The sequence below is a fragment of the Snodgrassella sp. W8135 genome, assembly GCF_016101225.1.
GTDB lineage: Bacteria > Pseudomonadota > Gammaproteobacteria > Burkholderiales > Neisseriaceae > Snodgrassella > Snodgrassella alvi.
In genome coordinates, this window is sequence record NZ_JACFQX010000002.1 from 115,343 (window position 1) to 230,685 (window position 115,343).

Consider the following 115,343-nt stretch of genomic DNA (forward strand, 5'->3'; position numbering starts at 1 on the left):
AGCAATTCGTGCGGCAATACGTTCAATATCAGCTACCTGATTTAGCATGGATGTTACCTGTGCCTGCTGAGAGGCTAACTCTGCAACGGCCTGTTGCCGGGCTATAATTTGCTGACGCTGACGCAATGGCTGATGTAACCATTGTGCCAACAGACGGCTGCCCATATGAGTTGCACACTGGTCTAAAACAGAAAATAGTGTCGGTGCTTTTAAACCGCTTAAAGTCTGAGTTAGTTCCAGATTGCGGCGGGTTGCCGCATCCATACCAATATAAGCAGATTCCTGTTCCAGTGACAGGCTGTCTAAATGTTTAGGTAACTGCATTTGGGTTTGCTGCACATAGTTCAGCAAAGCACCCGCAGCACCGATTGCTGCATCATGTATTCCCGGTTGTAAACCGAAAGCACGTAAGTCCTGACTGCCAAAATAACGCTCAATCATACGGGCACCGGTATCAGCAGCAAATTGCCATGCGTGTAACCGGGTTAGTTGCCGGTCATAGCCACTAAGATTCAATTTTTCCTGAGTCTGATCAGAAAGCAGTATTTCTGCAGCCTGCAAACGTGCCAGCTCATTAGGCAATGCTTCAGGAGTAATGATTTTGCATCTGAATTCTCCGCTTTGCAGCGAAAGCCACGCTATGCCAAGCTGTTTTTTCAATAAAGAAACGGCCGCAATACGGTTGGTCTCTTTATCTTCAAGTAATGCCGTATCAGTCACCGTACCCGGTGTAACAATACGTACAACCTGCCGTTCTACCGGTCCCTTATTTGCCCCCACTTCACCCGTTTGTTCACAAATAGCTACACTTTTACCCAGTTTTACCAGCTTTGCCAGATATTGTTCGGCTGCATGATAAGGTACACCGGCCATTCTGACCGGTTCTCCGTTAATCTGTCCGCGAGTAGTCAGCGTTATATCCAGCAGACGGGCTGCTTCAACGGCATCTTCCAGAAACAGTTCATAGAAATCCCCCATCCGGTAAAACAGTAATTTGTCCTGATGTTCAGCCTTAATAGACAGGTATTGCGTCATCATCGGTGTGAGGGCGGGTTTACTCATAATGTGGAGAATATTTGAATTGATTAAAAAAACGCTATTGTAACAGAGTGTTTACATTCAGTTTATACAACGCCAAATATCACTGCCTAAAATCAGTTATTCAATAGTTCATTGTTTAAAAGCGTGACGGACTGTCATAATGGTGTAAAAATAGAGTTTATATTATCTGTATCGATTTCAATTCCTATTAAAAAATGTCAAAAATCTTGCCATCAAAGAAATTCAGCCTAATTCGCTGCTGGATGCTGTGCTTCTGTGTTTTATTTCTGAGTGCCTGTCCTCATGTCCGTAAACCTACAGATAAAATTCTTCCGGGCGAAACCGGTTCAGTAACACCGGGTAAACCATTACCCCGGAATTATGTCTTTACCCCAGGGAAAGCTGGTGTCAGCTATCGGGCTGTTTCTTATCAGGAATTACCACAATGGCCGATTCAGTCATTTGTTGATAGTCTGGATGCATTCAAAACCAGTTGCAGCAAACTGCAAATGCAGCCAGCCTGGCAGCCAGTATGTCAGCAGGCAGCACGTACATCCAGACATAACCAGCATGCCAGAGTATTTTTTGAAACTTATTTCACGCCATGGGAAGTCAGCCAGAACGGACAGCTGGCCGGTACTGTAACCGGCTACTATGAACCAATGCTGCCGGGCGATACCAGACAGACTGCACAGGCGCGCTTTCCTATTTATGGTATTCCCAGCGATTTTATCGTCGTTCCGCTAAATGCCGGACAGCGTCAGGGTGTTATACGTATCCGACTTACCGGAGCAAATAGCGGCGTCATTACACCTAACGGAGATTACACTGCTAATCTGGCTTCCTTTCCCTTGAATGAGAAAACACGGGCACTAAAAGGCCGCATCAGTGGTAACCAATTGATTCCGTATTACACCCGTGCCCAGATTAATGCAGGCGCACTTAATGGCAAAGCCCCTGTTCTGGGTTATGCTAATGATCCAGTAGAATTATTTTTTCTGCATGTACAGGGGTCAGGGCAGTTAAGAACACCTGACGGCCGGATGCTGCGCCTCAGTTTTGCTGATAAAAATGACTACCCTTATGTATCAATTGGAAAATATATGGCTAACAAAGGCTATCTGCCACTTGCACAAACCTCAATGCAGGGTATTAAAGCCTGGCTACAGCAACATCCGCAGCAATTGGCTGAAGTCTTAGGGCAAAATCCAAGCTATGTCTTTTTTCGCGCATCTGCAGAGCCGGCCAGCGGACCAACCGGTGCATTGGGTGTACCCCTTACCAAAGGATATTCTGCTGCTGTCGACAGCCACTTTATGAATCTGGGTGCCCCTTTATTTGTTGCTACTACCCATCCCGCTAATGGTTTTGGTTTAAACCGGTTAATGATGGCGCAGGATACCGGCAGTGCCATTAACGGTGCAGTAAGAGTAGATTATTTCTGGGGTTATGGCGATGAAGCCGGTGCTTTGGCGGGTAAAATGAAATACCCCGGATACGTCTGGCAACTATTACCTAACGGAATGTTGCCCCAGGTTAAATAAAAATCTGGCGAACAAATGCAAGCTAAGGTAAAATAGTTACAGTATTGACAATTGTATGTGAAGCGTTACCGTAAATGAAAAACATGCATTTAACCATGCGCTCATGCATCTGGCAACTAATTATAAAAGGGATGTAAATTATGGAATTATATTTACCTATTGCCCTTTTGGTTATCTTGCTGGCTGTATTGCTCGTGCTGAAAAAGCGGCAGAAAGCGGCAGGACAAGGCAAAAGTAAAAGTTCGGTCCGCAAAAAGCAATCCGCATCTAAACAAAATAAAAAGACAGGTAAACAGGCTGCTGAAGCCCAGAATACATCCGAGAATGAGGATGCTTCAGCTTCTCTGGAGGATGAGGATTGGGACTGGCAGTTAACCACCAGTCCGGATAAATCCACGGTTTCTGTCGCTACTGTAGATCATCTTACTGAATATAAAGTTTATAAACAGTTTGGTTATTTTCAGAAAGCAGCTGATTCACTCGGTGCATATCTGGAGCAGAATATTGCCCAGCAGAGTCCTGCAATGGCAAATACTCTGGTCAATGAACTGGCTGCATTATGCTTAGATGCCAAAAATTCAGATAAACTTGCTGAAGTAATTGATCAATATCGTAATTATTTCCAGCGGCCTGAATTAGAAAATCTGATTCGCCAAGGACTTGCACTAGATGAAAATCATCTGGGTCTGCGCGTGCTTGCAGAAGATTTGCTGCAATGGGATGTCAAGGAAACAGAAAAAGAAGTAGGCATCAATCAGGATAAAAAACCTGAAGATGTTCGACCTGAAGCAGAATCCTCTGCTAATAAACAGAATGCTGAGGAGCAGCCGCACGAACTGCTGGTAGAAGGTAATCTAGGTAACTTTAAAATTCGCGGTGATGAGCGTGATGTTCTGCTGAGTTTTTCCAAACCCGAAAACAGTTACGTGTTGCTGAAAGAACAGTTGCCCTATGATGCAGCTATTCGCTGTCTAAATAAAGCAATTAAAACATCCAGAAAACCAGCAGGTATGATTATTGATGCTCTGGTGCTGGATTACAGACATAATAATATCAATGTGTTTGCACAGCATTTATGGCGTTTGTATTATACTTTGGGCCAATACGGTAATGTCGTAAAAGAACGTATGCTGGGTTGGGGATACAGTCTGGGTGATCATCCAATGTTTGAAAAGTTGGAGACTAAGCCTAGCGAAACGATATTGCGTGATATTGGCGTGACTCAGGGTTATCTGCCTGTGAATAGCAGTGCCCTTAAAGCTAAACGCCTGTCATTGGTTGATAAAGCATCTTCAGAGAATGACGTGGCCGAAACACCTGCAGAACTTGTATTGCGGGATGTGGAATCGTTGCTTACCTTTGGTCAGTTTGATGAAGCAATGGATTTATTAGAAAAATCAGTCCTGCTTTATCCGCAAGAGTCTCAGCTTTACATTACTTTATTTGACTTATATGAACGTGCAGAAGAATGGTCACGTCTGGAAAAAATGTTACAGGTAATTCGTGCTGAAATTCAGACGCCACCTGAAGAAGTTGTACTTGCTATGAGTCAATTATTGAAACGTATTAACCACGGTGGTGTGCAAAATCAATGATGAACAATTCAATACCCAAAGTAAAAACTGCCTATGTTTTGCTCGTCAATGTGGATGATCGCCAGACAGCCATGTTGCGCATGGCATTTAAGATGTACAATAGTGTAAATTACCAGTTAGTTCAGCCTGAAGATAATTTACAGCCCGAACTGGTTTTGGTTGATGGTGATGCTGACGACGGCGAAGAGCTCTGGCATAAGGCAAAAAAGAAATTTCCTGATGCTGTGGTAGTCTTTTTTGGTCGTAATGCACCATCTTTTACAGCACCTTACCTGATGAAACCTATCCGATTCGATACGCTGTTTCAGCATCTGCGTAATTTGCAGCAGGGGAACGGGGTTTGGCTTGCTGATAAAGCAGCTGCACAAAAAGAATCAGTTAGTGAAAAAATTGAATCAAATGCTGAACATAAGGCAGACAAAATTGCTGAGCATGCACATCAGTCGGTAACTGTAGTGCGCTTTCATACTCAGGGAACCTTACTGGGTATGGTACAAAAGCTTGCTCAGCAAACTGAAGATACAGCAATTCTGTTTAATAATAAGCCTGTATTAATTGTATTTCCCAGCATTGAAAGAGTATTACTGGCAGCTGAAAGTGATTTTTTGCAACAATTGTGTATGCAAACTGATGCAGAATGGCAGACTAAAACTGTACCTGCATCCGCATCAACAGCACAGTTGCATGATAAGGCTAAGCTAACCTTACAATCCTGTATTTGGCAGTTATCAATCTGGACAGCACGCGGTCGTCTGATTGAGCCTATTACGCCGGATACAGTGATCAGACTGAAAGCATGGCCAAATATGACTCGTCTGGCTTATTTGCCTGAAGCTATGCGTCTGTCAGCTTTTTTGGTGCGTACGCCTGTGGCACTGAATACTTTATATAAGTTATTACCAGTTTCTTTAGAAGATGTTTTAAACTATATAGCAGCTACATATTCAATTGGTGCCCTGATTATTGAGCAGCAGTTGACTCCTCCTGCTACACAACAGGAGAAAGAAATGGTTCTGACAAGAAAAGCACCACAAGCTGCTAAACCAGCAAGTGGTACACAAGAGGCAGAATATGATGAGAGCGATAAAGACAAGCCGAAAGGTGGTTTACTGGCACGTTTGATGGGTCGCTTGCGTGGCAATTAATACCTAAGCAGGGAGTAATCATGGTTGAAAATAAAATTATATTTACCGGCCCGGTTGGGGTGGGAAAAACGACTGCCATTGCTGCATTATCGGATGATCCTCCGGTACAGACTGATGCCAGTGCGTCGGATATGACACAGGATAGAAAAGGTCATACTACTGTAGCCATGGATTATGGTGTTATTCGGCTTGATGAACATACAAAAGTTCATTTATATGGTACACCTGGTCAAGAACGTTTTGACTTCATGTGGAGTATTTTAAGTAAGGGGAGTATGGGTTTAATTCTGCTGCTGGATAATACCCGCCAGAATCCATTAAAAGATTTGAAATTTTTTCTTACCTCTTTTCATGATTTACTGGATGAGGCTCCGGTTGTCGTTGGTGTAACTAAAATGGATATCAATCCTCAGCCGGGCGTGGATGTTTATCAGCAGTATTTGGCGCAGCATAAACTTAATGTACCTGTTTTTGAGGTAGATGCCCGTAATGAAGATGATGTAAAACAACTGGTTACTGCTATGCTGTACTCAATTGATCCAGGTTTAGAAGGGTAGTTAGTATGGAATCTACATTACAGCTACATCATGATTTGTATCCTAAAGTGATGCCAGCCGGTGCATTTTATGCGGTATCCAGCCCCAACCAGAGTGCCAGTCGTATGTTGCTGGCCAATATTCTGCAGGCGGATATTAATGCGAAGTTAACCGAAGAGCGTTTGAAACGATGGGCTGAAACAGATGATGTTCACACAGCGTTGAATTTGTTATATCGCTTACAACGTCTGGAATTCTTATACGGAGAGGCTAAACCCAGTTCTCAGCTGGTTAAAGTTACCTCTGATGAATTTGAAAACATTCTGGGGCAGCTATCAGACAGCCATAAAGCACTGTTGGTAGATCAGGATGGTTTTTATTTTGCTAATGTCGGTTTTAATCATGAAACTGCCGAAGAGGTAGCTAATCTGGCTAGTGAGGCTACACGCCTGACAGAAAAACACAGTTTACTGATTAAAAATAACCTTAATATCTACAACAACGCTATCGGGATATGTGATCCTGCCGGTCAGAGTGAATTAACATTCTTCCCTCTGTATATAGGCAATACCAAAAATATTTTGGTAACAGCAGGATTGCCGCTACTAAATGGTGAAGCTTTTGTCACGATGGTACGTGGTTTGTACGTATTGGCGGGTGAAGACATTCATGTGGTAAATGAATAACATCAATAGAAAGACATCAAGATGCAAGAACAATTACTGGTTTCGGTATTAAGTGATTTAAACAGCTCTTCGGCTGATATTACCGCATCTGCTGTAATTTCCTCCGATGGTCTGCCGGTAGCAACCTTGTTACCGAATGGTGTTGATCCAGACCGCGTTGGTGCAATGGCAGCAGCTTTGCTTGCTTTGGGAAACCGTACCTCCCGTGAGTTACAATGTGATGAACTGGAGCAAGTTATGGTTAAGGGTAAGCATGGTTATATTCTGCTAATTCAGGCAGGTGAGACCAATGTACTGGCTGTTACTGCTAACGAAGGCGCTAAACTTGGTCTCATTTTATTGGATGCCCGCCGCGCAGCACGTAGTATTGTAGATATTTTACGCTAAATTATCATATATAATGAAAGCCCTGTTTTCAGATATTTAAGCAGGGTGAGTAATTTTATATCAAAGAGGTAAATTGATAAATGGCTTAGAATAGCAGTATATTTTAAATCATTTGAAGCAATCAATTTACCATATGTCTTTTGCCATAAATAAACTCAATATTTAGAATAAATGCTGAGTTTATTTATGGATTTTGTTTGGATTCAAGAAACAGCTATTTTAATTATTATTGAATTAGCCTAATCAGTTTCACAATGCATTAGAATCTTGTTTTTTAATATCTGTATTCATTTATATAATTTAAATAATAAATATATTAAGAAAATAAAATAATTATATATAAAAATAGTGAATCAGTAATTTATACTTTTGGCAAAAAACAAGCAAATTATTGAAACAATAAATATTGGAAAGATGTTTAATTCTATTTTTTCTTAGGGGTACAATGAAATTTAAATTAGTAATGTTTATATTATTAGGTTTAGTTTTTACCCTGCAAAATGTTTATGCTAATTCTGATGTGGATTTAGATACCATTCCGGAAGAATATCGATTTCCCAAATATAATAACATTGCTCATCCGCCAATTAATGTTGAATATAAAGGCCATAAAGGCACAGCGATGTTTCTTAGTAATACTCTTGAAAAAGAAAAGCGTAATTTAGAGGTTTATTTCTTAACAAATAATAATAAAGAATTAAATAAAGCATACGAACTTGATACATATCAATATGGTGATGCAGAACTAGTAAGTGCTTTTGAATATGCTGATAAAAAAAACAGGCGACAAATACATTTACATTTTACTTAAAGATACTTTAGAACCAAACATATCATACAGTTATGGCTTTATTAAATTACCTCTATTTATAGAAGATGATGGTATATTTAAGGCATTATTTTTTTGGGGGATAATAGAGTCATATCAAAAACGATTTGTATCGATAATTTTCAAACCGACGAACGCTGTGAATTTTCAACGAAAGAGGGATTGATAAAATATCTTAATAAAGTGAATGAATGATAAATGGGACTGAATTATTATTTTTTATTAATCAATTAAGTAAAAGATTAAAAAATGGGATGAAGTAAATTTACTGAGTTGTATTAAATCTTAAAAGATAAATCGGTTAATCAAGAATAATATATTGATTAAATTTAGATTAATACATTTATTTGTTTTGCTGAGAATCTTAAACAGACATAAATGTACACCACCAAAAATAATTCTTCAAAATACATTATTAAATTACTTTATTGTTGATAAAAGGTAGATAGAATTAGATGGTAATAAAGTTTATTGTGAAGAAACAATAAAAGTGCTTGTGTTATTGAAAGGAAAGACAATAAATTTTTATTCATCACATTGATTTATAGGTTATAAATTTCAGGGTAATAACCATTTGTATGTTATTTGTAATGATATTTTGCAAATCTTGCATAATAAAGAATTATTATAACAAATTTCATTATGTTCATTAATCATAGTAGAGTAGGGCTTAGTTTTTTATTCACTTTGTTCCTTACATTGGCGGTTTTGTATTACTCATTTTATGTACCTGAACGGAACTCTTGGCAGTGATCGTTTTGGCGAAGATTCACTTGTAAGTTCTAACAGCAGTTTAATATAATATTTTAGTTATATCGTTTAATCAAAAGAAAGGTTTAATTAATAAAGTAGGCTCTTTTTTATATTCAACACACACTATATAAATAAATTATGCTTATCAGTATCACGATGCAGATATTTGATGAGCTGGCAAATTTTCTCCACCTATTTGAAAAAAAGATAACTGATAACTAATTATATCTTCTTTATTTTCAGGAATATAAAACTGAACTTCACACGGATGCTCTGGAAACTGTAATTTTAGTTTTGCAGTATAAATTTCTTTAAGCACTTTACCTAAAGCAACTACTTTGTCACTCGTTACTTGTTCATTACAATGAATATCGGCGATGTGAAGGTGGTTAACAAGACACTCTACAGAGTAGCGCGTAGCCCCTTCCTTTTTTGCCCAACTATTGAGATAATCTGCTGTGAGCCCTTCTCGCACAATATAGCCATCAATCCATTGAAATGTTGGTCAAAATAATGTGCAATAACCCACGGCTAAATCATAACTCCCCATACAGCCAATCCAACTTTCTAAATCAATGCCTGCTCCATTATTCCATGCGCCTAGCTCTTGCTGCATACTTTCAGGAATGTTCATTATGAGCTCCATCTACTAGTAAAATAATATAATCATAACATAGCAAAGTGCTTGTTTAATTAAAGGTGCTCTTAGTACTCTCTCAAAAAAGACACTAACCACATTAATAGTCGGTGCCTTTTTGGTTAATAACACATCAAATCTTAAGAGAGCAGTGGATTAATGAAGATTAATTTAAAAATAAGATTTTAACATTTTAAATGCTGGATAATAAAATTTGTACAGTTAAAACTATATGTAAGAAATTGATGAAAAAATATGATGTTAAAATGGAAAATAACAAATAGGATAATGGGTGATGATACAAAAAATGAACGATTATGTGCAATATAGCTGTATAGATCAAAATTTTAATATAAATATTATCAAATTGAAATTTAAACTTTAATAGTAAAATCCTGATAAAAGCATTATTTCCTGAATCAGTGATATAGTGCATTTATCAATAGTACTTGTTAAAATATACCTATTAGGATCAAAAATAAATTAGATGAAAATTGCCAAAAAAAAGCCAGTTTTACAGCATTTGAATCAAATATTTAGTTTAAATGTCGATAATCGCAGTAATGCCAGCCTTGTTCCTACTTATAGACAGTGGCGGCAATGGATATGGCAAACATGTAAGAATAGTTATAAACAAGCCAATATTGCCATATTACTGTGTAATGAAGATGAGGCAGCCCAATTTAATCATGATTATCGAAACAAAAATTATGCAACTAACGTTCTGAGTTTCGCACTCAACGAAGGCGAAAGCATGTATTTGCCTGATTGTTCAGAACTCAATGGCGATCTGATTTTTTGTCCTTCGGTGATAGAAAAAGAAACCGCTGACCAACATAAATCAGTGATAGCGCATTACGCTCATCTGACTGTCCATGGTGTTTTACACCTGATGGGTTATGATCATATTGATGATGATGAAGCAGAAATTATGGAAGCGCTTGAAATTCGTATTCTGCATCAGTTAGGATATACTAATCCCTATATACAGGATGAATATTGATTATGGACGAAAGTTCATCGAAACCCGGATTTTTTGAGCGACTGGTTAATCGTATATCTGGAGAGACGCCGGATACTGAAGAAGACGTACTGCAAACCTTGCGGGAAGCTCATGAACGACAGGTTTTTGATGCAGATACCTTACAATGTCTGGAAAATGTACTGGACTTTGCTGATCTGGAAGTACGCGACGCGATGATAACGCGCAGCCAGATGGATGTGATTAAGATTGATGATTCATTAGACAAAATTATTACTTATATCATTGATACTGCTCATTCTCGTTTTCCGGTAATTGGTGAGGATAAAGATGAAATTCTGGGTATCCTGCATGCAAAAGATTTACTCAAATACTGGAATAAAACAGAGCATTTTCAGCTAGAGCAAATATTACGTCCTGCTGTATTTGTTCCGGAGGGTAAATCACTGAATACATTGCTGAAAGAATTCCGTGAGCAACGTAATCATATGGCTATTGTTGTTGATGAATATGGCGGTACTTCCGGACTGGTGACATTTGAAGATGTAATAGAGCCTATCATTGGTGATATCGAAGATGAATTTGATGAAGATGATAGTGCTGATAATATTTTTGCAGTGTCTGCTGAGCGGTTTCGCGTTAATGCGGTGACAGAAATAGAAGATATCAATGCATTCTTCGGTACTGATTATTCTGATGAAGAAGTAGACACTATTGGCGGTCTGGTTATTCAGGAAATAGGACACATGCCGGTACGAGGTGAAAAAATTACCATTGGTAAATTAAACTTCACAATAGCCCGGGCTGATGCACGACGCTTACAGACACTAATGGTAACTGTTAAACATGATGTAGATTAGTATACTTAATGCGGTTACACATTGAGAATTTTTTTATTTACATTGTTTTAGCTACAGAAACATAGAGATAGCTTATCAATCCGTATTTTATAGAAGACAATATTTATGGTAATTAATAATATATTGTATTGAAAATATATTATTAAAATATAATGAATATTGATGTTTGCCATTCATGGCTAATGTAATTATTAAATTTTAATTTAGCTGTCTAAAAGCTGCGGAGATTTATGTGACTGCTCAACCGGAGATAGCTGCACAACATTCTTCTGCTATGAAATGTCATGCTATTTTAGCTAAAGCATGGGTGTACTGGCCGTTATTATTCATATCTGCGGTTCTGGTACCATTTACCTTTGCTCCTTATTATCATTATTGGCTATTACCAGTTTTACTGGCGTTATTGCTGATTTTGCAGAGTGTACGACCACAATGGCGTATCAGGACAGCCTATCTGTGGGCATTAACCGCATATACATCATTACTCTACTGGATAGATATTGCTTTACATGATATTGCCGGATTAGCGCAAATTTGGGCCTGGCCGCTGACATTGATATTACCTGCTTATTTGGCCATTTATCCTGCTATAGTATTCTGGTTACTGGGTAAATTCAGGTTTTCAGGCACTATTTGCCATACTATTGTATTGCCTTTGTTATGGTGTCTGGCTGAATTTGTCCGTGAACGTGCACTAACAGGTTTTGGCTGGGGCATCTGGGGTTATAGCCAAATAGCAGATTCGGCTCTGGCCGGTTATGCACCAGTGGGTGGTATTTTTCTGGTTACACTGGTTACTGTAGCCAGTGGTGCCTGGCTGGCTGAGTTGGTACTGGCAAAAAGCTGGAGAGCAAAGATTAGCTGTGGTGTTGCATTAATAAGTGTATGGTTGCTTGGAGCAATATTATTACAGTTTCACTTTACACAGTCAGATGGCACTCATGCCAGGATTGCTCTGGCACAAGGCAATATTCCGCAGTCATTCAAATGGGATGAGCGGTCATTACAGCCAACATTACAACGTTATTTTGATCAGATAGCCAGTACCCATGCAGATATTGTTATTTTGCCAGAAACAGCGATTCCGGTAATGCGTCAGGATATGCCTGCTGAACTATTAGATGAATTTACTCAGCTTGCGCACAGCCATGGTTCTGCACTCGCCGTGGGTATTCCGCAATATACGGCAGATGGAACCGGTTATCAAAATACAGTGATTAATTTTACAGCTACTCCTGTAACAGCCGGATTGCCTTTCTATGCAAAAAATCATCTGGTTCCGTTTGGTGAGTATATTCCTTTTCCGGCTTTACTGGGCTGGCTGTATAGTAAGATGGACATGCCACTGGTCGGTTTTTCTGGTGGTGGCATAGGACAAATGCCTTTACAACTGGCTAATCAACGTATTGCATTTAATATTTGTTATGAAGATGGTTTCGGAGATGAACTAATTGCTACAGCCAAACAGGCGAGTTTACTGGCAAATGTAAGCAATATGGCCTGGTATGGAAAGTCACATGCTATGCAGCAGCAATTACAGCAATCTCAGGCACGTGCATTAGAAACAGGGCGTTATATGGTTCGTGCAACCAATACAGGAATGACTGCAATTATTAATCCTAAAGGGAAAGTTGTGGCACAGCTCAAACCTGATACTGCATCTGTATTAGAAGGTGAAATATCCGGTTATAAAGGTAGTACACCCTATATGCGACTTGGAAGCAGCTGGCCTTTGGCTTTGATCAGTCTGTTTTTACTGTTAATACTAGGTATTTATGGACATTATCGCCATTGAATAAACCAAACTAATGTGTATAATGATAAATTTATACAATCATAATTTTGAATATACATTATTTTTCCTATAATGAACAAATCATAAATAGTAATTGAAGTACAGTAATATTTTAATTACAATGATAAATTATTAACTCAGTTATTAATTGGTTTTCCTGAAATAAACAATGTGTTATTGTAGGGAACGAAAAATAATTAAATAGCTGGGCACACAGAGAAAGGACAGGCATGAATACCGCTTTTGCATTACCCGTGCTGACCGGACATGGTAGTTTGGAGCAATACATTCATACCGTAAACAATATTCCTATGCTTTCTCCTGAGGAAGAACAGGATTTGGCGGTACGCCAGACCGAAGGGGATTTAGAGGCTGCAAAAAAACTGATTTTGTCCCACTTGCGTGTAGTCGTTTCTATCGCTCGTGGTTATGATGGTTATGGTCTGAATCAGGCTGATTTGATTCAAGAAGGCAATATTGGTTTGATGAAAGCGGTAAAACGCTTTCAGCCAAGTCGTGGCGTACGTTTATTTTCGTTTGCGGTACATTGGATTAAAGCTGAAATACACGAATTTATTTTACGTAACTGGCGTTTGGTACGTGTAGCTACTACTAAACCACAGCGTAAATTATTCTTCAATTTACGCAGTATGCGCAAATCTATGGCTGCGTTAAGTAACAAAGAAGCACAGTCGATTGCTGATGATTTAGGTGTGAAACTGTCTGAAGTTCTGGAAATGGAACAGCGGATGACAGGTAAGGACATGTCGCTGCTGGCAGAAAATGATGATGAGGATAATTTTGCACCGATAGACTGGCTGACTGACAGTACTACAGAACCAACACAAGTACTGGCGCAGCAGGCGCATTATACTCTGCAGACCGAAGGTTTGCAGAATGCACTGGCTAAACTGGATGATCGCAGCCGGCATATTGTTGAAAGTCGCTGGCTGGCAGATGATGGTGGATTAACCTTGCATGACCTGGCTGGTGAATATGGTGTATCTGCAGAACGTATCCGCCAGATTGAAGCCAAAGCTATGCAGAAATTGCGTGGCTATCTTTCTGAAAAAGAATGAGATTTATATCGTGCTATTCAGAAATATGAAAATAAATTCAATCTGATTTGTGTATTTTAAAAACAAATTAACTGAAGATAAATTTGCTATCTTAATAGCTAATATGCGGATAAAAAATACAGGATATGAAATATCCTGTATTTTTATATGTTATGAAGATGTTATTTAATCAATTTTTTGGCTGAATTTATGGCTGCATAATGTAAAACCGTTTTTCAGATATAAATGATGCATATTGCTACTATCCGAAGATACATTTGAATCAGCATGAATACTGCTACAGTGTTCATTTATTGCAATTGTTTTCAATGTTTTGAAAATCTGGCTAGCCTGCTCATCAGCTATGGGTAAATGAAGGCTGGCTAAATCATCAATATGTATATGGCGTCCAGAAGCAAAGTTAGTCACAATTCGAAAGCCACAAACGGTCACGGCATTCTGTTTACCTTCTTCAAATATTCCCAAAAGACGATAACCTTCGGTCTGCTGAATTTTGACCAGATCCTGAAACTGAGCTATATCACGAATATTGGGATGCAACAGATGCAAAGCTGCAAAAGCAGAACTAGTCTCTGCAGGAGTCAGTTCACGTAATTGATTAACCGGAACCTGTAGTTCTGTTTCTATTTCTGTTTGAATTGTATTTAATTGTGTTTGTGCTGTTTCTGCATTTTTCTGAGATACAGCATCGGTGAGTGTAATTTGTTTATGTTCCTGTTCTTCTAATAAAGATTTGCAATCCAGAATACGTAGGTCGTTATCACGGGCAAAGTCCATCAGAAAATTGAATGCTGTGCTGCTGATTTCTTCCAGTTTACGATCAACGGCAACACAACGAATATTATCTATTAAAATAGGACGAACCCATTGATGATAAGACAGACGATGTCCCTGATCAAAAGAGGACAATATACCGCATAAACGCTCAGCCCAGTCACTGGGACGAAAACGTTTATTATTATTAGTCATACCCTGGATAACGATTTCATACGGATTGCAAATTAGCATGTTGACCTCTTGATAGAAACATGAAGTTTCAATAATGCATATATTTTTTTTTACTGTCGTGATTAATTATACCTGATACGGCATATTTAATGTATGTCACATGTGTGTGTTTTCTATTGAAATTATTTATGCAAAAAGAATAATAAATGTAATTTTATTTCATCTGCTACTTTTATTCTGTCAGATACAATTTCTGATAAAGATATCATCTGGACTTGTTATGTAATTAAATCTATTGAGCTGATTAGTTTATATGCAGAATTGAAATATAAATGGTTTATATAACTATTTTAATTGTTCTATAGGCTATATCGACCAGATTGATTATGACATTTGTCTGATGGATTCATTAGCAAAAGATAAGATAAATACCCCAGTAATTTTGATACATCTTTGCAGATTTAAAATAAAGATGTATGGTGTAATTAAAATTTTTGCTTGCTGCAAATTACAGAATTAACAAATTGGATTTGATAAATGTCATTAAGATTGTCTTGATGAGCAACATTCAAAAATTCAGAAAAGAGGAGAGTTATATGAAAAAAGTTACAGCGATGATTAAACCATTCAAGCTGGATGATGTACGTGAAGCACTGGCTGAAATAGGTGTGCAAGGAATGACTGTCAGTGAGGTAAAAGGCTTTGGCAGGCAAAAAGGGCATACTGAAATCTATCGGGGTGCAGAATATGAAGTCGATTTCTTACCTAAAATTAAAATAGAAATTGTACTCGTGGATGATCTGGTAGAGCGAGCTGTTGAAGCGATAATGACATGCGCCAGTACAGGTAAAGTGGGTGACGGCAAAATTTTTGTTTCAGCGGTTGAGCAGGTGGTGCGAATACGTACAGGTGAGTCCGGATCGGATGCTGTATAAATAATCTGAATAATTATTAAGGGAAATACAATGAAATTGATTGATAAATGTGTAGTAACGATAGCTCTGTTATTACCATTGCCGCTATTAGCTGCTGATTTGTCCGGCTGGTGGCGACCGCTGTCAGAGATAAATGCAGGTAATACAGCATGGGTAATGACTTCTGCCGTACTGGTTTTGCTGATGACTGTTCCGGGTCTGGCATTGTTTTATGGCGGAATGGTACGAAAAAAAAATGTATTGGGTACCATGATGCACAGCTTTGTCGTTGCCGCTCTGGTAAGTGTGCTGTGGATGATAATAGGCTATTCGTTGGCTTTTACCCCGGGTAATTCATTTATTGGTGGTTTGGATCGGTTTATGCTTAGCGGTATGGGACTGGATAAAACCAGAGAAATGACTACTATTGTTAATGGAGATGGTACTGTTCCTGAGTCAGTATTCATGTTTTTTCAAATGACCTTCGCCATTATATCTACGGCTATTGTGACAGGTGCTTTTGCCGAACGTCTGAAATTTTCAGCCTTATTGTTATTTTCCGGTTTTTGGGTTACTTGTGTTTATGCGCCGATATGTCACTGGGTCTGGGGCGGAGGCTTTATGAGTAATACGCAAACACCGGTTCTGGATTTTGCCGGCGGAACGGTTGTGCATATTAATGCCGGTGTTGCCGGACTGGTAGCTGCACTGGTGATTGGTAAACGTCTGGGATACGGTAAGGATGTAATGGCACCACATAATATGGTACTTACTCTAACCGGTGCTGCGATGCTATGGGTTGGCTGGTTTGGCTTTAATGCCGGTTCAGCTGGTGCTGCGGATGCTTCTGCAGGTATGGCTATGGCTGTGACTCAGATAGCAGCAGCTTCAGCAGCATTAACATGGATGTTATGTGAAAAACTGGCAGGACATAAACCTTCTGCATTGGGTATGGCTTCTGGTGCGGTGTCCGGTCTGGTAGGCATTACACCTGCTGCCGGGTTTGTCGGTCCACAGGCTGCATTGGTAATCGGAGTATTGACAGCTGTTGCTGCTTATTTTGCCGCAGTGTATTTAAAACGCAGATTTGGTTATGATGATTCGCTTGATGCCTTTGGTATTCATGGCTTTGGCGGTATCGTTGGTTCAATTTTAACTGGTTTGCTGTTCAGTAACGCCATTTTTGGCGGTGAGGCGACTTTAGGTAGTCAACTGCTGGCTCAGATTAAAGATGTGGCTATTACAATTGTATACAGCGTAATTATGACTTATCTTATTCTTAAAATTGTGGCAATTGTATGTCGCGGTTTACGTATTGATCATGATTCAGAACGCGAAGGTATGGATGTGAGTATCCATGGTGAACGTATTGAATAAGTATGGTTGATTCTCAATTCTGTTTGAAATGAAAAACTGACCGGCTGTGAAAAACCGGTCAGTTTTATTTTATCTGCTGGATTCTGATAACGTATACAGTCTGGTTTAACGGTATAAATATTGACGTAAAAAACGCAAAGCATATTCCACAGCCTGAGTGCGGATTGTATCTCTATTACCGTTAAACTGATAATTTTTAGCCCAGATACGCTGTTTGGTTGCCAGCCCGAACCATACTGTACCAACTGGTTTTTCGGCACTTCCTCCAGTTGGCCCGGCAATACCGGAAATCGAAATAGCATAATTTGCTTTCGAATTAATCAGAGCACCTAGTGCCATTTCGCGTACACATTCCTCACTAACAGCTCCATAATGGCGCAAAGTTGTTTCGTTAACATTAAGTAACTGTTTTTTTGCCTGATTGCTATAAGTGACATAGCCCATATTAAACCAATTTGAACTACCCGGCAGGCGAGTTAGTTCTGCTGCCAACAAGCCCCCGGTACATGATTCGGCACAGGTTACCGTATGTCCCAATTCATCCAGTTTGGTGGTAATGTCAATTAAGGTTTGTGTCATGGTGATGTTTTCTGAAATAGTCAATGAGGCCGTTAGTTGAAGCATCATGGTGTAGCGAATCATTAGTACTTAATTCCGGTTCAATATTTTTAGCCAGAACTTTTCCGTACTCTACACCCCACTGATCGAATGAATTAATTCCCCAGATTACACCCTGTACAAATACTTTATGTTCATACATGGCCAGCAGCATACCCAGATTAAACGGGTTAATTTCATCTATTAAGAGTGTATTAGATGGCTGATTACCCGGAAATACTTTTTGCGGAGCCATAATATCGCGTGATTTGTTATCCAGATGAATTAATTCGGCATAAGCTTCCGCCAGTGTTTTGCCACGCATAAGTGCTTCAGTTTGAGCAAAGGCATTAGCAACAAGAACTTTATGCTGGGTACTGACATGATAAAAACTGTTAACCGGAACAATAAAATCGGAAGAAATCAGTCGTGGTCCCTGATGCAGTAATTGAAAAAAAGCATGCTGGCAGTTAACACCTTCCTCACCCCAGATTATCGGACCAGTATCAAAGTCCAGCCGTTCTCCATAACGGCTTACCTGTTTTCCATTACTTTCCATGTCCAGCTGCTGCAAGTGCGCAGCCAGACGGCGCAGTCCGTGGTCATAAGGAATGATTGCATGGCTGGTTGTGGTATAAAAGGTGTGATACCACAATCCGATCAGTCCGAGTAAAACCGGAATATTATGTCTTAGCGGTGCATGAAAAAAATGTTCATCCATTGCTCTGCCGCCAGCAAGAAAATCCTGAAAATTTTCTTTACCAATGGCACAAATAACTGATAATCCAATAGTTGACCAAACAGAGTAGCGGCCGCCTACCCAGTCAAACATGGAGAATGTATGATCCGAAGTGATACCAAAAGCCTGTGCTTTATCAACAGCACTGGTTATCGCTATAAAATGGCGGCTGATATCAGCTTCACTCATTCCCTGTTGTAAAAACCAATTACGTGCGGTTTGTGCATTCAGCAAAGTTTCAGGTGTAGTAAAGGATTTGCTAGCAATGATAAAAATGGTTGTGGCCGGATTAATTTTATTCAATACCTGAATCAGGTTGGCGCCGTCAACATTGGCAACATAATAAATATTCAGACCAGTTTGCTGAAACGGACGTAAGGCCAGTGTCACCATTTCCGGACCAAGATGAGATCCGCCAATACCTATATTAATAATATCCGTAATACGTTCATTACCAGCTCCAGTATATTCACCATTGCGCACTGATTCGGCAAAGCAGTAGGCTCGTTCCAGTTCCCGATGGATATCTGGTACGATATTATGATCATCAACATACAATTCAGCATGCGGCGGTAACCTGAGTGCTGTATGTAATACGGCACGATTTTCGCTAACATTAATTTTATCACCGCGGCGCATTTTATCAGTCCAGCCACGTACATCTGCAATATTGGCCAGCTCAATCAGTAATGCAAGTGTATCTTCAGTAATACGGTTTTTGCTGTAATCCAGTAACAGACCATTTAATTGTTCATGCATTTGTGCAAAACGATCCGGCTGCTGACGGAATAAGTCGCGCATATGCAAGAAACGGGTGCTGCGCTGATGCTGATGCAATTGTGCCCAAATGGCTGTCTGATTAATGGGGCAGGACGGATTGATCATAACCGGAATTAATTTCAGCAAAGATAAAAAGGGCAGTATACAAAATCAGCTAGGTATTGTTAAGAAGTGTTCGCGATAATAAGCCATTTCCTCAATGCTTTCCTTAATATCATCCAGAGCCTGATGCGCACCTTTTTTACTAATGCCTTTGACAATGGCAGGATTCCAGCGTCTGGCCAGTTCTTTAAGAGTAGAAACATCCAGATTGCGGTAATGGAAGTAAGCTTCCAGTCGCGGCATGTAGCGCACCATAAAGCGGCGATCCTGATGAATGGAATTGCCACACATTGGTGAGGCTTTTTCCGGTATCCACTCACTGATAAAAGCCAGCAATTTTTCTTCAGCCTCAGCTTCTGTTAACGTGGAAGCTTTTACTTTATCTACCAGACCAGTACGGGTATGAGTGGTGGTATTCCATTTATCCATATGATCGATAATGCTGTCTGGCTGATGAATTACCAGTACTTCAGACTGTGCGAGTATATTCAGGTCACTATCGGTAATGATCATAGCAACTTCTATAATACGGTCTGTATCCGGATTTAATCCGGTCATTTCCATATCCAGCCACGCAAGATTTTTAGCGTTTTGCATATCTTAATCTTGATTAATAATAAAATATGATTTTAGCTTCTTTCTGATAAGGCTGATAGGTTAAGCTGATTTTTTTACCTATATCTAGAGCTAAAATCAGGCAAAAGCAATTGTTTTAGGAAAACACAGAACAGACTGAATTTCAATTATTCTAAATTGAATATAATTTGTGTAATGTTGTAAGTAGTTTTGGATATTATCACAAGATAACATACAGTAATAAATATATTATTCAGTTAAATAATCATGTTAATTTTAAATAAAAGGATGTTTGTTCAGACACTTTTTAGCCAGTAACAGATAAACTCCGTTAAAATGATTATTTTCAGGTACAAAGTATTTTTATGGTGTTTTATCTTTCTGCCCAAACAATTTATATATTGTTTTTATTATTTTTCATCTGCAGCATATGTGGTCAGTTATATCTTTCGGTTCGCCAAAGTAAAGCTGTACTGGCACATCGTAGCTATGTTCCAGCGGCTTTTGTGCAAAGTGTGTCTCTGGCAGAGCATCAGAAAGCAGCAGATTATACTTTGGCCAAGCAGCGTCTGGCTCGTTATGAAATTCTGTTTCAGGCATTATTATTGCTAATATTCACACTTGGTGGCGGTCTTGATCTATTAGCGCATTTGAGTCAGAAATGGGTGCAGCACGATATTGCACAGGGAATTGTGCTTATTGGTCTGTTTGCTTTGGTTAATATGATTCTTGGCTGGCCGATCGCCTGGTACCGCAGTTTTTGTCTGGAGGCAAAATTTGGCTTTAACAAAATGACCATGGCTACTTTTATTGCTGATCAGTTTAAAGGTAGTCTTTTAGCTATTATTGTTGGCTTGCCCTTACTATATATTATTCTGTGGCTGATGCGGATTCTGATTGCAGCACACTGGTTTGGTGGCGCATGGTGGCTGGCTGTATGGCTGGTATGGGTCAGTTTTTCCTTGTTGCTGATGTGGGCTTTTCCAAAGTGGATTGCGCCGCTTTTCAATAAATTTGAACCGTTGAAAGATGATGCATTGCGAACCCGGATTGAAAACTTGTTACAGCGTACTGGTTTTCAGAGTGATGGTATTTTTGTAATGGATGGCTCCAGACGCAGTGGGCACGGTAATGCTTATTTTACCGGTCTGGGGAAACATAAGCGCATTGTATTTTTTGATACCTTGCTAAAAGATATGCAGATTAGTGAGGTTGAGGCTGTGCTGGCTCATGAGTTAGGTCATTTTGCTCACAAACATGTATTCAAACAAATGATTGTTACTTTTATACTGGCTCTGATTGTTTTTGCTGTTTTGGGCTGGCTATTACCTCAGACTGGTTTTTATACTGGTCTGGGTGTGCATGAAGTCAGTCATGCTATGGCTTTATTATTATTTATGCTGGTGCTGCCCGTATTTACTTTTCCGTTTTCACCATTGTCGAGTGTTTTGTCCCGTAAAAATGAATTTGAAGCAGACCGTTTTGCAGCAAAATATGCAAATGCCGATGATCTGATTCATGCTTTAACTAAACTTTATCGTACTAATGCCTCCAGTCTGGTTAGCGATATATGGTATTCGCGGTTTTATGATTCACATCCGGGAGCACGGGAACGTATTGCGGCATTACAAACAGCCGTAAAGGCAGACTGAGAATGGCGCAGTCTGCGAATGAATTATTAACAGCACAGATTATTACCAGTTTCGGGCGCCGCTTCATGGTGCGCACACATGCGGGTAAAACTTATGAAGCCACTACGCGAAAGAAAAGAGTTGATTTTGCTTGTGGTGATGAAGTCCATATTAGTCATATCAATCAGCAGCAGGCTGTAATTGAGGATTATTTACCCCGGCGCAGCCTGCTTTACCGGCAGGATGCTACGCGCAGTAAACTCATTGCGGCCAATGTTACCCTTATGCTAATCGTACTGGCTGCTGTACCGACTCCCAGTGAATTATTATTGCAGCGTGCATTACTGGCTGCAGAGGCTGCGGATATACCGCCACTGATTGTATTAAATAAGGCAGATTTACCACAAAATAAGCTTTGGCTCGAAAAATTGGCGTTTTATCAGAGTCTGGGTTATCAGGTAATCAATATTAGTGCCTTATATAATGTGGCTGAGCTACACCGGTATTTGCAGGGAGAGCGGGCAATCCTGTTAGGTCAGTCAGGTATGGGTAAATCAACTTTAACCAATGCATTACTGGGTAATGAACAGGCAAGGGTAGGTGATATCTCAGCGGCACTGGATTCAGGCCGTCACACCACGACTCATGCACAATTATATGATCTGGATGCACACAGTCAGCTTATTGATTCGCCCGGATTGCAGGCATTTGGCTTACATCATTTGTCAGTTAGTAATCTGCTGCATTATTTCCCTGATATGCGTCAGTATATCGGAGAGTGCCGCTTTCATAATTGTACTCATCGTCAGGAACCGGGCTGTGCACTGAAACAGGCTGCGGCAGACGGGAAACTGAAGCCTGAGCGGCTTCAGTTTTTGCAAAGTATTACTGATGAATTAATCAGATAATATTTATATTCAGGCAGAGTAAAAATACCCGAAATCCAGACTAATAGTCATGTATAAGGCATAAACGTTGTTTTTTATCTAAAAATCCGTGCTTTACTTGCATAAAAAATTGATTCATGCAGAGTAAACATGGTACTATCGCCATCTTGCCGATTTTACGTCGGCAAGATTCTTTATTTGTGCGAGGCCAATCAATCGTAATTGGTCCCTTTATAAAAGGAAATAACTATGACTTTAGGTCTGGTTGGGCGCAAAGTAGGCATGACGCGCGTGTTCGATGAGAACGGCGCATCAGTTCCGGTAACTGTACTGGATATGTCTGCCAATCGCGTCACTCAACTCAAATCCGAAGCTACTGACGGCTACACTGCCGTACAGGTAACTTTTGGTCAGAAAAAAGCCAATCGCGTAAGCAAGGCACAGGCAGGTCATTTTGCCAAGGCAGGTGTTGAAGCCGGTCGTGGCTTGGTTGAATTTGCTGTTTCTGAAGAAAAACTGGCTGAATTGTCTGCCGGTGCTGAAATCAATGTCGGCATTTTTGCAGCAGGTCAGTTAATTGATGTCACTGGTACCAGTAAAGGTAAAGGCTTTTCTGGCACCATCAAACGTCACAATTTTGGTTCTCAGCGTGCTTCTCACGGTAACTCACGCTCTCATCGTGTGCCTGGTTCAACCGGTATGGCACAGGATCCGGGTCGCGTATTCCGTGGTAAACGTATGGCCGGACAGTACGGTAACGTTAAGTCCACCATTCAGAATCTGGAAATCGTACGCGTAGACACCGAACGTCAGTTATTGCTGGTAAAAGGTGCGGTGCCCGGTGCGGTTAACAGCGACGTTGTCGTGCGTCCGAGCGTGAAGGTAGGTGCGTAATGGAACTGAAATTAATTGATGCTCAGGGTCAGGTTGCAGGTGCAGTTGCTGCGTCTGACGCATTGTTTGCACGTGAATACAATGAAGATCTGGTTCACCAGCTGGTTACAGCTTTTCTGGCTAATGCCCGTTCCGGTAACCGTTCACAGTTAACCCGTGCCGAAGTAAAACACTCCACTAAAAAACCATGGCGTCAGAAAGGAACCGGCCGTGCCCGTTCCGGTATGACATCTTCTCCGCTGTGGCGCAGTGGTGGTCGTGCGTTCCCGAATAAACCAGATGAAAACTTTACCCAGAAAGTAAATCGTAAGATGTATCGTGCGGGTATGGCAGCCATTCTGTCTCAGCTGGTACGCGATGAACGCCTGTTTGTTATTGATGAATTGTCTGCTGCTACTCCTAAAACCAAAGCATTTGCTGAACAGGTTAAAAATCTGGGTATGGAGCAGGTATTGTTCATTACCAAACAGCTGGATGAAAACGTTTACTTGTCTAGCCGCAACCTGCCGAATGTACTGGTTCTGGAAGCACAGCAAACTGATCCGTACAATCTGTTACGCTTTAAGAAAGTGGTGCTTACCAAAGCAGCAGTTGCACAACTTGAGGAGCAATGGGTATGAATCAACAACGTTTAATGCAAGTGCTCTTGGCTCCTGTTGTTTCCGAAAAAAGCAACATGCTGGCTGAAAAACGCAACCAGATGACGTTTAGAGTATTGCCAAATGCCACTAAACCTGAAATTAAGGCAGCAGTGGAACTATTATTTAATGTGAAAGTGGATTCTGTAGCCACAACTATCATTAAAGGCAAAAACAAACGTTTTGGCCGTACCATCGGTAAGCGCAGTGATGTTAAGAAAGCTTATGTCAGCCTGGCGGCTGGTCAGGAGCTGGATATTGAATCTGCTGCCGCTTCTGCAGATAAGGAATAAGCACTATGGCTATTGTTAAAATGAAGCCGACTTCTGCTGGCCGTCGCGGAATGGTACGCGTGGTTGCGGAAGGCTTGCATAAAGGTGCACCCTATGCACCATTATTAGAAAAACAGTCTTCAACTGCCGGTCGTAATCACGGCGGACGCATTACAACCCGTCATAAAGGTGGTGGTCACAAACACCATTACCGTATTGTTGACTTTAAACGTAATGATAAAGACGGTATCGCTGCTAAAGTGGAACGTATTGAGTACGATCCGAACCGTACCGCTCATATTGCGTTATTGTGTTTTGCAGATGGTGAACGCCGTTACATTATTGCGCCGCGTAATGTTCAGGTAGGTGCCGTATTGGTTTCCGGTTCTGAAGCTGCAATTAAAGCTGGTAATAATCTGCCAATCCGCAATATTCCGGTAGGTACAACTCTTCATTGTATCGAAATGAAACCGGGTAAAGGTGCACAGATTGCCCGTTCAGCCGGTGCATCTGCTGTATTGCTGGCAAAAGAAGGCGTATATGCACAGCTGCGTCTGCGTTCAGGTGAAGTACGTAAAATTCATGTTGATTGCCGTGCCACCATTGGTGAAGTAGGCAATGAAGAACAAAGCCTGCAAAAACTGGGTAAAGCCGGTGCTAAACGCTGGCGTGGTATTCGTCCGACCGTACGCGGCGTTGTGATGAACCCGGTTGACCACCCGCATGGTGGTGGTGAAGGTCGTACTGGTGAAGCTCGTGAACCGGTTAGTCCATGGGGTACACCGACTAAAGGCTATCGTACTCGTCGTAATAAACGCACGAACAATATGATTGTTCGCCGCCGTTACTCAAATAAAGGTTAACTGATATGGCTCGTTCATTAAAAAAAGGCCCATATGTCGACCTGCATTTACTGAAAAAGGTCGATGCGGCTCGTGCTAATAACGACAAACGCCCGATTAAAACCTGGTCACGTCGTTCCACTATTCTGCCTGATTTTATCGGTCTGACCATTGCTGTACACAACGGCCGTACCCACGTGCCGGTATTTATCAGCGATAACATGGTTGGTCATAAGTTGGGTGAGTTCTCATTGACCCGTACCTTCAAAGGCCATTTGGCTGATAAGAAGGCTAAAAAATAAGGGATAAAACATGAGAGTTAGTGCACAACACAAAAATGCCCGTATTTCAGCACAAAAAGCCCGTCTGGTAGCTGACTTAGTACGTGGTAAAGATATTGCCCAGGCGTTGAATATTTTGACATTCAGCCCGAAAAAAGGTGCTGAACTGATTAAAAAGGTGCTGGAATCTGCAGTAGCCAATGCTGAACACAACGAAGGTGCTGATATCGATGAACTGAAAGTGGTTACTATTTATATCGACAAAGGTCCGAGTCTGAAACGTTTTCAGGCACGTGCTAAAGGTCGTGGTAACCGCATCGAAAAACAAACTTGTCACATCAACGTGATTGTAGGCAACTAAGGAAAAGCGATGGGACAAAAAATTAACCCTACAGGCTTTCGCCTGGCAGTGAATAAAGATTGGTCTTCCAAGTGGTTTGCCAAAAGCGGCGACTTTTCCAAAGTGCTGAAAGAAGATATCGACGTGCGTCATTTTTTACGCAAACGTCTTGCAAATGCTTCTGTAGGTCGCGTGGTAATTGAACGCCCGGCAAAATCTGCACGTATTACCATTTACAGTGCCCGTCCTGGTATTGTAATCGGTAAAAAAGGTGAAGACATTGAAGTATTAAAACGTGATTTGCAGAAAATCATGGGCGTGCCGGTGCATGTAAACATCGAAGAAATCCGTAAACCGGAAATCGATGCGCAAATTATTGCGGACAATATTGCCGGACAACTGGAAAAACGCGTTATGTTCCGTCGTGCCATGAAACGTGCTATGCAGAATGCTATGCGCGTTGGCGCCAAAGGCATCAAAATTATGTCTTCAGGTCGTCTGAACGGTATCGAAATTGCGCGTACCGAATGGTATCGTGAAGGTCGTGTGCCTTTGCATACCCTGCGTGCCAATGTTGACTACGCTACCAGCGAAGCCAAAACTACATATGGCATTATCGGTATCAAAGTCTGGGTTTACAAAGGTGAACTGACACCGGGTGAAATTCAGGCTAAGCCGGAACAGGACAAGAAACACAGCAGAAAGGCAGGTGGTCGAAATGCTGCAGCCAACTAGAATGAAATACCGCAAACAGCAAAAAGGCCGCAACACCGGTATTGCTACTCGTGGCAATAAAGTTAGCTTTGGTGATTTTGGTCTGAAAGCTGTGGGTCGCGGTCGTTTGACTGCACGCCAGATTGAGGCAGCACGTCGTGCAATGACCCGTCATATTAAACGTGGCGGTCGTATCTGGATCCGCGTATTCCCGGATAAACCTATTACTGAAAAACCAATTCAGGTTCGTATGGGTGGCGGTAAAGGTAATGTGGAATATTACATTGCTGAAATCCAGCCGGGCAAAATGCTCTACGAAATGGACGGTGTTGATGAAACATTGGCTCGTCAGGCTTTTGAACTGGCTGCAGCCAAATTGCCGATTCAGACTGTATTTGTTAAACGCCAGGTAGGTCAATAATGAAAACCAGTGAATTGAAAGACAAATCTGTTGAGCAGTTAAACGAAGAACTGGTTGGTCTGTTGAAAGCGCAGTTTGGTTTGCGTATGCAGCACGCCACCGGCCAGCTGGGTAAAAACAGTGAGCTGAAAAAAGTGCGTCGTAATATTGCTCGTGTAAAAACCATTTTGCATCAGAAGGATGGTGAATAATGACTGAAGCTGAAAATGTACGTACTTTGCAGGGCAAAGTCGTGAGCGACAAAATGGATAAAACTGTAACAGTGTTGGTGGAACGTAAAGTGAAACACCCGCTGTATGGTAAAGTAATCCGTCGTTCTACTAAAATCCATGCGCACGATGAGCAAAACCAATACGGTATTGGTGACGTTGTTGTCATTTCCGAAGGTCGCCCGTTGTCAAAAACCAAAAGCTGGGTTGTAACTGAGCTGATTGAGAAAGCACGTAATGTGTAATTAACACAACAATGTGCTGCAATTAGGGAACGAAGTCTTGCGACAATCAGATATTGTCTGTAAACTTCGTTCCTTAACTTTCAGTTTCTTGAAAGTCTCCGGCAGTCGCCGGAACTCTCCCTTCGGGACCCAAGACTGGTTTACTAGAACCGTTAATGGTTTCAGACAGCTATTAAGTGGTAACAGGCTGACTGAAAGCGGTAAATTAAGTTGGATTTTTAAAGGTAATAACATGATTCAAATGCAGACCATCTTAGATGTGGCTGACAACTCTGGTGCGCGCCGCGTAATGTGCATCAAAGTATTAGGTGGATCTAAGCGTCGCTACGCATCTGTAGGCGACATTATTAAAGTGGCCGTAAAAGACGCAGCTCCCCGTGGTCGCGTTAAAAAGGGCGATGTATATAACGCTGTGGTAGTGCGTACAGCTAAAGGTGTACGTCGTAATGACGGAGCACTGATCAAATTTGATAACAATGCAGCCGTGCTGTTGAATACCAAACTGGAACCAATTGGTACCCGTATTTTTGGCCCGGTAACTCGTGAGCTACGTACTGAGCGATTCATGAAAATCGTTTCATTGGCTCCTGAAGTACTGTAAGTGAGGTTGCAATGAAAAAGATTAAAACTGGTGATCAGGTGATCATTATTGCCGGTAAAGATAAGGGCAAACAGGGTAAAGTAGTGCGTGTTTTGGGTGATAAAGTGATTGTCGACGGCGTAAATCGTGTTAAACGTCACCAGAAACCTAACCCCATGCGTGGGATTGAAGGTGGTGTAATCACCAAAGATGCGCCATTGGCTATTTCCAATGTGGCGATTTTCAATCCGGAAACCCAAAAAGCTGACCGCGTAGGTATCAAAGTAGAAACTGTAGACGGCAAAGTAGTGCGTACCCGTGTATATAAATCTACCGGTGCCGCCGTGGGGGCTTAAGGAGTAATCAATGGCTCGTTTAAAAGACTTTTATAACACTACTGTTGTTCCTGAGTTGACCAAACAGTTCGGTTACAAATCTATCATGGAAGTACCGCGTATTGAAAAAATTACCCTCAACATGGGTGTTGGTGAAGCGGTTGCCGATAAAAAAGTAATGGAACATGCAGTTGGTGATCTGGAAAAAATTGCTGGTCAGAAACCAGTAGTAACTGTAGCACGTAAGTCAATTGCAGGCTTTAAAATCCGTGATAATTACCCGATTGGCTGCAAAGTAACTTTGCGCCGTGATCGTATGTATGAATTTCTGGATCGTCTGATTGCAATCGCTTTGCCGCGTGTACGTGACTTCCGCGGTGTAAATGGTAAATCATTCGACGGTCGTGGTAATTACAACATGGGCGTGCGTGAACAAATTATTTTCCCGGAAATTGAATACGATAAAATTGATGCTTTGCGTGGTTTGAATATTACTATTACCACTACTGCCAAAACTGACGCAGAAGCCAAAGCACTGCTGTCTCTGTTCAAATTTCCGTTTAAGGGTTAATTATGGCTAAGAAAGCACTTATTAATCGTGAGCTGAAGCGTGAAGCTTTGGCAAAAAAATATGCTGCAAAGCGTGAAGCCATTTTCGCCATCATCAATGATGCTAACGCGACTGATGAAGAACATTTTCAGGCACGTCTGAAACTGCAGGCTATCCCGCGTAATGCTGCTCCGATTCGTCAACGTCGTCGCTGCGCTTTGACCGGTCGTCCGCGTGGTAATTTCCGTAAATTCGGCTTGGCCCGTACCAAAATCCGTGAAATCGCCATGCGTGGTGAAATTCCGGGTGTCATCAAAGCCAGCTGGTAATAGGAGTATAAAATATGAGTATGCATGATCCTATTTCCGATATGTTGACCCGTATTCGCAACGCTCAGCGTGCGAATAAAGTCTCTGTAAGTATGCCTTCTTCAAAACTGAAAGTAGCAATTGCCAAAGTTTTGAAAGAAGAAGGCTACGTAGAAGATTTCGCCGTATCTACTGAAACCAAGGCGACATTGGAAATACAATTGAAATATTATGCAGGTCAGCCGGTAATTGAGCGCATTCAGCGCGTATCACGTCCTGGTCTGCGTGTGTATAAAGGTTCCAACGACATTCCTTCTGTAATGAATGGTTTGGGCGTTGTGATTGTGAGCACTTCTAAAGGCGTAATGACTGACCGTAAAGCCCGTGCCAATGGTATTGGCGGTGAGTTATTGTGCGTAGTTGCCTAAGGAGAAAACATGTCTCGAATTGCAAAACATCCGGTAGTGGTTCCGGCTGGCGTTGACGTTAAGTTTTCTCCAGAGGCTATCATTGTTAAAGGTAAAAACGGCGAATTGTCTCTGCATCAGCACGCTGAAGTGAATGTAGCATTGAATGATGGTCAGCTGGTTGTTACCGCCAATGATAACAGTACAAAAGCAAATGCTTTATCCGGTACAGTTCGTGCCTTATTGCACAATATGGTTGTGGGCGTGAGCAATGGTTTTGAGAAAAAGCTGCAGCTGATTGGTGTGGGTTATCGCGCTCAGGCTCAGGGTAAAGTATTGAATCTTTCTTTAGGTTACTCTCATCCGATTAACTACGAATTGCCTGAAGGCATTACTGCTACTACTCCTTCTGCTACCGAAGTAATCATTGCCGGTGCAGATAAACAGGTAGTAGGGCAGGTGGCCGCTGAAATTCGTGGATTCCGTCCGCCGGAACCTTATAAAGGTAAAGGTGTACGTTATGCTGATGAGCGTGTCGTTATTAAAGAAACCAAGAAAAAATAATTGAGGCTCACTGATGGATAAAAATGTAGCAAGACTGCGTCGAGCACGTAAAACCCGTGCCAAAATTGCAGCCCTGAACAAAGTGAGATTGTGCGTTTTCCGCACCAATAATCACATTTATGCCCAGGTTATTAGCGCAGAAGGTGACCGAGTACTGGCTCAGGCCTCTACTCTTGAGGCTGATGTACGTGCCAGCATTAAATATGGCAGCAATGTAGATGCTGCTGTTGTGGTTGGCAAACGCATTGCTGAAAAAGCCAAAGCAGCCGGCATTGATGCAGTGGCTTTTGACCGTTCTGGTTTTCAATACCATGGTCGCGTTAAAGCCTTGGCTGAGGCAGCCCGTGAAAACGGTTTGAGCTTCTAATAAACTGGAGACCAGAAATATGGCAAAACACGAAACTGAAGAACGCGGTGACGGCCTGATTGAAAAAATGGTTGCCGTAAACCGTGTGACCAAAGTGGTTAAGGGTGGCCGCATTATGGCCTTCTCGGCTTTAACCGTAGTAGGTGATGGCGATGGTCGCATTGGTATGGGCAAGGGTAAATCTAAAGAAGTACCTGTGGCCGTACAGAAGGCTATGGATCAAGCCCGCCGCAATATGATCAAAGTGCCTTTGAATGGACGTACCATTCATCACGAAGTAATTGGTCGTCATGGTGCAACCCGTGTATTCATGCAACCGGCCAAAGAAGGTAATGGTGTGAAAGCTGGTGGTCCAATGCGTTTGGTATTTGATGCAATGGGTATTCATAATATCTCTGCTAAAGTACATGGTTCAACCAATCCATACAACATTGTTCGCGCAACTCTGGACGGATTGTCTAAGCTGTATACGCCGGCTGAGATTGCTGCTAAACGTGGCCTGACCGTAGAAGAAATTTTAGGAGCAGATCATGAGTGAGCAAAAAACCATACGCATTACACTGGTTAAAAGTCTGATTGGCACTATTGCAGCTCATCGTGCCTGCGCACGCGGTTTAGGCTTACGTCACCGCGAGCATACTGTTGAAGTGCTTGATACCCCCGAAAATCGTGGCATGATCAACAAAATCAGCTACCTTTTGAAAGTGGAGAAGTAACATGCTTTTGAATACCATTCAACCTGCTGAAGGTGCTAAACACGCGGCTCGCCGTGTAGGTCGTGGCATTGGCAGCGGTTTAGGCAAAACTTGTGGCCGAGGCCATAAGGGTCAAAAAAGCCGTAAAGGTGGTTATCATAAAGTCGGTTTCGAAGGCGGTCAGATGCCTTTGCAACGCCGGCTGCCGAAACGCGGTTTTAAATCTCTGACTGCTAATCTGAATGCAGAAGTGCGTTTAGATGAACTAGCTAAAATTGCAGTTGATGAAATTGATGTTTTAGTTCTGAAACAGGCAGGACTGGTGCCTGCTACTGCTCTGAATGTTAAAATTATTGCTTCAGGCAGTATTGATAAGGCGGTAACTTTAAATGGTATTAAGGCCACCAAAGGTGCGCAACAGGCCATTGAAGCTGCCGGTGGTAAAGTAGCAGAATAAGGCAAGGACTCAAGTGGCTAATCCGCAATCCGCAACAGGACTTTCAAAGTTCGGTGATTTGAAAAATCGTCTGTTATTTTTACTTGGTGCGTTGGTTGTATTCCGCATCGGTTCACATATTCCAGTGCCCGGTGTGGATGGTGCTGCTTTGACCAAATTGTATGAAAGTGCCGGCGGAGGCATATTAAGTATGCTTAATATGTTTTCCGGCGGTTCTCTGCAAAGGTTCAGTATTTTTGCAATAGGTGTGATGCCCTATATTTCAGCCTCAATTATTATTCAGCTTGCTTCTGAAATTATTCCTTCATTGAAGGCTCTAAAAAAAGAAGGTGAGGCGGGGCGCCGTACTTTGACCAAATATACCCGTTACGGTACTGTTTTGCTGGCCACTTTGCAAAGCTTTGGTGCTGCTGCATTTGTTTACCAGCAAAATGTAGTAGTTTCCGGTCAGATTGAGTTTTATTTCTCGACTATGGTTTGTCTGGTTACAGGAACCATGTTTCTGATGTGGCTGGGTGAACAAATTACTGAACGTGGTATAGGTAATGGTATTTCGCTGATTATTACCGCCGGTATTGCAGCCAGTCTGCCTGCCGGTATTGGTCGTTTGCTGACATTAACCAGTCAGGGATCAATTAGTTATCTGATGGCTGTTGCACTGATTGTTGGTGCGCTGGCATTGATATATGCTGTTGTATATATTGAAAGTGCACAACGTAAAGTACCTGTGCAATATGCCAAACGTCAGGTAGGTAATCGTATTATGCAGGCGCAAAACTCTCATCTGCCGTTCAAACTGAATATGGCCGGGGTTATTCCGCCAATATTTGCATCCAGTATCATTTTGTTTCCTTCTACTTTGTTAAGCTGGTTTGGTTCGGCAAATCCTGATAGTTGGTTACAGAAACTGGCTACATTATTGCAGCATGGTCAGCCTGTTTATATTTTGTTATTTGCAGCTACTATTATCTTCTTTTGTTATTTCTATACGGCTTTGGTGTTCAGTCCAAGGGAAATGGCAGAAAATCTGAAGAAAAGTGGTGCTTTCGTTCCGGGTATCCGGCCTGGTGAGCAAACCAGTCGTTATCTGGAGAAAGTTGTATTGCGTTTGACCTTTTGGGGCGCAATTTATATTGCTATCGTGTGCCTGATTCCGGAAGTGCTGACTTCTGCGATGAATGTACCTTTCTACCTAGGTGGCACCTCACTACTTATTCTGGTGGTGGTGACCATGGATTTTAAAACGCAAATCGCTTCTTACGTAATGAGCAGTCAGTATGAACATCTGATGAAGCGTTCTGCGATGAAATCATTATCATCACGTCGTTAAGTATTATGGCTAAAGAAGATACCATACAAATGCAGGGTGAAATTCTTGAAACCCTGCCCAACGCAACTTTTAAAGTTAAACTTGAAAACGATCACGTCGTTTTAGGTCATATCTCTGGAAAAATGCGCATGCATTACATTCGTATTTCCCCCGGTGATAAAGTGACTGTGGAATTGACTCCGTACGATTTGACTCGTGCCCGCATCGTTTTCCGCGCCCGCTAAGAGTAGAAAGGAAATAATATGCGCGTTCAGCCATCGGTAAAGAAAATTTGCCGTAATTGTAAAATCATTCGTCGTAATCGTGTCGTACGCGTGATTTGTACTGACCCTCGTCATAAACAACGCCAAGGCTAATGGATAACCATAAGTCTTTGTGTTATAGTGACAGACTTTTGCCCTAAGGAAAAAATATGGCTCGTATTGCAGGGGTAAATATCCCTAACAATGCCCATATCGTAATTGGCCTTCAGGCTATTTATGGTATTGGTTCGTCTCGCGCTAAACTGGTTTGCGAAGCTGCCGGCGTTGTGCCGAGCACTAAAGTAAAAGATTTAGACGAGACTCAGCTTGATGCTTTGCGTGAACAGATTGCCAAATACCATGTGGAAGGTGATCTGCGCCGTGAAGTAACCATGAATATCAAACGTTTGATGGACATGGGCTGTTATCGTGGTCTGCGTCATCGTCGTGGTTTACCGTGCCGTGGTCAGCGTACCCGTACCAATGCGCGTACGCGTAAAGGTCCGCGTAAAGCGATCGCAGGCAAGAAATAATTGATAAGGAATAATAATGGCTAAAGCAAACACAGCTCGTGTGCGCAAGAAAGTACGTAAATCCGTAAGTGAAGGTATTGTGCATGTACATGCATCTTTCAATAATACCATCATTACTATCACTGACCGTCAGGGCAATGCATTATCTTGGGCTACCTCTGGCGGTGCTGGTTTTAAAGGTTCACGTAAGAGCACACCATTTGCCGCTCAGGTTGCGGCAGAAGCAGCTGGTAAAGTTGCCCAAGAGTATGGCGTAAAAAATCTGGAAGTTCGCATTAAAGGGCCGGGTCCTGGTCGCGAATCTTCTGTGCGTGCGCTCAACGCTCTTGGTTTCAAGATTACCAGTATTACAGACGTTACTCCATTGCCGCACAATGGTTGTCGGCCACCTAAAAAACGTCGTATCTAACAGGAGTATTTGAGTATGGCACGTTATACCGGCCCGAAATGTAAATTAGCCCGTCGTGAGGGCACAGATCTGTTTCTGAAGAGTGCACGTCGCTCTCTGGATTCAAAATGTAAACTTGACTCTGCTCCCGGCCAGCATGGCGCAAAAAAACCGCGTTTGTCCGGCTATGGTCTGCAATTACGTGAAAAACAGAAAATCCGCCGTATTTACGGTGTGTTAGAACGTCAGTTCCGCCGTTATTTTGCTGAAGCAGCCCGTCGTAAAGGTTCGACTGGTGAATTGCTGCTTCAGTTGTTGGAGTCTCGTTTAGACAACGTGGTATACCGTATGGGGTTTGGCTCTACTCGTGCTGAAGCCCGTCAATTGGTATCTCACAAAGCCATTACCGTGAACGGTCAGGTTGTAAACATCCCTTCTTTTCAGGTGAAAGCTGGTGATGTGGTTGCTGTTCGCGAAAAAGCCAAAAAACAGGTGCGAATTCAGGAAGCATTCAGTCTTGCCAGTCAGATTGGTTTACCAAGCTGGGTTTCTGTTGAAGAAGGCAAGCTGGAAGGTGTTTTCAAAAACATGCCAGATCGCACTGAATTGAGTGGCGATATTAATGAACAGCTGGTGGTAGAGTTTTACTCTAAATAAAGCTGGTTAAGTGAGGACAGTTAAATGCAAAACACATCCGAATTCTTGAAGCCACGTCAAATTGACGTTGACACCTTGTCTGCTACCCGTGCCAAAGTGTCTATGGAGCCTTTTGAACGTGGTTTCGGCCATACCTTGGGTAATGCTTTGCGTCGTATCTTACTGTCATCAATGAATGGTTATGCGTCGACAGAAGTAACGATTGAAGGCGTATTGCATGAATATTCTACACTTGACAGCGTTCAGGAGGATGTTGTTGATATTCTACTGAACCTGAAAGGTGTAGTATTTAAAGTGCATGGCCGCACAGAAGTAACTTTAAGTTTGAAAAAATCAGGTGCCGGTGTTGTTACCGCAGCTGATATTGAGTTACCTCATGATGTCGAAATTGTTAACCCTGATCATGTTATCTGCCACCTGTCTGAAGGTGGTAGTATCAATATGGAAATTAAGGTTGAACAAGGCAGAGGCTATGAGTCTGTGTCAGGCCGTCGTAATAAAGACGACCACAAACGTATCGGCGCTATTCAACTAGATGCAAGCTTTTCGCCTATCAGTCGTGTCAGCTTTGAAGTAGAACCTGCTCGTGTTGAGCAGCGTACTGATTTAGATCGTCTGGTTCTGGATATTGAAACTAACGGTGCTATTGACCCTGAAGAAGCAGTTCGCAATGCGGCCTGTATTTTAATTGATCAAATGTCAATTTTTGCAGATTTACAGGGAACTCCAGTTACCGTGGTAGAAGAGAAAGAACCACCGATTGATCCGATTCTGCTTCGTCCAGTTGATGATCTGGAGTTGACCGTTCGTTCAGCAAACTGCTTGAAAGCTGAAGATATTTACTATATTGGCGATTTGATTCAACGCACAGAGACTGAATTGTTGAAAACCCCGAATCTGGGTAGAAAATCTCTGAACGAAATCAAGGAAGTCCTGGCTTCCAAAGGATTGACGTTGGGTTCAAAACTGGAAGCCTGGCCGCCGGCCAGTCTGGAAAAGCCACAAGTTTGATGATTAAAGGATAATGACATGCGTCATCGTAATGGTAACCGCAAATTAAATCGCACCAGCAGTCATCGCGCTGCTATGTTGCGTAATATGGCCAATTCTTTATTGACTCACGAAACAATTGTAACTACTTTGCCGAAAGCAAAAGAGTTGCGTCGTGTAGCTGAACCATTGATTACTTTAGGTAAAAAGCCTTCACTGGCTAATCATCGTTTAGCTTTTAATCGTACACGTGATCGTGATGTTGTTGTTAAATTATTCAATGAGTTAGGCCCGCGCTTTGCTAATCGGAATGGTGGCTATCTGCGCATATTGAAGTATGGCTTCCGTAAAGGCGATAATGCTCCGCTGGCTCTGGTCGAGTTGGTTGAGAAAGCACCTGAATCTGAAGCTGTAGCTGAGTAATCAGGCTTCACGAACAAGCCAGCCTTTAGGCTGGCTTGTTTCATTTTGATTTTTTGCTTTATGGTTTTGTGAATAGTTTGAAAATGTGTATTTATTTAGTAGTTGAGATGTATTAATTCAGTATATATCTATAAATTTTAGTAGGTACGATTCGCTACTTTTTTCATCATTGAATAAGTTTGTTTTTTTGTTATGATGCCGAAAAATGTAGTTATTTTAGGAATTAATCAATACACAAATAAAAAGCTGATTTTTGAACCGAATTTAAACTACTTGTTTAGTGTAAGTTTATTACTGTAATTCTATTTAAATATATTTGTTTGATTTGATAAGTTTGTATTTACTGTTTTAGCTTTTCAGAATTCGTTTTTCTTAAAAAGCTGCTGTTTATCTCTCTTCTGCGTATAATTATTGACTCTTAGCTGACTATTGTTATTTAAGGAGAAATCATGAAATATTTACGTTTAGTATTGTTGAGCCTGATTTTTTTATCCTCTTCATTAGTATGGGCAGGTCGTGTTTTACCTAATGATATTCATATAGTTGTATTGAAACAAGCAGAAGGACAGCAGGTTGTATTAGGAACGGCAAAAAAGGCATGGTTACGTACGTTAAGTCTGGGCTTAGTTAAAGGTAATAAAACATTTCAATTAAGCAGGGGAGTACGTATACATGATACAAATAATCGTTTTGTTACGTATAACAATTTGTACAAATTTAAGAATGCAACGATAGCAGTGCGGGTTGACAGAGCAAATCAGATTCAGGAAATCTGGGTACTGACTGATGAAGAGCAGGACGCATTAGTGAGACCCAATAATCCGCAGGTTGAATAATTATTGTAGGTGTTATGAAAAAAGTATTTATACGAACCTTTGGTTGTCAGATGAATGAATACGACAGTGAAAAAATGCTGTCTGTTCTGGCAGAAGGGCAAGCTTTAGAACGAACTGACAGGGCTGAAGATGCAGATATTATTCTTTTTAATACCTGCTCGGTTCGGGAAAAGGCTCAGGAAAAAGTATTTTCAGATTTGGGGCGTATTCGACCTTTGAAAGTTAAAAATCCGGATTTAATTATCGGCGTCGGTGGTTGTGTGGCTTCACAAGAAGGTGAGGCAATTATTCAGCGCGCACCTTATGTGGATGTGGTTTTCGGTCCTCAGACTTTGCATCGTTTACCACAAATGATTCTTGATAAGGAAACCAGTGGTCTGTCACAGGTAGATATTTCTTTTCCGGAAATAGAAAAATTTGATCATTTACCGCCTGCACGTGTTGAAGGTGGAGCAGCGTTCGTATCTATTATGGAAGGCTGTTCCAAATATTGCAGTTTTTGTGTTGTACCCTACACGCGCGGAGAGGAATTTTCACGTCCACTTGACGATGTGCTTACTGAAATTGCCGGTCTGGCACAACAGGGTGTCAAAGAAATTAATCTGCTGGGACAAAACGTAAACGCCTATCGCGGCGATATGGGTGATGGTGAAATCTGTGATTTCGCAACGTTGCTGCGCATAGTGCATGAGATACCCGGTATTGAACGCATGCGCTTTACGACTAGCCACCCGCGTGAATTTTCTGATGCAATCATTGAGTGTTATCGTGATTTACCTAAGCTGGTATCACATTTGCATCTTCCGGTACAGTCTGGTTCCGACCGTGTTTTAATGGCAATGAAACGTGGCTATACAGCCTTAGAGTATAAACATATTATCCGTAAGTTGCGGGCTATCCGGCCGGATTTATGTTTAAGTTCAGACTTTATTGTTGGCTTTCCGGGAGAAACTGAGCGTGAGTTTGAGCAAACTCTGAAGTTAGTACAAGACCTGGCTTTTGATTTAAGCTTTGTATTTATCTATAGTCCGCGTCCGGGAACACCGGCAGCAAATTTACCGGATGATACTCCTCATGCTGAAAAAGTACGTCGTCTGGAAGCATTAAATACAGTGATTGAAGCTGAGACAGCGCGTATTAATCAATCTATGCTTGGCAGTGTACAGCGCTGTCTTGTAGAAGGTGTGTCTAAAAAAGATCCTGATCAGTTACAGGCGCGTACAGCAAATAACCGGGTAGTTAATTTTACAGGGCATCCTCGTCTGATTAATCAGATGGTAGAGCTGGAAATCACTGAGGCACATACTTTTTCTTTACGCGGAAAAATGGTTTTAGCCGATTAAGTGATTAATCTTTCTAATAAGGGGAAACGCTGCATTAATCCATTTATCTGGATACCGGAACATGTACATTAATACAGTATAAAGGCTGTGCTTGTTGTCGGAATGTGATGCTATATTTATTTGTTTTTTCGTCTGGTTATCAATAAACATTTATTAATGATAACCGGTTTTGTCTGGCCTTTGTTCAGTATTAAAAGGAATTGGCATGAGCCCAGCGGGTACTTCTTTTCTGGATCGTTTTTTTAAAATTAAAGAAAGTGGCAGCAGTGTGCGCACTGAGGTGTTAGCCGGTCTGACTACTTTTTTGGCAATGAGCTATATTCTGGTAGTTAATCCTTCTATTCTTAAGGATGCCGGAATGGATTTTGGTGCGGTATTTGTCGCTACCTGTATTTCTTCAGCTTTTGCCTGCATGATGATGGGATTGGTAGCCAATTATCCGATCGCCCTCGCGCCCGGTATGGGACTGAATGCTTATTTTACTTATGCTGTTGTAAAAGGTATGGGTATATCATGGCAGGTAGCACTGGGTGCAGTTTTTGTTTCCGGTATTGTTTTTATTATCTTAAGCCTGTTTAAGGTGCGCGAAGCGATTGTTAATTCACTACCGAATTCTCTCAAGTATTCTATTGGCGGCGGTATTGGTTTATTTCTGGCTCTGGTTGCGCTCAAAAGTGCCGAAGTAGTGGTATCTAATCCGAACACTCTGGTCAGCCTGGGTGATATTCATTCTCCTCAGGTGCTGTTGACGATCGTGGGCTTTTGTTTCATAGTTACTTTGGAGCATTTCCGCATACGTGGCGGAATTATTATCGGTATTTTGGCAATTACGGCTATTGCTTCAGTAGCAGGTCTTAATGAGTTTAAGGGAATATTTGCGCCGGTTCCCTCTCTGGCTCCTACCTTTTTACAGCTGGATTTTCATGATTTATTTAGCATGAGTCTAGTTAGCGTTATTTTTGTGTTTTTCTTTGTGGATTTATTTGACAGTACCGGTGTTCTGATTGGTGTTGCCGGACGTGCCGGTTTGTTGGTGGATGGCAAATTACCACGGGTAAAAAAAGCGTTGCTGGCCGATTCAACGGCAATTGTAGTCGGTGCCGGGCTGGGTACTTCTTCTACTACTGCTTATGTAGAGTCGGCAGCCGGAGCAGCTGCAGGCGGCCGTACAGGTCTGACAGCAGTGGTGGTTGGTCTTCTGATGCTGGCCAGTTTGTGGTTTTCCAAGCTTGCTGCCAGTGTGCCGGCATATGCTACTGCGCCTGCTTTGTTATATGTGGGTGTACTGATGATGCGCAGTATGATGGAAATTGACTGGAAAGATGTATCTGAAGCTGCACCTGCATTTTTTACACTGATTTTTATGCCTTTCGCTTATTCAATTGCAGATGGCATTGCAATGGGTTTTATTAGTTATGCACTAATTAAACTGTTCTGTGGCAGAGTTAAAGAAGTTTCTTATATGGTGTGGATTATTGCTGTACTATGGGCTTTTAAATTGCTCTGGTTAGGTGCATAGACAGTTCGGTTTGTTAACAGGCAGCCGTTGGGCTGCCTGAATATTTTATGGTTTTTGTTCTTCGGGCTGATGTATCAATGTAATAAGATTCATGTAACGATTAAATAAATGCAGAGGGAGAAATTATGTCTTTAATCGATGAAATTATGGACTTTAATCAGAGATTTGTTGATGCAGAAGAGTATGAGCAATTTTTTACAGATAAATATCCGGAAAAAAATCTGGCGATTGTTTCCTGTATGGACGCACGGATTCTGGATTTATTACCCCGTGCTCTGGGATTGAAGAATGGAGATGCTAAGGTAATTCGTAATGCCGGTGCTTTAGTCACCCATCCCTGGGGTTCCGTGATGCGTTCATTACTAGTGGCTGTATTTGAAATGAATGTAACTGAAATTATGGTGATCGGGCATTATGATTGTGGCATGCAGGAATTACATGTGCCTGATATGCTTGATCGGATGCGCGCCCGGGGTATCAGCGATGAGCGCCTTGAAATTCTGGAAAATGCCGGCGTAGATTTCCATAAATGGTTAACTGATTTTGATTGTGTGGAAGATGCTATTATGCATTCGGTGAATATGATACGTAAGCATCCTCTGATGCCCAGTGAGATTAGGGTGCATGGTCTGGTTATTCATCCGATTACCGGTAAGCTGAATATTGTGGTTAACGGAAATAAAGTATGAAACGTATCGGTTTGTTTGGCGGTACTTTTGATCCTCCGCATAATGGGCATATTCATATTGCACAGGGTTTTGCCGATGAGTTAATGCTGGATAATGTTATTTTTATTCCGGCTGGTGATCCGTATCATAAACCGACAGTTATCTGTACACCGGCACTACAACGTCTTGCTATGGTGGAAAGGGCAATTAGTACAGACAAACGTTTTAGTGTGTCTGATTGCGATGTACTGCGTAATGGACCTACATATACTATTGATACAGTATCTCTGTTTCGTCAGGTATTTCCGCAGACTCAGTTATGGTGGTTGCTGGGAATGGATTCATTGTTGCAATTACCTCACTGGCATCGCTATCAGGCTCTGCTACAAAGTGTGAATCTGGCAATTGCTCAGCGCGGTCAACAGAGATTAACCGATTTGCCGGAATCATTGCAGCAATGGTTGCCAGATGCACTGGCTAAAAATATGACTGTACCGGATGGTAGTGATGGCGGACGTGCAGTTTTATTACAAACATCATTTTTACCAGTCAGCTCAACTGATATTCGTGCAAAATGGTCATCAGGTCATCATGATGATGTTCCGGAGACTGTGGCTGAATACATCGACCATGAAGGTCTTTATCAGGCATAATTTATATTTATAGAGTATTTCTAAGCTGGAAATGCTTTTAACATAATAGGGTATTTTACTATATGGATGAAAATCTTATCGCTCAATGGGAAAATATGGTAGCCGTTAGCGTTAATGCACTTGAAGATATTAAAGGAAAAGATATTATTGTGCTGGATACTTCAGCACAAACTTCACTGTTTTCACGCATGATTATTGCCAGTGGTGACAGTACACGTCAGGTGAAAGCTCTGGCCAATAATGTGGCTGTCGATTTGAAAGAGGCTGGTTATGAAATTATCAGCACTGAAGGTCTTGATAGCGGTGAATGGGCATTGGTTGATGCCGGTGATCTGGTTGTGCATGTTATGCAGCCGGCAGTACGCGATTATTATGATATTGAAGCTTTGTGGGGTGGTGAAAAACCTTCCTTTCATGCAGGGGCAGCTAAGCCATGGCAGGCTGCAGATTGATGTGTGCCGGATACTAATTTTACTGGAATTGAATGAATATTACTGTGCTGGCGGTAGGAACGAAAATGCCGCAATGGGTAGATTATGCTGTGACCGATTACAGTAAAAGATTTGGTCGTGAAATTCAGCTTCAGCTTAAAGAAATCAAGCCGGAAAAGCGTGGTCCCGGAACGAGTACAGCGCAGGCAATGGCTGCAGAAGAGGCGCGTATTGTTGCAGCCATTCCTGCGCATAGTTATCTAATAGTTCTGGATGAGCGCGGAAAAGCACCAACTTCGATGGAACTCGCTGACTGGTTAAAAAAATGGCAGCATCAGGGTGATAATCTGTGTTTTGTTATTGGTGGTGCCGATGGTATGACTGATAGTTTAAAGCAGCGGGCGAATTTGTTATTGCGGCTCTCCAGTCTTACTTTACCTCATGGTATGGTGCGGGTATTGCTGACAGAGCAGCTTTATCGTGCACAGTCGATTCTGCTTAATCATCCTTATCATCGTGAGTAATTCAATAGTGTTGATTGGTAATTTAAGATTGAATTGTTTTGATTGACTGAAATTATTTGGATGAATCCGGATAAAAATAATTTATCGTCATACAATGAAATACCCCCGTGCAGGGGGTATGCTGGTATATAATTACTCTGCATTTACTTGGCAGGTATTTGATCTGTCATCCGGATTAATAAATTAATAATAAGCAAAGTCTGATCATGAATCCTACACCACTGCTTGATACCATTGATTTACCGCAGGATGTTCGTCGTTTACAAAAAACACAGTTACCTAAGCTGGCCGATGAATTACGCTCCTATTTACTGGAATCAGTAAGTAAAACAGGTGGACACTTTGCCAGTAATCTGGGGGCAATTGAGTTAACTGTTGCTTTGCATTATGTATATCAGACGCCATATGACCATCTGATTTGGGATGTAGGGCATCAGAGTTATCCGCATAAAATTCTGACCGGACGTAAGCAACGCATGAATACAATGCGGCAATGCGGTGGTCTGGCCGGGTTTCCTAAACGCAGTGAGTCTGAATATGATGTGTTTGGCGTCGGTCATTCCTCTACTTCGATTGGTGCTGCTCTGGGTATGGCTGTTGCTGATAAATTACAGCATAAAACCAATCGTAGTGTGGCTATTATTGGTGACGGGGCAATGACGGCGGGACAGGCATTTGAAGCGTTGAATAATGCCGGGGATATGGATATTGATTTGCTGGTTATTCTCAACGATAACGAAATGTCTATTTCACCCAATGTGGGAGCTTTACCCAAATATTTGGCGAAAAATCCTTTGCATGATGTAAAAGACTTAGTGAAATCTATCAAGCACAAATCAGAAAAAGTGCTGAGTCTGGTTCCGGGCGCTCTGGATGTGGCTCAGCGGGTAGAAAATAAAATTAAGGGACTGATTGAAGAAAGCTCCAGCTCTGAAACTTTATCATTATTTGATAATTTTGGATTTACCTATTCCGGTCCGGTTGACGGGCATGATGTGATTCAACTGGTAGATGTATTGCAGGAAATGCGCAGCCGTAAAGGGCCGCAATTGTTGCATATTATTACTAAAAAAGGGCATGGTTATAAACTGGCAGAAAATGATCCGGTTGCATTTCATGCTGTCAGTGCATTTGATCCTCAGCAGGGTTTGCATTCATCTGCCGGGGCTGCTAAACCCACGTATACACAGATTTTTAGTCAGTGGATAATCGATCAGGCCGCAGCAGACAATAAATTACTGGCCATTACTCCGGCAATGCGTGAAGGCAGTGGTCTGGTAGAGTTTGAGAAGCTTTACCCTGAACGTTATTTTGATGTAGGTATTGCAGAACAGCATGCGGTTACTTTTGCTGCCGGACTTGCCTGTGAGCAGATGAAGCCGGTTGTAGCAATTTATTCAACTTTTCTGCAACGTGCTTATGATCAGCTGATTCATGATGTGGCATTACAGAATTTGCCGGTTTTGTTTGCTATTGATCGCGGCGGAATTGTCGGTGCAGATGGTCCGACACATGCGGGTGTCTATGATTTAAGCTATTTGCGCTGTGTACCCAATCTGGTAATTGCTGTTCCTAGTGATGAACGCGAATGCCGTTTACTATTATCAAGCTGCTATCAGCTTAATCAGCCGGCGGCTGTGCGTTATCCGCGTGGTACGGGTACCGGTATCGAAGCGGGATCAGATTTGTCCACAGTAGCAATTGGTAAGGGAGTAGTACGCCACAAAGGAAGTAAAATTGCTTTGGTAGCGTTTGGTAGTATGGTACAACCGGCACTGACTGTAGCTAATGCTATTGATGCTACAGTAGCAGATATGCGTTTTGTCAAACCACTGGATACAGAGTTATTAGTACAGCTGGCAGCAGAACATGATTATATAGTTACGCTTGAAGAAAACAGTAAAATTGGCGGTGCAGGAAGTGCTGTGCTTGAAGCGCTAGTACAGCATAATCTGACTAAACCCGTTTTGACACTCGGAATTCCTGATATTGTTACTGAACATGGTGATACAGCACGATTGTTAGCGCAAATGGGATTAAGTGCAGAAAAAATTCAGCAACAAATTCTACAATGGATAGAATAATTATTATCTGAATAGTATCAGGCAGCTTAATAGAGTTTTTATCTTAATAAAACTTTATTAAGCTGCTCTTTTAGTATGATGGACTGTATTTGTAGCTTTCAATATCTTCCTGCCAGTTAACTGTACCTAAGATCATTTAACTTCACACAAAATAAAATAAATATTGCCAGCAAGCTTTAAAATCACTTTAAATATCACCTGTAATCTGCTTGTGGTTATTTGACCAACAAGTCGACAGGCTGTTTTATATCTTCTTATCCAAGTGCTGACATTTTGAAATAGTCGCTTTATTGCAGCAGAGATAAATATAAGCAGATAGCATAAAATTTATTATATTCTGGCCTGTTAGTTAGTATTTTACTCGTAATCGATTAATCAGTATTTAACCGATGCAGCAAATATCTATTTCGGACATCTGAAAGCAAATTGCAGAAAACAAACTGGGCTAAAGTATTAGCGGGCTAAAACTATTTTATATTTAATAAATAATTTTTTTAAATTAATCAATGAACTATTTTAATAATATTATTTATATTTGGAGTGAATGCCTAAAAAATGTACAATATTTAGATATTTATTCTTCTTTCTCCGTTTGATTTAGCAATTATGCAAATTGGTTGTTATCAGCTTGCTACTCCGTTTGCCTTAGCTCCGATGGCAGGCATAACTGATAAACCTTTCCGTCAGTTATGCCGTGAATTTGGTGCAGGCTGGGCTGTAAGTGAAATGATTACCAGTGATCCTTATTTACAGAAAACTCGTAAGACTTTGCAGCGGGCAGACTACGACGGTGAAAGCGGGGTCAGGGTAGTACAGATTGCGGGTAGTGATCCGCAGCAGCTGGCCGAGGCTGCCTGCTATAATGTAGCTCGTGGTGCTGAAGTAATTGATATTAATATGGGCTGCCCAGCAAAAAAAGTATGTAATGTATTGGCTGGCAGTGCTCTATTACAAAATGAATCGCTGGTTAAGGCTATTTTGCAAACCGTTGTCGGCGCAGTTGATGTTCCGGTAACGCTGAAAACCCGTCTGGGATGGGATGACGATCATCGTAATATTTTAACCATTGCGCAAATAGCTGAACAGGCAGGAATTGCTGCTCTTGCTATCCACGGCCGAACACGAACGCAAATGTACCGGGGAACGGCAAGTTATGATCTGATTACACAAGTACGACAGAAGATAAACCTGCCATTATGGGTTAACGGTGATATTACCAGCCCGCAAAAAGCGATTGATATAAAACAACAAACCGGAGCCGATGGTGTGATGATCGGGCGCGCTGCACAGGGACAGCCATGGTTGTTCCGTGATTTGGTACATTACTATAAGCATGGTTGTTTACCGCAGGCACTGACCGTAGCGGAGCATGCACAGATTATAGTTAATCATGTTTCTGCTATACATGATTTTTACGGGATATTTACGGGGATGCGCATTGCCCGTAAACATATTGGCTGGTATGTGTCTGGTTTACCGGAAGGTGAAATTTTTCGCAGACAGGTGAATACGACAGATGATGCGCAAATACAGTTGCAGCTGGTTAATGATTTTCTGGATAGGCAAGTAGCACAATTAACAGAATGGCCATGTGATTACCGTGAGCAATAAGCAGTTTGCCCTGAGTTATATAAGGAAAATGTAAATGAGTGAAATGCCTAAAGTTAGTATCGCTCAATGTATAGAGGCAAATGTACGTCAATATTTTGCTGATCTTGATGGTGAAACACCTTGTGCAGTATATGATATGGTATTACAGCAGATGGAACTACCGCTATTACGTTGTGTAATGGACGTATGTGATAACAATCAGACACGTGCAGCACAAATTCTTGGTTTGAACCGCAATACTTTACGTAAAAAATTAATCCAGCATCATCTGCTGGATTAAATCAGTAATATTCGCATATTAAGGGAGAAATCATGGCTGTAATCAAACGGGCACTGCTGAGTGTATCAGACAAAACTGGTGTAATTGAATTTGCGCATCAGCTGGCACAATTAGGAGTTGAATTGCTGTCAACCGGCGGCACAGCCAGTTTACTGGCTGATGCCGGTATTGCTGTCACTGAAGTGGCAGACTATACGGGTTTTCCGGAAATGCTGGACGGACGGGTTAAAACATTACATCCGAAAATTCATGGCGGTATTCTGGGACGACGTGACTGTCCTGAGCATGTAGCACAAATGGCAGAGCATGATATTGGAACCATTGATCTGGTTTGTGTAAATTTGTATCCATTTGCGGCAACAGTAGCTAAACCTGACTGTACACTGGAAGATGCTATTGAAAACATTGATATTGGTGGTCCGACAATGGTGCGTTCTGCAGCCAAAAACTGGCGGGATGTTGCCATTGTTACAGATTATCATGATTATGAAGCCGTTATTGCTGAAATACAGCAGCTTGGCAGTTTAACCGCGCAAACGCGTTTTAATCTGGCACGAAAAGCTTTTGCCCATACAGCTCAATATGACGGCATGATCACTAATTACCTGACTCGTATTGACGATCAAAATCTGTCCGGAAAGCCGCAATTACACACTTTTCCTCAGCAATATAATCAGAACTGGTTGAAAGTGCAGGATTTACGCTATGGAGAAAATCCTCATCAGCAGGCAGCATTTTATCGTGATGTGAAGCCGGCTGCCGGTAGTCTGGCTAATTATCAGCAATTGCAAGGCAAAGAATTATCGTATAACAATATTGCTGATGCCGATGCAGCGTGGGAGGCTGTTAAATCTTTTACTCAGCCAGCCTGTGTTATCGTTAAGCATGCTAACCCTTGCGGAGTAGCAGTTGCAGCGGATACGTTAACCGCTTACCGTCTGGCATTTGCTACCGATACAACCAGTGCATTTGGCGGTATTATCGCGTTTAACCGTGAGGTAGATGCAGCAACAGTAGAAGCAGTTACCGGTCAGTTTCTTGAGGTATTAATGGCACCCGGATTCAGTGCAGAGGCAAAAGCTATTATTGCTGCTAAAAAAAATGTACGTGTGCTTGAAATTCCTTTGTCAGCCGGAGCCAATCAGTTTGAATTAAAGCGTGTTGGCGGTGGTCTACTGGTACAGACACCGGATAATCATCAGATCGAAAAAGCACAATTGCAGGTAGTCACATTACGTTCACCGACTGACCAAGAAATGCATGATTTACTGTTTGTATGGAAAGTAGCGAAATACGTAAAATCGAATGCAATTGTTTTTGGTAAAGGCGGTCAAACCTACGGTATCGGGGCAGGTCAGATGAGCAGGGTTGATTCAACCAGAATCGCTGCCCGTAAGGCACAGGATGCAGGTTTTGAACTGACAGGTGCCTGTGCTGCCTCAGATGCATTTTTTCCTTTCAGAGATGGTGTAGATGTAATTGCTGCGCAGGGTATTAAAGCCATTATTCAGCCTGGCGGTTCTGTACGGGATGAAGAGGTGATTAATGCAGCCAATGAGCATGGTATAGCAATGGTCGTAACCGGAGTACGCCACTTTCGCCATTAATATACAGTATTAGTGCAGCAAAAAAATAATCTATGGAACTGCTTGCTTATTTAATAATCGGTGCGGTAGCCGGCTTTGCTGCCGGTCTGTTCGGAGTAGGTGGCGGTTTAATCGTTGTTCCTATACTCTATATAGTCTTTATGCATGCGGGCTATGGTGAGGCTGTCACCATGCATCTTGCGCTTGGCACATCCCTAGCCACTATTATGGTTACGTCAGTCAGTTCCATGCTGGCTCATAATAAAAATCATGCAGTGCTCTGGCCGGTGGTAGGACGGTTAACTCCCGGACTTGTATTTGGCTCATTCGCAGGTGCGGCTATTGCCGATGCTTTATCCGGTCAGAAATTGCAACTGGTTATCGGTATTTTTACTTTGTTCGTTGGCATCAATATGCTTCGCAGTGCCCGGGTAAAATCCAGCAGACAGAACAGGCCGTTAATTAATCCACGCTGGCACTGGTGTGCAGGTGTTGTTATTGGCCTGGCATCTGCTTTATTTGGTATCGGAGGCGGAAGTTTAACAGTACCTTATCTGAATCGAAGCGGAATAGCAATGCAGCAGGCAGTAGGATCCTCCGCTGCATGTGGTTTGCCGATTGCGATTGCCGGAGCTTTAGGCTTTATATTCTTTGGAACGCATGAACACATTGATATAGCTCATACCATTGGTTATGTTCATATTTATGCATTTATTGGTATAAGTATTATGAGCTTTATCACTGCCAGACAGGGTGCTAAAGTAGCTCATCGGCTTTCACCGACAATGCTGAAGCAATCTTTTGCCTGTTTATTATTGTTCATGAGTATATATTTTTTAAGCAAAGCACTATTCTTATAAATTAGTAGCAAAATAAGAGAAAATAATGGCTTTACAAATTCAAGTGATACCAGTAACACCATTTCAACAAAATGCAGCATTGCTTTGGGATGATGCCAGCAGGGAAGCAGTACTAACTGATGTTGGTGGAGAGGCTGAACGTTTATTATCTGCTGTCAGCCAGAACCAGCTTAAACTGCAGGCTATCTGGTTAACACATGGACATCTTGATCATGCCAGTGGTGTAGCCGATTTAACTGAGCAGCAAAGTGTCCCTGTGTTGGGGCCGCATCAGTCTGATGATTATTGGTTGCAGGCATTACCTGAAATTACCGCTAATTATGGTTTTCCGGTTAGTAAACCACTTACTCCCACACGCTGGTTGGAAGATGGCGATGAATTATCCGTTGGTGAACATAAATTTATTGTTTATCACATACCCGGTCATACGCCCGGTCATGTTGTGTTTTACAATCAGGAAAATAACTTATTGATTGTTGGTGATGTTTTATTCCGTGAATCTATCGGCCGTACTGATTTTCCAGGCGGAAATCATGCTGATTTAATTCATGGGATTCAAAGTAAACTACTAACTTTGCCAGATAGTACCCGTGTTTTGCCGGGGCATGGTCCTATGACTACTATCGGTCATGAGAAACTGCATAATCCATATTTACGCTAATCAGGCTTGCATTTAACTGACAAAGTGTTCAAATTTATCCTGCAAAACCTGATTATTGAAGCTTTAATGCAAATATTTAGAATTATGTATTCTGAATTGAACCAGATCATTCTGTTTGCCAATTAGCTTTTGAATTAGGCACAAACTAAGTTCTGATAATCTCTTTTTAGTTTAATTATATGTACAAGCAGTACTAAGTATCTGTTACGTTTTTATTCCATGGCGCAACTTTTATTAATAGCAGCATACCGGGGAATGCCAGAAAAAAGCATAACCAGAAAAAATTGACATAGCCCAGCCAGTTAATCAGATAACCGGTTGTTGCATTAAATAAAGTTCTTGGTACTGCCGCCAGACTGGTAAACAATGCCAGTTGTGTGGCAGTAAAGGCAGGGTTGGTTTCACGTGCCATATAAGCCACAAAAGCAGCCGTACCCAAACCAACACCAATTGCTTCAACGCCAATAACGGTTGCCAGCATTAACTGCTGCTTTAAACTGATTACGGCAAAAGGTCCCTGACTTGCCAGCCAGACAAATCCCAATATAGAAAAAACCTGTACCAGTCCGAATAGCCATAAAGCACGATTAATACCTAATTTAATCATCCAGATCCCGCCCAAAATACCAGCAATAATTGTTGGCCACAAGCCGGCATTTTTAGCAATCAGACCGATATCTATTTTACTGAAGCCCATATCTAAATAAAAAGGTGTAGCCAGCGCAGTAGCCATACTGTCACCCAGTTTATACAAAAAAATAAAACACAGTATCAGCAAAGCATTTTTAATACCTTTACGATTAAAAAATTCATTAAAAGGAGCAATAACTGTCTGATTAAAAGATTTGTGAGTAATTACAGGAAGTTTGGGTTCTTGTGTCAGAAAGAAGGTCATAAATAGACCAGGAAGCATAAATAGTGCGGTAATGGCGAATACTGTCGACCATGGATGTGTCTCAGCCAGAATCAATGATAAAGAGCCCGGTATAATTGAGGCAATACGATAGGCATAAACATGAATCGCATTACCTAATCCTAACTCATTATCCTGCAATATTTCACGCCGGAAAGCATCCAAAACAATATCCTGACTGGCCGCAAAAAAAGCTACGAACACAGACAGAATTTTTATACTTGTCATATTCTGATTAGGATTAAGCCCGATGTAGCCGAGTAAAGTCAGCAATAATGCAATTTGTGTGATAAACATCCAGCCACGCCGTCTACCCAGCCATGGTAATTTAACTAAATCCATCAATGGTGACCATAAGAATTTCCAGGTAAAAGGCAGACCGATAATGGAAAATGAAGCAATAGTTGCCAAATCTATATGTTCACTATGTAACCATGCCGGAATCAGATTAATCAGAAAATAATAGGGCAAACCAGAGCTGAAACCTGTAAATATACATATCAGCATATGTCGGCTAAAAATTCTGCGTAATAATGGAACAGATGATTGAGAATCAGTTTGAGTCATTCGGATACAATCCAGCATCAAATGATATATGCCTGAAAGACTACATAAATATTAATTATTTATGTAATTGGCAAGATGGTTAAAAATACTGTCTGTCAACAGCTCTTGTAAGTTGGTTTATAATTTAAATTACTGATATACATTTAAACAAAATCATATTTAAATCATCAATACATTAAAATAAATGGCGAACTTTTTTCAAAGTGAATCAGGAATAGACAGAGTTAGTTCTTCCTCATCTTCATCTGGGGTTTGATAATGTTCTGGTAAATTTTTACCGCTTTGTACACCTAATTGACGTAATTTATTGGCTTTACTTACCAGATTACCACGTCCGTTTACTAATTGCCCCATTGCTTTCTGAAATTGTCCCTGAGCCTGATCCAGATTTTTACCTACACCTTCAAGCGTATTCACAAAACCAACAAATTTGTCATATAGTTTGCCGCCTTCTTTGGCTATAGCCAAAGCATTCTGGTTTTGCTGTTCATTACGCCAGATATGCGCAATTGTACGTAATGTCGCCAGTAAGGTGCTGGGTCCGACCAGCATAATCCGTTTCTGAAAACAATCATCAAAAAGCTGATTATCCTGTTGCAAGGCAAGTAAGTATGCAGGTTCAACCGGAATAAACATGAACACAAAATCCAGTGTATTTAACCCGTCAATTTCATCATAGCTTTTAGCTGAAAGATCTTTAATATGCTGGCGTACCGACTGAATATGGGCTGCCAGTGCTTTGGTCGCAGAACCGGGATCTGTTGCCTGAGTATAGCGTACATAAGCAGTTAACGAAGTTTTGGCATCAATAACGATCTGTTTATTGTCCGGTAAATTCACCAGTACATCCGGTTGCAGCCGGCGCTGCCGGCCATCCTCATCAATAACAGTAGAGGATGCCTGTAAAACATATTCACGCCCTTTATGTAAGCCTGAATTTTCCAGCACTTTTTCCAGAATCATTTCGCCCCAGTTACCCTGATTTTTATTTTGGGTACCAGTTAATGCATCCGTAAGTGCTTTAGCATCATTGTGCAGCTGCGCATTTAACTGCTGTAAATGTTTCAGTTCAGTTTCAAGAGTAGTGCGCTCTTTAGCTTCTTTTTCATAAGTATTTTGTACAAGCTGACTAAATCCCTGCATACGTTCATGTAAGGGAGTTAATAACTGATTAAGACTGGTTTGATTCTGTTCACTGAAACGTTTACTTTTTTCTTCAAGTATATCATTGGCCAGTGATTTAAACTGATCAGTCAGACTAACACGGGCTTCATTAAGCAAAGTCAGCTTTTCATCATAAGTTTCACGTTCATGCTTTAATTGTGTGGCCAGACGACTATTTTCCACACGCACATGATTTAATTCTTCCTGTACCTTTAGAAACTCTTCTTCACGCAAATGCCATTCCTCACTACGTAACTGCCAGTCTTGTAGTTGCTGTTCTGCTGCTGCCAGTTGGGTAGAAACAGACCGGCACATTTGCTGTTCCCGCTCTAAAGCACTCTGAGTATCGGTTAATTGAGCATTAACAGCTTCGGCTGCACTTAAACGTTTATGTACGATCTGTAACTCTTGGCGGCAATTACAAAGCTCAGCATTATAATTCTGATTGATTTGGTGTAGATTATTTACTTCTGCCTGGGTACGACTTAGCTCATTTTTTGCTTCAGATAAGAGAATATGCCCGGCCTGGCGTTCCTGTAACAACTTTTGGCGTGAAAATAGATATAATATACAAATGATTAAGATAAATAAAAATATCAAAATTAGCCAAGTCATAATGGTCATGATTTATTAAAATTTATAGCAAACAACAGCGTTAAATAATAGCATTAATTTAACACTGACATCGAATAATTCAGTGTTGTAATGTGAAGATTAGACTAAATCTATTGATGAGCTACTGAAAAATAGTTATGTGAATATTGAATTTGTATATTCTATTTATATTAAGTATATTTAAAATGTTAAAAGCATATAAAATAATAAAATTTATAAGTAGTATCAAAATAATCGATATTTATTTATGAATTCTGTATTTGGTTTTATTTTTTGCAGATATCTGTATTTAATATGCTGAAATAATAAAAAGATATCATAAAACCCAAATTTATTTCCAATAATCATAAATATATGTATACCCTTATTTCAATGTATTAGGTTGTTAATATGTTGCAGATAATAAATTTTTTATTTATTGTCTTGTAAATAAAAAATTTTTCACATAAAATTTTCTTATATAAAAATAAATTGAAATTAATAGTATTGTTTTTGTTAATGTTTGAATTAATTATAAAAATTAGGGGATGTGTTAACCCCATAAACTGAGATAGTTATAGGAAAGTGAGAGAAATATTTAATTTTATACACTTATCAGACTATTTCAGTTATATCAAACATACAAAGGTCGAAAGTGAAAAAAAAAATTAAGAAAGCAATACGAAATTATTTTAGAAAACTTTATTACATATTCCCAGAACGGTGGCGACCGAATTTATTAGCTTGGGCAATCAAAATTCATCCAAGCTGGTTTAAAAATCATCCAAAAGTATTAAATAAAAAAATTTATTATGGAGATGAAATATTACTGTTAAATATTGATATATATAAATATAAACCAGTACTAAAATCATATAAACTTGCAATTCATTGTCATATTTTTTATATAGATTTAATATCTGAATTTATAGACCATTTATCAAAAATACCTTTTAGATTTGATTTATTTGTTTCTGTACCGGATAGGGATTCTCAGCAACGATGTCAAATATATATGAGTAAATTAAAAAATGCATATGAAATTAAAATAAAAATAGTTCCAAATCGTGGTCGTGACCTTGCGCCAATGTTTGCAGAGTTTGGTCAGCAATTAAAGCAGTATGATTATCTGGTACATTTACACAGTAAGAAATCGATATATAACAAAGGGGTTACAGATGGTTGGCGTTCGTATCTTTTTAATTCGATGTTTGGTTCTGCGGCAAACATACAGAAAATTTATTCATTATTAATAGAAAATAATAATTTAGGTATAATTTATCCGCAAATTTATCATCGGCTACCTTATTTTGCCTGTACTTGGTTAGCAAATAAAAGCCAGGGGCAAAAGTTATTAACTCGTATGCAATTACCAATGATAAATGGTTATTTCAATTATCCGGTTGGCTCAATGTTCTGGGCTAAAACGAATGCATTAATGCCTTTATTTGATCTCAATTTGAAATGGGAAGATTTTCCAGAAGAACGAGGACAAACAGATGGAACATTGGCACATGCACTTGAAAGATTGCTAGGCATTGTACCCCCTTTAACCGGTTATAACTCAGTAATTATTCAGGATTTAAAGTATTCTTCCTGGTCATCCTTCCGGATTGATACCCAATACCTGACACGAGACATACAATTTTATAAATCAAGAATTAACAAAGAGAAAGTAAAAATAGTTGCTTTTGATATATTTGATACCTTATTGGTAAGACCACTTTTAAATCCTGATCACACAAAAAAAATAATATCCCAGTATCTAGATGATGAATGCAGAATGATTTTTAAAAAATATCGGGTAGTTGCGGAAACTCAGGCTAGGAGTAGTAAAGGTAAGGATGTTTCATTAAATGAAATATATGTTCAGTTTAAAAATTTATCACAACTTACAAATAATCAGGTTCAGCAAATACAAAAAATTGAGGAAAGGGTTGAACTGGCTTCAGTCAGTCCCCGTTATGACGTAATTGAATTAATGCAATTTGCTAAAAATATAGGGAAAAAAATTATTTTAATTAGCGATATGTTTTTATCAAGAGAAATAGTTGAGAGGATGTTATCCCAACATGGAATTACTGAATGGCATAATTTATATTTATCTTCAGAAACCGGAGTTCGAAAGGATACTGGAGAGCTATATAAATACATGTTAAACAAAGAGGATATCACTGGTCGCGAAGTAGTGATGATTGGTGACAATGAACGTTCGGATATACAATTACCTACGGATGAATTTGGAATAAAATGTATTCATATTCTGAGGGCTGCGGATTTGGCATGTGCACTGCCTGACTATTTTAAAATTATAAAAAGCGATCTAAATCAAGATAATATTAATAATGAATTAACAATAGGCTTATTAGTCAGAAAAAATTTAAACAATATATATGGGTATAATAACTCATCAGAAAAATTCAAATTATTTAGCTCAAATCCTTATCAGTTAGGTTATAACGTATTAGGGCCCGTAGTGAGTGCCTTTTGTCAATGGCTGATTGAGCAAGCTCAGACAGATCATATTAATGAATTATATTTTTTAGCCAGAGAAGGTAAGCTTGTTAAACAAATTTATGATTTGTGGAGTTCACCGCAAAAAAATACTCCTCAAAGTCATTATCTGCAAGTTTCTCGTAGATGTGTAACAGTACCGGCTATTAATTCTTTTGAAGATATTATTGATATTGCAGAGAAAAACTACTATGAAAATAGTATTCAAAATTATTTGATTGAACGATTTGGCTTAAGTCTAGATGCTGAACGTTGGAAAAAAATATATCAAAAAAATTTATGGGATAAGGATAAAAAATTAATTATAAAACAAAAACAAATTGATCATATAAAGCCTTTATTACAATACCTGCAAACAGATATTTTAAATCTGGCACAAACTGAAAAACTGCCTTTAATGACATATCTGAAAAAATCTGGTCTCTTTTCAAGTAAAAATTCTGCAGTTGTAGATGTAGGGTATTCCGGGACAATTCAACAAGCATTAAATAAACTATCGATACAGCCAATTCATGGTTATTACTTTGCAACAATCATCCCGATTATAGAAGGAATAACAAAAGATATTAAGATAAAAGGCTGTTATGTAAATAATTTAGCAAATCTGTATCCTGATTCTCAAATTTTTGCCCGAAGTTTTGAGTTAGAAAAATTATTAAGTGCTGATGATACTCAAATTATAAAATATTGCATTAATGATGATATGCTAAAAGGAGAGTTTAAAAATCTGTCCGATAGAGAACGGGCAACCCGGCCAATACGAAATGCTTTACAACAAGGTGCTATAGATTTTGTGAAGGATGCGGTCAATCTTCGTAAAAATCTTTACTTTGATTTTAAACCTTCTTTGTTTATCGCCGACTCTTTATATAAAGACTTTTGTTTAACTTTAAGAATTAAAAAAAATAAAGTTTTAGAAAATTTAATTCTGGATGACGATTATTGTGGCAGAGGTTTGGTTAGTTGATACGATTAGTATTGGATTAAGAAAAAATAAAAGGATTAATGATTTAATCCTTTTATTTGCTTAAAATAAATCGATTTTGTTATCTATCAGTTTCTTAAAATTTGGAGCATTATTGTCTTTATCTGTTTGATTTATTGACATATCGTTTTCAATCGGCCAATTAATAGCTAGATCTGTATCATTCCATAACAGGTTGCGTTCGCATTCTTTAGAATAATAATTGGTGGTTTTATATAAGAATTGAGTATTATCTTCTAAGGCAATAAAACCATGTGCAAATCCAGCGGGTATCCAGAATTGCCGAAAATTTTTTTCAGATAGCTCGACTCCCACCCATTGACCAAAAGTTGGAGATGATGTCCGTATATCCACAGCGACATCCCATGCTTTTCCACTGACTACTCTTACAAGTTTTCCTTGAGCATGTGGATTTATCTGATAATGCAATCCACGGATTACGCCTCTATGTGAAATTGAGTGATTATCTTGTACAAAGTTTACAATTGATTGATTATATGACGATAAAATGGAATTAAAGGTTGTTTGGTTAAAACTTTCCATAAACCAGCCACGATTGTCTGCAAAAACTCTGGGTTCTAAAATCAGCAGATCTTTAATCTTTGTCTCAATCACATTCATATTCAGGCTTTCCTCGAAAATTCACTATATAGTTTTAATAGATATTTACCATAATCTGTCTTTTGAAAAAGTTTGCCGCGTTTAAACAGTTGATCTAAATCTATCCATCTATTATTAAAAGCAATTTCTTCAAGACATGCTATTTTTAAACCCTGTCTTTTTTCAATTGTCTGAACAAAACAGCTGGCTTCAATCAGTGAATCATGTGTACCAGTATCCAGCCATGCAAAGCCACGCCCGAGTATTTCAACATTTAATAATTTCTTATTTAAATAAGCATTGTTAATATCGGTTATTTCGAGTTCACCTCTGGGTGAAGGACGAATATTCTTGGCTATCTCAATAACGTCATTATCATAAAAATACAATCCTGTAATTGCATAATTTGATTTTGCTTCATTCGGTTTTTCCTCTATGGAAAGTGCTTTTCCATGGGTGTCAAATTCGACTACACCAAATCGCTCAGGATCATTGACATAATAACCAAATACAGTAGCACCTTTTTCTTGTTGTGCTGCCTTTTGTAATTGTGCACCGAAACTTTGCCCGTAAAAAATGTTATCACCCAGAATAAGTGTGACATTATCTTTGCCAATAAATTCTGCTCCGAGAATGAAAGCTTGTGCCAATCCGTCAGGAGATGGTTGTACTTTATAAGATAAATCAATTCCTAAATCTCTGCCGTCACCTAACATTTTTTTAAAATTAGGTAAATCTGCAGGAGTTGAAATAATCATGATTTCTCGTATCCCGGCCAGCATAAGTACAGAAAGGGGATAGTAAATCATCGGTTTATCATAAATGGGTAATAACTGTTTTGATACGCCTAAAGTAATAGGATAAAGTCTGGTTCCGGATCCGCCAGCCAGTATAATACCCTTTCGTTTAACCATTTTTTGTTCCTTGATTATTAATTCAATTAGAATTTAATTTTAAATAAATATTTGGTTTATTATGTCTTATTGCGGGTGGTATTGTTGTTGTATCCATTTCTGATATTCTCCGGTCAGAATATGATTTACCCAATCCTGATTGTTTAGATACCATAATACGGTTTTGCGTAAACCTGATTGAAAATTTTCTTCTGGTTCCCAGCCAAGTTCTTGTTTAATCTTACTCGCATCAATAGCATAACGTACATCATGTCCGGGACGATCCGGAACAAATGTGATTAAATCTTTGTAGGATTTTATCCCAAGTGTTTTATTGGGTGCCAGTTCATCTAGAAGAGTACATATATTTTTTACGACATCAATATTTTTCTGTTCATTATGCCCTCCAATATTATAGGTACTGCCTGCTTCGGCCTTTGTGACAACCTGATATAAAGCTCTGGCGTGATCTTCAACATACAGCCAGTCCCGAATTTGTTCACCATTTCCGTATACAGGCAGTTTTTTTCCTTGTAAAGCATTAAGAATAGTTAATGGAATTAATTTCTCCGGGAAATGGTAAGGTCCATAATTATTCGAGCAATTTGTAATAATAACAGGCAGTCCATAAGTACGATGCCAGGCACGAACCAGATGGTCTGAACTTGCCTTACTGGCTGAATATGGTGAACTTGGAGCGTATGGAGTAGATTCTGTAAATAATTCTGAACTTAAATCACTAAGATCACCATATACTTCATCAGTTGATATGTGATGGAAGCGAAATAGATGTTGTTTTTCTTCAGGCAAATTTTCCCAGTAATGACGACTTATTTCCAAAAGTTGAAATGTGCCTACAATATTAGTCTGAATAAATTCTGCTGAGCTGGATATTGAACGATCAACATGTGATTCTGCTGCCAGATGCATTACTATATCTGGCTGAAATTGCTTAAATAATTGTGTTATATGTACTAGATCACTAATATCGGCCTGACAAAAATGATAACGTGAATTATTTGCAATAGTGGCTAATGATTCTAAGTTACCGGCATAGGTTAATTTGTCAACATTCAAAATTTTATGGTCAGTTTCATTGATCAGATATCTGATAACTGCTGACCCAATAAATCCTGCTCCCCCAGTGATAAGGATATTCATAAAATTACATTCAAAATTGGTAAAAATGTAATATTTTATAATATAAATTATATCAGAATATAAAAAATTTAAAGTAAGATGAAAAAAATTTATTTAATTAATTTGAGTCATCTTTGTTTAACGAGCAATATAGTTGGTCTGATATTGTTTAAATTTATATTGTATAATGGTTCCGTAAATTTTATATGGGAGACAAGGTATATTTTATGACAAAAACAATTATTCTGGGTATGCCTAAAAGCCGTAATATTTACTTACAAATCAAAAAAAATCTGGAATTTTACGGGTTTGATGTTTTGTACATAGATAACTATCCAGAATATATCAAGCATTTTCATTATCAGAGTTTTAAAGATTATTTGTATAATCAGGTGCAAAAGCTTTTTTTTAGAAATTATTCATATAAAACAAAATTAAAAGAAAAATTACTTTTATCAAATGCTGAGCGAACGCTAAGTAAAAGGAATTATGAATATGCTATTATTATACGTCCTGATTTGTATCCGGTAAGCTTATTAAACCTGATGAAAGCACATACCAAAAACGAATTTATTGCTTATCAATGGGATGGACTGAGACGCATGCCTTGTACAAAAGATACAATAAATTTATTTGATAGATTTTATGTATTTGATAGTCATGATTTAGTTGATAATAATTATCAAAACTATAAATTGGAGGGAATAACCAATTTTTATTTTGATATGAACAAACCGCAACCGGTGAAGCACAATGGAACAATAGCATATTATGTAGGAACACATGTTTCCGAACGTGTTGCTGACATTGAGTATTGTGCAGCTGAGCTAATTAAGAACGGTATCCAGCTCAAGTTTATTATCCCTACGAGCAATCAGAATAAGATTAATCAATACACTCGCTCTGATTATTTTATTTTTGGTGCCGAAAATGAAGTTGATTTTTCTAAAAACATAGAAATGTTAAACGAAATAGATATTATTGTCGATTTCGTTAATCCACTTCATAATGGTTTATCTTTTCGTTTTTTTGAAGCTTTGTATTACCAGAAAAAATTAATTACTAATAATGTTAATGTATCTAACTATGATTTTTATCATCCTGATAATATCCTTATCTGGCATAAAGATGATCTTTCACAAAAAATTAAAGAGTTTTTATCTAAACCCTTTAGACCGATAGATGATGAAATTGTAAAAAAATATAGTTTTGGTAATTGGATAAAGAATATTCTAAATTTATCCTCATATGATAAAATACGCTTGCCTTTTCAATAAATTAAAATTGAACCATCTAGAAAATATATATGTAGTACGAGATTAATTTTAAATTTTATGTCTCCATTTTCTTATGCACCGCTGTAGTTTTGCTGCCAGTCGCTTTAAGGGAAATGATTTTCTTCTTAAATAATAAACATTTCCTTGGATATCGCCGATTTTATGATCTAATTTATTGATTTTTTGTGATAATAAGTTATATTTTTCCATATTATCATTTAACAGTATATGTAAAATACCATAATTCCCCTGATTTTCTAAAATAGATTGACGAACTAAAGAATTTCTAAATTCAACATGATATTTTTGGTGTTTATCTATTGCTGCAATAACCGAATTACCATAATTATTACTGTGATTTGGTCTATGATAATAATAGGCTAAAATCTTATTTAATGTTTTTATTTCACCAGCTCTGAACAATCGTAATATGTAATCCCAATCTCCCAAAACTGGTAAATTTTTGTTGAATTCACCAATTTGTTTAGCAACGCTCATTCTAATAAGTAAGCATATCGGAGGAGATACATTATTTTTTATTAAAGTTGTAATATCAACCTGATCATGCCAGTTAGGCCATCGCATTGTACCAAGTTGAATGGATTTATCTTCCTGAATTTCCTCATTAATGATAATACAATTTGTTAATACAGCAACAGCTTGTTGTTCAGTATTGAGATAGGCAACAGTTTCTTTTAAAAAATCAGGGTGCCAGGCGTCATCGTCATCGTGTACGACTAAATATTCTTCATTAGCAATATTTAGACCGCAGTTAGATGCTGCTTCCATCCCTAAGGAATAATTATTATGTATTACGGTAATTTTATGGTTTAAATCTATAAAATTCAGATCAATTAATTGATTAACGGGGCTGGTATCACCTCCGTCATTAACCAGATATAAATGCCAGTTTGTATAGCTTTGTTGAATAACGCTTTCCAATGCCCGAGCTAATAATACAGGGCGATTTTTGGTCCGCATGATAATTGCTACTGAATTATCATGTTTTATATTGTTTAGTTGTATATCAGACCAACTTTTAATTGGGTATAGGTTTTCGTTAATAGTCATATTAATTCATCAAATAATTTTTAATTAATTCAGGATATTTATCAAAAAATTTAGTTGCTATTCTATAAATTTCAGGTTTTATCTTGTTCTTATTAGCTTTCCAATGTCCTATAACCCCACATGGCCAACCGCCTAAAGTAAGTAGTCGTGTAACATCTTTTTTATCTGCAGGAATTTCCTGTGGTATGAGATAGTATGATGTTTTATGGTCATTCAATGCGCAGTGACTGATTTCGCCTAAATATTTTTGTTCATTTTGGTTCGGTGTAATACACACTTGTAAAATAGCTGCTGTTGCAACAGAAGTAGTAATCCATTCAGTACCAATTCCAAAAAGATTATTGTTATGAATCCAATTTGTGATGGTTTGAATCGTACTTTGTTGAAATACATTAATTGTTTTATTAAACTGATTGACGTAGATATTTTCTGAATCTTGTTTTAATACGGGCTCATAAGTATTTGAATCAGAATTTTTAGTAAATTTTGAAGTTGTCTGGTGGTTGGCTGAATGAAGATTTTCAAGAATATTTACAGAATTTTCTAAAAGTAATTTTTCACTTGGCCGCTGAAACATATTAAAAAAAGCAGATTTCATTATACCATTTTTGTATAATCGACCTGGTGCACTGTGATTAAATAAACCATAATAAAATCCGTATAATTTTTGTTTAATACCTTTATGTTCCCGGAAATAAGTTAATGCAGTTTGTAATGTGCCATTCCAGCCTAAATCAATAATAGCAATACGTTTTTCTGGATGAAATAATCCTTCCTGCTCATAATAGGCCATTGCATCCGTATAATGGTTTTTGTAAATTGAGAATAAATACGGTGTTAATTCGTACTGAATGAAATTTTTGATTTCAGCAATTTTTTCAAAGTCAAAATTCTGATTTGAATTTCCAAATTTGGATTTAAATTTGGTTTTTGATAATATATTATTCTGAATACCAATTCTATCAAAAAATATTTTGTAAGATTCACCTTCTCTTATAGATTCATTAATGATTAAATCTAATGAAGAGTTTGATAATTTTCCAGTATTCAGAATATCCATATAAAATATAGGGTAGCGTAGAGCTTGTCGCGATAAGTATAAATAACTTGAAGTGGTTTGATGATTTTTATCCATATCAAGAATATTCCATACTTTATGAATAATTTGAGCATCCCGAGCACAAAAATATATGTGATCTATTTGATATTTTGTTATCTGCTGGTCTAGCCATGAAATAAAACTTTTCAATAGTACGGAACCAAATGTACAGCCTAAATTAGACCAGAAGTCAGATTCCTTATTTTTTTCTTTTACTATTACTTTTTGAGATAATTTATTCATTTTTTGAAGCAGAGAAAAAGGAACTAAATCTGGTGATAATTGTGCTCCTAATCTTCTTTCACTAATGAAGCGTGTATAGGAGAAAGTTTTGATGTTATATTGTTGTGGCTGAATTACATCAGCATGGAGATTATCACCAATATGGAAAATTTTTTTATTTCCACTATGTTTTAGTACTTCTTCCCAGATTCTGCCACTGTGTTTTGTCTTCATTATTTCAGAGGAAACAAATAATTTTCCATAATCAGATATTCCGGCTTGCAGGAGTAATTCTTCAATAAATTGTTTTGAGAAATATGTATCAGATACAAAATAAATTATTTTATTTTGTTCCTGCAGTTTGTTAATGAGGGAAAGATTGTCTATTACCGGTATTATGCTGGATTTTTCTGTATTCAGCTCTATATTTTTAGCTAAGTTTAGTTCTTTCTCTTTACCTGAATAAAATGATAACATTTGGGAATAGATATTATCTAATGTTACTTCTTCCTGAAACTCTTTGGCTGCATAATATTTTCTGCTGGTTTCTTCTGCTATAAGACGATTTTTTGCGAAATCAGGCAAAGAAATATTTTTTTCAATTAGTATTCCTTCAACACAGGCAAACAGATCAATAGGACATTCAAACAAGCGGGTTAATACAGTGTCGAAAATATCAAAAGATATAATCGGGAAATCTTCTGTCTCTTTTAATAGTTGCTCTATGTATTTAATATCTATTTCTGCATTATTTTGGGCGTAATAATGATTAACTGAATTTAATAAAGAATTTAGATTTGTTGTATCCATAATAAACGCTATTTTAATTCCTTGGGCAATTAATATTTTTTGTTGTTAATTAAATAAATTATTGTTCTTTATATTGTTAACTTAAGTTATTTTTTTATAAATTTAAATCTGGATTTATATATATTTTGTAAATTAAATACCAGTTAAATAATTGATTTTAATAAAAATTAAAATGAATATTTATTTCAAATATTATTGTATTTAATTTCAGTTCGGAATTTTAAAGACTGTCACTGGCAAAATTTATCTGGTGTTACAAATTTCAGACTAAATTCTGAATGAGTCTATATATTTTAATTATGAATTTATACCTAAAATATTTTCTATCCAGTTTTTAAAACTGTATTTCGCAACTATATCCGGATTTATAGGACTATATGGTTTCATAAGAAAGTTATTTATCTCTCCTAAATTTTTATCGTCCCAAATGAATATATTATTCGGATGATAAAAATCATAATATTGAATGTGTTTGTTGGTGGTGATTATTTTTTTTTTGTAGTAAAGTGCTTCAAAATGGCGGAACGATAAACCGTTATGATCTGCAATAACAAAATCTACCAGGATATCCGCTGTAGAGACATTTTTTAAGTTATCTTGATAAGATAGGCGATTTTTTTTACCAAAAGTAAGATATTTTGATTTATAACATTTAATATCACTTTTTTTGCTCGTAGGTATTATAAATTTAATACGGACTCCATTTTCCGCAAGTTTTTCGGCACATTGCTCTATCATGGCAACGCGACTTTTCTGATGGTCACCAATATAGTAAGCTTCTAACTTATCATTTTGGACATAATCCGGCTTTATAACATCAAAATAGAAATTAGTAGTACTGTACAGTTGATGATTTTGGTAGTCAGGGTTATTTAAATCGGTATGATCAAAAATAAAAAATTGATCAAATAAATGAATAATATTTTTTACTGGAAAGCGTTTTAGTCCATCCCATTGATAGCCAATAAATCTTTTTTTAGTATGCTTTTTTAATAAAGCTAATACCTTTTGCGGAAAGATATCTGGCCGGATAACTAAGGCATAGTCATAAAGATTATCTGCCAGAAGTTGTTTTGCTTTATAAAAACTTTGTTGTTCTCGTAGAGTTTTTTTATATGTCTTACTCTGGGTGATATTTTTATGCAGAAAGTGATATATACGTTCCCAAATACTGTTATATTTGAATTTCAGTACACTATCTAATCGTAAAACTTGATATCCGTGAAATTGAAGGTTTTTTTCAATTAATTCAACTATGCCATTGCTTGGTGGCATAGCTAATATGATGGTTTTACGAGTCATGAATAAAAACTGATTTAGATGTTGATAACAATTAAAACTGCTAAATGTAAAGAATTGGGTTTATCCAATCAATATATAGAATAAATTTATATTTTAATTCAAATTTAAATATCATATGTGTTTTGATTATTCTTTTGGAGTAAAAATATATACAATATCTATTAAAAATTGTTTGAATTAAACAGTATTTGTTATCTATATGTAAATTGAAGTCGGTAAGATCAGTACTTAGTTTGTCTCAACTGATTTAAATTTCATTGATTTGATAGTGAATTTTTGTACTGGAGAGAATTTTTTATCAGGTATTTTATTCAGATTGTTTTCGATTTGATAGAATACAAGTTGTATGTGACTTTAGAAATTGATAATTGGTATAGGTTTTAGATTGATAGTTTGCTGAATTTAATGGATTTATGCCGTTTATGATGAGATAGCGACAGGTAATTTCATCGACACTGTGTTTTATTTTGTTTTGTATTTGATTGTTCTGGGAAGCGAATGAAAAAAAGTAAAAAGGCTGATGCTTTTTCACCGCATAATCTTTATAAAAGATTATTTCCGTATATGCGCGGGCTGGTAAAGTATTTTTTTATTTCTGTATTGGCAATGGTTGTCGTAGGTGTGACAGGTCCCCTTTTTGCTTATTTGTTAAAGCCGATCATTGATAATGGTTTCGTTGACAAAAATATCGAAGCTATGAAATGGGTACCATTTGAAATCATCGGTTTGTTCATTTTTCGTGGGGTTGCCAACTATATAAATGAATATACCAGTGCTTATATTTCTAATCAGATGGTCCAGGTAATTCAGCGTGATCTGTTTGCAAAAATGATGATGTTACCTGTGAGTTACTATCAGGAAAACAGCCGCGGGCGCATGATGTCGCGCATTACCAATGACGCTAAAGGAATAACGGCTGCCGGTTTTGATGTGATCACTGTCTTTGCCAAAGATGGTGTGACTGTTTTGGGACTTCTGATTTGGTTGTTTTATCTTGACTGGCAATTAACACTGATCACTTTTGTTACCATTCCATTAATTGCGTGGTGTGTAAGGGTTATTAATAAGCGTATTCGCCGATTAGTTACTAAAAGTCAGAATGATCTTGGTCAGGTCATGCAAATTTTGTCTGAATCAATTGATGGTACAAGGGTTGTACGCATTTATGGTGGTGAACAGTATGAACAGAGTCGTCTGGAAAAAACCAATAAGGCTCTGCGTAGTCTTGCTGTAAGACGTCAGTCGTATACGTCTATTGGCAGTGCAGTAACACAACTGTTAATTGCCACATCGTTATCAATTATTTTATATGTTGCTGCTAAAAGAGCCAGTCATGCAGGCTTTACTGCCGGTGATTTTATGTCTTTTCTGTCAGCTATGCTGATGATGTTTGATCCGTTAAAACGGATTACCAATATGTCCAGTGTTTTGCAGGCCGGACTGATGGCTGCAGATAGTGTATTTCACTTTCTGGATGAGCCAGAAGAAAAAAATCAGGGAAAAAAGCAGCTGACTGCTCCTATTGGAGATATTGTTTTTCAGAATGTAACATTGCGTTATCAGCATGCGGATAAAAATGCGATAGATCATTTAAACCTGACAATTAAACAGGGTAGTGTGGTTGCGTTAGTAGGGGAGTCTGGTTGCGGTAAAACTTCTACAGTAAATCTTATCCCGCGATTTTACGATACGACCAGCGGACATGTAAGTATAGGTGGTATAAATGTTGATGATTTTGAATTGAAAAATCTTCGTTCCAAAATGGCATTAGTTAGTCAGGATGTTGTTTTATTTAATGATACTATTGCGAATAATATTGCTTATGGTTCGCCACATGCTACAGAGGCAGATATTATTCAGGCTGCGAAAGCTGCTAATGCCTGGTCATTTATCAGTAATATGCCTGAAGGCTTAAAAACTGAAGTGGGTGATCAGGGGATGAAGCTGTCCGGAGGTCAGCGACAGCGTTTGGCAATTGCACGGGCATTGTTAAAAGATGCGCCTATTTTAATTCTTGATGAGGCAACTAGTGCTTTGGATACTGAATCAGAACGATTAGTGCAGTCTGCTCTGGAAACACTAATGAAAAACCGGACTACAATTGTGATCGCGCATCGCTTGTCGACTATTGAAAATGCCGATAATATTGTGGTGATGCATCAGGGGAAAATTGTCGAGCAGGGTAAGCATGCAGACTTACTGGCAAAAAATGGACGTTATGCATTCTTACATCGGATGCAGTTTGGTGAAAACCGCAATTCAGCTGAAGATAAATCATTAAATTAACAGTTTTAAGAGTGTTTAAAATTTGCCTATATTGTTTTTATTTATTGGTTTATATGTTGAAAAGTAGCAGAAATATTAGATTTTCAGTACTTTATTCATAATAAATCTATAAATAGATTGCTAACCGGATACCATGATTGTAGAAATAATGGTATCCGGTATTAAATTTAAATGCATTAATTTCATTCAATTCGATTAATATCTAAAGCAAAAAGATTTACTCATATTCAGTATGATATAAAATTGTTGTACGATAATTCTCTTAATATTCAATTTTGCAGAGTAAGTTCCGTTGGTTTATCTTTTGCTGAAGCAGATGTGGTGTAATTGAATGTGCTGTAATTAGCATTTTTTAAATACAAATTTGAGTCTACAGCATTTTTTTAGAATATTTCAATTATATAACGGATATTTTCTGGAATGGCTGTCTGTTTAAAATATTGTTTATCCAGTTTGCAAAACTGTATTTTTTTATAATATCCGGATTGATGCTGACAAATGGTCTGGCCAGAAAGCTCTCTATTTTCTGTAAATCATCCGCATTCTTCCATATAAAAATGTTATCCGGATGATAAAAATCAAGATTTTTGATTTGTGGGTTATTGGTAATTAATTTCTTTTGGTAATATAAAGCTTCAAATGTACGAAATGATAAACCATGATGAACCGGATTAACGATATCAATGAGTATATCTGCATTGTTGATATGCTTTAAATTGTCATCGAAGGTAATATTTTCAGGAATAAAATGAATTTCCCTGCAAGAATATAGTTCTGCTTTGCTAGCTTCAGACGGGCGAAATTTTATATTAAAATCTAGATTTATCCCGTTTTTAATTAATGCATTTGCACAGGCTTCTATAGCGGCAATGCGACTATCTACATGTAGTCCGACGAAATAGGCAATGGTTCCGGTATGTAATACAGGTTGTGGCTGATACATATCAAAATAGAAATTACTGATTCCATTTAGCCGGTACTGCTGGTATTCCTCATTATGCAGATCTTCAGAATCGAATACATAAAAACGATCAAATAAGTTTATTGTCGGCTTTGTTTTAGGAAATCGTCTGATTCCATTCCACTGATAAGCAACAAAATCGTTTTTTGTATGAATTTTTAGCAGTTGTAAGGCCTCTATAGGAAATAAGTCTGGGCGTATAACCAAAGTATAGTCGTAATGACTATTGCCTAATAGCTTTTTAATATTTGCCAGTAATTTCTGATTGTACATTTGTTCTTTCAGATATGCTTTGTATGAACAATCTGAAAGAAAAATTTTTCGGGCCGTATGAATCAGGTGCGATTTCAGGTTAGGATAATAAAAACTGGAATCAACTTGCTTCTTCAATTCCTCTGAAGTGCTGTTTATAAAGATAACTTTAAAATTATGGTATTCTAAATGCTTTTGAATGGCAGCAGCGAAGTCACTATAGCTTGACATTGCCAGAATAATAGTTGGTTGCGACATTGTTAACTTAATTTTATGAAATCTGGTATTCTCGATAGCTGTAAAGTTGAAATAGTGTAACTATTATCAGATCAGGTAGCTATTTTAGCAGTTTATACCGGTGAGTGTATCAGGATACTGGATTTATCTATGAATGGCAGACATATTTTAGCTATAATTTATAGATAATTTATGACTAAAGTATGTGCAGGGCGAATCAATGCTCAAAACTTTTTTAATTAATCTTGAACGCCGTCCGGATAGATTAATGTTTGTTAAACAACAACTGGAAAATCTGAATATTGCTTTTGAAAGGGTAAATGCAGTTGATGGCAATTGTTTAACTGATGAGCAAAAAGCCTTTTTTAACCAGAAAAGATTTGCACTGGAATGTAAACGTAAGGCCGTTAATGGAGAAATTGGTTGTGCCTTATCCCATCAGACGGTATGGCAGAGAATGGTAGATGAAAATATACCCTATGCTCTGATTTTGGAAGATGATGTTCAGCTTAAACCCGAACTGGTTTCTTTGCTGGCAAATGAAAAAAATTTTCAGTCTTTTGATTTTTTAAATCTGACTTTAAAAAGACCTTTTTACGATATTGATGTTGCGGCAGTTAATTCTTGTATTGCGCAGAAACAGTTTGTCCGGCCGCGATTCTGGCAATTGGTAAGGCGCAGATTATGGCGCTTTATGGAAAGTAAAGCTATTGTCCGGTGGAAAATTTTTCGTTTACATATGCTCTGTAATCATATGATTGCCTGTGAGTGTGATATCGCTCCGTCGTTGGCATGTTGTTATATTGTATCTTTGCAGGGAGCTAAAAATATGCTGCAGGCAAGTAAAAATCTCTTTTATCCTATTGATAAGGTCTGGCATTATAGTGGTGGCCGGTTAAAAGAGGCTTTTTTGGTTGAGCCGCTGGCATTTCAGAATCTGGATTCAGATATTCCTCATCGTGTGCGTTTTAAACTTACTTTGGGACAAAAAATTAAAAGATTTTTTCTTAAGGGGCGGCATTGGCGGCGACATTTTGATGTTGTGAAAATGTATGGATGGACACGTTTATAATAAATGTATGTTAATCACTGAGAATAATACTAATGGTTAAACTGGGCAGAGAATATGCATGGCGAGCCAAGAATCGTAAAGTTGTGGTTCCGCTGGCACGGGTTGTTACTGATGAGATGAAAGCATCAGCAGAGGATGCGGTAACAGTTGTAGCCTATCATACAGATGATGAATTTTATTCGCATGAAGCCAGACGTATGTGTGCTTCTGCTGAACGTTTGGGTATCAGGGTTAAGACAACTACTATTTCCAGTCAGGGCGGGTGGGAAGCCAATACGTCGTTTAAAGCAGCTTATTTGCTTCGTGAACGTGATATAGTCAGCGGACCGATGCTGTATGTGGATGTTGATGCGGTTTTTCATGTTTCTCCGTTAAAATATCTTGCCAGTCTGGATTGTGATATTGCCGTGTATTATGATTTAGGAGATGGTCATTTAGTATCTGCAACTCTTTTTTTCCAGGACACTGAGGCTGCAAGACACTTGCTAGCCGAATGGAACCGGCAGTGTATAGCACATCCGGAAATCTGGGATCAGGAGGTTTTACAATCTGTCATTGCTGCTGATCAGGCATCTGACAATCCTCGTTATAAAGTTTTTCATTTGCCTGTTGGCTTTTGCTGGATATTTGATCGTGCTGACAATCTGCGTGCACCTAAACAACAGGTTTATATCGAACAGTTACAGGCGGCCCGTGTGGTTCATGAAAATCTGAGAACCAGCGGAAAGCTGTTTTCAATACGGAAAAGTAAAGTACAGCGCCGCATGGATCGGATACGAGAAATTGAGGATGTTCTATTTCAGCAAAAATCTGATGATTAATTATAATATCTGTGGTGATACAAACAGATGATTTCTGCTCTAGTAATTAATCTGGATCATTCATTTGAGCGATTGGAATTTCAGCGCAAACAACTGATTCATTTGCAAATACCTATGCAGCGCCTGTCTGCTGTTAATAGTTCGGATATTCTAGGTGAACAATATGAACAATTAGCAAATGGCTGGGAGCGTAAATTGCGCCCGGCTGAGGTGGCCTGTTTTTTAAGCCATAAAGCTGCATGGCGATATGTACTTAATACCGATAAACCCTGGTTGATTCTTGAAGATGATGCTCTATTATCGCGTAAAACAGCAGATATACTTGCTGCGTTAATTCCTCTGGCAAATGAAGTTGATTATGTAAATCTGGAAACGCGCCATCGACGTAAATGGATAAGTAAAAAAGCTTTTAATTTAATTGATGGTTATGAATTACGCCGGTTATATCAGGATCGGACGGGTGCCGCTGCCTATGTTTTATTCCCTTCCGGGGCACGGAAGCTGTTAAACAGAGCTGAATATTCGGCACCGGCGCTTGCTGATGCATTTTTGTGTCGTTCATATGATTTGAATGCCAGACAAGTGTATCCGGCCGCTGCAATTCAACTGGATCAGTGTATTAATTATGGTCTGGAGCATACAGAATCTTTTATTTCTACTATCACTCCTGAGAATAATCTGAAACCTCATGCAAACAATATTTATAGTAACGTTTGCTTTAAATATCGTCGGCTGGCAGCACAAATTCGTATGGGATGGAGACAATTGTCTGTGCTGCGGTGTGCGCAACGTACGCTGGTGCCAATAATAAAAAGTGATTTTGAGGAATAGTTGTGTGAATGGGGTAAAAGATAATTATGCAGGTACAGATAAAGTAGATTTAAGTATTCTGATTCCTGTATTTAATGTTGAATCATATCTTTCCGGATTGCTGGATGCTTTATTTTCGGATTTGAAGGCTTTAACTGAAGTTATATTTTATGATGATTGTTCACCGGATAATTCACTTAGTGTGATTCGCAAATATCAGCAGAGTTATCCGCATGTGAATATTCGTATACTGTGCGGAAAGAAAAATCTGGGTATTACTCAGGTTCGCCAGTGTCTGTTACAGGCCAGTCATGCTGAATATGTCTGGTTTATTGATTCAGATGATTTGATTGAACCGCAAGCGGTACGGCAGATAAGGAATATTCTGAGTGAGTATCATCCGGATGTAGTACTGTTCGATTATGATGTTTTTTTTGATGGTAGCGGTAAAGTTAAATACCATGAACATTTATCAGTTACTCCCGCAAATACTTTGCTGCATCAGAATAACGGTGAGTTATACCGCCTTGCAATTATGGATGGTAAACATTATTTCTGGAATAAAGTTTTCCGGCGTACTTTGGTAACAGATTCGTGTGATTTCACTATACCTGCCTATGAAGATATTGCGAATACTCCGATTATTCTGAATCAATGTCAGACTTACTTTTATTATCCGCAAACTTTAGTACATTATCGTATCTGGCCGGATTCGATTGTGCAGAAAATGAGTCTGAAACAGGTATATGGTATCAGGGCTTATCTGACACAGGCTGAATATGCTGATAAAGTGGTTGATGATAAAAAGTGCTGTGCTTATTTATTATATAAAGCTCATCTTTATTATTTCAGGTTGTGTCGTAAACTCAGAAAAATGAATCTTCCGGAAATGGAAAAAGCCGATATTTTGCTTTTGGCTAAAGAGCTATATGCACAAAAACAGTTATCGACTTGCGCAACTGTTTCGTTATTAGTACGTACTGGTATGTGGGACAAGGCGGCTAAACTGATATTAAAATCAGGTTTAGCCCGATTCTCATGCAGGTAAATATTTTCTGTTCAGATTGCAGTTATTTTACCTTCGGTAATCCACTTATAAATTAGTTTTTTTTCATCATCCCAGTTATGCCCCGTCCAGCCTTCACTGGTGAAATTATGTATATAAATTTGTTTTTCCGGATAATGCTGACAAATGTAATCAATAGCCAGTAAACCTGTGCTTGGTTGGCGAAAACCCAGTGTATTGGCACAGTGCTGATAAGTATCTGTAGGTATCGTGTTTATTTGATATTGATCCAGATGAGAGTGTTTAATCCATTTAGGAAAACGCCAAATATATTTTATCCGTTTATGTAAAGGAATATTCTGATATCGTCCCAGACAGATATCTTTTGTGGTATATCGAAAAAATATTTGTGTGTCAGGTTTAAAAAACTGATGGTCAATATTCAGATGTCTGATTTGTGTGTAGCCATTGGCAATAAATACCCAGTCGGCCATAAGTGTACAGTTTGGATTGGGGGTGTTAAAGCGGACTACGATATCGTCTTCATGAATTAATCCGGCAATAGAATTTTGTTCGTCAGCATTGCCAATGATGAAGAATTTACTGTGTGCTTGTACGATTTTCATAATAGTAATTTTATTGCCAATAATTTTTTAACCATGGAGCCGGTAAAACTTTACGGTACCATTTTCCTCCGCCTCCCCTGATGGCATCCGGAGGATTAACTTCGCCGTGAAAGATAATAATTTTGCCGTAATCCGGCTTTTCCGGTGGCTGCCATAGCGCATAAGGCATTTTTTTTAATACGTCATATTTATAGCTCAGACACCAGTTTTCAGGCCAGTAACTTAGTTTATGATTTTCGCGCACATACCATGATAAAAATGCCTGTTCATGACGAAATTGCTGACGAATAGTCTGGAAATGTTCGCGAAAATAGTTCATTAACTCTGGTAATGCACCAATCTGAAATCGGTATACTGAGCTATTGCCGACTTTTCGCCACGGCTTTTTCCAGTCACGAATAATCCATACTTCGTCCTGACGGCTGGAAGGATATGTGAAGAAGCAGTCTATGTTATCGATTATGACTATGTCTATGTCAAGAAATAAAGCTGTACCGTGTAAACCGTATAAATCTGCACTGAATGTTGTCAGTTTGTTCCAGCCACGTTCAGGCAGACCCTGAGGCAGATCCAGTGGTATCAGCGGATAACACTGAACAGCCGGATTGATGCCTTTAGCATCATCTGTCAGGCAAATCATGGTAAATGGTAGCGTTAAATGGCGTTGCACCATGTTATAGAGGCGGTTGATGTATTCAGCATCATATTTTTGCCCCCATTTCATGCATAGTATGTAGTTTTGTGAAGCTGTGTCCATGGCATATTCTGTCTGGGCGGTTACTGGTGTGGGAGTATAGCATTTTAGATTTTTGTATAGTTTGATTCCATTGATTAAGAATAATAAATTGCTGATTGATTTTAACTGTTTTTCGCGGTTTTATTGATTATTCGCTGTTTGTGTTCGTTTTAATGCTAAACTTATTATCTGCTAGGTAAACTGAAATGGTTTTCTGTTAAGGTTTAATGGTGTTGAAAAGACGGATTAAAACAGATTTTCTGATGAGAGATAATTTGCTGCTCACGGATTTATTGTCAGTTCTGATGATATTTTGTATCTGTTTTTAAATGTGTTTGAATCCGGCGATAACCAAGGATTGTGAATGAAGAAGCTTTTATGGGTATTATTTAAGAGTAATCTGATTGTACGTATGCTGATATGTATGATTATCGGCGCGTTTATTGCGGCGTTTTTACCGCAGTACGGGGTGAAACTGGAATTTCTGGGTAAGGTATTTATTCAGGCTTTACGTGCAGCTGCTCCGATACTGGTTTTTGTATTAGTCATATCTTCTATTGTTAATAATAAATTTGATAATGTTTCCAGTATTAAGTCAGTAGCCTGGTTATATGCTGTTACTGTTCTGATTTCTGCAGTGCTGGCTTCTACGGTAAGTTTTTTATATCCGCTTCATTTGGTGATGGATGTACCGCCGATATCTGAAAAACCGCCGGAAGGTGTGGCAGAAATTCTTATGAATATTGTGCTCAAGTTTGTAGATAATCCGGTTGATGCACTGGCAACCGGTAATTTTCTGAGTATTCTGGCATGGTCAACAGCATTGGGTATTGCATTGCGCCAGAGTAGTGAGGCAACGAAATCGGTGATTAAAAACTGGTCGGATGCCACTATCTGGGTGGTTCGCCTTGTTGTGGCAATTGCTCCTTATGGTGTACTTGGTTTGGTTGCTTCTCACTTTACGAGTGATGGTTTGGCTAAGCTGAAGAATTATCTTGAGCTGATTGGTGTATTACTGGGTCTGATGGTGTTTGTGGCACTGGTGATTAATCCGCTGATTGTATTTTTGAATTTTCGTAAAAATCCATATCCGCTGGTGTTTACCTGTTTGCGTTATAGTGGAATTACAGCGTTTTTTACCCGTAGTTCAGCAGCGAATATTCCGGTAAATATCCGTCTGGCTCAGCGTATGCAATTGCCGGAAGAAATTTATTCGCTGTCTATTCCTCTGGGTGTGACAATGAGTATGAATGGAGCGGCTATCACGATTACGACGATGACAATGGCTACTGTGCATACTTTAGGTCTGGATGTGAGCTTTATTCAGACATTGTTGCTAAGTATTCTGGCAACGGTATGTGCTCTTGGTGCTTCCGGTGTGCCCGGCGGTTCGCTGCTACTGATTCCAGTAGCATGCAGTATGTTTGGCATTGATCCGGCTATATCCGCTCAGGTGGTAGCAATCGGGTTCGTTATCAGTGAAATTCAGGACTCAGCTGAAACAGTTTTGAATTCTTCCAGCGATATGCTGTTTACCTCTGTGGTGTCACTCAAACAGCAGGGAAGAGATCCGAGTAAAATTGAGTTACTACCGGAATAAGCCTGTATCATGATTGTGTATAGGCCGCTGTATAATTTATGCAGCGGTTTTTTATACGCGGACAGAGTATTCGTTTTCGCGCATAGGATGAATTTAATTTATATCTGTTTTTCTTCAATGTGAGGAATTTATGGCTATTCCTGTTTCTATACTGAATCTGGTACCACGTCGGGATAAAGGTACTGCGGCGGCGGCTATACAGGATATGTTGCGTCTGGCACAGGCTGCTGAACAGTCAGGTTTTGTGCGTTACTGGATCGCAGAACATCATAATATGCCGATGGTAGTCAGCTCTGCCACTCAGGTATTAATTGGTCATACACTGGCTCATACCCACAAGATAAGGGTAGGCAGCGGCGGAGTAATGCTGCCTAATCACAGTCCGTTAATGGTTGCAGAACAGTATGGCACTTTAGCAACCATTTATCCGCACCGGCTTGATTTGGGACTGGGGCGTGCACCCGGTACTGACAGGGTAACAGCTGCAGCTTTGCGTCGGCATTTAAATGATGTTTCATTACAGTTTGCTGATGATGTGGTGCAGTTGCAACGTTATCTGGGCGATGAGAATTGTCAGGGAATAGTAAAGGCCTATCCGGGTATTGGTACACATATTCCGCTCTATATACTGGGCTCCAGTACGGATAGTGCTTATCTGGCGGCCAAAATGGGACTGCCATACGTTTTTGCTGCACATTTTGCACCGCGTTTTCTGGAAGAGGCCGCAGCGATTTACCGGGAACGTTTTCAGCCTTCTGCTCAGCTGAGTAAGCCCTTTTTTATGCTGTGTTTAAATGTTGTTGCCGCGGCAACGGATGAAGAGGCTCGTTACCTGCAAACTACGCAGTTTCAATCGGTATTGGGACTGGTTCGCAATAGCCGGGCGCCGTTACAGCCACCAGTACCTCATATGCATGGTTTATGGACTGCTGAGGAGGAAACTTATGTGCGTAACTTTACTGCCTGCACATTACTGGGTGCTCCTGATACTATTCGTCAGCAGCTGGAGGAGTATCGCCTGCGCTTACAGCCGGATGAGGTAATGGCTGTGAGTTATATTTATGATATGGATAAATTACTTGAGTCTTATTATATTTTTAAGAGTGTGGCAGATATTGTCGGCTAATCTGTTAACTTGCCCATATTAAAACGAATTAATACCTGATAATAGGTATCTACCGGTCTGATATTTATAAATTTGATTGGAATTATTTGTTTCATGTCAAATATTACTTGATTAATATTATCATTTTTACTGGTATTTTTGCGGTAAGATTACAATTATCTTTATAACGTAAGCAAATCGGGAGTATATGCATGAGCAACGATGTAATTAAGGTCTTTGTGGGTTGTGACCCGAATAACTGTGATCTGGAACAGATGATGGTGGTGGATTACAGCATCCATAAACATACATCGCGGCCAGTGGAAATTATCTGGATGCAGTTAAGTCATGACCCGGAAAGCCCCTGGTACTCTGATCCGCAGTCTGGTGCCGGCTGGCATACTGAAAAATGGGCAACACCGTTTTCAGGTTTCCGCTGGGGTATTCCTGCTGCCTGCAATTATGAAGGCCGGGCTATTTATATGGATGCAGATATGATTATTCTGGCTGATTTAGCCGAACTTTGGGAGCATCCTATTGAAGGTGAAGCAATTGTTGCTGCCAAGGAAGTGCATGATCATGCCAAGGGCAAACGCTTTACCCGCTTGTGTACTTGTGTCTGGGATTGTGCGAAAGCTAAAGCTAAATTGCCTGAACAGGCTACGCTGCGTGCTGACCCTGATTCGCATAAGAAAATGATGGCTAAGTTTAAAGAGCATCCTGAATGGGTACAGGCTTATACAGCTGCATGGAATTGTGTCGATGGTGAAGGTATGCCGATCGAGCAGATGAAAATTTTGCATTATTCGGATATGGGTACCCAATTTAGTCATAAGTATTCAATCCCGCGTTTGTCTGCAGCTGGTCAGAAACATTGGTTTGATAGTGATATTCTGCCTCATCCGCGTAAAGATCTGGTTGAGCTGTTTGACCAGTACTATCAGGAAGCTCTGGATGCCGGCTATAAGCTGGAAAATTATGCTGTGGAACCTTTTGGTGCTTTCCCTAAGGAATCTCAAGTAGGTTATGATGGCAATGAAGTTACTCGCCAGAAAAAACAAAAACCATTACTTTCACGTGTTTGGCATAGTCTGCGTGGACGCGAATAAGTTATCAGTTAAATCTGATTACTGGTCATCTGTCAATCTGGCTGATGACCAGTTTTTGTTACAGATAGGGTAAAAATGAATGAATGTATGCTAATAATTCGAATGGCATCATAATTACATTTCCAGCGGATCTACATCGATCAGCCAGCGTGTGTGTGGGCTGGTTTTTTCCAGATGCAATAGCCAGCTTTGCCATATTGTAATGCTGTGATGTAATTCGCGCCGGTTATGACTTTCCAGAAAGACCTGTGCCCGTTCATAACCGGCCAGCCGTGCCATTAACATTGGTACTGGTCCGAAAATACTGACACTGGGCGGTAAAGACTGTTGCTGTCCGATACCCTGTAATGCCTGTCGCAGGAGTTCCTGCGCTTCACGCATGGTTCTGGCGTCAGCACGAATAGCTGCCATATAGCTGAAAGGTGGTATGCCCAGTTCCTGTCTTTCCGCCAGTTCTGCTGTTGCAAAAGTAATATAATTTTGTGCGGCCAGCGCCTGATAAACTTTGTGTTCGGGTTGTCTGGTTTGTACCCAGACTTCGCCGCTGCATTCTGCTCTGCCGGCACGGCCGCTTACTTGCATCAATTCGGCAAACAAGCGTTCTGGTGCGCGAAAGTCCGCACTGTAAAGACTGTTATCTGCATTTAAAACAACAACCAGATTCAATTGCGGAAAATCATGACCTTTGGCCAGCATCTGGGTGCCGATCAGAATATCTACCTGCCGGTTAATGATTTTACTGTAAATATCTGACCAATCCTGCCGGTGGGCGGTGCTGTCGCGGTCTACCCGCAGAATACGTGCCTTAGGTAACAGATATTGCAGGTTTTCTTCAATGCGTTGTGTTCCTTGCCCGACAGCCGTTAAATCCTGATTACCGCATTTCGGGCAACAATGTGGAATACGCTGGTGAAAATCACAGTGATGACAGCGCAGCTGACCGGCATGCTGATGTAAAACCATCTTGGCCGAGCAGTTAGGGCAGCCGAAAGTATGCCCGCAGGCGGCGCAGAATAAAGCCGGAGCAAAGCCGCGACGGTTCAGATAGACCATACTTAAGCCACCATTGGCAAAATTGGTCTGTAATTTTTGTTTGATAATATCGCTCAAACCATTATCCAGTGGTAACCGGCGAATATCTACCAGATGAATTTGCGGTAATTGAGCACTGATATGGGCGCGTTCGCTTAATTGCAGTAGTTGATAATCTTTTTGCTGGGCTTTATACCAGCTTTCCAGAGATGGAGTGGCACTGCCCAGTACAATAGGACATCCTGCCCGCTGCGCACGCCACACAGCCAGATCCCGTGCCTGATAACGCAGTTCGCTTTCCTGCTTAAATGAGTAATCATGTTCTTCATCGACTACAATTAATCCCAGATTATGCATGGGAGTGAAAACAGCCAGTCGGGTGCCAATGATTAAAGCTGCCTGTCCGAGTGCAGCCTGAAGATAACTGGTTGTCCGTTGTCCGGCAGCAGTCTGACTGTGCAGCAGAGCAGTAACAGTATGTGGAAATCGCTGGCGCACACGCTGCAATAATTGCGGAGTCAGATTGATTTCGGGCAGCAGAAATAAAACCTGTTTGCCCTGCTGCAATATTTTGGCCATGATGTCGAAATAAACTTCTGTTTTGCCGCTGCCTGTAATGCCATATAACAGAAACGGAGCAAATTGGCCGAATTTATTCTGTACTGTTGTACTGGCAAGCAGTTGTTGCTGATTAAGCTGATACCGGCTTTCCGGAATGCTGCCGCAGGCCGGAACTGAAGTAGTCTGTATCCAGCCTTGCAGTTGCCACTGATTAAGATAATGTGCAGCCTGAGAATGTATGGTCTTAAGTTGTTGTAATGTAGCAGATGTTGTTTGCAGATGTTGCCATAATGCATTTTGTTTGTGAAAGCGTGCCGGTGGAGGAGGCTGTTCACGCCCCAGAGCATTTAACGTGTAAATCACTTCCGGTCGGGGTAGTTGCACGACTTCAGGCTGACGCAGTCCTTTTGGCAACGCCGCCATTACTGCCTGCCCGAGAGGATAGTGATAATAGCGGGCAGTAAAACTGAGTAATGTGCGCCAGTCTTCAGGCAATTGCCAGTCATCAGAAAGCACTGATTCTATTGGTCGTATTTTGCTGATATCAATTTCCGGTTCTACATTACTTTCCCATACTATGGCGGCCACCAGACGTTTGCGGAAGCGTACTGCTACCCGTGTACCGGCGGGCAGGGCTGTGGTATGGGCATAGGTAAGCAGTGAATACAGGGGCACATTCAGTGCCAGTTGATGGTAAATCAATGTAAGCAGAAATAAAAAAGGCAATGAAATGCTGATTGTAACTCAATTTGGTCAGCTTTTATCATTGCGCTGTTTATGCGATAATTTATATTAATTTATTATTACGGGGATAATAGCGTGATGCAGATACTGGCAGCAGATGTTCAAGATTGTCTGGAACAGGTATTACATCAGTACAGCTAATTTCCGTAAGATTTTACCCGTTTGAAGACGGGTTTTTTTGTGCCTATTGATAAATGCTGAAGGTTAAATTATGGCTAATCCGCTGTATCGGCAACATTTCATTTCTATTAATGATTTATCTACTGCGCAGCTGGAATTTTTGCTGGCGCTCGCTTTACAGTTAAAACAGCAGCCTCAGGCTGATTTATTAGACGGACGTTTAATTGGTTCGTGTTTTTTTGAACCGTCTACACGAACCCGTTTGTCATTTGAAACTGCTATCCAGCGGCTGGGCGGTAAAGTTATTGGTTTTGCTGATGGTGCCAATACCAGTGCCAAGAAGGGAGAAACGCTTGCTGATACCGCCAGAATTATCAGTAATTATGCAGATGCAATTGTAATGCGTCATCCGAAAGATGGTGCAGCCCGGGTAGTCAGTGAGTTTGCCCGGGTGCCTGTTATCAATGCAGGAGACGGTACGAATCAGCACCCGTCGCAGACATTGCTGGATTTAGTCACCATTTATGAAACGCAGGGGCATTTACAAAATCTTAAAATTGCTTTAGTTGGTGATTTGAAATACGGCCGTACTGTACATTCACTGGCGCAGGCTCTCAGTCGCTGGGGGTGTGAATTTATTTTTGTGTCTCCGCCAACTCTGGCAATGCCTGCTTATATCTGTGAGCAGCTGGATGATAATGGCGTACATTACCGGACTTCCGGCAGTCTCGAAGAAGCATTGGCCTGGGCAGATATTCTGTATATGACGCGTATTCAGCGTGAGCGGTTCGATGAACAGGAGTTTGCCAGAATCAGTGGTCATTTTAATTTGTGTGCGGCTATGCTCGGGCAGGCTAAACCGAATATGCGTATTTTGCATCCTTTACCGCGTGTGGATGAAATCCATGCAGATGTCGATGACAGTATTCATGCTTATTATTTTCAGCAGGCCAATAATGGTATGTATGCGCGGCAGGCTATTCTGGCGGCGATTCTGAATGAACATATTGATATAGTTGTAGCAAAAGGATAAACAATGATGAATCAGACCAGACTGAGTGTTGAGGCAATAAAAGATGGTACTGTGATTGATCACATCCCGGTAGGGCAGGGGCTGACTATTTTGCGCCAGTTTAAATTGCTGCATTCCGGTGATGCGGTTACGGTAGGATTTAATCTGAGCAGTAAATCCACCGGCAGCAAGGATATTATTAAAATTTCCGGTCAGTATCTTGATGATGCTGCGGCTAACCGCTTGGCTTTGTTCGCGCCGCAGGCTACAGTTAATGATATTGAAAATTTTCGGGTAGTACGCAAACGTACATTAACTTTGCCGGAAAGTATCAGTGAAGTGTTTCGTTGTCCGAACAGCAATTGTGCCAGCCATGGAGAACCGGTAAAGAGCCATTTTTCTGTTCGGGTGAGTCATGGCGAAACCCGTTTATGCTGTCATTACTGCGAAAAAACGTTTGCGCGCGAATCCGTGATTGAAGCTTAGCTGTTAATTTACCGGTCTGGTGATTTATAGTCCGAATGCTTCGGCATGAAAGCTGATATGGCTTTCTATAAATGTACTGACAAAATAATAGCTGTGATCATAGTTTTCACGCAGCTGATACCGAATGTTAATGCCTTTGGCTTTGGCTGCCTGAACGAAATCCTGTGGATTTAATTGCTCAGGATAGTATTCATCCACGCTTCCCTGATCGATAAGAACTGGTAATGAAAACGGATACCGGCTGATCAGTTCAGTACTGTCATATGCAGCCCAGTCTTGCTGATTGGCTCCCAGATAGGTTGAGAATGCTGTCTGACCCCATGCTCCGGCTACCGGATGGGCGATAGGAGCAAATGCCGATACAGCAACGTAGCGCTGAGGGTTTTTCAGGGCAATCATCAGCGCACCATGACCACCCATACTGTGTCCGCATAAACTACGCTGTTCGTTGACCGAAAAATGTTTTTCGATAAGTTCGGGCAGTTCTGTGACCACATAATCATACATCTGGTAATGCTGAGCCCATGGCTGCCGGGTAGCATTAAGATAAAAACCGGCTCCCTGTCCCAGATAGTGAACATCTGCATCAGCTACATCAGTACCGCGCGGACTGGTATCCGGCATAACCAGAACAATACCCCATTCAGCAGCAAAACGCTGTGCACCACTTTTCATCGAAAAATTTTCATCAGTACAGGTGAGCCCGCTCAGACAATACAGTACAGGCAGCCGGTAGCCTTGTAAGGCACGTGACGGAAGATAGACAGAAAATGTCATGTCACATTGATTGGAGTGACTGTAATGCCGGTAACGTCGTTGTTCGCCGTTAAACAGTTTATGGGTGGTCAGCAGAGTAATTTCAGCCATTTTAAAGGATCCGTATTGAGTTTATAACATGATGAAATACAGGCAATTACATTAATAATATGTATGCACATACGCATATCATTAATAATAAATGACTGTACGAATTGATTCGCCGGTATGCATCAGCTCGAATGCCTGGTTAATATCAGTCAGCGGCAATGTATGAGTAATAAATGGTGTCAACTCGATTTTACCCTGCATGGCTTCTTCTACCATCTGCGGCAGTTGTGAGCGTCCTTTAACCCCACCGAAAGCAGATCCTTTCCATACCCGTCCAGTAACCAGCTGAAAAGGGCGTGTGGCTATTTCCTGACCGGCACCGGCGACACCAATAATAATGCTTTGTCCCCAGCCCCGATGAGCGCATTCCAAAGCAGCACGCATCACTTCTACATTACCGATACACTCAAAACTATGATCTACGCCCCATTCAGTCAGACCAATAATTACCTGTTGTATAGGTTCCTGATAATCGTTCGGATTAATACATTCTGTGGCACCAAAATGTCTGGCAAGGGCAAATTTAGCCGGATTGGTATCAACAGCAATAATTCGTCCGGCTCCGGCCTGTCGTGCCCCCTGTACTACAGCCAGCCCGATACCACCCAGCCCGAATACGGCAACAGTATCACCTGCCTGTACTTTAGCAGTATTGTGTACTGCACCAATACCGGTAGTGACTCCGCAGCCTAGCAGACAAACCTGATCATGTCTGGCTTCAGGATTGATTTTAGCCAGAGAGACCTCTGCCACGACAGTATATTCGCTGAAAGTTGAACAACCCATATAATGGTAAATTGGTTTTCCCTGATAGGAAAAACGTGTTGTACCGTCAGGCATCAGCCCCTTACCCTGTGTTGCTCTTACTGCGGTACACAGGTTGGTTTTACCCGAACGGCAAAACAAACACTTTCCGCATTCGGCGGTATACAAGGGAATAACATGATCACCGGGTTTGACAGAAGTGACGCCTTCACCGACTTCTACCACAATACCGGCACCTTCGTGCCCCAGAATAACCGGAAATACACCTTCAGGATCATTGCCCGACAGAGTAAATGCATCAGTATGGCAAACACCGGTATGGGTAATCTTTACCAGTACTTCACCAGCCTTGGGCGGTGCAACGTCTACTTCAACAATTTGTAGTGCTTCTCCCGGAGCAAAGGCAACTGCGGCACGAGATTTCATACTCTATCCTCTGAATTAATAAGCACATGTATTCGGCTAACATAACTGGATTGCAGCAATAAATCAATTGTCAGATTCTTAATTGCCAGTCTGGTAGTCTGAATATGAGACCAAAAAAGCTGTGCAGAATAAATATTCTGAGTATAAAAATCTGATTTATATTGATATTTTAATGAATTTTATTTGTATGCCAGTATGGATAGTATATTTGTATGTATAACTAAAATTATTAACCGGAAAGCGCCACTATCAAACTTAATATATCGATAGTGGCGCTGACTGATGTGCAAGCATAAAAATCAGCCCGAAATGCCTAGTTTCCTCATTAGCAAATGCTAATAGTGTACTCATTATCTTTAAAACAAGGATTTTCCAAGCCAAATGCAGCAATTGCAGCTATATTTTGAGCATTTAATTTATTGATTTTTAAAATGCTCAATACTCTTTTATGGCGAAATTTGTTAGCTGTCTGGCAATTCTTTCCATCAACTGGCTGATAATTTTACGTTGTAATATTTTAGTGTAATAAGAAAGGCAAAGTATCAGGCAGCCATTAAGAAAAGCCAGATGAAAGGTGGCAGTCAGAGTGCCGTTGTTCATATTGGCTCCGGTACGAAAGTTATGCAGCTTGAAGTTTGGCGGTACGGTTATTTTGTTAATCCGGCCATTATTGGTATAGATAAAAACCAAATCTTTTTGCAGATTTTGTAACGTTATCGGTGATAGCATTTTATTTGCTGCAACTGTTGCTTTGGCATCCAGAATATCCTGTTTAATTTGCTGTGCACTGGTGTAAATATCTCCGGAAATAGTAGTTATTGCCTGCTGAATTAAGCAGGTAAAGCTGTCTTCTATGTTGAGTATCGGATGGCAGTTAATCGCAGTTAATATGGGAAACGAATCCAGCTTAAAAAAATCTGTATTGGTCTGCTGAATCAGGGCAGTCAATAATGAATTCATGGTCAGATTATGTCTGCTTGCTATAGAGCTTAATTTTTCAACAGTTTCTGCTTCAATTATGGCCGTATAGCTTGCTGTTTGGATTTCTCTGGCAGGATTACTCCACATTTTTACCGCTTGTTGATAATCAGGATAACTGTGTCCTGTCTTATTTGCAGAACTCAAACCTGTATTTTCCAGAGATATATTTCGGTCAATAGTTTTATCAGAAAAATTTTGTGCAGACAGACGTAATATTTCAGAAAAAATCTTCAGACCGGCTGTGGCGTCTGCAATGACGTGAGCCAGTGTCAGTATCAGTAAGTGGCGATTAAAATTATCCTGACTCAGCATGGTCAATCTGCATAATTGCTGATGGATATCTAACGGATCATTTACCTCTCTTTCCAGCAATTCATCAAAACAGCGAACATCATTTGAGGGTAATTCCGGTACGGTAATGACGGTGAATATTATGGGAAAAGATAAAGAGGATTTAACCAGATACCATTGACTTTCCTGTAGAAGAATTTTGGAGGCAAGCGCCTCATATTGCTTTTGGATAATTTGTAAAGCTTGTTCTACTCTGCTCGGTTCCAGTTTACCTTCAACCTCCAGAATTAAAGTAAATTGTGTTGTTCCTGAAAAATTAGTATGCAAATTTGCCATACCACTTTCCAGCCTGTTTAAGGGGCGGATAAAATTTAACGCCTCTGATTGATTATCAGAGATCTGAGTGCTCATTTTTTATTTCCTTTATATTGACTTGAATAAGTTCAGAAAAGCGATTAATAATTTTTTGTTAAAAAAGAAATCGATAGGAAAACACAAATTTAAAATAAGATAGGTCTAATACTGTTACTTTATTTATTTTTTTAAATCTTATTTTATTTTGTGGATAATTTTCTATTAAAGTATTGTATATATAGATATGTTTTACATTTTATTAGATGATAATGCCTATTAAGCAACACTATTAATAATATATAAATAAAATAAATTTATCTGAAATAGACCAATTATTCATTAACATTAAAAACGACGTAAGCACGCATATCTGGTAAGTAATAAGACTGTACGGTTTTTCAGCAGAATTGATAGACATTTAATATTATTTTTTATAGCGGATTTCCGAATATATCTTACTCTCCCGGTCATACTGGCTATTACAGTAAAGGCAATAAAAATTTGATTTACTGTTTGATTCTTATTATCTGAATTTATTTATATGATTTTGACATATTTAAATGTAAAAATATTCTGTATAAGCACAGAATATACAAAAAACAATAACTAAGCTTTTTATAATAAATTGGCATATTGTAATCAAACATTTTGTGATTGGTTTATAACTGAAACAAACTTTAAATACCTGATTTGATTTAAAATCTATCAGAGATAATGCGGTTAATCAGTTAAATGATCCCATACCGGCTTACAGATAGGTGGTAGTTCAGGACAGCAGCCAAGCAGGCCACCACCAAAATCACCATCACGATGAAAATCACTGCCACAACTGGCTAAAAAATCGAATTGTTGTGCCAGTAAGGCATAGTTCAGTCTATCGTTCAGATTAGAACGCCCACTATGCACTTCAATCGCTTCGCCACCACAAGCCTTAAAATCACTAAACAGATTACGGCGTGCAGTAGCAGACAGCTCATAGCGCATTGGATGTGCAATAACCGCAATCCCGCCGGCATGCCGGATAGCGGAAACAACTTCAGCCAGTTCTGCCCACTGATGTTTAACACTGCAGGATTTACCGTCACCCAGATATTTGCGAAATGCATCAGCTTTTTTATTCACATGGCCGGACTGGACTAAAAAATCAGCAATATGCGTACGTGTCACCATATCTATATTAGTAGCAAGTGCCAGTGTGCCTTCATAAACATCACTAATTCCTTTTTTAGCCAGCTTATCGGCAATGGCCTGTAAACGCTGTAAACGGCCGCTGCGAAGACGTCCGAGTAAAGTTTGTAATACTTCATCTTCCCGAGATATATTCAGACCGACAATATGTATAGTGCGTCCGCGCCAGCTTACTGAGATTTCCACACCATTAATCAAAGTGATTCCTGACTGCTTAGCCTGTGCATGCGCCGCAGACAAACCTCCGGTATGGTCATGGTCTGTTAATGCCAGCAATGTGCAACCATTAGCAGAAGCACGCAGGACAACTTCGGCCGGCGTCAGTGCGCCATCAGAAACCGTGGAATGACAATGTAAATCAATATTCATGAGCTTTTTTCGTTATTAGAAGATGATGTGGACAACTGTGCCTGCATCGCTTCATATGCAGCTTTTTCGCGGTAATAAATTTGCCAGACACAGGCATCGCCACAGTCACTATTGCAGCATTCCCAGTCTTCCGGTGGTACTGGCGGAGTTAATAATTCCGGTGCGCTCATAACTCACTATTAATGACATTGATTTCACTGTCACCCAGCCGGATACTGTCTCCGGCAATGATTTTCGCGGTTTTACGGGTTTCCGGCTGCTGATTGCGCAGTACTTTACCTTCGGCAATCAATTGTTTGGCTCTGCCGCCACTTTCTGCCAGCCCGGTCAGTTTAAGCAGATCACATAATGCAACATGCGGATGTCCGGCTAAGTCAAATTGCTGTTTCATCTGTTATACCTTTCCATAAATAGCTATTGTAGCTATTATCAGCGTCGAAGAGGATTTTGTTTTATGTATTGGTTACGCTAAAGGCATAAATTATGCTATGGTTTAACCAGAGTTAACCGGAGATTTGCCGTGGATACACTTAGCTGGTTATGTCAGCTGATTGCTTTTGATACCACCAGCCGTCAGAGTAATCTGGCCTTGATTAATTATGTGGCCGATTATCTAGAGAGCCGTAAACTGTCGCCATGGCTGGCACATAATGAAAAGGGGGATAAAGCCAATCTGTTTGTCACTATCCCGGCTGCTGATGGCAGTATTTCCGGTGGGATAGTACTTTCCGGTCATACTGATGTTGTGCCGGTAGACGGGCAAAAATGGTTATCAGATCCGTTTGCAGCAAATATACGCGATGGCCGCGTATATGGTCGTGGCAGTAGTGACATGAAAGGTTTTATTGCCAGCGTACTGGCTACGGTTCCGGATATGCAGAAGACAAAGCTGAAAGTCCCATTACATATTGCTTTGTCTTTTGATGAAGAAGTCGGCTGTCTCGGTGCACCGGTGATGCTGGCTGAGCTGGAAAAAAGAGGTTTGCAGCCGCAATCCTGTATTGTTGGTGAACCTACATCCATGCAAATGGTAGTAGCCCACAAAGGGATCCATACTTTCTGTTGTGAAGTACACGGTAAAAATGCTCACTCTTCGCTCACACCTGATGGTGTGAATGCAATTGAATATGCAGCCCGTCTGATTGTATTTATCAACCAGCTGGCTCAGCAATTACAACAGCGGGCTGATTTGGATCATGCTTTTGATGTGCCGTTTGCTACTGTTTCAACTGGCCTGATTCGTGGCGGTACTGCTATTAATATTGTGCCGGATTATTGTACCTTTGAATTTGATTATCGTAATTTGCCGCATATGACGGTAGAAGAACTGACTGAACCGATCCGGCAATATATTGCAACGACCCTTTTACCCGCTATGCAGGCAGTGGTACCGGAAGCATCAATTAAGCTAACCCATAATGTACAGGTACCTGCTTTAAATGACGCAAATAATCAGCAGCTGCATGCATTGATTACTCAACTAGTGGATAATAAACAACAAGCCAAAGTGGCCTATGCGACTGAAGGCGGCCAGTTTCAGAATAGCGGTATCAATACTGTTGTATGTGGTCCCGGTAGTATTACAGTGGCTCATAAGGCTGATGAATATATAGAACTGGAGCAGCTTGAACGCTGTGATCACTTTTTACGCAAACTGATTCAGGTGCAAAGCTTATCATTTACTTGATACGGTATTATCAAACTCTGCGCTGTTTTATATATAAAATGTTTAGGATTAACTGAAGAACAGGAAAATCAGATGGCAACCAAAAAATTTCTCTCTGCAGGGATATTGTTATTATCACTGATATTATCAGTGATGACTGTTCAGGCGAATGGCGTAAACGTTTATATGAGTGCTATTAATATGAGTTATGCGCGTTTTAATTCAGCGCAAACAGTCGCAGATGCCAGTAAAGCTCTGGCCAGTATGCGGGCTGCTGCCGTGGCCGCTAAAGCAAAAAAACCTTCCGGTCTGGAAAATGCTGCACCGAATAATCCAAAATTGAGAGCATACTATGCTGAGATGGATAAATTGATTGCAGAAATTGATAAAACCAATAATCTGGTTAAAGCGGGAAAAATGGTACAGGCTAAGGCAGAAGGTAAGAAAATATTGCAATTACGTGATGAAGGGCATAAAGCGATGAGGCAATAAAAGATACTAGGGCGGTATAGCAGTAAAAACGATAGTCCAGAATGCAAAAAGCCTGGTTCCGCCCCTTAAAAAGCTAAAGAACCAGGAAACATAGACAAATAAACTAACTGATAGATAATGACCGGAATCAATGAGTCTGTACGGACATTATCTTAAATTTTTCAGGCAATCCTTTTTTTGCAACATTTCTTTATCCCCTTTCTACAATCAGATAATTGTAGCTATTAATACAAAAAATATACTAAATGCAATAAATATAATATATTATAAAAACTAACTATCTCATTACTGATTATAATACTCAATTAACTTTGCTGTCAGGCTTGGCTGAGTAAATAATTACTTTTTTAGGGCGTTTCAGTTTATATCTGATAAATGAGCGTATATCAGAACCAAAGGTGTTGCTTTCACGCAAATTAATATGACAAAACTCTGGTAAAACCTGCTTATTGGTAATTGGAGCCATCGCTGGCGGAAACAGGCGTAACATATACGCTTCCAAATGGCGGCTTTCCGCCACAAAAATAGTCATAAACACTGCCTTTCCTGATTATTCTAATCAAACCGCTATGCGCTTCCAGACGCATCTGGCGGCAGAAGAATGGCAAGGCTGGAAGACCGTTAATCAGAACCGGCAGGCATAAAGCCTCCCTGCCATTGTCTACCATCGAAAAGGTATGCCAATGACTTGGTGAACAGAATATGAAAAAACCATAATAAAAATATCAATGGTTTATCTGTCTGATAAAACAGCCTTCCAGAGCTGACCGTACTATTTAATACGGTATAGACATCATACTGGCGAGTAATTAAATTTGTCAAGAATGTGTTAATTAAATAATATAATCAATAGTTAATGTAATATTTTATTTTTTTATTGTAATCATTAAAAAAATTATTTAATAAAATATAACATATTATTTTGTATGTATATTTTACATATATATTCTATGTATGCTGATATATTATGATATTAACATTTTTATTAGTGCTGTATGGCTGTTATTTAAATTTGAACATGAATTAGCTTAATCCCGCATTAATTCTTTATTTTTTATAAAAAATATATTTCAAAGCAGATTTGAAACAGTTTGCTGTCTTTCAAAAATGATCATTTAATGCAGTAGATATATTAATGATTTAGATACAGTTTTAATGCTATAGCTTTGAGTGAACCGTGATTTTATTAATGATAATGATGGAATTAAATTTGATTATGTTATATGTATTTCAAAACCGGAAAATCTAAGAATGAGCAAGGAGCCACGGTGTAGATAACCATGGCCTGCATACAATAGATACTGTTATTGACGATTACTCAGCCAGAGCATAAATTTCGTCCAGATTACGCCATTTACCTTCAGCATCCATGCCATACCCGAAAACATAACGATTGGGAACATCCAGTCCGACAAAATCAGCCATAATGGGCTTTTCTTTGCCAATCAGTTTGTTGGCAAAAACAGCTGTAGAACAGCTGGATGCACCCATTTCCAGTATCTGTTTTTTTACGGCTGCCAGTGTATGCCCTTCATCCAAAATATCATCCAGTACCAGAATGTGGCGTCCGACTACCGCATTCTGCGGGGCACGCAGCCACTGATAATTACCACCTTTAAGTTTATCACCGTAGCGGGAAATATGGATGTAATCAAAATCCAGCGGAAAACGCAGTAATGGCAGTAATTTTCCGGTGAAAACAACTGCACCGCCCATCACCGGTAATACCAGCGGGTATTTATCACTTAATGCTGCAGTGATGTCCGCAGCCATTTGCTCCAGCCTGGTTTCACAGGTTCTGCGGTCAAACAAAAGATCTGCTTTATCCAGCATTGCCTGAGTTTCGGCGCGTCTGTCAGTTACATCAATTATGCTCATTGGTATTGTCCATGTGTATCCGGGTAAGTAAAACCGTATGTCACTATTAACTGACCACCAATATGCTCAGAATAGATGCAGGTAGTGTTGTCTACGGTTTAATTGAGTAAATTTGTGCTGCTCTGGTGATTTGGCAGCACTAAGACGAATGTGTTTTGATTGTTTAAACCAGAATATTAAAGGTAAATTATCCCAGAATTTTACTTGTAATATGCGAATTTTATGCCATTCCGGCCATTTCGGGCAGTCTGAGAACAAGCGAGTAAAATAACTGACTGGTTTATTAGAAAAATTTTCTGACAGCAAGAGATAAAGAAGCACCATTGCTGTTATGCAGAATTAATCTGTTAACTACAATGGTGCCAAATGGTTGAATTATACCGGATGCAGGTAATGAATCTGCTGATTACTGCTGCCGCGCCAGATTAATGCCGGATCTTTCAGTTCCTGTATGAATTTACCGTCGATAAGGGTGTTGATTTCATTTACAACCTGCATTTGTGCCGGTGATAATTCTGCCAGTGTGTAGCCTGTCCATAGCCAGATGTCTTTATGTTCGGTTTCCTGCCGTACCCGTCTGACCAGTTTCAGGATAGCATTCAGGTTATGCGGGTGCAGCGGATCTCCGCCGGTGAGCGACAGCCCCTGACGCACAATACGTTTGTCGTTAAGGTCGCTGATAATCAGGTCTTCCATCTGCTGGTCAAATGGTTTACCGGAATCTGTCCGCCATGTGGTGGCGTTATAGCAGCCCCTGCATTTGTGCTCACAGCCGGCTACGAACAGTGTACAGCGGGTTCCGGGACCGTTGACAACATCAACCGGATAATACTGATGATAATTCATTCTTACAGTGCACCACATTGCTGACCAAGGTGTTTGACCCGTCGTTTAACTTCCTCTTGTTTGCCGGCATTAAACGGGCGGGAATCCGGACTGCCCAGATAACCGCATACACGTCTGGTAACGGATACCCGTGCAGGATCATGATTGCCGCATTTCGGGCAGACAAAACCTTTGCTGGTACAGGAAAACTCACCGCTGAATCCACAGTCGTAGCATTCATCGATCGGTGTATTGGTTCCGTAATAGGGAACATAACGGTAGCTGTAGTCCCACACGTCCTCTAATGCTTTAAGATTGTGCTGTAGATTCGGATATTCCCCGTAGCAGATAAAACCGCCACTGGCCATTTTCGGATAGGGTGCTTCAAAATCGATTTTATCGTAAGGATTAACCTTTTTCTCAACATCCAGATGGAAGCTGTTGGTGTAGTAACCTTTATCAGTCACACCATCGATAACCCCGAATTCGGCAGTATCAAGCCGGCAGAAGCGATCACACAGGTTTTCACTGGGTGTGCTGTACAGGCTGAAACCATAACCGGTTTCGGCTTTCCAGCGGTCGGCAGTGTCACGCAGTTTTTGTACGATAGCAATGGCTTTCTCGCGCAGGGTTTCGCTATCAAAAACATGTTTTTCGGTACCATACAGGGCATTAATGGTTTCGTGCAGACCGATATAGCCCAGTGAAATTGAGGCGCGGCCGTTTTTGAATATTTGAGCTACTGAATCATCAGCATTCAGACGTACCCCGCAGGCACCCTCCATATACAGAATCGGAGCCACTCTGGCTTTGACATTTTCAAAACGGGCAATGCGTGTCATCAGTGCTTTGCGGCACAGTTGCAGACGTTCATCCAGTAACTGCCAGAAGCGTGTTTCATCATATCTGGCTTCTATGGCGATACGGGGCAGATTCAGGCTGATAACCCCCAGATTGTTTCGTCCTTCATGGATTTGCTCACCGTTTTCTTCATAGACACCAAGGAAGCTGCGGCAGCCCATCGGGGTTTTGAAGGAACCGGTAACAGCGACAACCTGATCATAGTTAAGAATATCCGGATACATACGTTTGGAAGCACATTCCAGAGCCAGTTGTTTAATATCGTAGTTAATATCACCGGCTTTGTGGTTAATACCATCTCTTATGCTGAATACCAGTTTGGGAAAAACGGCTGTTTTGCCATTTTTACCAAGGCCTGCCAGACGATTGCGTAAAATAGCGGTTTGTATCAGCCGGCTTTCCCAGCTTGTGCCCAGACCAAAGCCAAAGGTTACAAAAGGAGTCTGACCATTGGCCGTATGCAGCGTATTAACTTCATATTCCAGTGACTGAAAGGCGTCATAACACTCTTTTTCAGTACGTGCGCGTGCATAGTCGGTTGCATTGGCAATCTGCCATTCAGTTGCTACTGCCAGATGTTTGTTGTAGCTGGCACGAACAAAGGGAGCCAGTACTTCATCAATACGGTTGATGGTGCTGCCGCCATAAATATGGCTGGCTACCTGCGCAATGATCTGTGCTGTTACCGCAGTGGCAGTGGCAATTGATTTAGGCTGCTCGATTTCGGCATTCCCCATTTTGAAGCCGTTAGTCAGCATGCCTTTCAGGTCAATCAGCATGCAGTTAAACATCGGGAAAAAAGGCGCATAATCCAGATCGTGGTAATGGATTTCACCCCTTTCATGTGCCAGTACCACATCGCGTGGCAGCAGGTGCTGCTGTGCATAGTGTTTGGCGACAATGCCGGCCAGTAAATCGCGCTGTGTCGGAATAACTTTACTGTCTTTGTTGGCGTTTTCATTGAGCAGACTAAAGTTGGTTTGTTCAACCAGACCCTGAATTTCACGATTTAGACGACTGCGTGATTCACGTGCCACATCTCGGGAATGGCGGTATTCAATATACGCACGGGCCAGCTCCTTGTACTGTCCGGCCATTAACTGGTCTTCAACAGCCTGCTGGATATCATGAATATCAATATATTCACGCTCGGCAAGATGACCGGCCACACTTTCTGCCACCTGATGGCAATAATCGATATCGTTAATCTGTACTGCTTTGGCTGCTTGTTGTATGGCTTCTTTGATGCGGGCTGTATCAAAAGGTACGTGACAACCATCTCTTTTAATTACAATGGGTTTCATGCTGATTATCCTTCTGCCACCTGTAATAACCGGCAGCAGTTACTGCATTGTTATTAAATAATAACAATTTGTCTGATCACAGTGCTTATATGTAAAAAATACTATATTTAGTGTTTAAATGCTGTTGTTGCGCTTTTTTTTACTATATATGGGATTTGTATGATGAATAAAGCAGCATTTTTCACATTTATTTGATATAGCGCATCATTCATGGTTGACATGGGTATTTATTATAGATAAATCATTGGCTTATATTATTGAAAACAAAGTGTAAAAAATGGTCATTTCTTGCCTGCAACTGAAATGCTGATGTCTGTAACCAGCTTGTCTGAAATCTCTGTTAGAAGGTAACAGGTCTGAATTAGATAATTTTATTTTCAATAATATGCTTATTGTCATTATCTGATGATTGCTATGCAAGTAGCCTAAGTTAGGCTGATGGGGATACTTATAATTGACAACCGGGTAAACAATATAGTTTGCCATCGGTAATGATAGTAAATCTATATAACAGATAAATTTGAGCATGGTAGGTGTCTGATAATTTAGAGATAAAAGAAACAAAAAACAGAAGTCCAAATTATATGAACTTCTGTTTTTATTGATTATGTCTTTATAACCTATTAATAGTCCAATATGCGACGACTTTGCCACAAATATGAATTTTATCCAAATCACCACGAGTAATTGTTTCCGAGGGATATCTTGATTGATTATCATTCATTACGCGATATTGACCATCAAATAATAATTGCAATCGTTTAATACTAAAACCATTATCAACGTAAAAAACATATATACCATCAGACATATAAAATTGAATTGTAGTATCAATAAATAGTAGGTCACCGTTCTTTAATGTGGGATTCATAGAATCACCTTTTGCTTTTATTATCGCAATTGATGTTAGGTTATTCCCTATATTTTCTTTCGCCCAAGCTTCAGGTATCTCAATTATCTGTTCTGCTTCCAGCGGCTCAATTTCAGTATTTTCAACATTTCTTTCTTCAATATCATTACAGATATTTAGATAATTTATTCTGATGTATCCATTTTTTGATTTACGGATCATTTGAGTATTGTCTGGTTCAATATATGGAAGTGGATATCCACATAAATTTGAGATTTTTACCATTACATCAAATGACACACCATTTTTATTAGTTTCCCATGCAGATACTGATGCCTTTCCCGATAAATTAAGTGCTAAAGCTAATTCTTCCTGACTTAAATCCGCATTCAAACGAGCTGATTTTACCCAATTACCAATATCAAACTTCATAAAAATACTCTAAAAAATCAGAGTATAGCTTTAATGTACTATTGCTGTATCTTAAATATTGACTAATCTAATCCAATCCACAAAGTATGGACTAAAAAATAATGAGGACATAGGATTGAATAAAAATATTTTAATTGCCGTAAGCATAGCAGGTGGACAAACTAATCAGATGGATGGGTAAATGAATCTCGGAATAGATGCGATAAATTACTAAAAAACAGATAAAAAATAACAATCAGATAATGGCAGGATACCGGCAGCAGAATGCCCGTATTACCGGATATTCTCATGCACATAAAGTAGGCAAAATCAGGTGTTATTCTGCCGATAATCACCTGTTATGAAAAACTATTTACTGTACCAGTATAAAGGCAGAATCATGACCGGATAAGCAAAGATAAAAGTTATAAAAACTGAGAAAATAAATGATTTATGAGCAGAATAGCAGAGACGTTCTGACTATTATTGCGCCCATTTGCGACACAGAGCCAGAATATCTGCACCAAAATTTCTGATTTTACTTTCACCTAATCCATAAATATGGTTTAAATCAGCCAGTGTGGCCGGCGGATGCCGGACTAAATCCTGTAATGTCCGGTCGGCAAAAATGGTATAGGCTGGTACATTGTTTTTGCTGGCGCGTTCTTTACGCCAGTTGCGCAGCGTTTGCCACAGACGTTCTTCGCGTTCAGTACGCAGCCAGGTTTCAGTATTGCGATTACTGCGGGTTTTATCATGCTTCAATGGTCGCAGCCAGACCTGTTGCTGGTTTTTTAATACTGCCCGTGCCTGCTCAGTAAGCTGTAATGCCTGATTGGCTATATCAACATTCAGATACCCTGACGCAACGCATTGCCGTACCACTGTACGCCACTCTTTAACTGTTAATTCACTGCCTATACCGAAAGTAGATAAATGCTGGTGTCCGCAGCGTATTACCAGGTCTGTTTCGCGACCGCGTAAAACATCAATCACATGTCCGGTAGGAAAACGCTGTTTTACCCGATACACGCACGAAAGTAATTTTTGTGCCAGTACAGTGCCGTCAAATCTGCTGGGCGGATCAGTGCAGTTGTCGCAATGTCCGCAGGACTCACCTTCCTCTCCGAAATAGCGCAGCAATAGCCGGCGGCGGCAGTCTGCAGTCTCACAAAAGGCCAGCATGGCATCGAGTTTTTGTAAATCAATGCGTTTTTGTGCTTCATCGCGCTCAGCAAGCTCAATCCGTTCGCGCAATAGTACCCAGTCATTCAGGCCATAACACAGCCAGCTGGTGGCCGGCAGGCCGTCACGGCCGGCACGCCCTGATTCCTGATAAAAATGTTCAATGCTGGCAGGCATATCAAGATGGGCAACAAAACGTACATCCGGTTTATCTATACCCATACCAAATGCTACTGTTGCTACGATAATAATGCCATCTTCCTGTGTGAAGCGGCGCTGATTCCGGCTGCGTATATCCCAGTCCAGTCCGGCATGATAGGGCAGGGCAGTCAGACCGTTTTCGCTTAGAAAAGCAGCAATGTCTTCCACACGCTTGCGTGACAGACAGTAAACAATACCATTCTCTCCGGACATCTGGCTGCGGATGAATTGTAATAACTGTTTCTTGCCGTTGTTTTTTTCAATAACCTGATAGTCAATATTCGGGCGGTTAAAGCTGGAAACAAATAATCGTGCGTCTGTTAAATCCAGATAGTGCTGAATATCTGCTCTGGTGGCATTATCTGCTGTGGCAGTAAGGGCAATACGCGGAATACCGGCAAATTCGTCTGCCAGAATGCTCAGTTGCTGATATTCAGGACGAAAATCATGTCCCCACTGGCTGACACAATGAGCCTCATCAATCGCAAACAGGCTAATACGGGTATTGTGTAAAAACTGTAAAAAACGCGGCATAACCAGACGTTCCGGTGCTACATATAATAGCTTCAGATGCTCAGCCGCGATTTCATCAGCAATACGCTGTATCTCTTCACCACTGGTGCCTCCGTGTACACAGGCAGCAGAAATACCATTGACATTCAGAGCTGTAACCTGATCCTGCATCAGTGCGATCAGTGGTGAAATCACAATAGCGACACCATCGCGCATTAATGCCGGAATTTGATAACATAAAGACTTGCCCGCGCCGGTAGGCATCAGTACCAGTGCATTATGACCACTGGCTACTGTGTCGATAATTTCTGCCTGTTGTCCGCGAAATTCCGGATAGCCGAAAACATCGTGTAGAATTTGCTCGGCATGGGTCACAAAACACCTGTTACATTTAATCTGAAACGGGTATTGTACTGCAATTTACCTTTATTTCCGACAGTTACCTGATGGCTGTTGCAAGGAATTAGCATGAAAATCATTTATTTCCGTCACCTGATAACCAGTTTGGCTGTTTGTGCTATTCTGGCTGCATGTACTACCACCAATGTTCCGAAAGCCAGCGGCAGCTGGGTTGAGCTTGGTGTATCGGCCAGTGGTAATATCCAGTATGCGCTTGATAGCGGCAGTATTAAACGCCAGGGTAATCTGGTTACTTTCCGCGATCGCAAAACTGTTATCGACCCTAAACAGCAGTATTACAGTAATACACCGGCTTATAAAACCGCACTGAGTACAACGCAGATTGACTGTAGTCGTAAAATATTCCGGGTACTTGATGTAGAGTTGCTGGATGCGCATGGCGAACTGATTCGTCAGGATCATTTTGGTGAAACAGATTTGCGCCCGATGGGTATTACCAGTGGTTCAGCTTCCGAACAGCAATATCAGCATGTATGTGCACATTAATTCTAATTAAGATTAATTCTGATTAAGAAAGTTAGCAGGCATGAAAGTAAAATATAGCTTGTGGTTGATTTTAGGTCTGGCGGTTACGGCATGGGCTGAATCTCCTGCCGATGTTGAATTACTCAGTGCTCAGAAAGCTTATCAGGCAGCACTGTCAGCACAAAGTGCCAGCCAGAGTAAAGCATTGCAATTGCAAACTCAGTTGCAATCGGCGCAGTTACAGCTGAAAAATGCACAGGATAATGTTACCCGTCTGCAAAATGATTTTAATCAGGCTGATGTTCAGCGACAGCAGGCTGATGCTGCATTACAGGCTGCCGGTACCAGACTGGATGCCGCATGGCAGGGTGTGCACGGCCGTTAAAACAGACAGGCTGCAATAACTGCCAGGGTGGAAAATCTCTTTGCATTTTTACATGCCTGACAAATGGCAACAGCTCGCGTAAAATAGCACTATTTTGCTCAGGCATTGTTTCTTGAAAAAACAATGCTATGGAATCAACTGTTGTCAAATGAATTATCCGATTGAATACGATGTAATTGTGGTGGGCGGCGGACATGCCGGTACAGAGGCGGCTTTGGCCGCTGCGCGCATGGGTGCGCAAACATTATTACTTACCCACAATATCGAAACTCTGGGACAAATGTCGTGTAATCCGTCTATCGGCGGCATCGGCAAAGGTCATCTGGTGCGCGAACTGGATGCGCTGGGCGGAGCAATGGCGCTGGCCGCTGATTACGGAGGTATTCAATTTCGTCGCCTGAATGCATCAAAAGGACCGGCAGTACGTGCAACACGGGCACAGGCCGACCGCATTCTGTATAAAGCAGCTATCCGTTCCATGCTGGAGAATCAGCCGAACCTGCAATTATTTCAACAGCAGGTAGAAGATATTGTTGCGCAACATGGCCGTGCTGTCGGAGTAATGACGGCAATGGGCGTTATGTTCCGTAGTCGTGCAGTGGTGCTGACGGCAGGTACCTTTCTGGCTGGTAAAATTCACATTGGTCTGGAAAACTATGCCGGTGGTCGTGCCGGTGATCCGGCAGCCCAGCGTTTATCAGGCTGTCTGAAAGAGCTGAATTTGCCTCAGGGACGTCTGAAAACCGGTACCCCGCCAAGAATTGATGGCCGCAGTATTGATTTCAGCCAGCTTAAAGAACAGCCGGGCGACAATCCGGCACCAGTATTTTCAGTACGTGGCAGCCGGGAGATACATCCGCAGCAGATTTCCTGCTGGATTACTCATACTAATAGTCACACTCACGATATTATCCGCAGCGGTTTCGACCGCAGCCCGATGTTTACCGGTAAGATTGAAGGAGTCGGTCCACGTTACTGTCCTTCTATAGAAGATAAAATCAATCGTTTTGCCGATAAAGAAAGCCATCAGATTTTTCTGGAACCTGAAGGACTGAAAACACACGAATATTATCCGAACGGTATTTCTACCAGTCTGCCGTTTGATATTCAGTTAAAGCTGGTGCATTCAATGCCCGGATTGCAGAATGCACATATCCTGCGCCCCGGTTATGCCATTGAATATGATTATTTTGATCCGCGTAATCTCAAGGCCAGTCTCGAAACCAAAAATATAGCCGGACTGTTTTTTGCCGGACAGATTAACGGTACTACCGGTTATGAAGAAGCAGCTGCTCAGGGCTTACTAGCCGGAGCCAATGCTGTATTATATCTGCGTGAAGCAGAACCACTGGTATTGCAACGTGATCAGGCTTATTTAGGTGTACTGGTGGATGATCTGATTACTAAAGGCGTTACTGAGCCGTACCGCATGTTTACCAGTCGTGCCGAATACCGTCTGCAATTGCGTGAAGACAATGCTGATATGCGTCTGACTGGTCTGGGGCGAGCTGTTGGTCTGGTAAATGATGCGCAATGGCAAATATTTCAGCGCAAACAGGAAGCAGTTGAGCGCGAACTGCAACGCATGAGCCACACATGGTATACACCATTGAATCTGCCACTGAGTGATCAGCAGCGGGTGCTGGGTCAGCCACTGAGTAAAGAATCCAGTTTGCTGGATATGCTGCGCCGGCCTAATGTCAGCTATGCTGACTTAATGACTTTACCTAATGCACAGCAAGAAGTACTTGAAGCCGATGCGGCTGAGCAGGTAGAAATTCAGGCCAAATATCAGGGTTATATTGAGCGGCAAAATGAAGAAATCAGCCACCGTCAGAATCTGGAAAAACTAAAATTACCGGCCAGCATTGATTACACACTGGTAAAAGGGCTTTCCGCAGAGGTACAACAAAAACTGAATCAATTTCGTCCCGAAACAGTTGGACAGGCTTCACGTATATCCGGTATCACACCGGCGGCAGTCGCATTACTGATGGTGCATCTGAAACGGGGTTTTGAGGGAGCAAAAAAATATGAATGACATGAAAACCATGTTGCAACAAGGTTTGCAGCAGATGAATATCGAACTGACTGTTCCGCAGCAATTACAATTACTGGCCTTTGTAGAGCTGTTGAAAAAATGGAATAGTACCTACAATCTGACTGCACTGCGCAATGATCAGGATGTTATCAGTCATCATATTCTCGACAGCCTCACTCTTTTGCCTTATGTAGAGCATGCCAGAGGCCTGATTGACGTAGGCAGCGGCGGTGGTATGCCGGGCATACCCGTAGCTATAGCACGCCCTGATTTGGCTGTCGCCCTGCTTGATGCTAACAGCAAAAAAACATCATTCCTGCAACAGGCAGTAATCGAGCTGGGCTTAAGTAATGTACAAGTTATAACGGCACGGGTAGAAGCCATGGTTGGTGAGCAGTTCGATGTCATTACCAGCAGGGCTTTTGCTGAATTGAATGATTTTGTTACCATCACTAAACAGTTGATGGCAAAAGGCGGTTACTGGGCGGCTATGAAGGGAGTTTATCCCTATGAAGAAATTGAACGGTTACCTGAAAATACAGAACTGATCCGGGTAGATAAACTCAGCGTACCGCATCTGGATGCAGAGCGGCATATGGTTCTGGTACGCAAGAAAGAAAGTGCATGAGTGCGCATATTATTGCAGTAGCCAACCAGAAAGGCGGGGTAGGTAAAACTACAACCGTAGTTAATCTGGCCGCTTCGCTGGTGGAAAAAAAGTCCAGAGTTCTGATAGTTGATCTCGACCCTCAGGGTAATGCCACAACTGGCAGTGGCATTAATAAAGCTAATGTAACCAGCGGAGTTTATGCTGTGTTGCTTGGTAATGAAACTATTCAGCAGGCCATTACTTCTGCTCAGCATGGCGGTTTTGATGTTTTACCTGCTAATCGTGCTCTGGCGGGTGCTGAGGTGGAGCTGGTGCAAGAGTTGGCGCGGGAAATGCGCCTGAAAAATGCACTGGCACAAGTGGCTGATCAGTACGATTACATTATCATTGACTGCCCGCCGACACTGACTTTATTAACCATTAACGGTCTGGTTGCAGCACAGCACATTATTGTACCCATGTTGTGTGAGTATTATGCACTGGAAGGTATTTCCGATCTGATTGCCACCGTGCGTAAAATCCGCCAGGCCATCAATCCGCAACTGGATATTTTAGGTATTGTCCGTACCCTGTACGACCCGCGCAGTTTGCTGGCAAAACAAGTGGACGAACAGCTGGGTACCCACTTTCCCGATAAGCTGTTCAGTACACCGATTCCGCGTAATATACGTCTGGCTGAAGCACCAAGCCATGGCATGCCGGCCTTGCAATATGATCCTCGTGCCACTGGTACCAGAGCCTATCTGGCACTTGCAGATGAAGTATTGCTGCGTACCAGTAAATAAGCAGTTAATAAGCATAAATTAAATGTATTTATGTAATAACAGCCTTTGCCACAATGTGGTGTTAATCCGGAAATTAAAGAGCGATACATGGTAAAAGCAAAAGGTTTGGGTGCAGGACTGGATGCCCTGCTTGGTTCCGGTAGCGATATTACCGGAGGGGATCGTTTAACAACAGTAGCGGTTACAGATATTATTCCCGGGCGTTATCAGCCACGAACCCAGATTGATGATGAAGGGTTACAGGAACTGGCTGATTCAATTCGTGCTCAGGGCGTTATTCAGCCAGTTATCGTACGTGAAATGGGGCTGCATCAGTACGAACTTATCGCCGGTGAGCGTCGCTGGCGTGCTGCTCAGCTTGCCGGGTTGCAGGAAATACCCGTAGTCATTAAAAGTATTACCGATGAAGCTGCGCTGGCAATGGGACTGATTGAAAATATCCAGCGGCAGAACCTGAATCCTATTGAAGAAGCTCAGGGGCTGAAACGTCTGGTAGATGAATTCGGTCTTACACATAATACAGTAGCCAAAGCAGTCGGCCGCAGCCGCAGCAGTATTTCTAACAGTCTCCGTTTACTTAATCTTCCTCAGCCGGTTCAGGACCTGATGTATGGCCGTCAGCTGGAAATGGGACATGCCAGAGCTTTATTAACTTTGCCGGTTATCCAGCAGATTGACCTGGCACAGAAAGCAGTACAAAATGGCTGGTCAGTGCGGGAAGTTGAGCGTCGCTGTCAGCAAATTCAGGCTAAACCAGAGGCTGCCAAACGTCATCCGGCAGAAAAAAGCAGTGAAGTTCAGCAAATAGAAGCGGCGCTTGAGCAACGTTTTTCTGTGCCTGTGCAGGTACAAAGTAAAAATCAGCGCAGCGGCCGGATTATTCTGCAGTTTGATAATCCGGAAACTTTAAGTCATTTATTACAGAAACTAGGACTAGAATAATTCCTGCAAACAGAAATTAACTGTGGCAAAATTGTTCAGCTGGGTTATCAGTTTAAGCAATATTGTAGAAAAATATAGAAAAATTAATTAATTAGGTGTGGTTAATTTAACAAAATTTCACAAAATTACTTGACGATATTGTATTAGTTGATTATATTATTGCAGCTTACCGAAGTGTTTTTCAGGGTAACAGAATGAAGTGGATCATGTTTTGGCAAACAGTCATGTTGTTTGCCGCAGTTTGCGTGTCCGCATGGTTGTGGAATTATTCTGCTATCTGGTCAGCAGTATTAGGTGGGCTGAGTTACCTGATACCTACATTACTGGCGATATTAACTATTATTGCTGCAAAAAAATTACCGGCGCTATTACCTGCAACACTGATAATGGCCGAGATTAGCAAAATTCTGATGATATGCCTGACGATGTTACTGGTGTATTTATGCTATTCCGCTGTTAACTGGTTTGCTTTCCTGACAGGACTAATACTGGTCAGTCAGGCTGGATTGTTCACATTTAGAAAAAGATTGTTATTATGAGCGGCACAGAGATGACTCCGGGCGAATATATTAGCCATCACTTAATTAATTACACCCAGAAATCACCAGATTATCAGACAAATATGGTTGATTTCTCATTTCTCAATCTGGATACACTATTCTTTTCCATTCTGACCGGTGTAATCGCTTCTGCTATCTTGTTTATAGCAGCCAGACGTATGAAAGCAGATGTGCCAACCCGTTTTCAGGCTGCAATTGAACTGCTAATTGAATTCGTTAGTGGTATCTGCAAAGATATGATTCATAACGAGAAATCTCGTAAGATTATTGCTCCTCTGGGGCTGACTGTATTCATGTGGATTCTCTTCATGAATATCATGGATTTATTGCCGGTGGATTTACTGCCATGGGCATGGCAGCATGCTACCGGTGATCATCATGCCTATTTGCGTGTGGTACCTACCGCCGATCTGAATACTACCATGGCCATGGCTATTTCAGTCTTGTTTTTATGTATTGTTTATAATATTAAAATCAAGGGACTGGGTGGCTGGATTCATGAATTATTCAGTGCGCCGTTCGGCAACAAAGTTTGGTTGTTTATCCCAAACTTTCTGATGAATATTATTGAGTTTTTCTCCAAAACCCTTTCACATGGTATGCGACTGTTCGGTAATATGTATGCCGGTGAAATTCTGTTTATGGTTATTGCCTTAATGGGTGGTGCATGGGGTATGTCCGGTGCCGCCGGTGTCAGTGATGTTGTGCTGTTTATCCTGCAGATAATTGCAGGTCTGGCATGGGCTATATTCCATATTCTGGTAATCGCCCTGCAGGCCTATCTCTTTATGGTACTGACTTTTGTTTATCTGGGTCAGGCTCACGATTCCCATTAAGGGTCAGTTTATTTGTTGTAGTATTCTCTTTTCTTTATATTTAAGGAGTTAAGTAAATGGGTGGTTTAATCGCTATCGCTTGTGGTCTGATGATTGGTATTTCTGCAATGGGTGCCTCTATCGGTATTGGTATGCTGGGTGCAAAATACATGGAATCTTCTGCCCGTCAGCCTGAATTAATGAACTCATTGCTGGGTAAATTCTTCATTATCATGGGTATGATTGATGCTGCGTTCATTATCTCCCTGGGCGTATCATTCTTATACTTTGCCAAAATTGGCGGCTGATAAACTTGGATTTGCTGGTTGTTAACTGTTTTAATTAATAAACACAAATTCTAAAGGTTTAATCGTGAATATCAATGCAACCCTAATTGCACAAGTACTCGTTTTTGTCATGTTTGTGCTATTTACGATGAAATTCGTATGGCCGCCCATTGTCAAAGTGCTTGATGCCCGTGCCGACAAAATTGCCGAAGGTTTGGCTGCTGCCGAACGCGGGAAAAACGATTTTGCTCAGGCGGAAAAACGTGTTGCTGATATCTTAGCCGAGGGTCGCAGTCAGGTCTCCGAAATGGTGGCCAATGCGGAAAAGCGTGCCGCGCAGATTGTTGAAGATGCCAAAACGCAGGCATCAGAAGAAGCTGCCCGTATCATGGCTCAGGCAAAAGCTGATGTTGAGCAGGAAGCCAACAGAGCCCGTGAAGCACTGCGTCAGCAGGTAGCTGATTTGGTTGTTAAAGGTGCCGAATCTATCCTGCGCAGCGAAGTTAATCCTTCACGTCACGCTGATTTACTGGCGAACCTGAAACAGGAGCTGTAATCCCATGGCTGAGTTCGCAACCATAGCCAGACCATATGCAAAGGCATTATTCAGTCTGGCACAAGAACAGAATCAAATTGAGTCTTGGTTGGACGAACTGAAAACACTGGCTGAAATTATTCTGCAACCCAAAGTGCAGTTACTGATTGACGAGCCGGAATGCGAATACACAGAAAAGGCAAAACAAATCCTGTCATTAGTGGATTTTACGCCGGCTGATGAATTAAAAAATTTCATCTTTCTGTTAGCGCAGAACAAACGCTTAACAGTTTTGCCAGAAATTTATACGTTATTCCAAGACTATGCTTTGTCCCTAAACGACATAAAAGAGGCCACTGTATACACGGCTTATCCCATTGACGAACAACAATTTACACAAGTCGTTTTAGATATGGAAGCCCATTTCAAAAGCCGGTTGAAAGCGCGTCAGGTGGTTGCCCCGGAATTGATTGGTGGCGTAAAAGTAGAAGTTGGTGACCAAGTATTGGATTTGTCGGTGCAAGGCAGATTAAACAGCCTGCATACGGCATTGATGAATTAGGAGAGTTTTCATGCAGCTTAATCCTGCTGAAATTAGCGATTTGATTAAAGCTAAAATCGCAAACCTGAACGTTGATTCAGAATTACGTACCCGCGGTACTGTAATGTCTGTAACTGACGGGATTGTTCGCGTTCACGGCTTATCAGACGTGATGCAAGGTGAAATGCTCGAGTTTCCCGGCAATACATTTGGTCTCGCCATGAACCTGGAGCGCGATTCTGTAGGTGCCGTGATTCTGGGTGAATCAGAACATATTAAGGAAGGTGACGAAGTTACCTGTACCGGCCGAATTCTGGAAGTACCGGTTGGCCGTGAACTGATTGGTCGCGTAGTTGATGCACTTGGCCGCCCGATCGATGGCAAAGGTCCGATTAATACTACACACACTGCTCCGGTAGAAAAAATTGCTCCCGGGGTGATTGCACGTCAGTCTGTAGATCAGCCAATGCAAACCGGTTTGAAAGCCATTGACTCAATGGTACCGATTGGTCGTGGTCAGCGTGAGCTGATTATTGGTGACCGTCAGACTGGTAAAACAGCCGTGGCACTTGATGCCATTGTTAATCAGAAAGATACCGGTGTTATCTGTATCTATGTTGCTATCGGTCAGAAAGCTTCTTCCATTGCCAGTGTAGTACGTAAACTGGAAGAACATGGTGCCATGGATCACACCATCATTATTGCTGCCACTGCATCAGAAGCAGCTGCACTGCAATATATTGCGCCATATGCCGGTTGCAGTATGGGTGAATATTTCCGTGATAACGGTGAAGATGCGCTGATTGTATACGATGACCTGTCTAAACAGGCTGTGGCGTATCGTCAGATTTCCCTGCTTTTGCGTCGTCCGCCAGGCCGTGAGGCTTATCCGGGTGATGTATTCTATCTGCATTCACGTCTGCTGGAACGTGCTTCCCGCATTAATGCACATGAGGTAGAAGAACTGACCAAAGGTGCCGTTAAAGGTAAAACCGGTTCTCTGACTGCTTTGCCAATTATTGAAACTCAGGCCGGTGACGTATCTGCATTCGTACCTACTAATGTAATTTCGATTACAGACGGTCAGATATTCCTGGAAACAGACCTGTTTAACTCTGGTATTCGTCCTGCTATCAATGCCGGTATTTCAGTATCCCGTGTAGGTGGTGCAGCACAGACTAAAGTCATTAAAAAGCTGGGCGGCGGTATTCGTCTGGCACTGGCACAGTACCGTGAACTGGCTGCATTCTCGCAGTTTGCTTCTGATCTGGATGAAGCTACCCGTAAACAGCTGCGTCATGGTGAAGTTGTGACGGAACTGATGAAACAGAAGCAGTTCAGTACACTGAGCACAGGTGAAATGGCGCTGACACTGTGGGCGATTAATAACGGCTCTTATGATGATGTGCCGGTATCAAAAGCATTGGCCTTTGAAGCAGAATTTTTAAGCTATGTGCGTACCCAGTGTCCGAATGTGTTACAGGACATTGATACAACCGGCGCTTTGAGCGATGATAATGCCAAAGCATTGGACGACGCCATGAAGACCTTCAAATCGTCTTACAGCTTTGCGTAAGCGTGTTATTGAAAGGAGTCTGAAATGGCAGTAGGAAAAGAGATTCTCACCAGAATTCGCAGTGTTCAGAATACTCAAAAGATCACTAAAGCGATGCAGATGGTGTCAACCTCTAAAATGCGGAAGACTCAGGAACGGATGCGTCAGGCGCGTCCGTATGCCGATAAAATTCGTCTGGTGATGAGCCATCTGGCACAAACCCATTCTACTCATAATGTACCTTTATTGCGCAGTAATAATGACAGCAAGCGTGTTGGCTTTATTGTTATTACCACAGATAAAGGCTTGTGCGGCGGATTGAATGCAAATATTTTAAAAGCATTCTTTCATAAGGTGCAGGAATGTGAGCAGAATGGTCTGGATGCAGAGATTGTGTGTCTGGGCGGTAAAGGGCTGGCAGCCTGTAACCGTGTGGGTCTGAATGTCATTGCCAGTGCTGTGGGTTTGGGTGATACACCCAAAGTAGCTACATTATTAGGTCCGTTAACGGAAATTTTCCAGCGCTATGCCGAAGGTAAACTGGATGCTATTTATCTGGTTTATGCCGGTTTTATCAATACTATGCGTCAGGAAGCACGTCTGGAAACCCTGTTGCCGATTGGTCAGAATGTTCTGGATGAAGTATCTGAAAGCAAAGAGTTCGGCTGGGAATATGTATACGAACCATCACCACAGCAGGTGCTGGAATTTTTAGTCCGCCGTTATTTAGAGTCTGTGGTTTATCAGGCCTTATCTGAAAATATGGCTGCCGAACAGGCTGCACGTATGGTAGCGATGAAAGCTGCTACTGATAATGCAAGCAATGCCATTAAAGAATTGCGTCTGATATATAACAAATCGCGTCAGGCAGCGATTACCACAGAGTTGTCAGAAATTGTGGCCGGTGCTGCTGCTGTTTAAGCAGCACAGGTCAAATAAACTTAGGATGCGATAATGAGCCAAGGCAAAATCGTACAAATCATTGGTGCGGTAGTGGACGTTGAATTTCCGCATGATTCTATCCCCAATGTGTATGACGCTCTTAAACTGGTTGATACTGATTTAACTCTGGAAGTTGAACAGTTACTGGGTGATGGTATTGTACGTACCATTCCGATGGGTACTTCCGATGGTCTGAAACGCGGTATGGCCGTAATCAATACCGGTGCTCCGATTACCGTACCGGTAGGTACAGCGACTCTGGGCCGGATTATGGACGTTTTGGGTCACCCAGTAGATGAAGCAGGTGAAATCAAAACCGATACTACCCGTTCTATTCATCAGCAGGCACCGAAATTTGATGAACTTTCCAGCTCTACTGAATTGCTGGAAACCGGCATCAAGGTGATTGATTTGCTGTGCCCGTTTGCTAAAGGCGGTAAAGTTGGTCTGTTCGGTGGTGCCGGTGTGGGTAAAACCGTAAACATGATGGAACTGATTAATAATATTGCTAAAGCACACAGTGGTTTGTCTGTGTTTGCCGGCGTTGGTGAACGTACCCGTGAAGGTAACGACTTTTATCACGAGATGAAAGATTCCAACGTACTGGATAAAGTAGCGATGGTGTATGGTCAGATGAATGAGCCACCAGGTAACCGTCTGCGTGTGGCATTAACCGGGCTGACCATGGCGGAATATTTCCGTGATGAAAAAGATGAAAATGGTAAAGGTCGCGATGTATTGCTGTTCATCGATAACATTTACCGTTATACACTGGCCGGTACTGAAGTATCTGCACTATTAGGACGTATGCCGTCTGCTGTGGGTTATCAGCCGACACTGGCTGAAGAGATGGGACGCTTACAGGAGCGTATCGCTTCCACTAAAACTGGTTCTATCACGTCTATTCAGGCCGTATATGTACCTGCGGATGACCTGACTGACCCGTCTCCGGCTACTACTTTTGCCCACTTGGATGCTACAGTCGTGCTGAGCCGTGATATTGCCTCTTTAGGTATTTATCCTGCTGTAGATCCGCTGGATTCCACTTCCCGTCAGCTTGATCCTGCTGTAATCGGTCAGGAACATTATGATGTTGCACGCGGTGTACAGACTACTCTGCAAAAATACAAAGAATTGAACGATATTATTGCAATTCTGGGTATGGATGAATTGTCTGATGAAGACAAGCTGACTGTAAACCGTGCGCGTAAAATTCAGCGCTTTTTGTCACAGCCTTTCCACGTAGCGGAAGTATTTACCGGTGCGCCGGGTAAATATGTATCTCTGCGTGATACTATTGCCGGCTTTAAGGCTATTCTGAGCGGTGAATATGATCACTTGCCGGAACAGGCTTTCTACATGGTAGGCAATATCGAAGAAGCCGCTGAAAAAGCGAAAACCCTAAACTAAGGAGCACTTGATGAGTACCATGCAAGTGGAAGTGGTGAGTAATGAAGAAAGCATCTACTCCGGAGAAGCAAGTTTTGTAGTCGTGCCTACTCTGGAAGGTGAGCTTGGTATTTATCCTCGCCATGAACCCATTATGAGCCTGGTGCGTCCTGGTGCCCTGCGTTTAACAGTGCCTGGCCAGAAAGAAGAAATTCTGGTAGCCGTATCAGGTGGTGTCCTGGAAGTACAGCCGGATAAGCTTACGCTGTTGGCGGACGTGGCCGTTCGCAGTGAAGAAATGGATCAGCAGCGTGCCGAAGAGGCTAAAAAAGCAGCAGAATCAGGTATACATGAAGCCAAAGATGATGTTTCTCTGGTAAAAGCACATGTGGCTTTAGCTGCGGCAATTGCCCAACTGAAAACGCTGGACTACTTGCGCACGCATCGAAAATAAACAACTTTGATGGCAATCAATCTATAACTATCTGATTGCCTGACTGAGATGTTGAAAAGCCCGGACAATTTGTCCGGGCTTTTTATATCTGCACAGATTCAATCGAATGTTATCAACAATGAATTCATTAGATATACATCATTTAGTTGTTTAATGGTATCTGATTATGCTGAATATTTTATTGCATACAGGCAACTATGCTATATATGAAGAAAAAATATAAATGATCGTGATTCACTCCGTATCAGCTCACGTAATAAGAGTGTAATATCGGCTCAAACAGATGAATATTACACTCTTGTTGGTAAATCACATTTAACTTCTATGCTTGTTTAGTCGGATAAATAGTTAATTCACTAATATTGGTATCTTCAGGTTGTTCAATAGCAAAATTTACTACGCGCGCAATGGCGTCAGGGCTGATGCCTACCTGTTTATAGAGTTCAGTCATACTTTGTAAAACAGCAGTATCGGTAATGCTTTGTAAAAGCTCGGTATTGATTGCAGCCGGATATAGGGTAGTGGTGCGAATATTGGTTTGTTCGGTTGCACTTTCCTGCCGGATCACTTCCATCAGATTGCGTACAGCAAATTTGGTGGCTCCATAAACACCACAACCCATAAAGCTTTTGATACCGGCTATAGAAGAGGTGGTAATAATATGTCCCGATTTTTGTTTAGTAAAAATCGGCATCACTGCAGCTATACCGTTTAGCACACCTTTCAGATTAATATCAATCATGTCATTCCACTGTTGAGTTTGAACGGCACTGATTGGTGAGTTAGGCATGATTCCGGCGTTATTGAATATCACATCAACGCCCTGAAAATGTTTTTGTGCCAGATCGACCAGTGTCTGCAGTTGTTCCGGCTGACGCACATCTGTAACCTGATAAATTGCCTGACCGCCAGATTGAGTAATTTCCTGTTGCAATAATTGCAGTTGCTGTTCACGGCGTGCTGCCAGAACAACTTTAGCTCCGTTCCGAGCCAGTAAGCGGGCTGTTGCCGCACCAATACCGGATGATGCACCGGTAATAATAACAACCTTATTCTGAACACTCATATTTATTCCTTTGCAGATTGTAAAATTGAACATTACCGGCAGAAAATTTAATAAACCGGCATTTACTGTCTTCAAACAAATCAGAATAGTTTGCAAATAAGTCTATAATCTGACAATTAATTTGTTTGATATGATGATTATTGCACAGATTACTTTTTAGTATCGTGATATATTTCTTTAGCCAGATTAAATGCTGACCATGCTTTGGGCCAGCCAACATAAAAAGCCAGATGAGTGATAATCTCAACGATTTCAGTTTCAGTAATACCGTTTTGTCGTCCGATGTTTAAATGCGGCCGTAACTGCTCAAAGTTACCGGCACTGATCAGTGCGGCAATAGTAATCATGCTGCGCTGATGTGCCGGTAATTGCTGTTCGCGAGACCACACCTCTCCAAAAAGTACTTCATCATTAAAATGTGCAAACAAGGGGGCAAAATCACCTAATAAATCATGGCCTGCTGTCTGTTTTTTCATGGTTTTCTCCTATATATTAAAAAAGATAAGTTAAAGATTGTTGTAATCAATGCTGTCTACCGGTTCCAGCCATTCACTTTGACCTTTAGTAATGGCTATATGGCTGAACCAGCTGTCTTTAGTGGCACCATGCCAGTGTTTGACTCCGGCATGAATGACTACAGAATCCCCAGGATTTAACAGTCGCGCTGGTTTATCTGCTTCCTGATACCAGCCTTGTCCTGCTGTAACAAGCAGAATCTGATAGCCATGCAGATGTTTGTGCCAGTGATTATGGCAGCCCGGCTCAAAAGTAACATTGCTAACATCGACATCTATTTGTTCATCGATAGCGGCTAAGTTACATAAATAGCTTTGGCCGATAAAATATTGTGCATAATTAATATTAATCTTGCCTTGCGGAAAGATCTGTTTGAATGCTGTAGACATGGCTTACTCATGTTGTTATCAGTATTTGAGTATAAAACTTAAAGTTAACTTTAACTCAAGAGTTATTTTGTGTTGAGCCAGAACCATTAACTTTAGATATAGTTTTAATTATGCAAAGATTAAAGTTATAAGATTGTAGATTCAGTTTTAGGAGTTTAGCAGTTGTTTTAAGAATATCTGTCTTCATCTTAGATATGACGAAAAATATGCTTTTTAAATATATTTGATACCACGAATTTCTTATTCTTTGTATTATTCCTTTCTGCCAGCATATCGAAAAGTTTTAGTAGTCTGGTTGGGTTGGCTTCCGATTTCGCTGTAGACAAAGAAGCTTTCGTAGAGATTCTGTCTACTATCTTTTTTGACCATTCGGACTGATTTATTATATTGATGGGTTTGCTCACTCTTTCTAATGGATTGAATAGGATGGACAATAGCAGCATTTTGCTGATAAATAATAGGTGATTATAATTACTCAAATGGCCTGGTATTCGATTTTCGAAGCAGTTGTAAGGTTTTTTTCAAATCTCATCCATGTAAATCCAATTTATTATTAAATGGAAAAGTCAAAAGAGAAGCCGGATTATCAATTAATAAGTATTTAGCAACCGGATGAACATATATAAAACCCACATCATAATCACTACTAAGTGAAGGAAATATCTAAGTGCGGCTGCCTGATTAGCAGGCAAAATAATTTTGATATTATTTTGCTGCTTTAATGCAGTCAGTTCTGTTTAATTCGGTTTTGCCTATGTAATAAACATCTCTGTTAATTAATTTTATAAAGATTGTTTTAAGAATAAGGCTATCAATCATTGTCTTAAGTTAATAACGTGATGATTCTGTGTTTAATTTTTTCATCAGGTTCAATAATTGCCAGTTCTTGAATTGCGGTTTTAATTCTTTCTGACCAAGATGACCGATCCCAAGCTTCTAGAGTATTTAATGCTGTATTGCGGTTTTGTATTACCGGGCTATTCAAGCCGATTAAGATTAAGTCTTCTCCAACACCGGGAAAGTGATTGAGTTCTTGTAAAATCAAATCTAATAAATTATGTGTGTCAATTTCTGTTTCATATTCATGGATTAATGCAGGGCCTGTTGCGATTTTAGCAAAATCATATTGTTGATTAGCTAATTGAATAACTTGCTTTATTCTCGGTAATGAATCACTTAGTAGTAAATAAGACCACTGATCGCTATGATAATTTTTTTGATGTTCAAAATGTGCTTCCCATGCATCAAAGCCATATTGTGTATAAAGGTTTGCAGCTAGCTGAAATTGTTGCGTATTATTAGTTGTTAGCGCATTTTTAATCAAGTCTAACCATTTATCCTGCTTAATTACCTCATTTGCTTTGTTGATTATTTGATTTTTGATTTGCTTATCCCAGTTTGGATAATAATCGTTTACTTTATTAATCACAAAATCGTGTAATAACCAAACGGTTCGTAATATTTTCAGATCCGTTAAATTTGGTAGATTGAGTAAATGGGTTAAATAATTTAGACAGACTTTAGCACCAGCAGCATAGTTATGCATATCCTGAGTGGATCCGCCGTTTATCAGCGCTTCAATAATTTCACTTGTGGAGCTGATTAATTCACTATCAATGGTTTTATGCGCTAGAGCTTTATCTAATTCACCTGACATTGCACAGGTGTAAGCAAGATATTCATTCATCAAACTATTTCGATAGCCGGATCTTAGCAACCAGTCTTTTGTTGATGATGATAACGGATATGTTACTAAGCGATAAATGATATGAATACGTCCCCAACTATCAATTTTTTTTGCTAATGTCAGCAAGGCATTTTCAATATCGGTTTCAGATGATAGTGTATTTTGTAATGCGCCAGCAGAATATAATGAAAATTCTTCATGCATACCAAATAACAAAAATAATTCTGTTTGTTCGGTAGTAAAACATCCTAATATGGCAATACAGAATTTAATGATTTCACGATCCGGACTATTAAGTGCTAGCCAATAAATAAATTCGTATAATTTATTAAAATCAATAATGAGTTTGGGTATTTCCTCAGTTAAATCTTCAATATAACTTAAGGTTCGTCCTGTTTGGACTAGGGTGTAAAGTGTTTCGATATCTGATTGATTAGGTTGCGCAGTTATTTTGGTGAGTAATGCTAAAATTTTTTCTTCACAACTTTGTTCTGCAGAGGCACTATGATAATTTGTAATTCCATCCCTCATTCTTGCTGCCTGTTTTATTTTTCTACTATCTAAGGAGTGATCAGGCAGAATTTTGGCCGTTTCGGGAAGTTTATCCGCGTTTTGATAAGGGAGTAAAAACTGATAAATACTGGTTTTATGGTTATCCCATACCAATGGAAAGTGTTGGCAATTAATATTATTCAGGTATTCCATTAATTTTCAGATTTTTAATATTTTAGAGTTTTATGTATGGTGTTAATCTCTGGTAAAAAATTAAGTACGGTTACCAGTACTGTCTGATTTTGCTGTGGTGGTTTGATTATACCTTAGCAATATATTAAGCATATGCTTTCCTGTATTATTATCTGAATATCTATTTTAAATTATATTTTTTATTCATTATCAAAGTTTTATTACTATTTTTATACAGATTGATTCTTTATTTTACGCATTAAAAAGGTTAGGCAGGCAAGTTATTGCTCAGTCTGTTTGTTTTGCCTGATTTGCTATTACTTAGTTTTTAATATGAAATGATATTTTAAGTTGTTTGAGCTTTATTTTAGTGATGGGAACAAGAATGACAGAGTCACAACAATACAGTATCCGTGCTTTTGCGGATATATTCGGATTAACGCCGGCAACTGTCCGGTATTATGAAAGTCTTGGGCTGATTTCTCCGCAGCGCTCTGTCAATCAGCGTCGTTTCTATACCGAAAAGGACGTTGATTGGATGCGTTTTATTTTGCATCTGAAAAATACCGGTATGAGTATGGAACAGCTTCAGCAGTATGTGTTGCTGCGCAGTCAGGGGGATATAACTATTGCTGAGCGGCTGGAGTTGTTGTTACAGACCCGTGATGATTTTTTGCAACAGCTGGCAAAACTGCAAAAACATCTGCAGATTTTGAATGACAAGATTGAATGGTATCAGCGACGGCAGCAGGGTCTTTTATCTGAACAGGTGAGTTTTGCTGAATATTTAATCAGCAACGGCCATAGTCTGTAATACTGTGCTCTGTCTGGTTTAAGTGCAGGCTGTACTGTAAACTGAAATTCGGATATGTTCGGATAAGATAATTTTTATTTATATTTAGTAATCAAACAACCAAGGGGAATAAAATGAAAAAATACTGATTATTGTAGCGCATCCTGATATTGAACATTCTTTAGTCAATAAACGCTGGATTGAAGAAGTAAAAAAATTTCCGGAAAAATTTACGGTGCATGAGCTGTATCAGTCTTATCCGGACGGTAAGATTGATGTGGAGAAAGAGCAGGCTTTGGTAGAGGTATATGGTAGTCTGATCTGGCAATTTCCGGTTTACTGGTTTAACTGCCCGCCACTAATGAAACAGTGGTTTGATGATGTTTTAACCTACGGATGGGCATATTGTTCCCGCGGGACTCAGCTTAAAGATCGAAAAATCGGTTTGGCTGTTTCTATGGGAAGTTCGGAACAGGATTATCGGGCACCTTATGATTTAACGGCAGTTCTGCGTCCGTATGAAATGACTTTACATTATGTTAAAGCAAATTATCAGGGTGCATTTTCTTTGTTTGGCGCTAATACAGATGCTTTATTAGTAACAATTACTCCGCAGGCAATCAATCAAAGTGCTGCTGATTATATTGAGTTTCTAAACAAATTTTAAAGTATGCTGAACCATGAACAGGGTTATTAGTTGGTTTCATCTGTACAAATTAGTTTTTCACTGTATCTGTATGTGAAGTTAATACTTTGTTCGTTTACTGGAGGTATTATGTATGAATAATATTGCTTACCGTTCTAATATCAAACCCGAACTCGAAGAAACGCTGAATCTTTACCGAAATTGCAGTCTGGGGGAACGGCGTCCGATTACGGATAAATCCCGTTTTCAGTCTATGCTGAATAATGCAAATTTAATTATTACAGCATGGGACGGACAGAAGTTGGTAGGTATTGCGCGCTGTTTAACTGATTTTGTTTATATTACTTATCTGGCTGATTTGGCTGTTGATGAGCGCTATCAAAAGCAGGGTATTGGTAAGCAGTTGATTCGGGAAATTCAGAAAAATACTGGAGAGAATGCCGGAATTGTTTTAATTGCTGCTCCACAGGCTGTCGACTATTATGGTCATATCGGTTTTACTGCTCATACATCTGCATGGGTTT

General features: G+C 40.3%; 123 protein-coding genes and 1 pseudogene (2 of these 124 running past the window's edge). 88 read left to right on the top strand and 36 right to left on the bottom strand.

Annotated features, from left to right (window positions below; translation table 11 throughout):
• Positions 1-1,062 carry the 5' portion of a DNA mismatch repair protein MutS gene (gene mutS, locus H3T75_RS06575; RefSeq protein ID WP_198211350.1) on the bottom strand. The gene continues 1,551 nt to the left of window position 1, outside the view, so 1,062 of the gene's 2,613 nt are visible here — the first part of the coding sequence; its start codon is at positions 1,060-1,062; its stop codon lies beyond the left edge, outside the window.
• A 194-nt stretch (positions 1,063-1,256) separates the two neighbouring features.
• On the opposite strand from mutS, the gene H3T75_RS06580 reads away from it, so the two are divergent.
• The 7 genes from H3T75_RS06580 (at position 1,257) to H3T75_RS06610 (ending at position 7,745) form a co-directional block, all read left to right on the top strand.
• Entirely contained in the window at positions 1,257-2,585 is a 1,329-nt protein-coding gene (locus H3T75_RS06580) for a murein transglycosylase A (protein WP_232339937.1), read from the top strand.
• Between the two features lie 140 nt (positions 2,586-2,725).
• Entirely contained in the window at positions 2,726-4,180 is a 1,455-nt protein-coding gene (locus tag H3T75_RS06585; RefSeq protein WP_078475433.1) for a hypothetical protein, read from the top strand.
• On the top strand, positions 4,177-5,325 hold the full coding sequence (locus tag H3T75_RS06590) for a hypothetical protein (protein ID WP_078475434.1): 1,149 nt from the start codon (positions 4,177-4,179) through the stop codon (positions 5,323-5,325). The genes H3T75_RS06585 and H3T75_RS06590 overlap by 4 nt, the downstream gene beginning before the upstream one ends.
• Before the next feature lie 20 nt (positions 5,326-5,345).
• Positions 5,346-5,882, top strand: coding sequence for an ATP/GTP-binding protein (locus H3T75_RS06595; protein WP_078475435.1), 537 nt, complete (start codon positions 5,346-5,348; stop codon positions 5,880-5,882).
• A gap of 5 nt (positions 5,883-5,887) precedes the next feature.
• Positions 5,888-6,547, top strand: coding sequence for a peptidase M23 (locus H3T75_RS06600; protein ID WP_078475436.1), 660 nt, complete (start codon positions 5,888-5,890; stop codon positions 6,545-6,547).
• 21 nt (positions 6,548-6,568) lie between these two features.
• Positions 6,569-6,934 (top strand): roadblock/LC7 domain-containing protein, encoded by a 366-nt coding sequence (locus H3T75_RS06605; protein WP_025331721.1) that lies wholly within the window; start codon positions 6,569-6,571, stop codon positions 6,932-6,934.
• A gap of 445 nt (positions 6,935-7,379) precedes the next feature.
• Positions 7,380-7,745 (top strand): hypothetical protein, encoded by a 366-nt coding sequence (locus H3T75_RS06610; protein WP_198211351.1) that lies wholly within the window; start codon positions 7,380-7,382, stop codon positions 7,743-7,745.
• Between the two features lie 922 nt (positions 7,746-8,667).
• Here H3T75_RS06610 and H3T75_RS06615 read toward each other — a convergent pair.
• Together H3T75_RS06615 and H3T75_RS10965 are read right to left on the bottom strand one after the other, a co-directional pair.
• Entirely contained in the window at positions 8,668-8,991 is a 324-nt protein-coding gene (locus H3T75_RS06615) for a hypothetical protein (protein WP_198211352.1), read from the bottom strand.
• Positions 8,992-9,021: 30 nt separating this feature from the next.
• Positions 9,022-9,150 (bottom strand): hypothetical protein, encoded by a 129-nt coding sequence (locus H3T75_RS10965; protein WP_255517931.1) that lies wholly within the window; start codon positions 9,148-9,150, stop codon positions 9,022-9,024.
• 490 nt (positions 9,151-9,640) lie between these two features.
• Here H3T75_RS10965 and ybeY point away from each other — a divergent pair, with 490 nt between their 5' ends.
• From ybeY to rpoH, 4 genes are all read left to right on the top strand, one after another.
• The gene (gene ybeY / locus H3T75_RS06620) at positions 9,641-10,156 is read left to right on the top strand and encodes an rRNA maturation RNase YbeY (protein WP_084548664.1); all 516 of its coding nucleotides are present in this window, start codon (positions 9,641-9,643) and stop codon (positions 10,154-10,156) included.
• Positions 10,157-10,158: 2 nt separating this feature from the next.
• The gene (locus tag H3T75_RS06625) at positions 10,159-10,995 is read left to right on the top strand and encodes an HlyC/CorC family transporter (protein WP_025331717.1); all 837 of its coding nucleotides are present in this window, start codon (positions 10,159-10,161) and stop codon (positions 10,993-10,995) included.
• A gap of 274 nt (positions 10,996-11,269) precedes the next feature.
• The gene (gene lnt / locus H3T75_RS06630; RefSeq protein WP_198211398.1) at positions 11,270-12,790 is read left to right on the top strand and encodes an apolipoprotein N-acyltransferase; all 1,521 of its coding nucleotides are present in this window, start codon (positions 11,270-11,272) and stop codon (positions 12,788-12,790) included.
• Between the two features lie 230 nt (positions 12,791-13,020).
• Positions 13,021-13,869 carry an RNA polymerase sigma factor RpoH gene (gene rpoH, locus H3T75_RS06635; RefSeq protein ID WP_084550936.1) on the top strand — a complete coding sequence of 283 codons (849 nt, stop codon included), beginning with the start codon at positions 13,021-13,023 and terminating at the stop codon, positions 13,867-13,869.
• Between the two features lie 165 nt (positions 13,870-14,034).
• On the opposite strand, the gene H3T75_RS06640 is transcribed toward rpoH, so the two are convergent.
• The gene (locus H3T75_RS06640) at positions 14,035-14,877 is read right to left on the bottom strand and encodes a DUF3579 domain-containing protein (protein ID WP_084550938.1); all 843 of its coding nucleotides are present in this window, start codon (positions 14,875-14,877) and stop codon (positions 14,035-14,037) included.
• A gap of 536 nt (positions 14,878-15,413) precedes the next feature.
• Between H3T75_RS06640 and H3T75_RS06645 the strand changes: the two genes are divergently transcribed.
• Together H3T75_RS06645 and H3T75_RS06650 are read left to right on the top strand one after the other, a co-directional pair.
• Entirely contained in the window at positions 15,414-15,752 is a 339-nt protein-coding gene (locus H3T75_RS06645) for a P-II family nitrogen regulator (protein WP_078475443.1), read from the top strand.
• Between the two features lie 30 nt (positions 15,753-15,782).
• A complete protein-coding gene (locus H3T75_RS06650) occupies positions 15,783-17,108 on the top strand; it encodes an ammonium transporter (RefSeq protein ID WP_078475444.1) in 1,326 nt (441 codons plus the stop codon).
• Positions 17,109-17,213: 105 nt separating this feature from the next.
• On the opposite strand, the gene H3T75_RS06655 is transcribed toward H3T75_RS06650, so the two are convergent.
• Genes H3T75_RS06655 through orn form a run of 3 tightly spaced genes read right to left on the bottom strand, consistent with a single transcriptional unit; the run spans position 17,214 to position 19,923 of the window.
• Positions 17,214-17,687 carry a CinA family protein gene (locus H3T75_RS06655; RefSeq protein ID WP_025331711.1) on the bottom strand — a complete coding sequence of 158 codons (474 nt, stop codon included), beginning with the start codon at positions 17,685-17,687 and terminating at the stop codon, positions 17,214-17,216.
• Positions 17,668-19,329 carry a glucose-6-phosphate isomerase gene (pgi, locus tag H3T75_RS06660; protein ID WP_198211353.1) on the bottom strand — a complete coding sequence of 554 codons (1,662 nt, stop codon included), beginning with the start codon at positions 19,327-19,329 and terminating at the stop codon, positions 17,668-17,670. Before pgi ends, H3T75_RS06655 begins: the two co-directional genes overlap by 20 nt.
• Before the next feature lie 45 nt (positions 19,330-19,374).
• Complete coding sequence (gene orn / locus H3T75_RS06665; RefSeq protein ID WP_078475446.1) at positions 19,375-19,923, bottom strand: oligoribonuclease; 549 nt, start codon at positions 19,921-19,923, stop codon at positions 19,375-19,377.
• Positions 19,924-20,267: 344 nt separating this feature from the next.
• Between orn and H3T75_RS06670 the strand changes: the two genes are divergently transcribed.
• From H3T75_RS06670 to H3T75_RS06880, 43 genes are all read left to right on the top strand, one after another.
• Positions 20,268-21,554 carry a M48 family metallopeptidase gene (locus H3T75_RS06670; protein WP_110414716.1) on the top strand — a complete coding sequence of 429 codons (1,287 nt, stop codon included), beginning with the start codon at positions 20,268-20,270 and terminating at the stop codon, positions 21,552-21,554.
• A gap of 2 nt (positions 21,555-21,556) precedes the next feature.
• The gene (gene rsgA / locus H3T75_RS06675; protein WP_198211354.1) at positions 21,557-22,441 is read left to right on the top strand and encodes a ribosome small subunit-dependent GTPase A; all 885 of its coding nucleotides are present in this window, start codon (positions 21,557-21,559) and stop codon (positions 22,439-22,441) included.
• 228 nt (positions 22,442-22,669) lie between these two features.
• Positions 22,670-23,314 (top strand): 50S ribosomal protein L3, encoded by a 645-nt coding sequence (rplC, locus tag H3T75_RS06680; RefSeq protein ID WP_037394597.1) that lies wholly within the window; start codon positions 22,670-22,672, stop codon positions 23,312-23,314.
• Positions 23,314-23,934 (top strand): 50S ribosomal protein L4, encoded by a 621-nt coding sequence (gene rplD, locus H3T75_RS06685; RefSeq protein ID WP_025331819.1) that lies wholly within the window; start codon positions 23,314-23,316, stop codon positions 23,932-23,934. The genes rplC and rplD overlap by 1 nt, the downstream gene beginning before the upstream one ends.
• Entirely contained in the window at positions 23,931-24,245 is a 315-nt protein-coding gene (gene rplW, locus H3T75_RS06690; protein WP_025331706.1) for a 50S ribosomal protein L23, read from the top strand. Before rplD ends, rplW begins: the two co-directional genes overlap by 4 nt.
• Before the next feature lie 5 nt (positions 24,246-24,250).
• Positions 24,251-25,087 (top strand): 50S ribosomal protein L2, encoded by an 837-nt coding sequence (gene rplB, locus H3T75_RS06695; RefSeq protein WP_037394606.1) that lies wholly within the window; start codon positions 24,251-24,253, stop codon positions 25,085-25,087.
• 5 nt (positions 25,088-25,092) lie between these two features.
• The gene (gene rpsS / locus H3T75_RS06700) at positions 25,093-25,368 is read left to right on the top strand and encodes a 30S ribosomal protein S19 (protein WP_025331704.1); all 276 of its coding nucleotides are present in this window, start codon (positions 25,093-25,095) and stop codon (positions 25,366-25,368) included.
• 10 nt (positions 25,369-25,378) lie between these two features.
• Positions 25,379-25,708, top strand: a complete 330-nt coding sequence (gene rplV / locus H3T75_RS06705; RefSeq protein WP_037394611.1) for a 50S ribosomal protein L22 — start codon at positions 25,379-25,381, stop codon at positions 25,706-25,708.
• Between the two features lie 9 nt (positions 25,709-25,717).
• Positions 25,718-26,422, top strand: coding sequence for a 30S ribosomal protein S3 (gene rpsC, locus H3T75_RS06710; RefSeq protein WP_037394614.1), 705 nt, complete (start codon positions 25,718-25,720; stop codon positions 26,420-26,422).
• On the top strand, positions 26,406-26,822 hold the full coding sequence (gene rplP, locus H3T75_RS06715; RefSeq protein ID WP_037394618.1) for a 50S ribosomal protein L16: 417 nt from the start codon (positions 26,406-26,408) through the stop codon (positions 26,820-26,822). Before rpsC ends, rplP begins: the two co-directional genes overlap by 17 nt.
• Entirely contained in the window at positions 26,822-27,013 is a 192-nt protein-coding gene (gene rpmC / locus H3T75_RS06720; RefSeq protein WP_025331702.1) for a 50S ribosomal protein L29, read from the top strand. Before rplP ends, rpmC begins: the two co-directional genes overlap by 1 nt.
• Positions 27,013-27,276, top strand: coding sequence for a 30S ribosomal protein S17 (gene rpsQ, locus H3T75_RS06725; RefSeq protein ID WP_198211355.1), 264 nt, complete (start codon positions 27,013-27,015; stop codon positions 27,274-27,276). The genes rpmC and rpsQ overlap by 1 nt, the downstream gene beginning before the upstream one ends.
• Before the next feature lie 232 nt (positions 27,277-27,508).
• Entirely contained in the window at positions 27,509-27,877 is a 369-nt protein-coding gene (gene rplN, locus H3T75_RS06730; RefSeq protein WP_025331700.1) for a 50S ribosomal protein L14, read from the top strand.
• Between the two features lie 11 nt (positions 27,878-27,888).
• Positions 27,889-28,212, top strand: coding sequence for a 50S ribosomal protein L24 (rplX, locus tag H3T75_RS06735; RefSeq protein ID WP_025331699.1), 324 nt, complete (start codon positions 27,889-27,891; stop codon positions 28,210-28,212).
• A gap of 10 nt (positions 28,213-28,222) precedes the next feature.
• Positions 28,223-28,762: a 50S ribosomal protein L5 gene (gene rplE / locus H3T75_RS06740; protein WP_025331698.1), complete on the top strand. Its 540-nt coding sequence runs from the start codon at positions 28,223-28,225 to the stop codon at positions 28,760-28,762.
• Positions 28,763-28,764: 2 nt separating this feature from the next.
• Complete coding sequence (gene rpsN / locus H3T75_RS06745; protein ID WP_025331697.1) at positions 28,765-29,070, top strand: 30S ribosomal protein S14; 306 nt, start codon at positions 28,765-28,767, stop codon at positions 29,068-29,070.
• Positions 29,071-29,084: 14 nt separating this feature from the next.
• A complete protein-coding gene (gene rpsH, locus H3T75_RS06750; RefSeq protein WP_084564662.1) occupies positions 29,085-29,477 on the top strand; it encodes a 30S ribosomal protein S8 in 393 nt (130 codons plus the stop codon).
• Positions 29,478-29,486: 9 nt separating this feature from the next.
• Positions 29,487-30,020, top strand: a complete 534-nt coding sequence (gene rplF, locus H3T75_RS06755; RefSeq protein WP_025331695.1) for a 50S ribosomal protein L6 — start codon at positions 29,487-29,489, stop codon at positions 30,018-30,020.
• Positions 30,021-30,033: 13 nt separating this feature from the next.
• Positions 30,034-30,387: a 50S ribosomal protein L18 gene (gene rplR / locus H3T75_RS06760; RefSeq protein ID WP_025331694.1), complete on the top strand. Its 354-nt coding sequence runs from the start codon at positions 30,034-30,036 to the stop codon at positions 30,385-30,387.
• A gap of 19 nt (positions 30,388-30,406) precedes the next feature.
• On the top strand, positions 30,407-30,925 hold the full coding sequence (gene rpsE, locus H3T75_RS06765) for a 30S ribosomal protein S5 (protein WP_025331693.1): 519 nt from the start codon (positions 30,407-30,409) through the stop codon (positions 30,923-30,925).
• Positions 30,918-31,103, top strand: coding sequence for a 50S ribosomal protein L30 (gene rpmD / locus H3T75_RS06770; protein WP_025331692.1), 186 nt, complete (start codon positions 30,918-30,920; stop codon positions 31,101-31,103). Before rpsE ends, rpmD begins: the two co-directional genes overlap by 8 nt.
• Before the next feature lies 1 nt (position 31,104).
• Entirely contained in the window at positions 31,105-31,539 is a 435-nt protein-coding gene (rplO, locus tag H3T75_RS06775; protein ID WP_025331691.1) for a 50S ribosomal protein L15, read from the top strand.
• 13 nt (positions 31,540-31,552) lie between these two features.
• Positions 31,553-32,869 (top strand): preprotein translocase subunit SecY, encoded by a 1,317-nt coding sequence (secY, locus tag H3T75_RS06780; RefSeq protein WP_025331690.1) that lies wholly within the window; start codon positions 31,553-31,555, stop codon positions 32,867-32,869.
• A 5-nt stretch (positions 32,870-32,874) separates the two neighbouring features.
• On the top strand, positions 32,875-33,093 hold the full coding sequence (infA, locus tag H3T75_RS06785; RefSeq protein WP_003684714.1) for a translation initiation factor IF-1: 219 nt from the start codon (positions 32,875-32,877) through the stop codon (positions 33,091-33,093).
• 18 nt (positions 33,094-33,111) lie between these two features.
• On the top strand, positions 33,112-33,225 hold the full coding sequence (gene rpmJ / locus H3T75_RS06790) for a 50S ribosomal protein L36 (protein WP_003697674.1): 114 nt from the start codon (positions 33,112-33,114) through the stop codon (positions 33,223-33,225).
• Positions 33,226-33,281: 56 nt separating this feature from the next.
• A complete protein-coding gene (gene rpsM, locus H3T75_RS06795; protein ID WP_025331689.1) occupies positions 33,282-33,644 on the top strand; it encodes a 30S ribosomal protein S13 in 363 nt (120 codons plus the stop codon).
• A gap of 16 nt (positions 33,645-33,660) precedes the next feature.
• Complete coding sequence (rpsK, locus tag H3T75_RS06800) at positions 33,661-34,053, top strand: 30S ribosomal protein S11 (protein ID WP_025331688.1); 393 nt, start codon at positions 33,661-33,663, stop codon at positions 34,051-34,053.
• A gap of 15 nt (positions 34,054-34,068) precedes the next feature.
• Complete coding sequence (rpsD, locus tag H3T75_RS06805) at positions 34,069-34,689, top strand: 30S ribosomal protein S4 (protein ID WP_025331687.1); 621 nt, start codon at positions 34,069-34,071, stop codon at positions 34,687-34,689.
• A gap of 24 nt (positions 34,690-34,713) precedes the next feature.
• Positions 34,714-35,700, top strand: a complete 987-nt coding sequence (gene rpoA, locus H3T75_RS06810) for a DNA-directed RNA polymerase subunit alpha (protein ID WP_025331686.1) — start codon at positions 34,714-34,716, stop codon at positions 35,698-35,700.
• An 18-nt stretch (positions 35,701-35,718) separates the two neighbouring features.
• Positions 35,719-36,102, top strand: coding sequence for a 50S ribosomal protein L17 (gene rplQ, locus H3T75_RS06815; RefSeq protein ID WP_025331685.1), 384 nt, complete (start codon positions 35,719-35,721; stop codon positions 36,100-36,102).
• Positions 36,103-36,551: 449 nt separating this feature from the next.
• Positions 36,552-36,938, top strand: coding sequence for a hypothetical protein (locus tag H3T75_RS06820; protein WP_025331684.1), 387 nt, complete (start codon positions 36,552-36,554; stop codon positions 36,936-36,938).
• Between the two features lie 14 nt (positions 36,939-36,952).
• A complete protein-coding gene (gene miaB / locus H3T75_RS06825) occupies positions 36,953-38,281 on the top strand; it encodes a tRNA (N6-isopentenyl adenosine(37)-C2)-methylthiotransferase MiaB (RefSeq protein WP_198211356.1) in 1,329 nt (442 codons plus the stop codon).
• A 205-nt stretch (positions 38,282-38,486) separates the two neighbouring features.
• On the top strand, positions 38,487-39,800 hold the full coding sequence (locus H3T75_RS06830) for an NCS2 family permease (RefSeq protein ID WP_041880047.1): 1,314 nt from the start codon (positions 38,487-38,489) through the stop codon (positions 39,798-39,800).
• A 125-nt stretch (positions 39,801-39,925) separates the two neighbouring features.
• Positions 39,926-40,489, top strand: coding sequence for a carbonic anhydrase (locus H3T75_RS06835; protein WP_025331681.1), 564 nt, complete (start codon positions 39,926-39,928; stop codon positions 40,487-40,489).
• On the top strand, positions 40,486-41,121 hold the full coding sequence (gene nadD / locus H3T75_RS06840) for a nicotinate-nucleotide adenylyltransferase (RefSeq protein WP_025331680.1): 636 nt from the start codon (positions 40,486-40,488) through the stop codon (positions 41,119-41,121). The genes H3T75_RS06835 and nadD overlap by 4 nt, the downstream gene beginning before the upstream one ends.
• 62 nt (positions 41,122-41,183) lie before the next feature.
• A complete protein-coding gene (gene rsfS, locus H3T75_RS06845; RefSeq protein ID WP_025331679.1) occupies positions 41,184-41,573 on the top strand; it encodes a ribosome silencing factor in 390 nt (129 codons plus the stop codon).
• 32 nt (positions 41,574-41,605) lie between these two features.
• On the top strand, positions 41,606-42,076 hold the full coding sequence (gene rlmH, locus H3T75_RS06850) for a 23S rRNA (pseudouridine(1915)-N(3))-methyltransferase RlmH (RefSeq protein WP_198211357.1): 471 nt from the start codon (positions 41,606-41,608) through the stop codon (positions 42,074-42,076).
• Positions 42,077-42,282: 206 nt separating this feature from the next.
• Positions 42,283-44,160 carry a 1-deoxy-D-xylulose-5-phosphate synthase gene (dxs, locus tag H3T75_RS06855; RefSeq protein ID WP_198211358.1) on the top strand — a complete coding sequence of 626 codons (1,878 nt, stop codon included), beginning with the start codon at positions 42,283-42,285 and terminating at the stop codon, positions 44,158-44,160.
• Positions 44,161-44,766: 606 nt separating this feature from the next.
• Complete coding sequence (gene dusB, locus H3T75_RS06860) at positions 44,767-45,771, top strand: tRNA dihydrouridine synthase DusB (RefSeq protein ID WP_198211359.1); 1,005 nt, start codon at positions 44,767-44,769, stop codon at positions 45,769-45,771.
• Positions 45,772-45,814: 43 nt separating this feature from the next.
• Entirely contained in the window at positions 45,815-46,051 is a 237-nt protein-coding gene (locus tag H3T75_RS06865; RefSeq protein ID WP_037394816.1) for a Fis family transcriptional regulator, read from the top strand.
• Between the two features lie 32 nt (positions 46,052-46,083).
• On the top strand, positions 46,084-47,658 hold the full coding sequence (purH, locus tag H3T75_RS06870) for a bifunctional phosphoribosylaminoimidazolecarboxamide formyltransferase/IMP cyclohydrolase (RefSeq protein WP_110414709.1): 1,575 nt from the start codon (positions 46,084-46,086) through the stop codon (positions 47,656-47,658).
• 32 nt (positions 47,659-47,690) lie between these two features.
• Complete coding sequence (locus tag H3T75_RS06875; RefSeq protein ID WP_110414708.1) at positions 47,691-48,497, top strand: sulfite exporter TauE/SafE family protein; 807 nt, start codon at positions 47,691-47,693, stop codon at positions 48,495-48,497.
• Between the two features lie 25 nt (positions 48,498-48,522).
• Positions 48,523-49,158, top strand: coding sequence for an MBL fold metallo-hydrolase (locus H3T75_RS06880; RefSeq protein ID WP_198211360.1), 636 nt, complete (start codon positions 48,523-48,525; stop codon positions 49,156-49,158).
• A 193-nt stretch (positions 49,159-49,351) separates the two neighbouring features.
• Here the strand turns inward: H3T75_RS06880 and H3T75_RS06885 are convergent, their stop codons facing one another.
• Entirely contained in the window at positions 49,352-50,638 is a 1,287-nt protein-coding gene (locus H3T75_RS06885) for an AmpG family muropeptide MFS transporter (protein WP_232335956.1), read from the bottom strand.
• Positions 50,639-50,905: 267 nt separating this feature from the next.
• Positions 50,906-51,988, bottom strand: a pseudogene (locus tag H3T75_RS06890) (DNA recombination protein RmuC); the annotation flags it as partial.
• Positions 51,989-53,051: 1,063 nt separating this feature from the next.
• On the opposite strand from H3T75_RS06890, the gene H3T75_RS06895 reads away from it, so the two are divergent.
• On the top strand, positions 53,052-55,877 hold the full coding sequence (locus H3T75_RS06895) for an HAD-IA family hydrolase (RefSeq protein WP_198211362.1): 2,826 nt from the start codon (positions 53,052-53,054) through the stop codon (positions 55,875-55,877).
• Positions 55,878-55,937: 60 nt separating this feature from the next.
• Here H3T75_RS06895 and rfbC read toward each other — a convergent pair whose 3' ends face one another.
• The 3 genes from rfbC to rfbB all read right to left on the bottom strand — a co-directional run bounded on the left by rfbC (position 55,938) and on the right by rfbB (position 58,549).
• The gene (rfbC, locus tag H3T75_RS06900; RefSeq protein ID WP_198211363.1) at positions 55,938-56,516 is read right to left on the bottom strand and encodes a dTDP-4-dehydrorhamnose 3,5-epimerase; all 579 of its coding nucleotides are present in this window, start codon (positions 56,514-56,516) and stop codon (positions 55,938-55,940) included.
• Positions 56,517-56,518: 2 nt separating this feature from the next.
• Complete coding sequence (rfbA, locus tag H3T75_RS06905) at positions 56,519-57,409, bottom strand: glucose-1-phosphate thymidylyltransferase RfbA (protein ID WP_084550304.1); 891 nt, start codon at positions 57,407-57,409, stop codon at positions 56,519-56,521.
• Between the two features lie 66 nt (positions 57,410-57,475).
• A complete protein-coding gene (gene rfbB, locus H3T75_RS06910) occupies positions 57,476-58,549 on the bottom strand; it encodes a dTDP-glucose 4,6-dehydratase (RefSeq protein WP_084550301.1) in 1,074 nt (357 codons plus the stop codon).
• Positions 58,550-58,755: 206 nt separating this feature from the next.
• Between rfbB and H3T75_RS06915 the strand changes: the two genes are divergently transcribed.
• A complete protein-coding gene (locus H3T75_RS06915; protein ID WP_084550298.1) occupies positions 58,756-59,805 on the top strand; it encodes a hypothetical protein in 1,050 nt (349 codons plus the stop codon).
• Positions 59,806-59,853: 48 nt separating this feature from the next.
• On the opposite strand, the gene H3T75_RS06920 is transcribed toward H3T75_RS06915, so the two are convergent.
• From H3T75_RS06920 to H3T75_RS06930, 3 genes are all read right to left on the bottom strand, one after another.
• Complete coding sequence (locus H3T75_RS06920; protein WP_084550295.1) at positions 59,854-60,876, bottom strand: glycosyltransferase family 2 protein; 1,023 nt, start codon at positions 60,874-60,876, stop codon at positions 59,854-59,856.
• A 1-nt stretch (position 60,877) separates the two neighbouring features.
• Positions 60,878-63,007 carry a hypothetical protein gene (locus H3T75_RS06925; protein WP_198211364.1) on the bottom strand — a complete coding sequence of 710 codons (2,130 nt, stop codon included), beginning with the start codon at positions 63,005-63,007 and terminating at the stop codon, positions 60,878-60,880.
• A 297-nt stretch (positions 63,008-63,304) separates the two neighbouring features.
• The gene (locus H3T75_RS06930) at positions 63,305-64,309 is read right to left on the bottom strand and encodes a hypothetical protein (RefSeq protein ID WP_084550289.1); all 1,005 of its coding nucleotides are present in this window, start codon (positions 64,307-64,309) and stop codon (positions 63,305-63,307) included.
• Positions 64,310-64,807: 498 nt separating this feature from the next.
• Here H3T75_RS06930 and msbA point away from each other — a divergent pair, with 498 nt between their 5' ends.
• Positions 64,808-66,595 (top strand): lipid A export permease/ATP-binding protein MsbA, encoded by a 1,788-nt coding sequence (msbA, locus tag H3T75_RS06935; protein WP_037394684.1) that lies wholly within the window; start codon positions 64,808-64,810, stop codon positions 66,593-66,595.
• 397 nt (positions 66,596-66,992) lie between these two features.
• On the opposite strand, the gene H3T75_RS06940 is transcribed toward msbA, so the two are convergent.
• Positions 66,993-67,829: a hypothetical protein gene (locus H3T75_RS06940; protein WP_198211365.1), complete on the bottom strand. Its 837-nt coding sequence runs from the start codon at positions 67,827-67,829 to the stop codon at positions 66,993-66,995.
• 436 nt (positions 67,830-68,265) lie between these two features.
• On the opposite strand from H3T75_RS06940, the gene H3T75_RS06945 reads away from it, so the two are divergent.
• The 4 genes from H3T75_RS06945 to H3T75_RS06960 are packed head-to-tail and all read left to right on the top strand — an operon-like array spanning position 68,266 to position 71,796.
• Positions 68,266-69,117 carry a glycosyltransferase family 25 protein gene (locus H3T75_RS06945; RefSeq protein WP_084585217.1) on the top strand — a complete coding sequence of 284 codons (852 nt, stop codon included), beginning with the start codon at positions 68,266-68,268 and terminating at the stop codon, positions 69,115-69,117.
• 32 nt (positions 69,118-69,149) lie between these two features.
• Positions 69,150-69,938 carry a putative nucleotide-diphospho-sugar transferase gene (locus H3T75_RS06950; RefSeq protein ID WP_198207278.1) on the top strand — a complete coding sequence of 263 codons (789 nt, stop codon included), beginning with the start codon at positions 69,150-69,152 and terminating at the stop codon, positions 69,936-69,938.
• Positions 69,939-69,965: 27 nt separating this feature from the next.
• Positions 69,966-70,769 carry a glycosyltransferase family 25 protein gene (locus H3T75_RS06955; RefSeq protein WP_078475472.1) on the top strand — a complete coding sequence of 268 codons (804 nt, stop codon included), beginning with the start codon at positions 69,966-69,968 and terminating at the stop codon, positions 70,767-70,769.
• Positions 70,770-70,773: 4 nt separating this feature from the next.
• Positions 70,774-71,796 carry a glycosyltransferase family 2 protein gene (locus H3T75_RS06960; protein WP_172397553.1) on the top strand — a complete coding sequence of 341 codons (1,023 nt, stop codon included), beginning with the start codon at positions 70,774-70,776 and terminating at the stop codon, positions 71,794-71,796.
• An 11-nt stretch (positions 71,797-71,807) separates the two neighbouring features.
• On the opposite strand, the gene H3T75_RS06965 is transcribed toward H3T75_RS06960, so the two are convergent.
• Positions 71,808-72,380, bottom strand: a complete 573-nt coding sequence (locus tag H3T75_RS06965) for a hypothetical protein (RefSeq protein ID WP_025331655.1) — start codon at positions 72,378-72,380, stop codon at positions 71,808-71,810.
• A 10-nt stretch (positions 72,381-72,390) separates the two neighbouring features.
• Positions 72,391-73,137, bottom strand: coding sequence for a hypothetical protein (locus tag H3T75_RS06970; protein ID WP_198211366.1), 747 nt, complete (start codon positions 73,135-73,137; stop codon positions 72,391-72,393).
• Between the two features lie 343 nt (positions 73,138-73,480).
• Between H3T75_RS06970 and sstT the strand changes: the two genes are divergently transcribed.
• The 3 genes from sstT to H3T75_RS06985 all read left to right on the top strand — a co-directional run bounded on the left by sstT (position 73,481) and on the right by H3T75_RS06985 (position 76,930).
• Positions 73,481-74,716: a serine/threonine transporter SstT gene (gene sstT / locus H3T75_RS06975; protein ID WP_025331653.1), complete on the top strand. Its 1,236-nt coding sequence runs from the start codon at positions 73,481-73,483 to the stop codon at positions 74,714-74,716.
• A gap of 130 nt (positions 74,717-74,846) precedes the next feature.
• Positions 74,847-75,842, top strand: a complete 996-nt coding sequence (locus H3T75_RS06980; protein WP_025331652.1) for an LLM class flavin-dependent oxidoreductase — start codon at positions 74,847-74,849, stop codon at positions 75,840-75,842.
• Between the two features lie 191 nt (positions 75,843-76,033).
• Entirely contained in the window at positions 76,034-76,930 is an 897-nt protein-coding gene (locus H3T75_RS06985) for a glycosyl transferase (protein WP_084586922.1), read from the top strand.
• A 114-nt stretch (positions 76,931-77,044) separates the two neighbouring features.
• Here H3T75_RS06985 and H3T75_RS06990 read toward each other — a convergent pair whose 3' ends face one another.
• Positions 77,045-79,225 (bottom strand): primosomal protein N', encoded by a 2,181-nt coding sequence (locus H3T75_RS06990; RefSeq protein WP_198211400.1) that lies wholly within the window; start codon positions 79,223-79,225, stop codon positions 77,045-77,047.
• Between the two features lie 253 nt (positions 79,226-79,478).
• Here H3T75_RS06990 and pyrB point away from each other — a divergent pair, with 253 nt between their 5' ends.
• Positions 79,479-80,420, top strand: a complete 942-nt coding sequence (pyrB, locus tag H3T75_RS06995) for an aspartate carbamoyltransferase (protein WP_084554665.1) — start codon at positions 79,479-79,481, stop codon at positions 80,418-80,420.
• Between the two features lie 6 nt (positions 80,421-80,426).
• A complete protein-coding gene (gene pyrI / locus H3T75_RS07000) occupies positions 80,427-80,885 on the top strand; it encodes an aspartate carbamoyltransferase regulatory subunit (RefSeq protein ID WP_025331648.1) in 459 nt (152 codons plus the stop codon).
• A gap of 24 nt (positions 80,886-80,909) precedes the next feature.
• Here pyrI and fghA read toward each other — a convergent pair whose 3' ends face one another.
• From fghA to H3T75_RS07030, 6 genes are all read right to left on the bottom strand, one after another.
• Positions 80,910-81,743 (bottom strand): S-formylglutathione hydrolase, encoded by an 834-nt coding sequence (gene fghA / locus H3T75_RS07005; protein ID WP_198211401.1) that lies wholly within the window; start codon positions 81,741-81,743, stop codon positions 80,910-80,912.
• A 90-nt stretch (positions 81,744-81,833) separates the two neighbouring features.
• The gene (locus tag H3T75_RS07010) at positions 81,834-82,943 is read right to left on the bottom strand and encodes an S-(hydroxymethyl)glutathione dehydrogenase/class III alcohol dehydrogenase (RefSeq protein ID WP_078475477.1); all 1,110 of its coding nucleotides are present in this window, start codon (positions 82,941-82,943) and stop codon (positions 81,834-81,836) included.
• Positions 82,944-83,378: 435 nt separating this feature from the next.
• A complete protein-coding gene (locus H3T75_RS07015; protein ID WP_198211367.1) occupies positions 83,379-84,626 on the bottom strand; it encodes a condensation domain-containing protein in 1,248 nt (415 codons plus the stop codon).
• A 663-nt stretch (positions 84,627-85,289) separates the two neighbouring features.
• Positions 85,290-86,126 (bottom strand): PHP domain-containing protein, encoded by an 837-nt coding sequence (locus H3T75_RS07020; protein ID WP_198211368.1) that lies wholly within the window; start codon positions 86,124-86,126, stop codon positions 85,290-85,292.
• Positions 86,123-86,296, bottom strand: coding sequence for an oxidoreductase-like domain-containing protein (locus H3T75_RS07025; RefSeq protein ID WP_078475480.1), 174 nt, complete (start codon positions 86,294-86,296; stop codon positions 86,123-86,125). Before H3T75_RS07025 ends, H3T75_RS07020 begins: the two co-directional genes overlap by 4 nt.
• A complete protein-coding gene (locus H3T75_RS07030) occupies positions 86,293-86,517 on the bottom strand; it encodes an RNA-binding S4 domain-containing protein (protein WP_174830728.1) in 225 nt (74 codons plus the stop codon). Before H3T75_RS07030 ends, H3T75_RS07025 begins: the two co-directional genes overlap by 4 nt.
• A 129-nt stretch (positions 86,518-86,646) precedes the next feature.
• Here H3T75_RS07030 and argE point away from each other — a divergent pair, with 129 nt between their 5' ends.
• The gene (gene argE / locus H3T75_RS07035; protein ID WP_084587385.1) at positions 86,647-87,813 is read left to right on the top strand and encodes an acetylornithine deacetylase; all 1,167 of its coding nucleotides are present in this window, start codon (positions 86,647-86,649) and stop codon (positions 87,811-87,813) included.
• A gap of 72 nt (positions 87,814-87,885) precedes the next feature.
• Positions 87,886-88,284, top strand: coding sequence for a cytochrome b562 (locus H3T75_RS07040; RefSeq protein WP_025331641.1), 399 nt, complete (start codon positions 87,886-87,888; stop codon positions 88,282-88,284).
• A gap of 301 nt (positions 88,285-88,585) precedes the next feature.
• On the opposite strand, the gene H3T75_RS07045 is transcribed toward H3T75_RS07040, so the two are convergent.
• The 6 genes from H3T75_RS07045 to recQ form a co-directional block, all read right to left on the bottom strand.
• Positions 88,586-88,816: a hypothetical protein gene (locus H3T75_RS07045; RefSeq protein WP_025331640.1), complete on the bottom strand. Its 231-nt coding sequence runs from the start codon at positions 88,814-88,816 to the stop codon at positions 88,586-88,588.
• Between the two features lie 782 nt (positions 88,817-89,598).
• The gene (locus tag H3T75_RS07050; RefSeq protein WP_198211402.1) at positions 89,599-90,156 is read right to left on the bottom strand and encodes a hypoxanthine-guanine phosphoribosyltransferase; all 558 of its coding nucleotides are present in this window, start codon (positions 90,154-90,156) and stop codon (positions 89,599-89,601) included.
• 381 nt (positions 90,157-90,537) lie between these two features.
• A complete protein-coding gene (nrdG, locus tag H3T75_RS07055) occupies positions 90,538-91,008 on the bottom strand; it encodes an anaerobic ribonucleoside-triphosphate reductase-activating protein (RefSeq protein ID WP_025331637.1) in 471 nt (156 codons plus the stop codon).
• Positions 91,009-91,010: 2 nt separating this feature from the next.
• Positions 91,011-93,152 carry an anaerobic ribonucleoside-triphosphate reductase gene (gene nrdD / locus H3T75_RS07060; protein ID WP_198211369.1) on the bottom strand — a complete coding sequence of 714 codons (2,142 nt, stop codon included), beginning with the start codon at positions 93,150-93,152 and terminating at the stop codon, positions 91,011-91,013.
• A 613-nt stretch (positions 93,153-93,765) separates the two neighbouring features.
• On the bottom strand, positions 93,766-94,434 hold the full coding sequence (locus H3T75_RS07065; RefSeq protein WP_198211370.1) for a LexA family transcriptional regulator: 669 nt from the start codon (positions 94,432-94,434) through the stop codon (positions 93,766-93,768).
• Between the two features lie 462 nt (positions 94,435-94,896).
• Positions 94,897-96,687, bottom strand: coding sequence for a DNA helicase RecQ (recQ, locus tag H3T75_RS07070; protein WP_198211371.1), 1,791 nt, complete (start codon positions 96,685-96,687; stop codon positions 94,897-94,899).
• A 93-nt stretch (positions 96,688-96,780) separates the two neighbouring features.
• On the opposite strand from recQ, the gene H3T75_RS07075 reads away from it, so the two are divergent.
• The 15 genes from H3T75_RS07075 (at position 96,781) to H3T75_RS07145 (ending at position 109,038) form a co-directional block, all read left to right on the top strand.
• The gene (locus H3T75_RS07075) at positions 96,781-97,218 is read left to right on the top strand and encodes a surface-adhesin E family protein (protein ID WP_037394744.1); all 438 of its coding nucleotides are present in this window, start codon (positions 96,781-96,783) and stop codon (positions 97,216-97,218) included.
• Positions 97,219-97,258: 40 nt separating this feature from the next.
• A complete protein-coding gene (locus tag H3T75_RS07080; RefSeq protein ID WP_025331633.1) occupies positions 97,259-97,582 on the top strand; it encodes a hypothetical protein in 324 nt (107 codons plus the stop codon).
• A gap of 148 nt (positions 97,583-97,730) precedes the next feature.
• Complete coding sequence (gene mnmG, locus H3T75_RS07085) at positions 97,731-99,623, top strand: tRNA uridine-5-carboxymethylaminomethyl(34) synthesis enzyme MnmG (RefSeq protein ID WP_198211372.1); 1,893 nt, start codon at positions 97,731-97,733, stop codon at positions 99,621-99,623.
• Positions 99,616-100,251 carry a 16S rRNA (guanine(527)-N(7))-methyltransferase RsmG gene (rsmG, locus tag H3T75_RS07090; protein ID WP_025331631.1) on the top strand — a complete coding sequence of 212 codons (636 nt, stop codon included), beginning with the start codon at positions 99,616-99,618 and terminating at the stop codon, positions 100,249-100,251. Before mnmG ends, rsmG begins: the two co-directional genes overlap by 8 nt.
• Positions 100,248-101,018, top strand: coding sequence for a ParA family protein (locus H3T75_RS07095; protein ID WP_025331630.1), 771 nt, complete (start codon positions 100,248-100,250; stop codon positions 101,016-101,018). Before rsmG ends, H3T75_RS07095 begins: the two co-directional genes overlap by 4 nt.
• 87 nt (positions 101,019-101,105) lie before the next feature.
• On the top strand, positions 101,106-101,960 hold the full coding sequence (locus H3T75_RS07100; protein ID WP_198211373.1) for a ParB/RepB/Spo0J family partition protein: 855 nt from the start codon (positions 101,106-101,108) through the stop codon (positions 101,958-101,960).
• Positions 101,961-102,154: 194 nt separating this feature from the next.
• A complete protein-coding gene (locus tag H3T75_RS07105) occupies positions 102,155-102,499 on the top strand; it encodes an ATP synthase subunit I (protein ID WP_232339940.1) in 345 nt (114 codons plus the stop codon).
• Complete coding sequence (atpB, locus tag H3T75_RS07110; RefSeq protein ID WP_025331628.1) at positions 102,496-103,356, top strand: F0F1 ATP synthase subunit A; 861 nt, start codon at positions 102,496-102,498, stop codon at positions 103,354-103,356. Before H3T75_RS07105 ends, atpB begins: the two co-directional genes overlap by 4 nt.
• 56 nt (positions 103,357-103,412) lie before the next feature.
• On the top strand, positions 103,413-103,643 hold the full coding sequence (gene atpE, locus H3T75_RS07115; RefSeq protein WP_025331627.1) for a F0F1 ATP synthase subunit C: 231 nt from the start codon (positions 103,413-103,415) through the stop codon (positions 103,641-103,643).
• Between the two features lie 64 nt (positions 103,644-103,707).
• Entirely contained in the window at positions 103,708-104,178 is a 471-nt protein-coding gene (locus tag H3T75_RS07120) for a F0F1 ATP synthase subunit B (RefSeq protein ID WP_025331626.1), read from the top strand.
• Positions 104,179-104,182: 4 nt separating this feature from the next.
• Positions 104,183-104,719: a F0F1 ATP synthase subunit delta gene (locus H3T75_RS07125; protein ID WP_078475494.1), complete on the top strand. Its 537-nt coding sequence runs from the start codon at positions 104,183-104,185 to the stop codon at positions 104,717-104,719.
• A gap of 10 nt (positions 104,720-104,729) precedes the next feature.
• A complete protein-coding gene (atpA, locus tag H3T75_RS07130; RefSeq protein WP_084586236.1) occupies positions 104,730-106,274 on the top strand; it encodes a F0F1 ATP synthase subunit alpha in 1,545 nt (514 codons plus the stop codon).
• 24 nt (positions 106,275-106,298) lie between these two features.
• Entirely contained in the window at positions 106,299-107,174 is an 876-nt protein-coding gene (atpG, locus tag H3T75_RS07135) for a F0F1 ATP synthase subunit gamma (protein ID WP_025331623.1), read from the top strand.
• Between the two features lie 33 nt (positions 107,175-107,207).
• Positions 107,208-108,605 (top strand): F0F1 ATP synthase subunit beta, encoded by a 1,398-nt coding sequence (gene atpD, locus H3T75_RS07140; protein WP_084548194.1) that lies wholly within the window; start codon positions 107,208-107,210, stop codon positions 108,603-108,605.
• Positions 108,606-108,615: 10 nt separating this feature from the next.
• Positions 108,616-109,038, top strand: a complete 423-nt coding sequence (locus H3T75_RS07145; protein WP_041881260.1) for a F0F1 ATP synthase subunit epsilon — start codon at positions 108,616-108,618, stop codon at positions 109,036-109,038.
• A 322-nt stretch (positions 109,039-109,360) separates the two neighbouring features.
• Here H3T75_RS07145 and H3T75_RS07150 read toward each other — a convergent pair whose 3' ends face one another.
• The 5 genes from H3T75_RS07150 to H3T75_RS07170 all read right to left on the bottom strand — a co-directional run bounded on the left by H3T75_RS07150 (position 109,361) and on the right by H3T75_RS07170 (position 113,401).
• Positions 109,361-110,104 (bottom strand): SDR family oxidoreductase, encoded by a 744-nt coding sequence (locus tag H3T75_RS07150; protein ID WP_198211375.1) that lies wholly within the window; start codon positions 110,102-110,104, stop codon positions 109,361-109,363.
• Positions 110,105-110,253: 149 nt separating this feature from the next.
• On the bottom strand, positions 110,254-110,580 hold the full coding sequence (locus tag H3T75_RS07155) for a carboxymuconolactone decarboxylase family protein (RefSeq protein ID WP_025331619.1): 327 nt from the start codon (positions 110,578-110,580) through the stop codon (positions 110,254-110,256).
• A 30-nt stretch (positions 110,581-110,610) separates the two neighbouring features.
• Entirely contained in the window at positions 110,611-111,009 is a 399-nt protein-coding gene (locus tag H3T75_RS07160) for a cupin domain-containing protein (RefSeq protein ID WP_110414683.1), read from the bottom strand.
• A gap of 528 nt (positions 111,010-111,537) precedes the next feature.
• Entirely contained in the window at positions 111,538-111,672 is a 135-nt protein-coding gene (locus H3T75_RS11040; RefSeq protein ID WP_144235878.1) for a DNA polymerase beta superfamily protein, read from the bottom strand.
• A gap of 160 nt (positions 111,673-111,832) precedes the next feature.
• Positions 111,833-113,401, bottom strand: coding sequence for a hypothetical protein (locus H3T75_RS07170; protein ID WP_198211376.1), 1,569 nt, complete (start codon positions 113,399-113,401; stop codon positions 111,833-111,835).
• Positions 113,402-113,765: 364 nt separating this feature from the next.
• Here H3T75_RS07170 and H3T75_RS07175 point away from each other — a divergent pair, with 364 nt between their 5' ends.
• The 3 genes from H3T75_RS07175 to H3T75_RS07185 all read left to right on the top strand — a co-directional run.
• Positions 113,766-114,194 carry a MerR family transcriptional regulator gene (locus H3T75_RS07175; protein WP_100126288.1) on the top strand — a complete coding sequence of 143 codons (429 nt, stop codon included), beginning with the start codon at positions 113,766-113,768 and terminating at the stop codon, positions 114,192-114,194.
• 130 nt (positions 114,195-114,324) lie between these two features.
• Positions 114,325-114,840 carry an NAD(P)H-dependent oxidoreductase gene (locus tag H3T75_RS07180; protein ID WP_370570084.1) on the top strand — a complete coding sequence of 172 codons (516 nt, stop codon included), beginning with the start codon at positions 114,325-114,327 and terminating at the stop codon, positions 114,838-114,840.
• Between the two features lie 112 nt (positions 114,841-114,952).
• Positions 114,953-115,343, top strand: partial view of a GNAT family N-acetyltransferase gene (locus H3T75_RS07185; protein WP_078475501.1) — the 5' portion only. Its footprint extends 20 nt past the window's final position; the window shows 391 of its 411 coding nt (coding positions 1-391); it begins with the start codon at positions 114,953-114,955; its stop codon lies off the right edge, out of view.

Coding starts and splice junctions, on each gene's coding strand:
- H3T75_RS06920 (WP_084550295.1), bottom strand. CDS start 60,876: ATGACTATTAACGAAAACCTATACCCAATTAAAAGTTGGTCTGATATA.
- atpE (WP_025331627.1), top strand. CDS start 103,413: ATGGGTGGTTTAATCGCTATCGCTTGTGGTCTGATGATTGGTATTTCT.
- H3T75_RS06865 (WP_037394816.1), top strand. CDS start 45,815: ATGCCTAAAGTTAGTATCGCTCAATGTATAGAGGCAAATGTACGTCAA.
- rsfS (WP_025331679.1), top strand. CDS start 41,184: ATGGATGAAAATCTTATCGCTCAATGGGAAAATATGGTAGCCGTTAGC.
- rpsK (WP_025331688.1), top strand. CDS start 33,661: ATGGCTAAAGCAAACACAGCTCGTGTGCGCAAGAAAGTACGTAAATCC.
- rplP (WP_037394618.1), top strand. CDS start 26,406: ATGCTGCAGCCAACTAGAATGAAATACCGCAAACAGCAAAAAGGCCGC.
- H3T75_RS06830 (WP_041880047.1), top strand. CDS start 38,487: ATGAGCCCAGCGGGTACTTCTTTTCTGGATCGTTTTTTTAAAATTAAA.
- H3T75_RS06605 (WP_025331721.1), top strand. CDS start 6,569: ATGCAAGAACAATTACTGGTTTCGGTATTAAGTGATTTAAACAGCTCT.
- rpsN (WP_025331697.1), top strand. CDS start 28,765: ATGGCTAAGAAAGCACTTATTAATCGTGAGCTGAAGCGTGAAGCTTTG.
- H3T75_RS06640 (WP_084550938.1), bottom strand. CDS start 14,877: ATGCTAATTTGCAATCCGTATGAAATCGTTATCCAGGGTATGACTAAT.
- H3T75_RS06595 (WP_078475435.1), top strand. CDS start 5,346: ATGGTTGAAAATAAAATTATATTTACCGGCCCGGTTGGGGTGGGAAAA.
- H3T75_RS06650 (WP_078475444.1), top strand. CDS start 15,783: ATGAAATTGATTGATAAATGTGTAGTAACGATAGCTCTGTTATTACCA.
- nadD (WP_025331680.1), top strand. CDS start 40,486: ATGAAACGTATCGGTTTGTTTGGCGGTACTTTTGATCCTCCGCATAAT.
- pgi (WP_198211353.1), bottom strand. CDS start 19,329: ATGATCAATCCGTCCTGCCCCATTAATCAGACAGCCATTTGGGCACAA.
- atpD (WP_084548194.1), top strand. CDS start 107,208: ATGAGCCAAGGCAAAATCGTACAAATCATTGGTGCGGTAGTGGACGTT.
- H3T75_RS06580 (WP_232339937.1), top strand. CDS start 1,257: ATGTCAAAAATCTTGCCATCAAAGAAATTCAGCCTAATTCGCTGCTGG.
- rsmG (WP_025331631.1), top strand. CDS start 99,616: ATGAATGACATGAAAACCATGTTGCAACAAGGTTTGCAGCAGATGAAT.
- orn (WP_078475446.1), bottom strand. CDS start 19,923: ATGCAAAACGCTAAAAATCTTGCGTGGCTGGATATGGAAATGACCGGA.
- rplN (WP_025331700.1), top strand. CDS start 27,509: ATGATTCAAATGCAGACCATCTTAGATGTGGCTGACAACTCTGGTGCG.
- rpsM (WP_025331689.1), top strand. CDS start 33,282: ATGGCTCGTATTGCAGGGGTAAATATCCCTAACAATGCCCATATCGTA.
- H3T75_RS06925 (WP_198211364.1), bottom strand. CDS start 63,007: ATGGATACAACAAATCTAAATTCTTTATTAAATTCAGTTAATCATTAT.
- rplO (WP_025331691.1), top strand. CDS start 31,105: ATGCTTTTGAATACCATTCAACCTGCTGAAGGTGCTAAACACGCGGCT.
- H3T75_RS06945 (WP_084585217.1), top strand. CDS start 68,266: ATGCTCAAAACTTTTTTAATTAATCTTGAACGCCGTCCGGATAGATTA.
- atpA (WP_084586236.1), top strand. CDS start 104,730: ATGCAGCTTAATCCTGCTGAAATTAGCGATTTGATTAAAGCTAAAATC.
- rplE (WP_025331698.1), top strand. CDS start 28,223: ATGGCTCGTTTAAAAGACTTTTATAACACTACTGTTGTTCCTGAGTTG.
- H3T75_RS06915 (WP_084550298.1), top strand. CDS start 58,756: ATGACAAAAACAATTATTCTGGGTATGCCTAAAAGCCGTAATATTTAC.
- nrdG (WP_025331637.1), bottom strand. CDS start 91,008: ATGAATTATCATCAGTATTATCCGGTTGATGTTGTCAACGGTCCCGGA.
- H3T75_RS07020 (WP_198211368.1), bottom strand. CDS start 86,126: ATGAATATTGATTTACATTGTCATTCCACGGTTTCTGATGGCGCACTG.
- purH (WP_110414709.1), top strand. CDS start 46,084: ATGGCTGTAATCAAACGGGCACTGCTGAGTGTATCAGACAAAACTGGT.
- H3T75_RS07065 (WP_198211370.1), bottom strand. CDS start 94,434: ATGAAGTTTGATATTGGTAATTGGGTAAAATCAGCTCGTTTGAATGCG.
- H3T75_RS06590 (WP_078475434.1), top strand. CDS start 4,177: ATGATGAACAATTCAATACCCAAAGTAAAAACTGCCTATGTTTTGCTC.
- rplF (WP_025331695.1), top strand. CDS start 29,487: ATGTCTCGAATTGCAAAACATCCGGTAGTGGTTCCGGCTGGCGTTGAC.
- rpmC (WP_025331702.1), top strand. CDS start 26,822: ATGAAAACCAGTGAATTGAAAGACAAATCTGTTGAGCAGTTAAACGAA.
- H3T75_RS06985 (WP_084586922.1), top strand. CDS start 76,034: ATGAGCAACGATGTAATTAAGGTCTTTGTGGGTTGTGACCCGAATAAC.
- H3T75_RS07045 (WP_025331640.1), bottom strand. CDS start 88,816: ATGACTATTTTTGTGGCGGAAAGCCGCCATTTGGAAGCGTATATGTTA.
- H3T75_RS07010 (WP_078475477.1), bottom strand. CDS start 82,943: ATGAAATCTCGTGCCGCAGTTGCCTTTGCTCCGGGAGAAGCACTACAA.
- rfbB (WP_084550301.1), bottom strand. CDS start 58,549: ATGAATATCCTTATCACTGGGGGAGCAGGATTTATTGGGTCAGCAGTT.
- H3T75_RS06965 (WP_025331655.1), bottom strand. CDS start 72,380: ATGAAAATCGTACAAGCACACAGTAAATTCTTCATCATTGGCAATGCT.
- rplB (WP_037394606.1), top strand. CDS start 24,251: ATGGCTATTGTTAAAATGAAGCCGACTTCTGCTGGCCGTCGCGGAATG.
- H3T75_RS07040 (WP_025331641.1), top strand. CDS start 87,886: ATGGCAACCAAAAAATTTCTCTCTGCAGGGATATTGTTATTATCACTG.
- rfbC (WP_198211363.1), bottom strand. CDS start 56,516: ATGAATGTGATTGAGACAAAGATTAAAGATCTGCTGATTTTAGAACCC.
- H3T75_RS06585 (WP_078475433.1), top strand. CDS start 2,726: ATGGAATTATATTTACCTATTGCCCTTTTGGTTATCTTGCTGGCTGTA.
- rpsQ (WP_198211355.1), top strand. CDS start 27,013: ATGACTGAAGCTGAAAATGTACGTACTTTGCAGGGCAAAGTCGTGAGC.
- atpB (WP_025331628.1), top strand. CDS start 102,496: ATGAGCGGCACAGAGATGACTCCGGGCGAATATATTAGCCATCACTTA.
- msbA (WP_037394684.1), top strand. CDS start 64,808: ATGAAAAAAAGTAAAAAGGCTGATGCTTTTTCACCGCATAATCTTTAT.
- H3T75_RS06670 (WP_110414716.1), top strand. CDS start 20,268: ATGGTGTTTTATCTTTCTGCCCAAACAATTTATATATTGTTTTTATTA.
- rpsH (WP_084564662.1), top strand. CDS start 29,085: ATGAGTATGCATGATCCTATTTCCGATATGTTGACCCGTATTCGCAAC.
- rpsS (WP_025331704.1), top strand. CDS start 25,093: ATGGCTCGTTCATTAAAAAAAGGCCCATATGTCGACCTGCATTTACTG.
- H3T75_RS07075 (WP_037394744.1), top strand. CDS start 96,781: ATGAAAATCATTTATTTCCGTCACCTGATAACCAGTTTGGCTGTTTGT.
- rplD (WP_025331819.1), top strand. CDS start 23,314: ATGGAACTGAAATTAATTGATGCTCAGGGTCAGGTTGCAGGTGCAGTT.
- H3T75_RS06835 (WP_025331681.1), top strand. CDS start 39,926: ATGTCTTTAATCGATGAAATTATGGACTTTAATCAGAGATTTGTTGAT.
- H3T75_RS07160 (WP_110414683.1), bottom strand. CDS start 111,009: ATGTCTACAGCATTCAAACAGATCTTTCCGCAAGGCAAGATTAATATT.
- H3T75_RS06820 (WP_025331684.1), top strand. CDS start 36,552: ATGAAATATTTACGTTTAGTATTGTTGAGCCTGATTTTTTTATCCTCT.
- H3T75_RS07155 (WP_025331619.1), bottom strand. CDS start 110,580: ATGAAAAAACAGACAGCAGGCCATGATTTATTAGGTGATTTTGCCCCC.
- rplQ (WP_025331685.1), top strand. CDS start 35,719: ATGCGTCATCGTAATGGTAACCGCAAATTAAATCGCACCAGCAGTCAT.
- rsgA (WP_198211354.1), top strand. CDS start 21,557: ATGGCGCAGTCTGCGAATGAATTATTAACAGCACAGATTATTACCAGT.
- H3T75_RS06940 (WP_198211365.1), bottom strand. CDS start 67,829: ATGTACAATCAGAAATTACTGGCAAATATTAAAAAGCTATTAGGCAAT.
- H3T75_RS10965 (WP_255517931.1), bottom strand. CDS start 9,150: ATGAACATTCCTGAAAGTATGCAGCAAGAGCTAGGCGCATGGAATAAT.
- H3T75_RS07030 (WP_174830728.1), bottom strand. CDS start 86,517: ATGAAACAGCAATTTGACTTAGCCGGACATCCGCATGTTGCATTATGT.
- H3T75_RS07025 (WP_078475480.1), bottom strand. CDS start 86,296: ATGAGCGCACCGGAATTATTAACTCCGCCAGTACCACCGGAAGACTGG.
- rplC (WP_037394597.1), top strand. CDS start 22,670: ATGACTTTAGGTCTGGTTGGGCGCAAAGTAGGCATGACGCGCGTGTTC.
- rplV (WP_037394611.1), top strand. CDS start 25,379: ATGAGAGTTAGTGCACAACACAAAAATGCCCGTATTTCAGCACAAAAA.
- H3T75_RS06610 (WP_198211351.1), top strand. CDS start 7,380: ATGAAATTTAAATTAGTAATGTTTATATTATTAGGTTTAGTTTTTACC.
- H3T75_RS06885 (WP_232335956.1), bottom strand. CDS start 50,638: ATGACTCAAACTGATTCTCAATCATCTGTTCCATTATTACGCAGAATT.
- ybeY (WP_084548664.1), top strand. CDS start 9,641: ATGAAAATTGCCAAAAAAAAGCCAGTTTTACAGCATTTGAATCAAATA.
- nrdD (WP_198211369.1), bottom strand. CDS start 93,152: ATGAAACCCATTGTAATTAAAAGAGATGGTTGTCACGTACCTTTTGAT.
- H3T75_RS06625 (WP_025331717.1), top strand. CDS start 10,159: ATGGACGAAAGTTCATCGAAACCCGGATTTTTTGAGCGACTGGTTAAT.
- pyrI (WP_025331648.1), top strand. CDS start 80,427: ATGAATCAGACCAGACTGAGTGTTGAGGCAATAAAAGATGGTACTGTG.
- H3T75_RS07125 (WP_078475494.1), top strand. CDS start 104,183: ATGGCTGAGTTCGCAACCATAGCCAGACCATATGCAAAGGCATTATTC.
- H3T75_RS06645 (WP_078475443.1), top strand. CDS start 15,414: ATGAAAAAAGTTACAGCGATGATTAAACCATTCAAGCTGGATGATGTA.
- dxs (WP_198211358.1), top strand. CDS start 42,283: ATGAATCCTACACCACTGCTTGATACCATTGATTTACCGCAGGATGTT.
- rpmD (WP_025331692.1), top strand. CDS start 30,918: ATGAGTGAGCAAAAAACCATACGCATTACACTGGTTAAAAGTCTGATT.
- dusB (WP_198211359.1), top strand. CDS start 44,767: ATGCAAATTGGTTGTTATCAGCTTGCTACTCCGTTTGCCTTAGCTCCG.
- H3T75_RS07170 (WP_198211376.1), bottom strand. CDS start 113,401: ATGGAATACCTGAATAATATTAATTGCCAACACTTTCCATTGGTATGG.
- H3T75_RS07150 (WP_198211375.1), bottom strand. CDS start 110,104: ATGAGTGTTCAGAATAAGGTTGTTATTATTACCGGTGCATCATCCGGT.
- rpsE (WP_025331693.1), top strand. CDS start 30,407: ATGGCAAAACACGAAACTGAAGAACGCGGTGACGGCCTGATTGAAAAA.
- pyrB (WP_084554665.1), top strand. CDS start 79,479: ATGGCTAATCCGCTGTATCGGCAACATTTCATTTCTATTAATGATTTA.
- H3T75_RS06950 (WP_198207278.1), top strand. CDS start 69,150: ATGGTTAAACTGGGCAGAGAATATGCATGGCGAGCCAAGAATCGTAAA.
- H3T75_RS06930 (WP_084550289.1), bottom strand. CDS start 64,309: ATGACTCGTAAAACCATCATATTAGCTATGCCACCAAGCAATGGCATA.
- rplR (WP_025331694.1), top strand. CDS start 30,034: ATGGATAAAAATGTAGCAAGACTGCGTCGAGCACGTAAAACCCGTGCC.
- H3T75_RS07145 (WP_041881260.1), top strand. CDS start 108,616: ATGAGTACCATGCAAGTGGAAGTGGTGAGTAATGAAGAAAGCATCTAC.
- H3T75_RS06875 (WP_110414708.1), top strand. CDS start 47,691: ATGGAACTGCTTGCTTATTTAATAATCGGTGCGGTAGCCGGCTTTGCT.
- H3T75_RS06600 (WP_078475436.1), top strand. CDS start 5,888: ATGGAATCTACATTACAGCTACATCATGATTTGTATCCTAAAGTGATG.
- H3T75_RS07100 (WP_198211373.1), top strand. CDS start 101,106: ATGGTAAAAGCAAAAGGTTTGGGTGCAGGACTGGATGCCCTGCTTGGT.
- rpmJ (WP_003697674.1), top strand. CDS start 33,112: ATGCGCGTTCAGCCATCGGTAAAGAAAATTTGCCGTAATTGTAAAATC.
- rpsD (WP_025331687.1), top strand. CDS start 34,069: ATGGCACGTTATACCGGCCCGAAATGTAAATTAGCCCGTCGTGAGGGC.
- rplX (WP_025331699.1), top strand. CDS start 27,889: ATGAAAAAGATTAAAACTGGTGATCAGGTGATCATTATTGCCGGTAAA.
- H3T75_RS06980 (WP_025331652.1), top strand. CDS start 74,847: ATGGCTATTCCTGTTTCTATACTGAATCTGGTACCACGTCGGGATAAA.
- lnt (WP_198211398.1), top strand. CDS start 11,270: ATGAAATGTCATGCTATTTTAGCTAAAGCATGGGTGTACTGGCCGTTA.
- sstT (WP_025331653.1), top strand. CDS start 73,481: ATGAAGAAGCTTTTATGGGTATTATTTAAGAGTAATCTGATTGTACGT.
- atpG (WP_025331623.1), top strand. CDS start 106,299: ATGGCAGTAGGAAAAGAGATTCTCACCAGAATTCGCAGTGTTCAGAAT.
- rpsC (WP_037394614.1), top strand. CDS start 25,718: ATGGGACAAAAAATTAACCCTACAGGCTTTCGCCTGGCAGTGAATAAA.
- H3T75_RS06880 (WP_198211360.1), top strand. CDS start 48,523: ATGGCTTTACAAATTCAAGTGATACCAGTAACACCATTTCAACAAAAT.
- mnmG (WP_198211372.1), top strand. CDS start 97,731: ATGAATTATCCGATTGAATACGATGTAATTGTGGTGGGCGGCGGACAT.
- rplW (WP_025331706.1), top strand. CDS start 23,931: ATGAATCAACAACGTTTAATGCAAGTGCTCTTGGCTCCTGTTGTTTCC.
- H3T75_RS06655 (WP_025331711.1), bottom strand. CDS start 17,687: ATGACACAAACCTTAATTGACATTACCACCAAACTGGATGAATTGGGA.
- rpoA (WP_025331686.1), top strand. CDS start 34,714: ATGCAAAACACATCCGAATTCTTGAAGCCACGTCAAATTGACGTTGAC.
- H3T75_RS06955 (WP_078475472.1), top strand. CDS start 69,966: ATGATTTCTGCTCTAGTAATTAATCTGGATCATTCATTTGAGCGATTG.
- miaB (WP_198211356.1), top strand. CDS start 36,953: ATGAAAAAAGTATTTATACGAACCTTTGGTTGTCAGATGAATGAATAC.
- H3T75_RS07080 (WP_025331633.1), top strand. CDS start 97,259: ATGAAAGTAAAATATAGCTTGTGGTTGATTTTAGGTCTGGCGGTTACG.
- H3T75_RS07175 (WP_100126288.1), top strand. CDS start 113,766: ATGACAGAGTCACAACAATACAGTATCCGTGCTTTTGCGGATATATTC.
- H3T75_RS07105 (WP_232339940.1), top strand. CDS start 102,155: ATGAAGTGGATCATGTTTTGGCAAACAGTCATGTTGTTTGCCGCAGTT.
- H3T75_RS07095 (WP_025331630.1), top strand. CDS start 100,248: ATGAGTGCGCATATTATTGCAGTAGCCAACCAGAAAGGCGGGGTAGGT.
- H3T75_RS07015 (WP_198211367.1), bottom strand. CDS start 84,626: ATGAGCACTCAGATCTCTGATAATCAATCAGAGGCGTTAAATTTTATC.
- rfbA (WP_084550304.1), bottom strand. CDS start 57,409: ATGGTTAAACGAAAGGGTATTATACTGGCTGGCGGATCCGGAACCAGA.
- rlmH (WP_198211357.1), top strand. CDS start 41,606: ATGAATATTACTGTGCTGGCGGTAGGAACGAAAATGCCGCAATGGGTA.
- rpoH (WP_084550936.1), top strand. CDS start 13,021: ATGAATACCGCTTTTGCATTACCCGTGCTGACCGGACATGGTAGTTTG.
- H3T75_RS06970 (WP_198211366.1), bottom strand. CDS start 73,137: ATGGACACAGCTTCACAAAACTACATACTATGCATGAAATGGGGGCAA.
- infA (WP_003684714.1), top strand. CDS start 32,875: ATGGCTAAAGAAGATACCATACAAATGCAGGGTGAAATTCTTGAAACC.